The organism is Streptomyces sp. NPDC003720, assembly GCF_042875075.1.
Classification (GTDB): domain Bacteria; phylum Actinomycetota; class Actinomycetes; order Streptomycetales; family Streptomycetaceae; genus Streptomyces.
On the sequence record NZ_JBIANZ010000001.1, the window covers coordinates 220,561 to 328,118 of the forward strand.

Annotated in this window: 138 protein-coding genes and 1 pseudogene (2 of these 139 only partly in view); 102 read left to right on the plus strand and 37 right to left on the minus strand. The window is 71.0% G+C overall.

What is annotated here, in order from left to right; translation table 11 throughout:
- On the plus strand, positions 1-898 hold the 3' portion of the coding sequence (locus ACFYU0_RS01095) for an ABC transporter ATP-binding protein (RefSeq protein ID WP_389296883.1). Its footprint begins 905 nt before the window's first position; only the last 898 of its 1,803 coding nucleotides appear in the window; its start codon lies off the left edge, out of view; it ends in the stop codon at positions 896-898.
- Between the two features lie 72 nt (positions 899-970).
- The gene (gene mltG / locus ACFYU0_RS01100) at positions 971-1,864 is read left to right on the plus strand and encodes an endolytic transglycosylase MltG (RefSeq protein ID WP_389296886.1); all 894 of its coding nucleotides are present in this window, start codon (positions 971-973) and stop codon (positions 1,862-1,864) included.
- Positions 1,865-1,876: 12 nt separating this feature from the next.
- On the opposite strand, the gene ACFYU0_RS01105 is transcribed toward mltG, so the two are convergent.
- The gene (locus tag ACFYU0_RS01105) at positions 1,877-2,971 is read right to left on the minus strand and encodes an NAD(P)-binding domain-containing protein (protein WP_389296888.1); all 1,095 of its coding nucleotides are present in this window, start codon (positions 2,969-2,971) and stop codon (positions 1,877-1,879) included.
- A gap of 109 nt (positions 2,972-3,080) precedes the next feature.
- Here ACFYU0_RS01105 and ACFYU0_RS01110 point away from each other — a divergent pair, with 109 nt between their 5' ends.
- From ACFYU0_RS01110 to ACFYU0_RS01120, 3 genes are all read left to right on the plus strand, one after another.
- The gene (locus tag ACFYU0_RS01110; RefSeq protein WP_351660385.1) at positions 3,081-3,503 is read left to right on the plus strand and encodes a secondary thiamine-phosphate synthase enzyme YjbQ; all 423 of its coding nucleotides are present in this window, start codon (positions 3,081-3,083) and stop codon (positions 3,501-3,503) included.
- A 139-nt stretch (positions 3,504-3,642) separates the two neighbouring features.
- Positions 3,643-5,040 (plus strand): FAD-binding oxidoreductase, encoded by a 1,398-nt coding sequence (locus tag ACFYU0_RS01115; protein ID WP_389296891.1) that lies wholly within the window; start codon positions 3,643-3,645, stop codon positions 5,038-5,040.
- Between the two features lie 40 nt (positions 5,041-5,080).
- Positions 5,081-5,818, plus strand: a complete 738-nt coding sequence (locus ACFYU0_RS01120; protein WP_351660388.1) for a flavodoxin family protein — start codon at positions 5,081-5,083, stop codon at positions 5,816-5,818.
- Between the two features lie 173 nt (positions 5,819-5,991).
- Here ACFYU0_RS01120 and ACFYU0_RS01125 read toward each other — a convergent pair whose 3' ends face one another.
- Together ACFYU0_RS01125 and ACFYU0_RS01130 are read right to left on the minus strand one after the other, a co-directional pair.
- On the minus strand, positions 5,992-6,789 hold the full coding sequence (locus ACFYU0_RS01125; protein ID WP_351660390.1) for a LuxR C-terminal-related transcriptional regulator: 798 nt from the start codon (positions 6,787-6,789) through the stop codon (positions 5,992-5,994).
- 287 nt (positions 6,790-7,076) lie between these two features.
- Entirely contained in the window at positions 7,077-7,469 is a 393-nt protein-coding gene (locus ACFYU0_RS01130; protein WP_351660392.1) for a DUF5997 family protein, read from the minus strand.
- Positions 7,470-7,527: 58 nt separating this feature from the next.
- Here ACFYU0_RS01130 and ACFYU0_RS01135 point away from each other — a divergent pair, with 58 nt between their 5' ends.
- Positions 7,528-8,328 (plus strand): LysR family substrate-binding domain-containing protein, encoded by an 801-nt coding sequence (locus ACFYU0_RS01135; protein ID WP_389296894.1) that lies wholly within the window; start codon positions 7,528-7,530, stop codon positions 8,326-8,328.
- A 107-nt stretch (positions 8,329-8,435) separates the two neighbouring features.
- Here ACFYU0_RS01135 and ACFYU0_RS01140 read toward each other — a convergent pair whose 3' ends face one another.
- The 3 genes from ACFYU0_RS01140 to ACFYU0_RS01150 form a co-directional block, all read right to left on the minus strand.
- A complete protein-coding gene (locus ACFYU0_RS01140; protein WP_351660395.1) occupies positions 8,436-9,938 on the minus strand; it encodes an MFS transporter in 1,503 nt (500 codons plus the stop codon).
- A 76-nt stretch (positions 9,939-10,014) separates the two neighbouring features.
- Positions 10,015-10,710 (minus strand): HAD family hydrolase, encoded by a 696-nt coding sequence (locus ACFYU0_RS01145; RefSeq protein ID WP_389296897.1) that lies wholly within the window; start codon positions 10,708-10,710, stop codon positions 10,015-10,017.
- Between the two features lie 20 nt (positions 10,711-10,730).
- Complete coding sequence (locus tag ACFYU0_RS01150; RefSeq protein WP_351660399.1) at positions 10,731-11,207, minus strand: Lrp/AsnC family transcriptional regulator; 477 nt, start codon at positions 11,205-11,207, stop codon at positions 10,731-10,733.
- Between the two features lie 268 nt (positions 11,208-11,475).
- Here ACFYU0_RS01150 and ACFYU0_RS01155 point away from each other — a divergent pair, with 268 nt between their 5' ends.
- Together ACFYU0_RS01155 and ACFYU0_RS01160 are read left to right on the plus strand one after the other, a co-directional pair.
- Complete coding sequence (locus ACFYU0_RS01155) at positions 11,476-12,963, plus strand: FUSC family protein (protein WP_351660401.1); 1,488 nt, start codon at positions 11,476-11,478, stop codon at positions 12,961-12,963.
- A gap of 84 nt (positions 12,964-13,047) precedes the next feature.
- Entirely contained in the window at positions 13,048-14,076 is a 1,029-nt protein-coding gene (locus ACFYU0_RS01160; protein ID WP_389296900.1) for a lactonase family protein, read from the plus strand.
- 87 nt (positions 14,077-14,163) lie between these two features.
- On the opposite strand, the gene ACFYU0_RS01165 is transcribed toward ACFYU0_RS01160, so the two are convergent.
- From ACFYU0_RS01165 to ACFYU0_RS01180, 4 genes are all read right to left on the minus strand, one after another.
- Positions 14,164-15,087: a hypothetical protein gene (locus ACFYU0_RS01165; RefSeq protein WP_351660404.1), complete on the minus strand. Its 924-nt coding sequence runs from the start codon at positions 15,085-15,087 to the stop codon at positions 14,164-14,166.
- Between the two features lie 150 nt (positions 15,088-15,237).
- Positions 15,238-16,203, minus strand: coding sequence for an N-acetylglucosamine kinase (locus ACFYU0_RS01170; protein WP_389296902.1), 966 nt, complete (start codon positions 16,201-16,203; stop codon positions 15,238-15,240).
- The gene (locus ACFYU0_RS01175; protein ID WP_389296904.1) at positions 16,200-16,877 is read right to left on the minus strand and encodes a uracil-DNA glycosylase; all 678 of its coding nucleotides are present in this window, start codon (positions 16,875-16,877) and stop codon (positions 16,200-16,202) included. The genes ACFYU0_RS01170 and ACFYU0_RS01175 overlap by 4 nt, the downstream gene beginning before the upstream one ends.
- A 152-nt stretch (positions 16,878-17,029) precedes the next feature.
- Entirely contained in the window at positions 17,030-18,115 is a 1,086-nt protein-coding gene (locus tag ACFYU0_RS01180; protein ID WP_389296906.1) for a WD40/YVTN/BNR-like repeat-containing protein, read from the minus strand.
- Positions 18,116-18,388: 273 nt separating this feature from the next.
- Between ACFYU0_RS01180 and ACFYU0_RS01185 the strand changes: the two genes are divergently transcribed.
- Positions 18,389-18,976: a hypothetical protein gene (locus ACFYU0_RS01185; protein ID WP_351660410.1), complete on the plus strand. Its 588-nt coding sequence runs from the start codon at positions 18,389-18,391 to the stop codon at positions 18,974-18,976.
- 617 nt (positions 18,977-19,593) lie between these two features.
- Here the strand turns inward: ACFYU0_RS01185 and ACFYU0_RS01190 are convergent.
- Together ACFYU0_RS01190 and ACFYU0_RS01195 are read right to left on the minus strand one after the other, a co-directional pair.
- Positions 19,594-21,579, minus strand: coding sequence for a HEAT repeat domain-containing protein (locus tag ACFYU0_RS01190; RefSeq protein WP_389296909.1), 1,986 nt, complete (start codon positions 21,577-21,579; stop codon positions 19,594-19,596).
- Positions 21,580-21,725: 146 nt separating this feature from the next.
- The gene (locus ACFYU0_RS01195) at positions 21,726-23,393 is read right to left on the minus strand and encodes a DNA alkylation response protein (RefSeq protein WP_389296911.1); all 1,668 of its coding nucleotides are present in this window, start codon (positions 23,391-23,393) and stop codon (positions 21,726-21,728) included.
- A 70-nt stretch (positions 23,394-23,463) separates the two neighbouring features.
- Here ACFYU0_RS01195 and ACFYU0_RS01200 point away from each other — a divergent pair, with 70 nt between their 5' ends.
- On the plus strand, positions 23,464-24,222 hold the full coding sequence (locus ACFYU0_RS01200) for a PaaX family transcriptional regulator C-terminal domain-containing protein (RefSeq protein WP_351660415.1): 759 nt from the start codon (positions 23,464-23,466) through the stop codon (positions 24,220-24,222).
- Between the two features lie 66 nt (positions 24,223-24,288).
- Here ACFYU0_RS01200 and ACFYU0_RS01205 read toward each other — a convergent pair whose 3' ends face one another.
- From ACFYU0_RS01205 to ACFYU0_RS01225, 5 genes are all read right to left on the minus strand, one after another.
- Entirely contained in the window at positions 24,289-25,092 is an 804-nt protein-coding gene (locus ACFYU0_RS01205) for a pectate lyase (RefSeq protein ID WP_389296913.1), read from the minus strand.
- Between the two features lie 36 nt (positions 25,093-25,128).
- Positions 25,129-26,085, minus strand: a complete 957-nt coding sequence (locus tag ACFYU0_RS01210) for a polysaccharide lyase family 1 protein (protein WP_389296914.1) — start codon at positions 26,083-26,085, stop codon at positions 25,129-25,131.
- A gap of 267 nt (positions 26,086-26,352) precedes the next feature.
- Positions 26,353-27,816 (minus strand): nucleobase:cation symporter-2 family protein, encoded by a 1,464-nt coding sequence (locus tag ACFYU0_RS01215; protein WP_389296915.1) that lies wholly within the window; start codon positions 27,814-27,816, stop codon positions 26,353-26,355.
- A gap of 129 nt (positions 27,817-27,945) precedes the next feature.
- Entirely contained in the window at positions 27,946-29,286 is a 1,341-nt protein-coding gene (locus ACFYU0_RS01220) for an FAD-dependent oxidoreductase (RefSeq protein WP_389296916.1), read from the minus strand.
- 368 nt (positions 29,287-29,654) lie between these two features.
- Entirely contained in the window at positions 29,655-30,404 is a 750-nt protein-coding gene (locus ACFYU0_RS01225; protein ID WP_389296917.1) for a TetR/AcrR family transcriptional regulator, read from the minus strand.
- Between the two features lie 320 nt (positions 30,405-30,724).
- Between ACFYU0_RS01225 and ACFYU0_RS01230 the strand changes: the two genes are divergently transcribed.
- Both ACFYU0_RS01230 and ACFYU0_RS01235 read left to right on the plus strand, forming a co-directional pair.
- Complete coding sequence (locus ACFYU0_RS01230) at positions 30,725-31,324, plus strand: ArsR/SmtB family transcription factor (protein WP_389296919.1); 600 nt, start codon at positions 30,725-30,727, stop codon at positions 31,322-31,324.
- Positions 31,321-32,625 (plus strand): MFS transporter, encoded by a 1,305-nt coding sequence (locus tag ACFYU0_RS01235; protein ID WP_389296920.1) that lies wholly within the window; start codon positions 31,321-31,323, stop codon positions 32,623-32,625. Before ACFYU0_RS01230 ends, ACFYU0_RS01235 begins: the two co-directional genes overlap by 4 nt.
- Positions 32,626-32,737: 112 nt before the next feature.
- Here ACFYU0_RS01235 and ACFYU0_RS01240 read toward each other — a convergent pair whose 3' ends face one another.
- From ACFYU0_RS01240 to ACFYU0_RS01260, 5 genes are all read right to left on the minus strand, one after another.
- Positions 32,738-33,427: an HAD family hydrolase gene (locus ACFYU0_RS01240; protein WP_389296921.1), complete on the minus strand. Its 690-nt coding sequence runs from the start codon at positions 33,425-33,427 to the stop codon at positions 32,738-32,740.
- Positions 33,428-33,437: 10 nt separating this feature from the next.
- The gene (locus ACFYU0_RS01245) at positions 33,438-34,133 is read right to left on the minus strand and encodes a phosphatase PAP2 family protein (RefSeq protein ID WP_389296923.1); all 696 of its coding nucleotides are present in this window, start codon (positions 34,131-34,133) and stop codon (positions 33,438-33,440) included.
- A 115-nt stretch (positions 34,134-34,248) separates the two neighbouring features.
- Positions 34,249-35,184: a M56 family metallopeptidase gene (locus ACFYU0_RS01250; protein WP_389296925.1), complete on the minus strand. Its 936-nt coding sequence runs from the start codon at positions 35,182-35,184 to the stop codon at positions 34,249-34,251.
- A 261-nt stretch (positions 35,185-35,445) separates the two neighbouring features.
- Complete coding sequence (locus ACFYU0_RS01255) at positions 35,446-36,780, minus strand: integrase (protein WP_389296926.1); 1,335 nt, start codon at positions 36,778-36,780, stop codon at positions 35,446-35,448.
- A gap of 432 nt (positions 36,781-37,212) precedes the next feature.
- The gene (locus tag ACFYU0_RS01260; RefSeq protein ID WP_389296928.1) at positions 37,213-37,623 is read right to left on the minus strand and encodes a hypothetical protein; all 411 of its coding nucleotides are present in this window, start codon (positions 37,621-37,623) and stop codon (positions 37,213-37,215) included.
- 199 nt (positions 37,624-37,822) lie between these two features.
- On the opposite strand from ACFYU0_RS01260, the gene ACFYU0_RS01265 reads away from it, so the two are divergent.
- The 15 genes from ACFYU0_RS01265 (at position 37,823) to ACFYU0_RS01335 (ending at position 44,916) form a co-directional block, all read left to right on the plus strand.
- The gene (locus ACFYU0_RS01265) at positions 37,823-38,074 is read left to right on the plus strand and encodes a helix-turn-helix domain-containing protein (RefSeq protein ID WP_389296930.1); all 252 of its coding nucleotides are present in this window, start codon (positions 37,823-37,825) and stop codon (positions 38,072-38,074) included.
- A gap of 1 nt (position 38,075) precedes the next feature.
- A complete protein-coding gene (locus tag ACFYU0_RS01270) occupies positions 38,076-38,393 on the plus strand; it encodes a hypothetical protein (protein WP_389296932.1) in 318 nt (105 codons plus the stop codon).
- Between the two features lie 91 nt (positions 38,394-38,484).
- Positions 38,485-39,072 (plus strand): hypothetical protein, encoded by a 588-nt coding sequence (locus ACFYU0_RS01275; RefSeq protein ID WP_389296933.1) that lies wholly within the window; start codon positions 38,485-38,487, stop codon positions 39,070-39,072.
- A complete protein-coding gene (locus tag ACFYU0_RS01280) occupies positions 39,069-39,263 on the plus strand; it encodes a hypothetical protein (protein WP_389296935.1) in 195 nt (64 codons plus the stop codon). The genes ACFYU0_RS01275 and ACFYU0_RS01280 overlap by 4 nt, the downstream gene beginning before the upstream one ends.
- Complete coding sequence (locus tag ACFYU0_RS01285; protein ID WP_389296937.1) at positions 39,260-39,451, plus strand: hypothetical protein; 192 nt, start codon at positions 39,260-39,262, stop codon at positions 39,449-39,451. Before ACFYU0_RS01280 ends, ACFYU0_RS01285 begins: the two co-directional genes overlap by 4 nt.
- On the plus strand, positions 39,444-39,740 hold the full coding sequence (locus ACFYU0_RS01290; RefSeq protein ID WP_389296938.1) for a hypothetical protein: 297 nt from the start codon (positions 39,444-39,446) through the stop codon (positions 39,738-39,740). Before ACFYU0_RS01285 ends, ACFYU0_RS01290 begins: the two co-directional genes overlap by 8 nt.
- Entirely contained in the window at positions 39,740-40,081 is a 342-nt protein-coding gene (locus tag ACFYU0_RS01295; protein ID WP_389296939.1) for a hypothetical protein, read from the plus strand. The genes ACFYU0_RS01290 and ACFYU0_RS01295 overlap by 1 nt, the downstream gene beginning before the upstream one ends.
- A 106-nt stretch (positions 40,082-40,187) precedes the next feature.
- Positions 40,188-40,826 carry a hypothetical protein gene (locus ACFYU0_RS01300; RefSeq protein ID WP_389296941.1) on the plus strand — a complete coding sequence of 213 codons (639 nt, stop codon included), beginning with the start codon at positions 40,188-40,190 and terminating at the stop codon, positions 40,824-40,826.
- Positions 40,827-40,956: 130 nt separating this feature from the next.
- Positions 40,957-41,304: a hypothetical protein gene (locus ACFYU0_RS01305; RefSeq protein WP_389296943.1), complete on the plus strand. Its 348-nt coding sequence runs from the start codon at positions 40,957-40,959 to the stop codon at positions 41,302-41,304.
- A complete protein-coding gene (locus ACFYU0_RS01310; protein ID WP_389296945.1) occupies positions 41,301-42,155 on the plus strand; it encodes a PD-(D/E)XK nuclease-like domain-containing protein in 855 nt (284 codons plus the stop codon). The genes ACFYU0_RS01305 and ACFYU0_RS01310 overlap by 4 nt, the downstream gene beginning before the upstream one ends.
- Positions 42,152-42,922 carry a hypothetical protein gene (locus ACFYU0_RS01315; RefSeq protein WP_389296947.1) on the plus strand — a complete coding sequence of 257 codons (771 nt, stop codon included), beginning with the start codon at positions 42,152-42,154 and terminating at the stop codon, positions 42,920-42,922. The genes ACFYU0_RS01310 and ACFYU0_RS01315 overlap by 4 nt, the downstream gene beginning before the upstream one ends.
- A 63-nt stretch (positions 42,923-42,985) precedes the next feature.
- Positions 42,986-43,378 carry a hypothetical protein gene (locus ACFYU0_RS01320; RefSeq protein ID WP_389296949.1) on the plus strand — a complete coding sequence of 131 codons (393 nt, stop codon included), beginning with the start codon at positions 42,986-42,988 and terminating at the stop codon, positions 43,376-43,378.
- Between the two features lie 115 nt (positions 43,379-43,493).
- Positions 43,494-43,700 (plus strand): hypothetical protein, encoded by a 207-nt coding sequence (locus ACFYU0_RS01325; RefSeq protein WP_389296951.1) that lies wholly within the window; start codon positions 43,494-43,496, stop codon positions 43,698-43,700.
- Positions 43,697-44,569, plus strand: coding sequence for a hypothetical protein (locus ACFYU0_RS01330; RefSeq protein ID WP_389296953.1), 873 nt, complete (start codon positions 43,697-43,699; stop codon positions 44,567-44,569). Before ACFYU0_RS01325 ends, ACFYU0_RS01330 begins: the two co-directional genes overlap by 4 nt.
- Positions 44,566-44,916, plus strand: coding sequence for a hypothetical protein (locus tag ACFYU0_RS01335; RefSeq protein WP_389296955.1), 351 nt, complete (start codon positions 44,566-44,568; stop codon positions 44,914-44,916). The genes ACFYU0_RS01330 and ACFYU0_RS01335 overlap by 4 nt, the downstream gene beginning before the upstream one ends.
- 102 nt (positions 44,917-45,018) lie before the next feature.
- Here the strand turns inward: ACFYU0_RS01335 and ACFYU0_RS01340 are convergent, their stop codons facing one another.
- The gene (locus tag ACFYU0_RS01340) at positions 45,019-45,285 is read right to left on the minus strand and encodes a type II toxin-antitoxin system prevent-host-death family antitoxin (protein ID WP_389296957.1); all 267 of its coding nucleotides are present in this window, start codon (positions 45,283-45,285) and stop codon (positions 45,019-45,021) included.
- Positions 45,286-45,426: 141 nt separating this feature from the next.
- Here ACFYU0_RS01340 and ACFYU0_RS01345 point away from each other — a divergent pair, with 141 nt between their 5' ends.
- The 16 genes from ACFYU0_RS01345 (at position 45,427) to ACFYU0_RS01420 (ending at position 53,529) form a co-directional block, all read left to right on the plus strand.
- Positions 45,427-46,131, plus strand: a complete 705-nt coding sequence (locus tag ACFYU0_RS01345) for an HNH endonuclease (protein WP_389296959.1) — start codon at positions 45,427-45,429, stop codon at positions 46,129-46,131.
- The gene (locus ACFYU0_RS01350) at positions 46,131-47,015 is read left to right on the plus strand and encodes a hypothetical protein (RefSeq protein WP_389296961.1); all 885 of its coding nucleotides are present in this window, start codon (positions 46,131-46,133) and stop codon (positions 47,013-47,015) included. The genes ACFYU0_RS01345 and ACFYU0_RS01350 overlap by 1 nt, the downstream gene beginning before the upstream one ends.
- Positions 47,012-47,254, plus strand: a complete 243-nt coding sequence (locus ACFYU0_RS01355) for a hypothetical protein (RefSeq protein WP_389296963.1) — start codon at positions 47,012-47,014, stop codon at positions 47,252-47,254. The genes ACFYU0_RS01350 and ACFYU0_RS01355 overlap by 4 nt, the downstream gene beginning before the upstream one ends.
- Positions 47,254-48,564: a DnaB-like helicase N-terminal domain-containing protein gene (locus tag ACFYU0_RS01360; protein WP_389296965.1), complete on the plus strand. Its 1,311-nt coding sequence runs from the start codon at positions 47,254-47,256 to the stop codon at positions 48,562-48,564. Before ACFYU0_RS01355 ends, ACFYU0_RS01360 begins: the two co-directional genes overlap by 1 nt.
- Positions 48,561-49,310 (plus strand): hypothetical protein, encoded by a 750-nt coding sequence (locus tag ACFYU0_RS01365; RefSeq protein WP_389296967.1) that lies wholly within the window; start codon positions 48,561-48,563, stop codon positions 49,308-49,310. Before ACFYU0_RS01360 ends, ACFYU0_RS01365 begins: the two co-directional genes overlap by 4 nt.
- A gap of 102 nt (positions 49,311-49,412) precedes the next feature.
- Positions 49,413-49,610 carry a hypothetical protein gene (locus ACFYU0_RS01370; protein ID WP_389296969.1) on the plus strand — a complete coding sequence of 66 codons (198 nt, stop codon included), beginning with the start codon at positions 49,413-49,415 and terminating at the stop codon, positions 49,608-49,610.
- Positions 49,611-49,620: 10 nt separating this feature from the next.
- Entirely contained in the window at positions 49,621-49,905 is a 285-nt protein-coding gene (locus ACFYU0_RS01375) for a hypothetical protein (protein ID WP_389296971.1), read from the plus strand.
- Between the two features lie 73 nt (positions 49,906-49,978).
- Positions 49,979-50,857: a hypothetical protein gene (locus ACFYU0_RS01380; protein ID WP_389296973.1), complete on the plus strand. Its 879-nt coding sequence runs from the start codon at positions 49,979-49,981 to the stop codon at positions 50,855-50,857.
- 164 nt (positions 50,858-51,021) lie between these two features.
- Entirely contained in the window at positions 51,022-51,306 is a 285-nt protein-coding gene (locus ACFYU0_RS01385; RefSeq protein ID WP_389296974.1) for a hypothetical protein, read from the plus strand.
- A gap of 56 nt (positions 51,307-51,362) precedes the next feature.
- Complete coding sequence (locus ACFYU0_RS01390) at positions 51,363-51,569, plus strand: hypothetical protein (protein ID WP_389296976.1); 207 nt, start codon at positions 51,363-51,365, stop codon at positions 51,567-51,569.
- Positions 51,566-51,742, plus strand: coding sequence for a hypothetical protein (locus tag ACFYU0_RS01395; protein ID WP_389296978.1), 177 nt, complete (start codon positions 51,566-51,568; stop codon positions 51,740-51,742). The genes ACFYU0_RS01390 and ACFYU0_RS01395 overlap by 4 nt, the downstream gene beginning before the upstream one ends.
- A 2-nt stretch (positions 51,743-51,744) precedes the next feature.
- Entirely contained in the window at positions 51,745-52,005 is a 261-nt protein-coding gene (locus ACFYU0_RS01400) for a LuxR C-terminal-related transcriptional regulator (RefSeq protein ID WP_389296979.1), read from the plus strand.
- Positions 52,002-52,172: a hypothetical protein gene (locus tag ACFYU0_RS01405; RefSeq protein ID WP_389296981.1), complete on the plus strand. Its 171-nt coding sequence runs from the start codon at positions 52,002-52,004 to the stop codon at positions 52,170-52,172. The genes ACFYU0_RS01400 and ACFYU0_RS01405 overlap by 4 nt, the downstream gene beginning before the upstream one ends.
- Positions 52,169-52,495, plus strand: coding sequence for a hypothetical protein (locus ACFYU0_RS01410; RefSeq protein WP_389296982.1), 327 nt, complete (start codon positions 52,169-52,171; stop codon positions 52,493-52,495). The genes ACFYU0_RS01405 and ACFYU0_RS01410 overlap by 4 nt, the downstream gene beginning before the upstream one ends.
- Positions 52,496-52,519: 24 nt before the next feature.
- Positions 52,520-53,137 carry a hypothetical protein gene (locus ACFYU0_RS01415; protein WP_389296983.1) on the plus strand — a complete coding sequence of 206 codons (618 nt, stop codon included), beginning with the start codon at positions 52,520-52,522 and terminating at the stop codon, positions 53,135-53,137.
- 80 nt (positions 53,138-53,217) lie between these two features.
- Complete coding sequence (locus tag ACFYU0_RS01420; protein ID WP_389296984.1) at positions 53,218-53,529, plus strand: hypothetical protein; 312 nt, start codon at positions 53,218-53,220, stop codon at positions 53,527-53,529.
- A gap of 471 nt (positions 53,530-54,000) precedes the next feature.
- On the opposite strand, the gene ACFYU0_RS01425 is transcribed toward ACFYU0_RS01420, so the two are convergent.
- The 4 genes from ACFYU0_RS01425 to ACFYU0_RS01440 all read right to left on the minus strand — a co-directional run bounded on the left by ACFYU0_RS01425 (position 54,001) and on the right by ACFYU0_RS01440 (position 56,023).
- Positions 54,001-54,363, minus strand: a complete 363-nt coding sequence (locus tag ACFYU0_RS01425; RefSeq protein WP_389296986.1) for a hypothetical protein — start codon at positions 54,361-54,363, stop codon at positions 54,001-54,003.
- Positions 54,364-54,395: 32 nt separating this feature from the next.
- Positions 54,396-54,971 carry a GntR family transcriptional regulator gene (locus ACFYU0_RS01430; protein ID WP_389296987.1) on the minus strand — a complete coding sequence of 192 codons (576 nt, stop codon included), beginning with the start codon at positions 54,969-54,971 and terminating at the stop codon, positions 54,396-54,398.
- The gene (locus tag ACFYU0_RS01435) at positions 54,968-55,729 is read right to left on the minus strand and encodes a helix-turn-helix domain-containing protein (RefSeq protein ID WP_389296989.1); all 762 of its coding nucleotides are present in this window, start codon (positions 55,727-55,729) and stop codon (positions 54,968-54,970) included. The genes ACFYU0_RS01430 and ACFYU0_RS01435 overlap by 4 nt, the downstream gene beginning before the upstream one ends.
- Before the next feature lie 87 nt (positions 55,730-55,816).
- Positions 55,817-56,023 carry a hypothetical protein gene (locus ACFYU0_RS01440; protein WP_389296991.1) on the minus strand — a complete coding sequence of 69 codons (207 nt, stop codon included), beginning with the start codon at positions 56,021-56,023 and terminating at the stop codon, positions 55,817-55,819.
- 195 nt (positions 56,024-56,218) lie between these two features.
- Between ACFYU0_RS01440 and ACFYU0_RS01445 the strand changes: the two genes are divergently transcribed.
- The 45 genes from ACFYU0_RS01445 (at position 56,219) to ACFYU0_RS01665 (ending at position 90,606) form a co-directional block, all read left to right on the plus strand.
- Positions 56,219-56,698, plus strand: a complete 480-nt coding sequence (locus tag ACFYU0_RS01445; RefSeq protein ID WP_389296992.1) for a DUF6907 domain-containing protein — start codon at positions 56,219-56,221, stop codon at positions 56,696-56,698.
- Between the two features lie 23 nt (positions 56,699-56,721).
- Positions 56,722-56,925 carry a hypothetical protein gene (locus ACFYU0_RS01450; RefSeq protein WP_389297945.1) on the plus strand — a complete coding sequence of 68 codons (204 nt, stop codon included), beginning with the start codon at positions 56,722-56,724 and terminating at the stop codon, positions 56,923-56,925.
- A complete protein-coding gene (locus tag ACFYU0_RS01455) occupies positions 56,922-57,050 on the plus strand; it encodes a hypothetical protein (protein ID WP_389296993.1) in 129 nt (42 codons plus the stop codon). Before ACFYU0_RS01450 ends, ACFYU0_RS01455 begins: the two co-directional genes overlap by 4 nt.
- A gap of 100 nt (positions 57,051-57,150) precedes the next feature.
- On the plus strand, positions 57,151-57,390 hold the full coding sequence (locus tag ACFYU0_RS01460) for a hypothetical protein (RefSeq protein WP_389296994.1): 240 nt from the start codon (positions 57,151-57,153) through the stop codon (positions 57,388-57,390).
- The gene (locus ACFYU0_RS01465; RefSeq protein WP_389296995.1) at positions 57,390-57,554 is read left to right on the plus strand and encodes a hypothetical protein; all 165 of its coding nucleotides are present in this window, start codon (positions 57,390-57,392) and stop codon (positions 57,552-57,554) included. Before ACFYU0_RS01460 ends, ACFYU0_RS01465 begins: the two co-directional genes overlap by 1 nt.
- Before the next feature lie 94 nt (positions 57,555-57,648).
- Complete coding sequence (locus ACFYU0_RS01470) at positions 57,649-57,891, plus strand: hypothetical protein (RefSeq protein ID WP_389296997.1); 243 nt, start codon at positions 57,649-57,651, stop codon at positions 57,889-57,891.
- A complete protein-coding gene (locus ACFYU0_RS01475; RefSeq protein ID WP_389296998.1) occupies positions 57,888-59,066 on the plus strand; it encodes a hypothetical protein in 1,179 nt (392 codons plus the stop codon). Before ACFYU0_RS01470 ends, ACFYU0_RS01475 begins: the two co-directional genes overlap by 4 nt.
- A 68-nt stretch (positions 59,067-59,134) precedes the next feature.
- A complete protein-coding gene (locus ACFYU0_RS01480) occupies positions 59,135-61,267 on the plus strand; it encodes an FtsK/SpoIIIE domain-containing protein (RefSeq protein WP_389297000.1) in 2,133 nt (710 codons plus the stop codon).
- A 227-nt stretch (positions 61,268-61,494) separates the two neighbouring features.
- Positions 61,495-61,986 carry a hypothetical protein gene (locus tag ACFYU0_RS01485; protein WP_389297002.1) on the plus strand — a complete coding sequence of 164 codons (492 nt, stop codon included), beginning with the start codon at positions 61,495-61,497 and terminating at the stop codon, positions 61,984-61,986.
- Between the two features lie 8 nt (positions 61,987-61,994).
- Positions 61,995-62,240, plus strand: coding sequence for a hypothetical protein (locus ACFYU0_RS01490; RefSeq protein WP_389297003.1), 246 nt, complete (start codon positions 61,995-61,997; stop codon positions 62,238-62,240).
- 112 nt (positions 62,241-62,352) lie between these two features.
- On the plus strand, positions 62,353-62,577 hold the full coding sequence (locus ACFYU0_RS01495) for a hypothetical protein (protein WP_389297004.1): 225 nt from the start codon (positions 62,353-62,355) through the stop codon (positions 62,575-62,577).
- Positions 62,578-62,635: 58 nt separating this feature from the next.
- Entirely contained in the window at positions 62,636-63,892 is a 1,257-nt protein-coding gene (locus ACFYU0_RS01500; RefSeq protein WP_389297006.1) for a hypothetical protein, read from the plus strand.
- Between the two features lie 85 nt (positions 63,893-63,977).
- Positions 63,978-64,358 carry a hypothetical protein gene (locus tag ACFYU0_RS01505; RefSeq protein WP_389297008.1) on the plus strand — a complete coding sequence of 127 codons (381 nt, stop codon included), beginning with the start codon at positions 63,978-63,980 and terminating at the stop codon, positions 64,356-64,358.
- Between the two features lie 21 nt (positions 64,359-64,379).
- Positions 64,380-64,778: an HNH endonuclease gene (locus tag ACFYU0_RS01510; protein ID WP_389297010.1), complete on the plus strand. Its 399-nt coding sequence runs from the start codon at positions 64,380-64,382 to the stop codon at positions 64,776-64,778.
- A gap of 86 nt (positions 64,779-64,864) precedes the next feature.
- Positions 64,865-65,329, plus strand: a complete 465-nt coding sequence (locus ACFYU0_RS01515; protein ID WP_389297012.1) for a P27 family phage terminase small subunit — start codon at positions 64,865-64,867, stop codon at positions 65,327-65,329.
- A 217-nt stretch (positions 65,330-65,546) separates the two neighbouring features.
- Positions 65,547-66,089, plus strand: a complete 543-nt coding sequence (locus ACFYU0_RS01520) for an HNH endonuclease (protein ID WP_389297014.1) — start codon at positions 65,547-65,549, stop codon at positions 66,087-66,089.
- Entirely contained in the window at positions 66,040-67,755 is a 1,716-nt protein-coding gene (locus ACFYU0_RS01525; protein ID WP_389297015.1) for a terminase large subunit, read from the plus strand. Before ACFYU0_RS01520 ends, ACFYU0_RS01525 begins: the two co-directional genes overlap by 50 nt.
- Positions 67,756-67,759: 4 nt before the next feature.
- Positions 67,760-67,990, plus strand: coding sequence for a hypothetical protein (locus ACFYU0_RS01530; protein WP_389297017.1), 231 nt, complete (start codon positions 67,760-67,762; stop codon positions 67,988-67,990).
- Between the two features lies 1 nt (position 67,991).
- On the plus strand, positions 67,992-69,938 hold the full coding sequence (locus ACFYU0_RS01535) for a phage portal protein (RefSeq protein ID WP_389297019.1): 1,947 nt from the start codon (positions 67,992-67,994) through the stop codon (positions 69,936-69,938).
- 2 nt (positions 69,939-69,940) lie between these two features.
- Positions 69,941-70,780, plus strand: a complete 840-nt coding sequence (locus ACFYU0_RS01540; protein ID WP_389297021.1) for an HK97 family phage prohead protease — start codon at positions 69,941-69,943, stop codon at positions 70,778-70,780.
- A 7-nt stretch (positions 70,781-70,787) separates the two neighbouring features.
- Entirely contained in the window at positions 70,788-72,125 is a 1,338-nt protein-coding gene (locus ACFYU0_RS01545) for a phage major capsid protein (RefSeq protein WP_389297023.1), read from the plus strand.
- 116 nt (positions 72,126-72,241) lie between these two features.
- Positions 72,242-72,457, plus strand: a complete 216-nt coding sequence (locus ACFYU0_RS01550) for a hypothetical protein (RefSeq protein ID WP_389297025.1) — start codon at positions 72,242-72,244, stop codon at positions 72,455-72,457.
- Entirely contained in the window at positions 72,450-72,995 is a 546-nt protein-coding gene (locus ACFYU0_RS01555; RefSeq protein ID WP_389297027.1) for a mobile element protein, read from the plus strand. Before ACFYU0_RS01550 ends, ACFYU0_RS01555 begins: the two co-directional genes overlap by 8 nt.
- Entirely contained in the window at positions 72,992-73,333 is a 342-nt protein-coding gene (locus tag ACFYU0_RS01560; protein ID WP_389297028.1) for a hypothetical protein, read from the plus strand. Before ACFYU0_RS01555 ends, ACFYU0_RS01560 begins: the two co-directional genes overlap by 4 nt.
- 10 nt (positions 73,334-73,343) lie before the next feature.
- Positions 73,344-73,625, plus strand: a complete 282-nt coding sequence (locus tag ACFYU0_RS01565; RefSeq protein ID WP_389297029.1) for a hypothetical protein — start codon at positions 73,344-73,346, stop codon at positions 73,623-73,625.
- Positions 73,613-74,047 (plus strand): hypothetical protein, encoded by a 435-nt coding sequence (locus ACFYU0_RS01570; protein WP_389297031.1) that lies wholly within the window; start codon positions 73,613-73,615, stop codon positions 74,045-74,047. The genes ACFYU0_RS01565 and ACFYU0_RS01570 overlap by 13 nt, the downstream gene beginning before the upstream one ends.
- A 52-nt stretch (positions 74,048-74,099) precedes the next feature.
- Entirely contained in the window at positions 74,100-74,867 is a 768-nt protein-coding gene (locus ACFYU0_RS01575; RefSeq protein ID WP_389297033.1) for an Ig-like domain-containing protein, read from the plus strand.
- Positions 74,868-74,947: 80 nt separating this feature from the next.
- Positions 74,948-75,289, plus strand: coding sequence for a hypothetical protein (locus tag ACFYU0_RS01580; RefSeq protein WP_389297035.1), 342 nt, complete (start codon positions 74,948-74,950; stop codon positions 75,287-75,289).
- The gene (locus tag ACFYU0_RS01585; protein WP_389297037.1) at positions 75,286-75,630 is read left to right on the plus strand and encodes a hypothetical protein; all 345 of its coding nucleotides are present in this window, start codon (positions 75,286-75,288) and stop codon (positions 75,628-75,630) included. The genes ACFYU0_RS01580 and ACFYU0_RS01585 overlap by 4 nt, the downstream gene beginning before the upstream one ends.
- Positions 75,627-76,061 carry a hypothetical protein gene (locus ACFYU0_RS01590; RefSeq protein ID WP_389297038.1) on the plus strand — a complete coding sequence of 145 codons (435 nt, stop codon included), beginning with the start codon at positions 75,627-75,629 and terminating at the stop codon, positions 76,059-76,061. The genes ACFYU0_RS01585 and ACFYU0_RS01590 overlap by 4 nt, the downstream gene beginning before the upstream one ends.
- Positions 76,062-76,079: 18 nt before the next feature.
- Positions 76,080-81,497 carry a phage tail tape measure protein gene (locus ACFYU0_RS01595; RefSeq protein WP_389297040.1) on the plus strand — a complete coding sequence of 1,806 codons (5,418 nt, stop codon included), beginning with the start codon at positions 76,080-76,082 and terminating at the stop codon, positions 81,495-81,497.
- A gap of 3 nt (positions 81,498-81,500) precedes the next feature.
- The gene (locus ACFYU0_RS01600; RefSeq protein WP_389297042.1) at positions 81,501-83,747 is read left to right on the plus strand and encodes a hypothetical protein; all 2,247 of its coding nucleotides are present in this window, start codon (positions 81,501-81,503) and stop codon (positions 83,745-83,747) included.
- A gap of 87 nt (positions 83,748-83,834) precedes the next feature.
- Positions 83,835-84,860 carry a DUF5047 domain-containing protein gene (locus ACFYU0_RS01605; RefSeq protein ID WP_389297044.1) on the plus strand — a complete coding sequence of 342 codons (1,026 nt, stop codon included), beginning with the start codon at positions 83,835-83,837 and terminating at the stop codon, positions 84,858-84,860.
- Entirely contained in the window at positions 84,860-85,516 is a 657-nt protein-coding gene (locus tag ACFYU0_RS01610) for a hypothetical protein (RefSeq protein WP_389297045.1), read from the plus strand. Before ACFYU0_RS01605 ends, ACFYU0_RS01610 begins: the two co-directional genes overlap by 1 nt.
- 8 nt (positions 85,517-85,524) lie before the next feature.
- Positions 85,525-86,166 carry a hypothetical protein gene (locus ACFYU0_RS01615; protein WP_389297047.1) on the plus strand — a complete coding sequence of 214 codons (642 nt, stop codon included), beginning with the start codon at positions 85,525-85,527 and terminating at the stop codon, positions 86,164-86,166.
- A 59-nt stretch (positions 86,167-86,225) separates the two neighbouring features.
- Entirely contained in the window at positions 86,226-87,125 is a 900-nt protein-coding gene (locus ACFYU0_RS01620) for a hypothetical protein (protein ID WP_389297049.1), read from the plus strand.
- A gap of 2 nt (positions 87,126-87,127) precedes the next feature.
- Complete coding sequence (locus ACFYU0_RS01625; RefSeq protein WP_389297050.1) at positions 87,128-87,484, plus strand: hypothetical protein; 357 nt, start codon at positions 87,128-87,130, stop codon at positions 87,482-87,484.
- Positions 87,485-87,516: 32 nt separating this feature from the next.
- Positions 87,517-87,837, plus strand: a complete 321-nt coding sequence (locus ACFYU0_RS01630; RefSeq protein ID WP_389297052.1) for a hypothetical protein — start codon at positions 87,517-87,519, stop codon at positions 87,835-87,837.
- Positions 87,800-88,018 (plus strand): hypothetical protein, encoded by a 219-nt coding sequence (locus ACFYU0_RS01635; RefSeq protein WP_389297054.1) that lies wholly within the window; start codon positions 87,800-87,802, stop codon positions 88,016-88,018. The genes ACFYU0_RS01630 and ACFYU0_RS01635 overlap by 38 nt, the downstream gene beginning before the upstream one ends.
- Complete coding sequence (locus ACFYU0_RS01640; protein WP_389297056.1) at positions 88,015-88,347, plus strand: hypothetical protein; 333 nt, start codon at positions 88,015-88,017, stop codon at positions 88,345-88,347. The genes ACFYU0_RS01635 and ACFYU0_RS01640 overlap by 4 nt, the downstream gene beginning before the upstream one ends.
- Positions 88,348-88,349: 2 nt before the next feature.
- Positions 88,350-88,499 (plus strand): hypothetical protein, encoded by a 150-nt coding sequence (locus tag ACFYU0_RS01645; RefSeq protein WP_389297057.1) that lies wholly within the window; start codon positions 88,350-88,352, stop codon positions 88,497-88,499.
- A gap of 56 nt (positions 88,500-88,555) precedes the next feature.
- Positions 88,556-89,290 carry a hypothetical protein gene (locus ACFYU0_RS01650; protein WP_389297058.1) on the plus strand — a complete coding sequence of 245 codons (735 nt, stop codon included), beginning with the start codon at positions 88,556-88,558 and terminating at the stop codon, positions 89,288-89,290.
- A gap of 8 nt (positions 89,291-89,298) precedes the next feature.
- Complete coding sequence (locus ACFYU0_RS01655) at positions 89,299-89,469, plus strand: hypothetical protein (protein ID WP_389297060.1); 171 nt, start codon at positions 89,299-89,301, stop codon at positions 89,467-89,469.
- A 380-nt stretch (positions 89,470-89,849) separates the two neighbouring features.
- Positions 89,850-90,425, plus strand: a complete 576-nt coding sequence (locus ACFYU0_RS01660; protein ID WP_389297062.1) for a recombinase family protein — start codon at positions 89,850-89,852, stop codon at positions 90,423-90,425.
- A gap of 1 nt (position 90,426) precedes the next feature.
- Positions 90,427-90,606, plus strand: coding sequence for a hypothetical protein (locus ACFYU0_RS01665; protein ID WP_389297063.1), 180 nt, complete (start codon positions 90,427-90,429; stop codon positions 90,604-90,606).
- A 275-nt stretch (positions 90,607-90,881) separates the two neighbouring features.
- Here ACFYU0_RS01665 and ACFYU0_RS01670 read toward each other — a convergent pair whose 3' ends face one another.
- On the minus strand, positions 90,882-91,217 hold the full coding sequence (locus tag ACFYU0_RS01670) for a DUF6233 domain-containing protein (protein ID WP_389297065.1): 336 nt from the start codon (positions 91,215-91,217) through the stop codon (positions 90,882-90,884).
- A 46-nt stretch (positions 91,218-91,263) separates the two neighbouring features.
- On the opposite strand from ACFYU0_RS01670, the gene ACFYU0_RS01675 reads away from it, so the two are divergent.
- Complete coding sequence (locus ACFYU0_RS01675) at positions 91,264-91,482, plus strand: LexA family protein (protein WP_389297066.1); 219 nt, start codon at positions 91,264-91,266, stop codon at positions 91,480-91,482.
- 19 nt (positions 91,483-91,501) lie between these two features.
- Positions 91,502-91,702: a hypothetical protein gene (locus ACFYU0_RS01680; protein WP_389297068.1), complete on the plus strand. Its 201-nt coding sequence runs from the start codon at positions 91,502-91,504 to the stop codon at positions 91,700-91,702.
- 221 nt (positions 91,703-91,923) lie between these two features.
- On the opposite strand, the gene ACFYU0_RS01685 is transcribed toward ACFYU0_RS01680, so the two are convergent.
- Positions 91,924-92,118, minus strand: a complete 195-nt coding sequence (locus ACFYU0_RS01685) for a hypothetical protein (protein ID WP_389297069.1) — start codon at positions 92,116-92,118, stop codon at positions 91,924-91,926.
- A gap of 269 nt (positions 92,119-92,387) precedes the next feature.
- On the opposite strand from ACFYU0_RS01685, the gene ACFYU0_RS01690 reads away from it, so the two are divergent.
- Positions 92,388-92,597 carry a hypothetical protein gene (locus tag ACFYU0_RS01690; protein ID WP_389297071.1) on the plus strand — a complete coding sequence of 70 codons (210 nt, stop codon included), beginning with the start codon at positions 92,388-92,390 and terminating at the stop codon, positions 92,595-92,597.
- Between the two features lie 7 nt (positions 92,598-92,604).
- On the opposite strand, the gene ACFYU0_RS01695 is transcribed toward ACFYU0_RS01690, so the two are convergent.
- On the minus strand, positions 92,605-92,847 hold the full coding sequence (locus ACFYU0_RS01695; protein WP_389297073.1) for a GntR family transcriptional regulator: 243 nt from the start codon (positions 92,845-92,847) through the stop codon (positions 92,605-92,607).
- A gap of 137 nt (positions 92,848-92,984) precedes the next feature.
- On the opposite strand from ACFYU0_RS01695, the gene ACFYU0_RS01700 reads away from it, so the two are divergent.
- Positions 92,985-93,218 (plus strand): hypothetical protein, encoded by a 234-nt coding sequence (locus ACFYU0_RS01700; protein ID WP_389297074.1) that lies wholly within the window; start codon positions 92,985-92,987, stop codon positions 93,216-93,218.
- A 205-nt stretch (positions 93,219-93,423) separates the two neighbouring features.
- On the opposite strand, the gene ACFYU0_RS01705 is transcribed toward ACFYU0_RS01700, so the two are convergent.
- From ACFYU0_RS01705 to ACFYU0_RS01715, 3 genes and pseudogenes are all read right to left on the minus strand, one after another.
- Positions 93,424-93,828 carry a hypothetical protein gene (locus tag ACFYU0_RS01705; RefSeq protein ID WP_389297997.1) on the minus strand — a complete coding sequence of 135 codons (405 nt, stop codon included), beginning with the start codon at positions 93,826-93,828 and terminating at the stop codon, positions 93,424-93,426.
- A gap of 27 nt (positions 93,829-93,855) precedes the next feature.
- Positions 93,856-94,047, minus strand: a pseudogene (locus tag ACFYU0_RS01710) (winged helix-turn-helix domain-containing protein); the annotation flags it as partial.
- 529 nt (positions 94,048-94,576) lie between these two features.
- Positions 94,577-95,125, minus strand: a complete 549-nt coding sequence (locus ACFYU0_RS01715) for a DUF5134 domain-containing protein (protein WP_389297076.1) — start codon at positions 95,123-95,125, stop codon at positions 94,577-94,579.
- A gap of 165 nt (positions 95,126-95,290) precedes the next feature.
- Between ACFYU0_RS01715 and ACFYU0_RS01720 the strand changes: the two genes are divergently transcribed.
- The gene (locus ACFYU0_RS01720) at positions 95,291-96,955 is read left to right on the plus strand and encodes an FUSC family protein (RefSeq protein ID WP_389297077.1); all 1,665 of its coding nucleotides are present in this window, start codon (positions 95,291-95,293) and stop codon (positions 96,953-96,955) included.
- A 368-nt stretch (positions 96,956-97,323) separates the two neighbouring features.
- Complete coding sequence (locus ACFYU0_RS01725) at positions 97,324-97,836, plus strand: MarR family winged helix-turn-helix transcriptional regulator (RefSeq protein WP_389297078.1); 513 nt, start codon at positions 97,324-97,326, stop codon at positions 97,834-97,836.
- A gap of 522 nt (positions 97,837-98,358) precedes the next feature.
- On the opposite strand, the gene ACFYU0_RS01730 is transcribed toward ACFYU0_RS01725, so the two are convergent.
- Positions 98,359-98,751 (minus strand): VOC family protein, encoded by a 393-nt coding sequence (locus ACFYU0_RS01730; RefSeq protein WP_351660446.1) that lies wholly within the window; start codon positions 98,749-98,751, stop codon positions 98,359-98,361.
- Between the two features lie 70 nt (positions 98,752-98,821).
- On the opposite strand from ACFYU0_RS01730, the gene ACFYU0_RS01735 reads away from it, so the two are divergent.
- Entirely contained in the window at positions 98,822-99,361 is a 540-nt protein-coding gene (locus ACFYU0_RS01735; RefSeq protein WP_351660448.1) for a GNAT family N-acetyltransferase, read from the plus strand.
- A 27-nt stretch (positions 99,362-99,388) separates the two neighbouring features.
- Here ACFYU0_RS01735 and ACFYU0_RS01740 read toward each other — a convergent pair whose 3' ends face one another.
- Positions 99,389-100,072, minus strand: coding sequence for a glycerophosphodiester phosphodiesterase family protein (locus ACFYU0_RS01740; protein ID WP_351660451.1), 684 nt, complete (start codon positions 100,070-100,072; stop codon positions 99,389-99,391).
- Between the two features lie 412 nt (positions 100,073-100,484).
- Between ACFYU0_RS01740 and ACFYU0_RS01745 the strand changes: the two genes are divergently transcribed.
- The 4 genes from ACFYU0_RS01745 (at position 100,485) to ACFYU0_RS01760 (ending at position 104,436) form a co-directional block, all read left to right on the plus strand.
- Complete coding sequence (locus ACFYU0_RS01745) at positions 100,485-101,882, plus strand: DUF6421 family protein (protein WP_389297079.1); 1,398 nt, start codon at positions 100,485-100,487, stop codon at positions 101,880-101,882.
- Between the two features lie 38 nt (positions 101,883-101,920).
- Complete coding sequence (locus ACFYU0_RS01750) at positions 101,921-102,670, plus strand: SDR family oxidoreductase (RefSeq protein ID WP_351660457.1); 750 nt, start codon at positions 101,921-101,923, stop codon at positions 102,668-102,670.
- A complete protein-coding gene (locus tag ACFYU0_RS01755; protein WP_351660460.1) occupies positions 102,667-103,737 on the plus strand; it encodes a low specificity L-threonine aldolase in 1,071 nt (356 codons plus the stop codon). The genes ACFYU0_RS01750 and ACFYU0_RS01755 overlap by 4 nt, the downstream gene beginning before the upstream one ends.
- 78 nt (positions 103,738-103,815) lie before the next feature.
- A complete protein-coding gene (locus tag ACFYU0_RS01760; protein ID WP_351660463.1) occupies positions 103,816-104,436 on the plus strand; it encodes a transglutaminase domain-containing protein in 621 nt (206 codons plus the stop codon).
- Between the two features lie 27 nt (positions 104,437-104,463).
- Here ACFYU0_RS01760 and ACFYU0_RS01765 read toward each other — a convergent pair whose 3' ends face one another.
- Complete coding sequence (locus tag ACFYU0_RS01765) at positions 104,464-105,192, minus strand: lysophospholipid acyltransferase family protein (protein ID WP_389297081.1); 729 nt, start codon at positions 105,190-105,192, stop codon at positions 104,464-104,466.
- A gap of 148 nt (positions 105,193-105,340) precedes the next feature.
- On the minus strand, positions 105,341-105,757 hold the full coding sequence (locus ACFYU0_RS01770; RefSeq protein WP_389297082.1) for a DUF4395 domain-containing protein: 417 nt from the start codon (positions 105,755-105,757) through the stop codon (positions 105,341-105,343).
- 75 nt (positions 105,758-105,832) lie between these two features.
- Between ACFYU0_RS01770 and ACFYU0_RS01775 the strand changes: the two genes are divergently transcribed.
- The 3 genes from ACFYU0_RS01775 to ACFYU0_RS01785 all read left to right on the plus strand — a co-directional run.
- The gene (locus tag ACFYU0_RS01775; RefSeq protein WP_351661227.1) at positions 105,833-106,246 is read left to right on the plus strand and encodes a thioredoxin family protein; all 414 of its coding nucleotides are present in this window, start codon (positions 105,833-105,835) and stop codon (positions 106,244-106,246) included.
- A 206-nt stretch (positions 106,247-106,452) separates the two neighbouring features.
- A complete protein-coding gene (locus ACFYU0_RS01780) occupies positions 106,453-106,962 on the plus strand; it encodes a flavin reductase family protein (RefSeq protein WP_389297083.1) in 510 nt (169 codons plus the stop codon).
- 219 nt (positions 106,963-107,181) lie between these two features.
- Positions 107,182-107,558, plus strand: partial view of an electron transfer flavoprotein subunit beta/FixA family protein gene (locus ACFYU0_RS01785; protein ID WP_351660474.1) — the start only. Its footprint extends 409 nt past the window's final position; the window shows 377 of its 786 coding nt (coding positions 1-377); the start codon lies at positions 107,182-107,184; the stop codon falls past the right edge of the window.

The following is a 107,558-nucleotide window of genomic DNA, read 5'->3' on the forward strand; positions in this document are numbered from 1 at the left end:
GCTCCAGCAGGGTCTGTTCCGTCCCGCGGTGAGCCTGCTGGCGACCGGCGTGCAGGTGCAGACCTCCCTCGCGCTCTTCCAGCGCATCTTCGAGTACCTGGACCTGCCCGTCGACATCACCGAGCGGGAGCGGCCGGTCCGACTCGACGAGGTCAAGGGCGAAGTGCGCTTCGAGGACGTCGAGTTCCGCTACGACGGCAAGGGCGCCCCGGTCCTCGACGGCCTCGACATCACCGTGCCCGCCGGCGGCAGTCTCGCCGTCGTCGGTCCCACCGGCGCCGGCAAGTCCACCCTCGGCTGCCTCGTGCCCCGGCTCTACGACGTCACCGGCGGCCGCGTCACCATCGACGGAGTGGACGTGCGCGACCTCGACTTCGACACCCTCGCGCGTGCCGTCGGCGTCGTCTCGCAGGAGACCTACCTCTTCCACGCCTCGGTCGCCGACAACCTCCGCTTCGCCAAGCCGGACGCCACCGACGAGGAGCTGTACGCGGCCGCGCGGGCCGCCCAGATCCACGACCACATCTCCGCGCTGCCCGACGGCTACGAGACCGTCGTCGGCGAGCGCGGCCACCGCTTCTCCGGCGGTGAGAAGCAGCGTCTGGCGATAGCCCGCACCATCCTGCGCGATCCGCCGGTGCTCATCCTGGACGAGGCGACCAGCGCCCTGGACACCCGCACGGAAGCCGCCGTGCAGCAGGCCATCGACGCCCTGTCGGCCGACCGGACGACGCTCACCATCGCCCACCGCCTGTCCACCGTCCGCGGTGCCGACCAGATCGTCGTCCTGGACTCCGGCCGGGTCGCCGAACGGGGCACGCACGAGGAACTGCTGGAACTGGACGGACGGTACGCGGCCCTGGTGCGGCGGGACGCCCGGCTGACCCCGGCGGGCTGACGTACGGCGGGCCCTCGCCGACAAGCTGACGATATGTCGGGTTTACGACCATACGCGTACTACCGTGCCCGCATGCAGATGAACACTCCACCACGGAGCACGATGCGACTGACGCGCCGGGGCAAGCTCGCCCTCGTCGTGACCGGCGCCGTCCTGGCCGGCACCGCCGTGGCGGTGCCGCTGCTGAGCCTCGCGGGCGGCCGTACGGAGCAGGTCAGGCCCCGCACGCTGGTCATCCCGGAGGGCCGGCGCGCGAGCCAGGTGTACGAGGCCGTCGACAAGGCCCTCGAACTTCCCCCGGGCAGCACCCGCAAGTCACTGGGCAAGGCCGGCCTCAAGCTGCCCAAGGAGGCTGCGGGCAACCCGGAGGGTTACCTCTTCCCGGGCACCTATCCCCTCGCGAAGGGCGCCACCCCCGAGTCGCTGCTGCGGCTCATGGTCGGCACGGCCGAGAAGAAGTTCGACACGCCCCCGGTCGCCGCCGGGGCCCAGCGCAACACGCTGAACGTCTACCAGACGATCATCGTCGCCAGCATCGTCCAGGCCGAGTCGACCGCCAAGGCCGACATGGGGAAGGTGGCGCGGGTCATCCTCAACCGGCTCCAGCGGGGCATGCCGCTGCAGGTGGGCACCACGCTCAACTACGCGCTGAACCGCACCGGCGGAAACGCGGGCGACCACGCCGACTCGGACAGCCCCTACAACTCCTACCGGCGCGTCGGACTGCCGCCCACCCCGATCGGCAACCCCGGCCCGGAGGCCATGCGCGCCGTCACCAACCCGCCGTCCGGCGACTGGCTGTACTACGTCACGGTCAAGCCCGGCGACACCCGCTTCACCGCGGACTACGCCGAACACGTGCGCAACGTGACCGAGTTCAGCGCCCGCCACCAGAGCCCGGCGCCCTCGCCGCAGCCCAGCGGCAGCGGCTCCGGACAGCCCGCGGCACCCCAGCCGCCACGCTGAACCGGCGCAACGTCACGCGGCGAGCGGCCCGACCGGCTCCCCGGCCAGCAGGCGCACGATGTCCCGGACGGCCGCGCGCCCGGCCCGGTTCGCGCCCACCGTACTGGCCGACGGACCGTAGCCGACGAGGTGGACGCGCGGATCGGCGACCGCCCGGGTCCCGTCCACCCGGATCCCGCCGCCCGGCTCCCGCAGCCGCAGCGGTGCGAGGTGATCCAGTGCCGCGCGGAAACCGGTGGCCCAGAGGATGACGTCGGCCTCGACGCGCTGTCCGTCATTCCACTCCACCCCGTCCGGGGTGATCCGGTCGAACATCGGCCTGCGGTCCAGGACGCCGTCGGCGAGGCCCTGCCGGACGGCGTCGTTCAGCGGCAGCCCGGTGACGGAGACGACGCTCCTCGGCACCAGGCCCTGCCGTACCCGCTCATCCACCAGCGCCACGGCCGCCCGGCCCGCCTCCTGGTCGAACGGACCCTCTCGGAAGACCGGGGGCCTGCGGGTGACCCAGGTGGTGGCGGCCGCGTACGGGGCGAGTTCCAGCAGGTGCTGGGTGCCGGAGGCGCCGCCGCCCACCACCACGACCCGACGGCCGGCGAACTCCTCCGGCCCGGCGTACTGCGCCGTGTGCAACTGCCGTCCCCGAAAAGTCTCCTGGCCCGGGTAACGCGGCCAGAACGGCCGGTCCCAGGTACCGGTCGCGTTGATCAGCGTCCGCGTGGCCCAGCCGCCGTCCGAGGTCTCCACGGACAGCCGTCCGTCCCGGCCCTCCTCCCCCTGACGTACGGCCGTCACATCGACAGGACGGCGTACGCGCAGGTCGAAGGCCCGCTCGTAGTGGCCGAAATAGCCGCCGACGACCTCCGCCGACGGCCGCGCCGGATCGGCGTCCGTCAACTCCATGCCGGGCAGCGAGTGCATCCCGTGCACCTTGCCGTACGTCAGCGACGGCCAGCGGAACTGCCAGGCGCCGCCCGGCGCGGGGGAGTGGTCCAGGACCACGAAGTCGCGGTCCGGCTCCAGTCCGGCCCGCCGCAGGTGATAGGCGCTGGACAGACCCGCCTGTCCAGCGCCTATGACGACCACGTCGACCGCGCGCGTCTCGCTCACGCCCCTGCCAACAGCGGGGCGCTCGCGGATCTTCCCGCCCGCCCGGCACGCCGCCCGAGCCGGTGCCTCACAGCGTGTGAAACCCGGCACATGGGTCAGGATGGAGGGCATGTCAGATGCCTTCACCACCCGAATGCTGAACGTCACCACCGGTTCCCGGGAGCGGGTCGTCGATCTCACCGGCGAGTGCGAGGACTTCCTGCGGGATGCCGCGGCCGGCCGCGACGGCCTGCTCAACATCTTCGTCCCGCACGCCACGGCCGGCCTCGCGATCATCGAGACGGGCGCCGGCAGCGACGAGGACCTCCTCGCCGCCCTGCACTCCCTGCTGCCCGCCGACGACCGCTGGCAGCACCGGCACGGCAGCCCGGGCCACGGCCGCGACCACGTCCTCCCCGCCCTCGTCCCGCCGTACGCGACCCTTCCGGTCATCGGCGGGCGCCTGGAACTGGGGACCTGGCAGTCGGTCTGCCTCGTCGACACGAACAAGGACAACCGCGAACGCCAGGTCCGGCTGAGCTTCCTGGGCTGAGCGCCGCCCCGGTGCGCCCTGCGGCCCCGCGACGCCGACGTGCGGGGCGTCACTCGCGGGTGAAAACTGAAGACCGGGCGCGCGGGCGAGGTGGCGCGTCCGATCACCGGAACCACGCTCCACACAGAGGTCCTCAGCCATGGGCGCTATCGACGAAACGGCTGTCGGCGGTCTGCGCGAGGCACTGCGCGGGCCGGTGATCGCCCCGCGTGACCCCGGCTACGACGAGGCCCGCAGCATCTACAACGCCATGATCGACCGGCGGCCCGCGGCCTTCGCGCGGTGCGTGGACGTGGCGGACGTGCAGGCGGTGATCTCCTTCGCCCGGGACACCGGCGCCGAGCTGGCGGTGCGCGGCGGCGGCCACAGCGGGCCGGGCCTGTGCCTGGTCGACGACGGGCTCGTGCTCGACCTCTCGCCGATGCGCTGGGTCCGGGTTGACCCCGAGTCCAAGACGGTCCAGGCGGGCGGCGGCAGCCAGATCGGGGATCTCGACCACGCGACCCACGCCTTCGGGCTCGCCGTACCGGCGGGGATCATGTCGACCACCGGCGTCGGCGGCCTCACGCTCGGCGGCGGCCACGGTCATCTCACCCGCAGGTACGGGCTGACCATTGACAGCCTGGTGTCGGCCGACGTCGTCCTGGCCGACGGCAGTTGCGTCACCGCGTCGGCGGAGCGCCATCCGGACCTGTTCTGGGCGCTGCGGGGCGGAGGCGGCAACTTCGGCGTGGTCACCTCGTTCACCTTCCGGCTGCACCCGGCCGCCACGGTCGGGGTCGCGGTGACGGTCTGGCCCGTCGACCGCATCGAGGACGTGCTGCGCTGGTACCGGGAGTTCCTGCCCGCCGCACCCGAGGACCTCAGCGGTTTCTTCGCCGTGCTGGTCGTGCCGCCGGGCCCGCCGTTCCCCGAGCCGATCCACGGCGAGAAGGTGTGCGGCGTCATCTGGTGCTACACCGGCGGCCTCGCCGACGACCGTCTGGCCGAGGTGCTCTCGGGGGTGAACGAACCGGCTCCGCCGGCCTTCCACTTCACCACCCCCATGCCCTACCCGGCGCTGCAGACCATGTTCGACACGCTGATCCCCAAGGGACTGCAGTGGTACTGGCGCGGTGACTTCTTCGACGCCGTCCCCGACGGCGCCGTCGACGTGCACCGCAAGTACGCCGAGAACATCCCCACCGGCCTTTCGACCATGCACATGTACCCGGTGGACGGCGCGGCCCAGCGTGTCGGCCCCGACGACACGGCCTGGGCGTACCGGGACGCCGTCTGGTCCGTCGTGATCGGCGGCATAGACCCCGACCCCGCCAACGCCGGGCTGGTGCGGCAGTGGTGCGTCGACTACTGGACCGACCTGCACCCGCACTCCATGGGCGGCACCTACGTCAACTTCATCGGCGAACAGGAGAACCCGGACCGGATCCGGGCCACCTACCGGGGGCACTACGACCGCCTCGCCTCGGTCAAGCGCGCCTACGACCCGGACAACCTCTTCCACGCCAACCAGAACATCCCGCCGGCCGCGGAATGACTCCGGCCTGTCCCCGAACCAACGGCTCCGGGAGGACCTCGTGACCGCTTCGCCGCCCGCCACCGGCGCACCGCCGGCCCGGTACGACGACCTGCGCGCCCTGGTGGTCAACTGCACCCTCAAACGCTCGCCGGAGACGAGCAACACCCAGGGGCTGATCGACCGGAGCACCGGCCTGATGGACGCGCAGGGCGTGCGGGTAGACGTCGTGCGGGCCGTGGATCACGACATCGCCACCGGCGTCTGGCCCGACATGACCGAGCACGGCTGGGAGACCGACGCCTGGCCGGACCTCTACCAGCAGGTCCTGGCGGCCGACATCCTCGTACTGGCGGGCCCGATCTGGCTGGGCGACAACAGTTCCGTCATGAAGCAGGTGATCGAGCGTCTCTACTCCTGCTCGAGTCTGCTCAACGACGCCGGGCAGTACGCCTATTACGGCCGTGTCGGCGGCTGCCTGATCACCGGCAACGAGGACGGCGTCAAGCACTGCGCGATGAACGTCCTCTACAGCCTGCAGCACCTGGGCTACACCATCCCGCCGCAGGCGGACGCCGGATGGATCGGGGAGGCGGGCCCCGGACCCTCGTACCTGGACCCCGGATCGGGTGGTCCGGAGAACGACTTCACCAACCGCAACACCACCTTCATGACCTGGAACCTGCTGCACCTGGCGCGGGCGCTGAAGGACATCGGCGGCATTCCCGCCTACGGCAACCAGCGCACCGCCTGGGACGCCGGATGCCGCCACGACTTCGAGAACCCCGAGCACCGCTAGGTCGTGTCCGCGAAGTCGCGTCATTCGCCCGTAGGGCGGGCGTCGCGGCGTCCGGTGCGTGCTCTCGGGGTGCCGGCCGGATGCCCTCGTACTGGGTGTACTCGGGCTTTCGGCCGGTGCGGCGAGAGTGCGTGCCGGGCGTCGTGACGCAGGCGCGACTTTGCGGACACGGCCTAGCGGCCACCGGGCGCCGCGACCAGCCCGAGCCGCTGCGCGCGCAGGAGGGTGCCGATCCGGTCGCGGGTGCCCAGCTTGCGGTAGATGTTCTCGACGTGCTTGTGGACCGTGCGGGCCGAGATGCCGAGGCGCCGTCCGATGGCGTCGGCGGTCAGCGCCTCGGCGAGCAGCAGCAGTACGGCCGTCTCGCGCGGCGTCAGCGCGCAGTCGGCGGCCGGCTCGCCGGTCGCCCCGGCCGTTGCCAGGGACCGCCGCCACTCCTCCAGGAGCCGGCGCTGCCGCTCCACGGCCTCCATCAGCGGCTGTGCGCGCATCGCCATGGCGAGGTGGTCGTCGGTGAAGTCCGTCCCGGACCGGAAGACCAGGCAGCCGGTGATCGGCGCGGAACTGCCGGGCAGCGGCACGCCGAGCACATGGTCGACGTCCAGCGCCCTGCCGAGCAGCCTGGCCGTCGCACTGTCCCGCCAGCCCCGGCCGGCCACGCGGCGCGCGGTGACCGGCGACCGCTCGGGCCGCCGCGCGTAGTGGCGGGCGAAGGGGTAGCCGGTGCGCAGCAGGCCCAGGTCGGCCGCCGGGAGCCGGCCCAGTTCGCGGGCGGCGGCACCGGGGGCCGCGGCCACCGTGCCGCTGCGCTCACTCCAGTCGTCCAGCTTGTGGACGGCCGCCTCGCCGCCGCACAGTTCGGTCAGGGCGCCGCTCAGCGAGGGCCACAGCCGCCCGGGCTCCCGTTCGTGCAGCGCAGCCACGGCCACCGCCACCAGACGTTCGTAGGCCTTCTCCTGCCCCTGTGCCACGAGATCCGTCTCCGCGTGTGTCCCCTGCGCCGTCCCCCGGCCGGCGCCGCGTACGTACTTGTACGCATACCCGCGCCCTCCCCGGATGCCGCACACTTCAACCCGGCGCGTCCGGCCTGCTCGGGCGAACGCCGGGCGGGCCGCCGGCGCGGGGGAACGGCGGCCCGCGCCCCTCCAGCCGTGGTGCGCCCCTCAGAAGCCCACCCTTCGCACGGGCAGTGATCGATCGGGCGCGACGGCAGGGCAGCCGACGACAACGCCCCCGGGGGCCGGGGGCGTCATTCGGGTCAGGCGTGCGGCGCTTCCTGTTCCTTCTTGAGGCTCTTCAGGCGTGCGCCCTCCTTGCGGACCTCGGCCTGGGTGGCCCGCTCCTTCTCCAGCCACTCGGGCCGCTCCTGCTTGAGCGCCTCGATCTGCTCGGTGGTCAGCGCCTCGGTGACGCCGGCGCGCGCGAGGCCGGAGATGGACACGCCGAGCTTCGCGGCGACCACCGGACGCGGGTGCGGACCGTCCGCTCGCAGCGCGCGCAGCCACTCGGGCGGGTTGGCCTGCAGCTCGTTCAGCTCGGCGCGCGTGACCACACCCTCCTGGAAGTCGGCGGGGGTGGCGGGGAGGTACACACCCAGCTTCTTCGCCGCGGTCGCGGGCTTCATCGTCTGGGTGCTCTGCTGCGAACTCATGAGGTCAAGGGTATCGGCCGGGTGCGGGACGGCCGACCACGGCCGGTAGCCTGGCCTGGTGACAGGCTCGGATGAATCACCGTCGTTCCGGCTCGCGTACGTTCCCGGAGTGACGCCGGCCAAGTGGGTGCGGATCTGGCAGGAGCGCCGGCCCGGCGTCCCGCTCGACCTCCTGCAGGTCCCCGCCCCCGAGGCGCCCGGGCTGCTGCGCGCCGGAGAGGCGGACGCGGCCTTCGTACGGCTGCCGGTCGACCGTTCGTTCTTCAGCGCGATCCCCCTCTACACCGAGACCACGGTGGTCGTCGTGCCCAAGGACCACCTCATCACGGCGGCCGACGAGGTGACCCTGGCCGACCTCGCCGACGAGGTCGTGTTCCATCCCCTCGACGACGTCTTCGACTGGGCCGCCCCGCCGGGCGAGCCCGCCTTCGAGCGTCCCGCGACGACACCCGACGCCATCGAACTGGTCGCGGCCGGCGTCGGTCTGCTGATCGTCCCGCAGTCCCTGGCCCGGCTGTACCACCGCAGGGACCTCACTTACCGGCCCGTCACCGACGCGCCCCAGTCGAGCATCGCCCTGTCCTGGCCCGAGGAGGCGACCACCGACCTGGTGGAGGACTTCATCGGGATCGTCCGCGGCCGCACCGTCAACAGCTCGCGGGGCCGTACGACGGAGAAGGCCGAGGCGGAGCAGCGGCGCGGGCGGGCCCAGCAGGGCGGCGGCCGTGCGAAGCCGGCGGCCGGGAAGTCGACCGGTTCGAAGCCGGCGAGTCGTACCGCGCGGGGCCGCACCGGCGCCGGGGGCGGCGGGAAGGCGGGCAAACCGGCCAAACGGGGCAAGCCGCGCCGCAAGTCGTAGTCGGCCGTCCTTCCGTGTCCTCTGCGCCGGCGCCGGGGTGCAGCGGCGCGCGGGCTCAGAACTCGGAGCGCGCGGGCTGAGGGCCGGGAACGAGCGGCGCAGGCTGCTCAGGACCCCGGCCGCACCGGTGCCTCGGCACCGCCCTCCGCGGAGCCGCGCCGGACCCCCTCCGCGGCCCGTGCCGGTTCGGGGCGCGTCTGGCGCTCGCGCAGGTCCGCCACCGCCAGCGCCAGCGCGATCACGATGAGCCCGACCGCGGTGAGCAGCCCGAGCTGAATGGCCGTGACGGAGTACCCGGGGCCCGCCTGGTGCGCGAAGTACACCGCGCCCACCACGGCGATGCCGGCCGCCGAACCGACCCGTTGGCCCGTCTGGAGGACACCGCCGGCCGCGCCGGCCCGGTGCACGGGGACCCGGGTGAGGGTGAGGGTCGTGTTGGGGGAGACCGTCAGACCGGAGCCGATCCCGCCGATCAGCAGTGGCAGCGCGGTCGCCCAGCCGACGTTCCGCCCGGGCACCAGCTCCACCGCCGCGACCACGCCGAGCAGCCCCAGCGCCACCCCGCTCAGCCCGATGACGACCAGTCTGCGGCCGAAGCGCACCACCAGCCGGCCTCCCGCGGCCGCGCCGACCGCCGAGGCAGCAGCGAACGGCAGCACCGTCAGGCCCGCGGCCAGGGCGCTGTAGCCGACCGTGTTCTGGAGGAACAGGGTGTAGACGAAGAAGACGGTGGTGAAGCCGGCGAAGTAGGTGAGGCTGATCAGGGCGCCGAGCGTGAAGGACCGCAGCGAGAACAGGGCCAGGTCGACCAGCGGGGCCCGCCCGCGTCGCCCCTGGCGTCTCTCCCAGGCCCAGAACGCGGCCAGCAGCAGCGCCGCCACCGGCAGCAGCGCCCACTTCAGCCGCCCGGTCCACTGCTGCTCCTGCACCAGCGGCAGCATCAGCGCGAGCACGCCGGAGCCGAGGAGCAGCACTCCGAACAGGTCGAACGTCTCCCGCTTGTCGGCGGCGACCGGGAAGCGGGGGAGCAGCCTCAGCCCGGCGGCGAAGGCGGCCACCCCGATGGGCAGGTTGACGAAGAACACCCAGCGCCAGCCGTCGGCGGTGCCGACGGCGTCGATCAGTACGCCGCCCGCCAGCGGCCCCACCGCCGTCGAGACCCCGATGACGCTGCCGAGCAGACCGAAGGCCTTGGCCCGCTCGGAGCCCTGGAACATCTGCTGGATCAGCCCCGACGTCTGGGGCGCGACCATGCCCGCGGCGGTGCCCTGGATCAGCCGGAACACCACCAGCCAGGACGGTCCGGGAGCGAGCCCGCACGCCGCCGAGGCCAGCGTGAACAGGGCCAGCCCGAACAGGAAGGCCTGCCGTCGGCCGCGCATGTCGCCCAGCCGGCCCGCCGGGACGAGCGCGAGCCCGAAGGTCAGGGCGTATCCGGAGACCACCCAGGACTGGGCCGCCTCGGAGGCGCCCAGTCCGTGCTCCATCGAGGGCAGTGCCACGTTCACGATCGAGGTGTCGAGCAGCGAGATGAACCCCGCCGTCAGACAGACCGCGAGCGCCTTCCACCGCCGGTCGTCGGGGGTGGGCCCTGCCTGGACTGTGGTCATGCGATCACGCTAAGCAGCCGTTCGGCCGGGCGCACTCCGGGAGCGCCACCGCGCGGCTCGTGAGATCCCGTCCGGGTCAGCGGGAGCCGGCCGCGTCCATGAGCCACGCGTACGCCGACTGCGCCGTGAACTCGGCCTGGCCGCCCCGCACCAGCAGGTCCGCCGTGGCGAACTCGGGCGCGTCCGCCTGCGCCGCCACGTACGGGACGGCGATGCAGCGCATCCCGGCCGCGTGCGCGGCCGCCGCGCCCGGCGCGGCGTCCTCGACCACCACGCAGCCGGCCGGATCCACGCCGAGCCGGCGGGCAGCCTCGAGGAAGACGTCGGGGGCGGGTTTGCCGCGGGGCACCTCGTCGGCCGAGACGACGGTGCGCAGCTGGGCGTCGAGGCCGGTGCCGGCGAGGATCGCCTTGATCGCTTCCAGGGAGGAGCCGGAGGCCACCGCGATCGGAACGCCCTCGGCGGCCAGCAGCTCCACGAACTTCCGCATCTCCGGGTACGCGCGCGTGCCGGTGCGGGCCAGTTCCAGATAGCGCCGGTTCGTCGCCTCGAACAGCTCCTCCACCGAGGCGCTCAGGGCGTAGCGCTCCCGCCAGAGGGCGACGCTGTCCAGGGTGCTGACACCGACATAGCTCTCGTGCTCCGTCCAGGTGAAGTCCGGGACGCCGTGCTCGGCCAGGGTCAGCCGGCCCGCCTCGTAGTAGTTCGGCTCGCTGTCCACCAGCGTTCCGTCCAGGTCGAAGACGACCGCAAGGGTGCCGGGCTCGCTCATGCCGTCCAGCATGCCCGGCGTCAGGCGCGGTCCGCCCGTCCGACCGACTCCACCAGGGGGAGCAGCCGGTACGGCACACGCTCGCGCAGGGCCACCTCGGTGCGGGTGCGCACCACGCCCGGCAGGCTGATCAGCTTCTGGATCACGTCCTCCAGATGGGCGTTGTCCCGCCCCACCACCCGGGCCAGCAGGTCGCCGCCGCCCGTGATCGAGAACGCCTCGACGATCTCCGGCACGGCGGCGAGCGCGTCCCCCACGTCGTCCAGGTGGCCCTGGGTCACCTCGATGTGCACGAAGGCCAGCACCGGGTGGCCCAGCGCGGCGGGGGACAGCGAGGGGCCCGTACCGGTGATGACGCCGTCGCGCTCCATGCGGTCCAGACGGGCCTGGAGGGTGCCCCGGGCCACGCCGAGGATGCGGGCGTACTCGCGCACGCTGGTGCGCGGCTGCTCCAGCAGCAGCCGCAGGATGCGGGTGTCGAGTGCGTCCACGCTCATGATGCACGACTGTACCAATGGCTCACCGGTGAGGTGGCCGTCCAGGCCGCCCGACCTGGTCCGTTGGTGTTCCGGGGGCCTGCCCGCACCGGCGGATCGCTGGGCCATTGGATCAGTGATGAGGGCAACACTTGAGCCACTGACCTCGGTGATGGTCTCATGGAGACGTCGATGGCGCTGCGGACCCCCGCGGCGCCTTTTCTGTGCCGGTGTGCCGTCCGGCGTGCCAGGTGTTCCGGGCGTCCCGGGGCGCCGAAGGAGGGGATCAGTGCTGAAGAGGGTGTTCGTCGCCGCGGACCCGGGGCGGGCGCGGCTGCGCTTCGCCGCGCGGGCCGTGCTCGGCATCGGGCTCGCGGTCGTCGTGTGCGGGGCGGCTGGGCAGTCCCTGGCGGGCGCGGTCACCGGTGGCCTCGCCGCGCTGCTCGCCCTGTTCACCGTCGCCGACGCCACCGTGCGCGGACAGGCGGTCACCACCGCCCTGCTGCCCGCCGTCGGCCTGCCCGTGCTCGCCGCCGCGGCCGAGTTGCACGACTTCCCCGTGGCGCGGGACCTGGTGTTCCTCGCCGTGGTCGGCGCCGGCGTGTACGCCCGCCGCTGGGGCCCGCGCGGCCACAGCCTCGGCGTCTTTGCCTTCATGACCTTCTTCATGGCCCAGTTCCTGCACACCACGCCCGGACAGCTCCCCGCGCTGTACGCCGCCGTCCTGCTGTCCGTGCTCAGCGCGGCCGCCGTGCGCTTCGGCCTGTGGTGCTACGAGCGCCGGCTGCCCCCGGCCGCGGTGCCCGCGCCGCCCGCCGGCGCCGGCCTGGCCCGGGTGACCACACGACAGGCCGTGCAGGCGACCGCGGGCGCGGGCTTCGCCCTGGTCGCCGGGCAGCTCATGTCCGGACAGCGCTGGTACTGGGCGGTGGGCGCCACCTGGTGGGTCTTCGTGAACACCGCCTCGCGCGGCGAGACACTGGTCCGCGGCTTCCGGCGGGTCCTCGGCACCGTCATCGGCATCGGCCTGGGCTTCCTGGTCGCCGTGCCGGTGCACGGAGCGGCCGTGCCCACCGCCGTCCTGGTGGCGGTCGCCGTCTTCGGCATCTTCTACACGGCCGCCGTCTCCTACACCTGGATGATGCTCTGGGTGACCGTGCTCGCCGCCTCGCTGTACGGCCTTCTCGGCGTCCTCAGCCCCGGCCTGCTCGCCCTGCGGCTGGCCGAGACCGGTGTCGGCGCCCTCGGCGCCGCGCTCGCCGTCCTCTTCGTGCTGCCCGTGACCACGCACGCCACCACCGACGCCTGGATCCAGCGCGCCCTGCGCTGCGTGCACGCCTGCACCGCCGAGGCCGCCGCACGGCTCGCCGGATCGGCGGTCGACCCGGCGCCGCGCGTGGCCGAACTGGAACAGCTCCTCGGCCGGGTTCGGCTCTCGGTCGCCCCGCTCGTGCACCCGCTGAACCCGATGCTCGGCCGCAAGCGGCGCGCGCGGCGGGTGCTCGCCCTGCTCGACGACTGCGCCCGCGAGATCCGCGGACTGGTCGCGGTCGCCGCCGACCCCGAGGCCTCCCACGACGCCCGCCTGGCGGCCGCCTGCTGGCGGGTGGAGGCCGCGGTCGAGGCGCTCACCGACGGCGGCCTCGAGCAGGTCCACCGGCCCGCCGAGGCCCCGGCCGAGCCCGCCCTGGCCCACCTGCACGGCCTGGAGCGGGCGCTCGCCGAGCTGGCCGAGCCGCTACGGGCGCCCTCCGGCTCACGCCTCGTCGGCGCCTGAGAGGAAACGCCCCCTGTTGGTCTAGACCGACGGTGACCGACTGCTACCGTCGGCACCACTGGCGCGGACCGAGAGGGGACAGCGGTGGCAGCAGTCGGCAGGCGGCACAGGGCGTTCATCGGGTCGTTCACGGCGGCCGGCGGCCCCGGACTGGTCACCGCGGAGGTTCGCCCGGACACCGGAGCGCTCGCCCTCACCGGCCGCCTCGGCACCGTGCCCGACCCCTCCTACCTGGCGCTCTCCCCGGACGGCGACATGCTCTACGCGGTCAGCGAGACCGCCGAGGGAGCCGTCGCCGCGTACCGCGTCGGCGGGGACAAGCCGGAACCCGTCGGGCCGCCCGTTCCCGTCGGGGGCGGGCCCACCCACCTCACCCTGCACGCCGGCCACGTGCTGACCGCCGACTACGGCTCGGGCAGCGTCACCGCCGTACCGCTGCGCCCCGACGGCAGCCTCGCCGCGGCGCCCTCCGGGGTGCTGCGGCACACCGGCTCCGGCCCGCACGAGCGCCGCCAGCGCGGCCCGCACGCCCACCAGGTGCAGCCCGCCCCCGGCGGCCGGTGGATCGTGAGCGTCGACCTCGGCACGGACTCGGTACGGGTGTGCACCCTCGACGGGGGCGTGCCGGCGCTGCACCGCGAGATCGCGCTGCGCCCCGGCTCGGGCCCCCGCCACCTGGCCTTCCACCCGGACGGCGAGCACGCCTACGTGCTCAACGAGCTCACCCCGACGGTCACCGTGTGCCTCTGGGACGCGGACGGCGGCTCCCTGAAGCCGCTGGCCGAGGTCCCGGTGCTGCCGGGCGCCCCGGCGGGCGACGCCTACCCCTCGGGCATCGTGGTCTCGCCGGACGGCCGCTTCGTGTGGACCGCGACCCGCGGAGAGGACGTCCTGTCCGTGCTCGCCGTCCAGGGCGACGCCCTCAGGCTGGCGGGGACGGTGCCGTGCGGCGGGCACTGGCCCCGCGCGCTGGCCGAGCACGACGGCTTCCTCTACTGCGCCAACGAGCGCTCCGGAGACGTGACCTGGTTCGACGTCCGGGAGCGCACGAGACTTCCCCGCTACGACGGCTGTGTCGAGGTCGTCGCGGCCGCGTGCGTCGTCTTCGGCTGAACGGGCGCTCGCGCGGTCCCGCCGCATGCCGAAGGGCCCGCTCCGGTGACGGAGCGGGCCCTTGTGCCGTACGGGGGTGCCGTCGCGTCAGCGGACCGGCGTGCCCTGCTGCTGCGGCGAGGCGATGCCGAGCGCGGTCGTGTACTTGGCGAGGGCGAGCTTGCCGATCGCCGGGTAGGCGCCGAGCGCCTCCGCGGTGGCGCAGCCGGCCTCCTCGGCGGCCGCGGCCAGCAGCGCCGAGTCGATCTCGGGGCCGATCAGGTACGGCGCGAGGGCGAGCTGCTGGGAACCGGAGGAACGCAGCTCCGCGGCGACCGAGGTGATCGCGCCCTCCTGGTCGAGCGCCGCCGCCATGACCGGGACGGCCAGGCGCGCGGCGAGCAGCATGCCGGTGATGCCGGCCGCCTGCACGGCCTCCTCGCCGCCCACCGAGGCCAGAATGATGCCGTCGGCGGCCGTGGCCACGGTGAACAGCCGGGCGCGGTCGGCGCGGGCCAGGCCCGCCTCGGACAGCCGCACGTGCAGCGCCTCGGCGAGCAGCGGGTGCGGACCGAGGACGTCGGTCAGCTCGGCGGCGATCCGGCTGTCCATCACGGCCTGGCGGACCTGGCGCAGCAGCGCGCTGTCCGGACCGGCCAGCAGCGGGACGACGACGGCGACCGGGCCGTCGGGCTCCTTGACGTCGGCACCGGCGGCGCGGGCCTGCTCGAAGCGCGCGGTCCGCTCCTCGGCGGCGCCGGTCAGCACCGAGCGCAGGCTGGGGAACTCGGCGTCGTCCCCGTCCAGGTAACCGATGCGGGCGTCCAGGCCGGGCAGCTCGGAGCGGGCGATGCTCACGACCTCCTCGGCGAGGCCGCGCGAGGCGGCGCTGGGCACGCCGGGCACCGCGAGGACGAGCGCGGGCGCGCCCTCGGGAGCCACCAGCGGTTCCGGTCGGCGGTGCCTTCCGGGCTGGCGGGGTCGCGGCATTCGTACTGGCAGGCCGGACGCGGGCCCAGTGGGGGAGCTCATGGCGCCGCATGTTACTAACTCTTTGGGCTCCCCTGTTCGGGGAGGGTGCAGGTGAGCGGTATCCGTCCGCTTTTGTCTGATGAGTTACGCCCGTTTGGCATGTGTTTCGGGCACGTGCCGGGCAGACGGAACGAACAGCAGGCGATCCGCTTATGTGCGGACGATATGAAGCATGGCCGATTCACCCGGAAGGGTGAGCCGTTCGGCCGCCAGCTCGCCCGCGATCCGCACGCAGCCGTGCAGCGGGTCGCCCTCGGCCGGGACCAGCCGGGCCCGCGGCAGCCGGTCGGCGAACTCCTCGCGCACCGGTACGAGGAGCGGGTCGCCCATGTTGAAGAGGCCACCGGTGAGTGCCACTTCGGCCGCCCCGGAAGCCGGGCAGACGGCCGCCGCGGACTCGGCGACGGCGCGGGCCGCCGCGCGCAGGATGCCGGCGGCCACCGGGTCGTGCGGGGCGCAGGCCGCGACCCGCGGCGCGAACGAGGCGAGCAGCGCCGGGCGGTCGGAGCGTGGGTAGAGCAGCCCGGGCAGTCCGGGCAGCGGGCCGAACTGTTCCTCGGCGCCGGCCCGCAGCGCCGCGGAACCTCCGTCGCGGCCGTCGTGCGCGCGCAGCGCCGCCTCCAGACCGGCCCGCCCGATCCAGGCCCCGCCGCCACAGTCGCCCAGCAGATGTCCCCAGCCGTCAGCCCGGTGCCAGCGGCGCAGATCGGTGCCGATCGCGATCAGACCGGTGCCGGCGGCGACCACCGCACCCGGCCGAGGTCCCAGGGCGCCCACATAAGCCGTCACGGCGTCGGCGGCGAGCGCCACGGCCCGCACGCCCAGTTCGCGGACGAGCAGGCCCGGCAGCTCGGCGCGCAGGGCGTCGCCCAGGGTGGCGAACCCGGCGGCGCCGACGACGGCCGTGCTCAGCTCGTCGAGCCCGGCCCGTGCGGTCAGCTCCCGGGCCAGCGGCAGGAGTTGCGCCATGAGGTGCGCGGGATCGATGCCCCGGGCACCGGTACGCACCGGCTCCCGCGACTCCCCCCGGGCCGACGGCGGCCGCCCCGGCACCCCGACGGCGACCCGGAGGCCGGAACCCCCGGAGTCCACGGCCAGGAAACCGGCGGCGGTCACGGCAGACGCCAGTCCACCGGCTGTCCGCCCTGCTCGATCAACAGGTCGTTGGCACGGCTGAACGGACGCGACCCGAAGAACCCGCGGTCGGCCGACATGGGCGACGGGTGCGCCGACTCCACGGCCGGCAGCCGCCCCAGCAGCGGACGCAGGTTGCGGGCGTCCCGCCCCCACAGGATCGACACCAGCGGCTTGCCGCGCCCGGCCAGGGCCCGGATCGCCTGCTCGGTGACCTCCTCCCAGCCCTTGCCGCGATGGGCGGCCGGACTGCGCGGTGCGGTGGTGAGCGCCCTGTTGAGCAGCAGCACGCCCTGCTGCGTCCAGGGTGTGAGGTCACCGGTGGACGGCTGGGGCAGTCCCAGGTCGCTGTTCAGCTCGCGGAAGATGTTGACCAGGCTCGGCGGCAGCGGACGCACCTCGGGTGCGACCGAGAACGAGAGCCCGACCGCGTGTCCCGGGGTCGGATAGGGGTCCTGACCGACGATCAGGATCCGTACGTCGTCGAAAGGTTGCTGGAAGGCGCGCAGGACGTTGGGCCCGGCGGGGAGGTAGGTGCGTCCCGCGGCGATCTCCGCGCGCAGGAAGTCGCCCATCGCGGCGACGCGTCCGGCGACGGGTTCCAGGGCCTTCGCCCAGCCCGGTTCGACGATTTCATGCAGGGGTCGTGGTGCCACGGGCGTCACCCTACTGCCGGGCACCGGTCGGCGATCAAGCCGCGACCGGGTCCGGCGGGCCGGCGGCCGCCCCGCCGGCCGCCGCCCCCGCACTCCGCCCCCGCACTCCGCCCCCGCACTCCGCCCCCGCACTCCGCACGGGGCGGACCGTGTCAGCCGATCACGGCCGCCCGTACGCAGAGCACGTCCGGCAGATGGGAGGCCAGTTGCCGCCAGGAGTCGCCGTCGTCGGCCGAGGCGAACACCTCGCCGTTGCGGTTGCCGAAGTAGACCCCGGCCGGATCGGCGTCGTCCGTGCAGAGCGCGTCGCGCAGCACGGTGCCGTAGTGGTCCTCGGACGGCAGCCCCTTCGACAGCGGCTCCCAGCTCTCACCCGCGTCGGCCGTACGGAAGACCCGGCAGCGGCGCTCGGCCGGCACCCGGTCGGCGTCGGCGTTGATCGGGAAGACGTACGCCGTCCCGCCCCGGTGCGGATGGGCGGCCACCGCGAAGCCGAACGTCGACGGCAGCCCCGCACCGATGTCGGTCCACTTCCCGCCCGCGTCGTCGCTGCGGTACACACCCCAGTGGTTCTGCAGGTACAGCCGGTCCGGGTCGGCCGCGTCGCGCGCGACCTTGTGCACGCACTGGCCGAACTCCGGGTCGGGATCCGGCAGGAACACCGCGGACACACCGGAGTTGGACGGCGCCCAGCTCGAACCGCCGTCCTGGGTGCGGAACACCCCGGCGGTGGACACGGCCACGGTCACCGCCCGCGGGTCGCGCGCGTCGGTGAGCACCGTGTGCAGCCCCTCGCCGCCACCGCCCGGCACCCACCGGGAACGGGTCGGGTGCTCCCACAGCGGGCGCACCAGCTCGAAGCTCTCCCCGCGGTCCTCCGAGCGGTACAGCGCGGCCGGTTCGGTCCCCGCGTACACCACGCCCGGCTCGGCGGCGGCCGGGTGGAGCTGCCAGACCCGCTCCAGGGAGGCGCCGGTGTCCTTGGGGAACTTGACGGCGGGCCGGGCCGGTTCGGTCCAGGTGCGGCCCAGGTCGTCGGAGTGGAACACCGAGGGACCCCAGTGCGCGCTGTCGCCGCCCGCCAGCAGCCGGGGGCGGTCCCCCCGGGTGTCGATGGCGACCGAGTAGACCGCCTGCGCGTTGAAGTAGGGAGTCTCGTCGAACTCCCAGCCGCCACCTCGCCTCCGCCCGATGAACAGGCCCTTTCGGGTACCCACGGCGAGCAGGACCTCGGTCATGCCGGTCACCTCCGGGACATCGTCGTCCAGGTAGTCGTCAGATACCGGCCAGTCTGCACCCCACCACTGACAGTCACCCCTGGACACCGTGTCGTCGCAGGTCACAGCGGTGAGGTCGGCCCGTCGCGCGGACCGGCGCCGATGCGTTGCGTCATGCGCCTGCGCGGAGGGGGGCTCTCGTGCGACCGTCGGGGAGACGGTTCGTCGTGAGCAACGGGGCGGCCGCGCCCGTATGGGAGTGCGGTCCGGCCTGTCGGTGCGCTCGTGAGGAGGATGCCTTTGAAGGCGTTCCGTGGTCCCAAGGTGTGGCTGTGGCGCTGGCGGCGCAATCCGCTGCGACGCCGGGCCGACGTACTGGAGGCCTGGGTGGTGCTCGCCGCCTGGCTGCTGACCGTCCTGGCGGGGGTGTCGGCCGGACTCGCCGCCGCCCGATCGGTGGACGACGGCCTGGCCCGGGAACGCGCCGCCTGGCGACCGGCCGTGGCCCGCGTCGTCGCCAAGGCCCCCGGAAGGTCCGCCTCCGAGACCTCCGGCGCCGAGCGGGTCTGGGCGGAGGTGCGCTGGACCGCCGCCGACGGCTCGGCGCACACCGGCCAGGCGCGGGTCGCGCCGGGCAGCGCGGCCGGCAGCCCGGTCACCGTGTGGACCGACCCGCGGGGTCACCTCGTCAGCCGCCCGGCCACCGCCTCCGAGGCAGCCTTCCGCGCCGTCCTCATGGGCGGCCTGGTCGGGCTGAGCGCCGCCGCCGTCCCCTTCGTCGGAGGACTCGCCCTCCGCGGCCGGCTGGAACGCCGCCGCATGGACGACTGGGACGCGGAGTGGGCCCGACTGGGTCCGCAGTGGGGACGGAAGACGTGGTGACGCCCTCGACCGCACCAAAACACGGCCGGGAACGCCCGGGGGCCCCGCACCCCACGCCGACCCACTGACGGGCTCCCGGCGCCTCGCAGGACGTGCCGCCCGCGAGGCCCGGGTGTCCTGCGGGTTGAGCCGCCCACGGGGCCCGGGTGTCCTGCGGGTGGAGCCGCCCACGGGGCCCCGGGTGTCCCGCGGGTGGAGCCGGCCCACAGGGCCCGGGCGTAGCGCTCATCGCGGTCGGCTCACGGGCTCGCGGGCTTCCGGCGTCCCGCCGTCGCGGCCGACCGACAGCCCTTCGGCGTTCGCACGTAGGAAGCCAACTCGGGCGCGCCGCACGTCCCGGCGGCCGACGAGAACTTGGTGTCCGGCACGCTCCGTCGGCCGAGGAACCCCGGCGTTCGGCACCTTTCGTCGGCCCAGCACTCCCTGGGACCCCGCGCTGACCCTGCCTCAGAGCCCGGCAGGGCACGTCGGCCCGAAGCCCCCGATGCTCCGCACCCCACGTCGACCCACTGAAGGCTTCTCGAGCCCCGGACAACGCACCGGCCCAGGGCCCCGCCCTCCCGCATGGGCCGGAAGGGTTCACGAGGACTTGACCTGCCGCATGGGCCGCACGGGGTTCACAAGGACCTGGTCTGGCGGGCCAGTACCTCCTCGCAGAGGCCGCGCAGGGTCTCGTCCTCGGCGATCGCACGGCCGCCGTGGCCGCCGGTGCGTGCCGTGTGGCGTCGTGGGGCGGTCAGTTCCGCGCTCACCAGGTCCCGCAGCGGCATGCCCGCCGGGCCCATCGCGGCGAGGCACCGGGCGATCGGGCCGCGGGCGCCGGGACTCTCCGACCAGGCGGCCCGGAGCACCGGCAGCACGGGTTCGGGGTCCCGGCCCACGTGCCACAGCGCGCACGCGGCGTGGGTGCGCAGCCCGGCCTGCCCGGATGCCGCCGCACGGCGGAGCTCCGGCAGGGCCGGACGAGCCGCGGGGCCGAGCCTGGCCAACTGCCGTGCGGCCAGCCGGCGGACCCCTGGCTCGCCCTGTCTCAGCTCCCGTACCAGCACGGGGAGCACGGCCGGGGCGTCGCCGTCGGCCGACCACAGCGCGCCCGCCGCCGCGGCCGCGTGCCGTGTGTGCAGCAGTGCGCGCAGGACCGGTGCCGCCCGGCCGGCGGCGCCGAGGGCGTCCAGTGTCGCGACGGTCTGTCCGGCGATCTTGTCCCGGACCCCGAGGCCGTCCGGGGCCCCGTTCAGCAGCCGCAGCACCTCCGGCACCGCGTCCACGTCCCCGATGGCCCCGAGCGCCGTCAGCAGCGGTGCCGCCCGGGTGTCCGCGGCCGGTGAGTCCAGCGGAATCCACCCCAGTCGGTGCCGCAGGGCGGGAGCGAGGGGAGCGGCGGCCGGGCCCAGATGCGCGATCTCGTCCCCCAGGCCCCCGGGCACCACCGGACCGGCCAGCACCTGGGCCAGCACCGGCACGGCCCGCGGATCACCGCTGCGGGCGAGTGCCTTGAGCGCGCCGCCCACGGTGGGGGAGCCGCGCTCCCAGCGGTGGGTCCACAGATCGGGCCGGGAGGCCACCAGCGCGTGCAGGTCGTCCGCCGCGGGAGCGGCCAGGCCGAACAGCTCCGACAGGACGGAGACCGCCGCGTCCCGCAACCACTCCTCCTCCGAGCCCAGTTGACCGCCGACCAGGGCCACCGGCCGGGCGAAGTCGGCCCGCCAGCCGCGGAACAGCACCGCCGCCATCCATACGGCGTTGCCCCGGTCGACCGGGTCGGGACTGGTCAACTGCCCGCCCAGCAGGTCGATCCGGTCGCCGGTCCGATCGCCGAGCGCGGTGTGCAGCGTGCGCAGCAGCCGGGCGCCCTCCTCGTCCGAAGGGCGCAGCCGCCGTAATCGGCCCACCAGGGTGTCGTTGGCGGAGCGGTCCGGGACGCGGGCACGGCGGGCGGACCGCTCCCGCAGCAACCGGACGGCCGTCGGCACCAGGTCGCCGGGGAGCCTGCCCGGGGCGCCGAGCGCCAGCTGGCCGAGCGCCGCGAGACGCAGCCCGGGGTCGTGCGGCGGAGCGCTCTGCGCCACCAGCAGGTCCACCGCGTCGGCCCGCGCCGGGTACCGGCGCACGAACACACCGACGGCCTCGGTGAGGGCGAGCAGCACCCGGCCGTCCCGCTCGACGGGTATCCGCTGCCGCAACAGCTCCAGCACGCGCCCCGGGTCGTCGACGAACCGGACCATCGCGCCGGCCGCCGCCCGCCGTACCCCCGGGTCCGGATCCCCGAGCAGCGACACGAAGACCTCGCCGTCCGCCCGGACCGCCTCGCGCGCCCGTGCGTCCCCGCTCTCCGCCCCTATGCTGACCAGCAGTTCCACGATGCAGCCCCGCTCCGGCACCGCCTCGCGGGCGGCGAGCGAGAACAGGAAGGGAACGCAGGCGAGCGTCGAGTCGTACACGTTCCCCTCGTGGTGCACCGTGCCGTACATGCCGTCCAGCGCGGTCTGCCGCTCGGCGGCGTCCGTGGACGCCAGTCCGCGCAGCCACCCGGGCACCTCCCGTGCGCTCCCGTGCGCGTGCCGCAGCGAGGCCCAGTCGACCTCGTCGATCCCGGTGAACACGATCCCCTCCCCCAGACGAGTGGCACCTGATCGCGAGTCTGCACCACGGCACCGACAACGAAGCGCGAGCACGCGCTGACTGTGTGCGATCCGTCGGCTGTCACCGGCCACGGCGGGGAGCCCGTGACCCCGGGCCCGGGCGGGGCTCAGCCCACGTCGGGCAGGGCCCGCTCCAGGATCGCGTCCAGGCCGGTTCCGGCGGGCAGCGTGCCGAACGAGTGCCCCCAGTCGCCGCCCAGCCGGGTCGCGCAGAAGGCGTCCGCCACCGGGTGCGGGGCGTACCGGACCAGCAGGGACGCCTGCAGCGCGAGCGCCATCCGCTCGACCAGCCGGCGGGCGCCCACCTGCCCGGTCTCGGCCAACTGCGCCCGCAGTCCGGCCACCGCGGCGTCAAGCCGGGCGTCCGCCCCGTGCGCGAGGGCGAGTTCGCCGAACAGGGCCTCGGCGGTGTCCGGTTCCCGCCCCAGGGCGCGCAGCACGTCGAGCGCGTTGACGTTGCCCGAGCCCTCCCAGATGGACAGCAGCGGGGCCTCCCGGTAGTGGCGGGGCATCCCCGACTCCTCGACGTACCCGTTGCCGCCCAGGCACTCCAGGGCCTCCGCGGTGAACGCGGGACCCCGCTTGGTGACCCAGTACTTGCCGACGGCGGTGGCGATCCGCCGGAAGGCCCGCTCCCCGGCGTCCCCGCGCACGGCCCGGTCCGCGGCGCCGGCCAGCCGCAGGGTGAGCGTGGTCGCCGCCTCCGACTCCAGCGCGAGGTCGGCCAGGACGTTGCGCATCAGCGGCTGGTCGATCAGCCGGGCGCCGAACGCGCTGCGATGGCGCGCGTGATGGCCCGCCTCGACGAGTGTCTTGCGCATCAGGGTGGCCGAGGACATCACGCAGTCCAGCCGGGTGCAGTTGACCATCTCGATGATCGTCTTCACCCCCCGGCCCTCCGGCCCGACCAGCCAGGCCACCGTCCGGTCGAACTCCGGCTCGGAGGAGGCGTTGGACCGGTTGCCGAGCTTGTCCTTCAGGCGCTGGATGCGGAACGTGTTCCGGCTGCCGTCCGGCAGCACGCGCGGCACCAGGAAGCACGACAGACCGCCCGGCGCCTGCGCGAGCACCAGGAAGACGTCGCACATGGGCGCCGAGGTGAACCACTTGTGCCCGCGCAGCGTGTAGACGCCCGCCTCCGCGGTGGGCGTCGCCACGGTGGTGTTGGTGCGGACGTCGGAACCGCCCTGCTTCTCGGTCATGCCCATCCCGGCGAGCAGCCCGGGCTTCCCGGTGGGGACGCGCAGCTCGGGGTCGTACTCGCGGCTGGTCAGCAGCGGCTCGTAGACCTTGGCGAGGTCCGGCTGGGCGCGCAGCGCGGGCACGGCGGCGTACGTCATCGAGGTCGGGCAGCCGTGCCCGGCCTCCGTGTGCCCCCACACCAGGCCGCCCGCCGTGCGGGCCACGTGGGCGCCGGTGCGGTCGTCCGCCCAGGGAGCGCCGGCCAGGCCCTCGGCGACCGCCGTGCGCATCAGGTGGTGCCAGCTGGGGTGGAACTCGACCTCGTCGACCCGGTGGCCGTAGCGGTCGTGGGTGCGCAGCCGCGGCTCGTGCAGGTTGGCCAGCTCGCCCCACTCCTGTGCCTCCGCGCTTCCGGCCTGCCGCCCCAGCCGTCTCAGGCCGTCCTCGGCCCAGCCGGCGCCCTCCCGGCGCAGGCCCTCCAGGAGCGCCCGGTCCTCCGAGGCGTCGTACGGAGCGAGGGGCGGGGCCTGGTTGGTGACGTCGTGGGTGGCGTACTGCTGCTGAGGCTGCGGCTGCGCGGATGTCGAGACCATGAAGCCATGTTGCACTCTCGGTGCGGCTGTAGCAATGATGCAACAAGAAGTCTCCGTACAGTGTGTGCCCATGCGCATGAACGTGTCAGCCGAACCGGGCGGAGCCACGCTGCGGCCGCTGTCCGCGCGGTCGGTCGTGCTCAGCCTGCTTCTGGGGGCGCACCCGCCCGAGCTGCCGGTGAAAGACCTGGTCGGTCTGGTGGAGCCGTTCGGCGTGGGCGGCTCCACGCTGCGGGCGGCGCTCAGCCGCATGGTGGCGGCGGGCGACCTCCGGCGTACGGACGCCGTCTACCGGCTCAGCGACCGGCTGCTGGCCCGTCAGCGCCGTCAGGACGAGGCGCTGCGCCCTCGCACGCGCGCGTGGCACGGCGACTGGGAGATGCTGGTGATCACGGCGACGGGACGCGGTCCCGCGGAGCGGGCCGATCTGCGCACCCGTCTGACCGCCCTGCGACTGGCCGAACTCCGCGAGGGCGTGTGGCTGCGCCCGGCCAACCTGGACCGGCCGCTGCCCGACGGCCTCACGCGCGTGACGCTGTCGTACACCGCGAGCCCCGACGGTGACCCGCGGGATCTGGCCGCCCGGCTGTGGCCCCTGGAGGAGTGGGCCGCCACGGCGCGCGCCCTGCTCGCCCACGCGACCGCGGCCCGCCGGCCGGCCGACCGCCTCACCGCCTTCGCGGCCGCCGTGCGCCACCTGCTCGCCGACCCCGTCCTGCCGGCCGGCCTGCTGCCAGCCGACTGGCCGGGAGAGGCTTTGCGCGCCGCGTACGCGGACTACCAGCGGGAACTGTCCGCCCTGCTGGGATCGCGGGGGCGTGCGCGGTAGGCCCGCGCCCGTACGTGCGAAGCCGCCGCCCCGGCGGGACGGCGGCTCCTCACACCCTGCGGGCGCTCACTTGTAGGTGATGTCCGAGGACGAGTACCTGCAGTAGGTGCCGTCGGCGCCCGAGCCGTTCGTCGACGGCTCCTTGCCCGTGTTGTTGCCGATGTACTTCTGGCACGGGACGATCTTCTTGCCGCTGTCCCCGACGATCGTGATGTTCTTCAGGGTCGCGCTGTCGCCGTAGTTGGTGTTGATGCCGACGAGCTTGCTGCCCTTGTACGTCGCTTCGACGTAGTTCAGGTTGACCGTGCGCTTGTACTGCGTCTTGCAGTTCCCGCACGAGCGGGCGAAGGTGCCGAAGTTCCGCACGGCGAAGTTCGAGACGTTCAGCGTCCCGGCGCCGTTGAACTGGAACACCTTGTCGCTGGCCTCCTTGGCTCCGCCGCCGGTGACGCTGTAGACGTTGGAGGACGAGGAGCCGAGGAACGTGGCCGCGTCCTCGCCGACGTCCTCCCACCAGACGTTCTGCAGCGTGCAGCTGCCCAGGCAGTGGATGCCGTCCGCGGCCGGCGAGCCGATGACGACGTTCTTGACCACCGCGCCGGGCGCGAGTTCCAGGATGGGCCCCTGGTCCTCGTCCTGGCCGCCGGTGCCGAGGTCCCCGGAACCGTACAGGCGCTTCATCCCGTAGTCCTTGGTGCCGGATACCGAGATGGTGGACGTCACCGCCTGACTGCCGTTGGCCGAGGGCCAGGCCGCGGCGTCCGCCGTCGGCCCGCTAGTCATGATCATGCCAAGCGACAGGCCGAGAGCGGCGAGTCCGCCGAGCAGCGCGCGGCCCGATCCCGTGCGCGTGAGTGCCGTTGAGCTCATGTCCCGATTGCCTTCCTGCGAGTGGGGGGAGGGTGGTCAGATCCGTCCGGCGCCGGCGCCGGCCGTCACCGAGGCGGCGACCCCGGACGCGGGCTCGGCGGTGTAGCCGTACGGCGGGCTGGTGAAGGTGCCGGTCCGGGAGATCTCGGTCGCGGCTCCGCCGAGGTCGTTGCCGCGCAGGTTGGCGTAACCGTCCACGTCGCTGTCCCGGCTGGTGGTGACGGCGACGGCGGTGTCGCGGAAGACGTTGTTCTCGACCAGCATCTGGGCGCCCATCCGCGAGTGCACGGCGGTCTCGGCGCCGATGACGTAGTTGTCGTAGAAGTGCCCGGTGCCGAAACGCAGGCTGGGAATGCGGGAGTTGACGTTGTCGAACCAGTTGTGGTGGTACGTCACCCGCAGGTGTCCGGTGTCCTCGCTCGCGTTGCTGTCGCTGTGGCCCACGAGCGAGCCCTTGTAGTGGTCCTTGAAGGTGTTCCAGGAGACGGTCACGTAGTCGGAGCCGTGGGTGATGTCGACCAGGCCGTCGTAGTAGTCCTTGCCGTGATCGCGGTCCGAGGACAGGGTGTTGTGGTCGATCCACACCTTCGTCGAGGCCTGCACGGTGATCGCGTCGGTCTTGACGGCCTTGCTGAGGTTGAGGTTGCGGACGACGACGTTGGTGACCTTCTTCAGGCGCAGTCCGCCGCCGGTGAATCCGGAGGACGAACCGACGCCAAGGACCGTGGTGTTGGAACCGATGTCGATCTGACCGCTCAGCGAGATCAGCCCGTTCACCTTCACGACCTTGGCCGAACCGCCGGCGACGGCCGCCTTGAAGGCGTCGGGCGTGGAGACGGTCACCGCCGTGGCGCCGCCGCCGCCCGTGGTGCCGGCGCCGAAGCCGATGGGTGCGGTGTCGGCCGCGCCGGCCGCCTGGGGCAGTGCGAGCACGGCCGTGGCCGCGAGGGCGACGGCGGCCGTCGCCGCTCCGGTGAGGTGTCGCTTGCGCATGCGGGTGCGTCCCTTCGAGTGGGGGTCGGTTTGTGTACGTGAATGACGTACGCCATGTGGAACGCGCATGGGTGCTCTCGTGGCTGTCGGGCCGCAACTGCCGGGCCGGACGGTCACGTTGATGAACGGGAACGTATGGGGTAAGCGCTTTCTGGTCAACGCCTCCGGTGGTCGTTTTTCGGTCACCTGGACGTCTGCCGGGAGCCGTGCCGAGTTCGACGGGAAGTGACCCGGGCGGCGGTGTGGGCCGCCGCCCGGGTCACGGACTCACGCCGTGCCGAGGGCCGTGCGCCCGGCCCCCTCCTCGCCGCCTTCGGCCGGCGGCGAGCCGCCCTCGGTCCCCGCTCCGGCCCCGGCGCCCCGCCCGGCGTCGGCCCCGGCACCGGCGCCGGCCTCCGCTCCGGCCCCGGCCGCCGCCGAGCCGGAGCGGCCCGGCAGGTGGTTGAAGAGCAGGTTCAGGACGACCGCCGTCAGGCACCCCGCGCTGATGCCGCTGTTCATCACCGTCTGGAACCAGTCCGGGAACTTCGCGTAGACCGTCGGCACACCCACCGGCAGCATGCCGACCGCCACCGAGACGGCCACCACGGTCAGGTTGTCGTTGCCCCTGAAGTCGACGCGGGCCAGCGTGCGCAGACCGCTCGCCGCGACGCTGCCGAACATCACCAGGCCCGCCCCGCCGAGCACCGGCGCCGGAATCGCCGCGACCACCGCTCCCAGCTTGGGAAGCAGACCGAGCAGCACGAGCATGCCGCCGGCCGCCGCGACCACCCACCGGCTGCGCACCCGGGTCATCCCGACCAGCCCCACGTTCTGCGCGTACGCCGTGTACGGAAAGGTGTTGAAGACGCCGCCGAGCACGGTCGAGAGGCCGTCCGCGCGCAGCCCGTCGGCCAGGGAGCGCGGCTCCACCCGCCGCTCCGTCAGCTCACCCACCGCGATCAGGTCGCCGGTCGTCTCCGTCATCGTCACCATCGCCACCACCAGCATCGACACGATCGCCGACGCCCTGAACTCCGGTGCCCCGAAGTGGAACGGGGTGCTGATGCCCACCCAGTCCGAGTCGCCGACGCCGCCGAAGTCGGTGAACCCGAGGGGCACGGCCACCGCCAGGCCGACGACGATCCCGATGAGGACGGCGATGCGGCTCAGGAACGGGGGCGCGAAGCGCTGCACGCCCAGCACCACCGCGAGTACGAAGGCCGCCAGTGCCAGGTTCCGCGGCTCTCCGAAGTCCTTCGCGCCGGCGCCGCCCGCCGCCCAGTTGCCCGCGACCGGGAGCAGCGAGAGGCCGATGATCAGGATCACGGTGCCCGTGACCAGCGGCGGGAAGAAGCGCAGCAGCCGGCCGAAGACCGGCGCGAGCAGCATGATCGCCAGACCCGCGACGATCACCGAGCCGTAGACGGCGGGCAGTCCGCCGCCCGTCGTGCCGATGAGGACCATCGGCGACACGGCAGCGAACGTACAGCCCTGCATGATCGGCAGCCGCACACCGAACCGCCAGAAGCCGACGCACTGGATCAGTGTGGCGATGCCGCACACCAGGAGGTCGGCGGTGATCAGATAGGCCAGGTCGGCCGGCGACAGCTTCATCGCGCCGCCCACGATCAGGGGCACCGCTACGGCGCCCGCGTACATCGCGAGCACGTGCTGGAGGCCGAAGGCGGCGAGCTGCCGCGCCGGCGGCACCTCGTCGACGGGGTGTATCTCTGCTGCGGTCGTGGACATGGGGACTCCAGAGCGGCGGGTGGGGGAGTGGCATCCGGACAGCACGAGACCGTAAGGGCCTTGAACAGTTTGTTGATTTCTGCGGTGTTGCCGGTGTGTGTCATGCCCCCCGGGGCGCCGTCGACTCCGCTACCCGGTGCGGGCCGCCGTCAGCAGGGCGTCCCAGTCGGCCAGTTTCACCACGCCCCGCCCCAGTCGCGCGCCCAGCTCGGCCTCGGCGCGCTCGATGGCGAGCCAGCCGGTCCACGGCACCGGCTCGACCCCGGCCGCCCGCAGCACCGGCAGCGGATCGTCGGGCGTCCGGTCGCGCACGAGCGCTGGGGCGTCAGTGAGCAGGGAGGTCACCGTCTCCTTGGCGCAGGGCCGGTTGGTGCCGATGACCCCCGTCGGGCCGCGTTTGATCCATCCGGCGACGTACTCGCCCGCTGAGGTGGCGCCCTCGCGCAGCACGCGCCCCTGCCGGTTCGGCACGGTGCCGCTCGCCGCGTCGAACGGCAGCCCCTCCAGCGGCACTCCGCGGTAGCCGACCGACCGCAGCACCAGCTGGGCCGCCACCGTCTCGAAGCGGCCCGTGCCCGTCACGCCCCCGTGGCCGTCCGGCGAGGTCCGTTCGAAGCGCACGGCGCCCACCCGGCCGTCCCGCGCGAGCAGTTCCACCGGCCGCAGAAAGAACCGCAGGCGGATCCGGCGGTCGGCCCCGCCGGGCCGGCCCGCCGCCCAGCCGCGCAGCGCCTCCACGTTGCGCCGCTGTACGGCCGGCAGTGCCGCCGGGTCGGCGCAGCCGGGGTCCAGCGCCAGTTCGTCCGCGTCCACCGACACCTCGGTGCCGGGCAGGCCGCCCAGCTCGCGCAGCTCCTTGGTGGTGAAACGGGCCTGCGAGGGGCCGCGCCGGCCGACCATGTGCACCTCGGCGACCCCGCTCGCCGCCAGCGCGTCCAGCGCCGCCTGCGGCATGTCCGTCGGGCGCAGCTCGCCGGGGCCGCGCGCCAGCATCCGTGTGACGTCCACGGCCACGTTGCCCACCCCGATGACCACGGCCGACCGCACCCCGCGCACGAACCCGGCGTCGGCCGCGTCCGGATGGGCGCTGTACCAGGACACGAACTCGGTCGCCGACCAGCTCCCCGGCAGCTCCTCGCCGGGGATGCCCAGCCGGCGGTCCGCCGCGGCGCCCACGCAGTACACGACCGCGTCGTACAGCTCGCGCAGCCGCTCCACGGGCAGGCCGCCCGGGCCGCCCACCCGGACTCCGCCGAGGAACCGCACCCGGTCGTGCTCCAGGACCGCGCGCAGGCTGCCCTGCAGGGACTTGATCTTCTCGTGGTCCGGGGCGACGCCGTACCGCACCAGGCCGTAGGGGCACGGCAGCCGGTCCAGCACGTCCACCCGGACCTCGGGATCGAGCTGGACCAGGTTCTGGGCGGTGTAGCACCCGCTCGGCCCGGAACCGACGACGGCGACACGCAGCACGGCGATACTCCCTGCCCCGAAGGAGAAAAGTGTGCGGACGGCTCCAGCATGGCACCACCCGGTCCGGGGCGGCAGAGGCCGGGAGAGTGACCTGGGCACCGGCCCGCGTACGCACCGCCTCCGGGTGCCGCCGACACCGCTGCTACGGGGCGTGGCTCGACCGTCCTCCCAGGTGCCGTCCGCTCGGTCTGCTACGGGGGTGCGGCCTACTGGACGGGCTTCTCAGGTTGCGTCCGCTCGGTCTGCTACGGGGGTGCGGCCTACTGGACGGGCTTCTCAGGTTGCGTCCGCTCGGTCTGCTACGGGGGTGCGGCCTACTGGACCGGCTTCTCAGGTTGCCTCCGCTCGGTCTGCTACCGAGGTGCGGCCTACTGGACCGGCTTCTCCGGTGCCGTCCGCTCGGTCCGCCCCCGGCGCGTGCCCTGCTCGGCGGGTTTCCCGGGCACCGCCGGCCCGGGCCGCTCCCCGGTCGCGAAGAAGCGTGACAGGTCCTGGCACGGGGCCGCCGCCGCGGCGTCCGGACCGCTGCCCGGGGGCGTGCCCAGCTCCCAGCCGAGCCGGTACCGCCTGAACAGCTCGGCCCGCAGCGTCGGGACCGGCATCGGCACCCCGGGCACCAGCGCCGCGAACACCGCGCCCATGAGCGTGGCCCGCAGCATCGGGTAGTCGGCCGTCACATCCGCCGAGCCGTGCCGGGAGACCGTGTCGCTCAGCAGCTCGGACAGCCGCCGCTGCTCCGGGCACTGCACGAAGCCCTCGGCCTGGAGCAGGCCGGCCATGTGCTGGCGCATGAGCACCGGGTGGTCGTGGGCGAGGCCCAGTATCGCGTCGATGGCGCGGGCGAGGCGTTCGCCGCCGTCCTCCGTCCGCGGCTCCCGCTCCAGTGCCTCCTCCAGCGTGCGGTGCATCAGCCGGTGCACTGCCGACTGGACGAGCTGGCGCTTGCCCGGGAAGTAGTACGACACCAGCCCGCGCGCCGAGCCCGCCCGGTCCGCGATGTCGGCCAGCGTGGTGGCCTCGAACCCGTGCTCGTCGACCAGTTCGACCGCGGCCTGCAGAAGCCGCTCCCGGGAACGCCGCCGCAACTCTTCATTGACCGAGGCGCTGCGCGGGGACATCCTGTAACTCCTGCGTTGACTGGCTGCCAGCCAACTATACTCGGACGCAGGGGCTCCGCCGTGCGCGGAGTCCGTTCAGAGCTGCCGTCCGTCTGGGGCGACACGGGGGATCGTCTCAGGCGGACGGCGTTTGTCTGACAGGGCGGGGTCGCATCCTGCGCCTTGCCCCCTTTCGGAGTGAATCGCCGCCGCCGTCGAGGCCGGCCGCCGACCGGGCGACGCCCCCGGTGGACTTCCACAGGACCAGTCTCAGTCGACTCATCTCCGTTTCCATGTATGAGAGTTGACTCTCACACATCGTGAGAGAACACTCTCAGGTCATGGACCGAGACAATCGCCTGGGCGATCTCGAGATAACCGACCCGAAAGCCATGCGGGCGCTGGCGCACCCCGTACGGCTCGCCATCCTCGAACGCCTCCAACGGCACGGCCCGGCGACGGCCACGCAGCTGTCACCGCACGTCGGAGCGACTCCGTCGGTGACGAGTTGGCATCTGCGCCATCTGGCGGGCTTCGCACTCGTCCGCGACGCCGAGGCCGGCACGGACCGCCGGGAGCGACGGTGGGAAGCCGCTGCCCGGGGCTTCCGGTTCGAGATACCCGAGGACGCGGAAGGCGAGTCGGCCGCGCGTGTGCTGTCCCGGGAGATGTTCGTCCGCTCCGCCGACCTGCCGCTCAGGTGGATCGCCGAGACCGAACCCGGACTGGATCCGAAGTGGCGCAGGCTCGCCGGGCTGGCCAACACCCGCGTGATGGTGTCCGCCGAAGAACTGGCGGCCATCGAGGACGCGATCGAGAGCGTCCTCGCCCCCTACGTGATGCGCGACCCGGAGGAGCGGCCGGGCGACGCCCGCGGTGTCCGGTTCCTGCGCTACCACCTTCCGGAAGGCGCCGACGAGCAGACCGGCGAAAACGCATGAGCCTCCCGCCGCCGTCGCTGTGGCGGGACCGGCGGTTCGTCCGCTTCTGGGCGGGACAGTCGGTGTCCCAGTTCGGTGACCGCATCTCCGAACTGGCGTTACCCCTGATCGCCGTGGGGGCTCTCCACGCCTCGGCCAACGAGGTCGCGTGGCTGACCGCGCTCGCCTGGGCGCCGAACCTCCTCGCCATCGTGCTGGGCGCCTGGGTCGATCGCAGAGCGCGCAAGCGCCGCCTGATGGTCCTCGCCGACCTGGCTCGCGCCTGCCTGCTGCTCACCCTGCCGACCGCATACCTGGCCGGCGGTGTGACGCTCGTCCAGCTCTACGCGGTCGCGCTGCTGACCGGAGCCGCAGGGGTGCTGTTCAACACGGCCTACCCACCCTTCTTCGCGCACCTCGTGCCGCGCTCGTCCTACGTCGACGCCAACAGCAAGCTCAGCGCCAGCCGGTCCGCCTCCTACGTCGCGGGCCCCGCCCTCGGCGGGGCGCTCGTCCAGGCCGTCACCGCGCCCGTCGCCGTGATCGCGGACGCCCTGACCTACCTGGTCTCGGCCGCCCTCGTGGGACCGATCAAGGTGGACGAACCCGGGGCCGCCGGCGGTGAGCAGGCGAACTCCTCCCTGCTGCGCCGTGCCGGGGAAGGACTGGCGTTCATCGTCCGTCACCCCGTACTGCGAGCGAGTCTCGGCTGCGCGACGACCGTCAACTTCTTCACCTTCCTGACGGGCACCGGTCTGACCGTGCTGTTCGCCGACCGCGTGCTCGGTCTGTCCGCAGGGGTCATCGGCCTGGCTTTCGGGATCGGATCAACCGGGGCTCTCCTGGGCGCGGTGATCGCCCCGGCGGTCGCGCGCCGGATCGGCCTGGGGCGAAGCGTCGCGGTCGGCGCGGTGCTGTTCCCGGCCCCCCTCGCCGTGGCCGCCGCAGCCGGCGGTCCCCCGTGGGCCCGGGCGGGGACGCTGGGTCTCGCGGAATTCCTCGCCGGGATCGGCGTCATGCTGTTCGACGTCAATCTCAACTCCCTGCAGACCGCGGTCATACCGGACGGCATGCGCAGTCGCGTGGCCGGCGCCTTCAGCACGGTCAACTACGGCATCCGCCCCGTCGGCGCCCTCGTCGGAGGCGTGCTGGCCACCGCCGTCGGGCTCAGGACGACCCTGGTCACGGCCGCCGTGGGAGGAGCGCTGTCGCTGCTGTGGCTGCTCCCCTCACCGATACCGCGCATTCGCTCCCTGGCCCGCCTCGGACCCCACCTCGCCGGCGACAGCGCCGGGACGGACGGTCGGCCGGCGCCGGGATGACCGCGGGCGGACGCCGTCGGCGGCGGTCCGCAGCGCGGCGGCCCGGCCGGTGCCGCGGCCACGCTTCCCCGCGCTTCAGCAGCCGCCCGCGTCACCGGCACGCCCGGGCCGGTCAGCCGACCAGGTCCAGGACCGGCAGCAGCGCGTCCGGCCGCTGGGCCACCGGAAGGTGGTCCACGAAGTGCACGCGGCAGCCCAGCGCGGCCGCACCACCGTCCGCCGTCCTGTTGTCCCCGACCATCAGCACCTGGCGCGGGTCGGCGCCCAGTTCCTCGCAGGCGGCCGAGAAGAGCCGCGGGTCCGGCTTCTGCACGCCGTGCTCGTACGACAGCACATAGGCGTCCACGTACGCGTCGAGGCCGTGCTCGCGGAAGACCGGGCGCAGGTCCCAGCCGATGTTGCTGACCACGCCCACAGCGACACCGCGCTCGCGCAGCGTGCGCAGCACGTCGGCGGCGTCCTGGTAGGGCGACCAGGCGGCGGGCGTCATGTGCCGGTCGTACAGGGCGTCGTGGAGCTCGGGGCTGGGCAGCGGGACGCGCCGGGACAGGCCGGTGAAGGCGGCCCGGTGCTGTTCGGCGCTCTGGTCCCGGACGGCCCACAGCCCGGCCAGTTCCTCCGGCACCCCGACCGGTTCCGCCCCGCCCGGCAGCGCCCCCGCCGCCTCCAACGCGGCGGCGGCCCTGCTCAGTTCGGGGCCCGGGAGCGCGAGTCCGGCCTCCCTCAGCACGGCACTCAGCCAGGACTCGGTGGACTCGACACGGAACAGGGTCCCGGAGAAATCGAAGAGCACGGCAGCCATGCGCCGGACTCTATCGGGGCGTTGGGCAGGAGCGCCCGTCCCTCGGCCACTCGTACACCGCCACGGCCACCGCGACCACCAGCGCCCCCAGCAGCCAGCCGCCCAGCACGTCCGACGCCCAGTGGACACCCAGCCACACCCGCGTCAGGCCCACACCGGCCACCGAGACGACCGCCAGGGCGACGGCCGTACGCCACAGGGTCCGGCCCGCGCCGTGGCGGTGCAGCAGCCACAGCAGGAGGCCGCAGACGACGGTGGCCGTCATGGCGTGACCGGACGGGAAGGCCGCGTAGTGCGCGCTGTCGACGGGGTCCGGCCAGACGGGCCGGGGGCGTCCGACGGCCGTCTTCAGCCCCTGCTGCAGGACCGTGGCCAGCGCCAAGGCGACCCCCAGCCACAGCGCCGTCCACCAGGCGGCGCGGCGCCACACGAGCCACACCGCGGCGGCGGCGCACACCAGGCGCATGGTCAGCGGATCCCACACCCAGTCCGTCAGGACGCGGAAGGCGTGCGTGACATCGTGATCGCCCACCGCCCAGCGGTGGGTGGTCAGCGAGATGTCGCCGTCCAGGGCGAGCAGCGGCCGCCAGCGCAGTACGACGACGGCCAGCAGCAGCCCGCAGCAGACGGCGAGAACGGCGGCCGCGCGGGCCGCGGTGCGGTGGGGCGGTGTGCGGGGCGGGGACTCGTTCGGCTGGCGGCGCATGCTGCGATCTTCGTCGACGAGGTGGCCCGATGGCCACCGTCCCGGGCGCCCGGCGCGCATCGGGGGATCGGGACGTGGGGAATCGGAGCGTGTGCCGGGGCGCCGTGGGCCGGCGCTAGCCCAGTGCCCGCAGGCCCGGTACGAAGGCCACTAGGACCGGGACCACCGGTACCAGGGCCGCGGCCGCGGTCAGGCGCAGCCGGTGCAGGGCCGGGAGGCGGTCCGGGGGAGTGAGCAGCCGGTGCACGCGCTGCGGCACGAACGCCTCCGGGGTCGGGCAGGGCCCGAACACGCCCCGGTCCTCGTTGAGTCCGACCAGGGCGAGCGCGGTCGTCAGCCGGCCGAAGCGCCGGGACGCCATGTCGTCGGCCGCCAGCTCGACCAGCCGGTGCATCTCGTCGCGGAATGCGGCGAACACCGGTACCTGCGGGAATCCGTCCGCCAGCGCCGTCGAGCAGTGCAGCAGCCAGTCGTGCCGGGCCTGGGCGTGCCCCTGCTCATGAGCGAGCAGGGCGTCCAGTTGACGCCCCTTCAGCCGGGCGAGGGCGGCCGTGGTGACGACGAGCCGGGGCGCCGCACCGGGCAGCCACCAGGCGTCGGGCCGCTCGCCCTCGAGCACCACGAGCCGGCCGCCGGCCTGCTCCTCGCCGGGCAACAGCGGGGCCCGCAGCAGCAGTTCGGCCCGGCGTACCCGCCGCCGCGAGCGGGCCCCGACGATCTGGCGTGCGAGCATCGCCACGCTCCACAGTCCGCCGCAGGCCAGCGTCACCGCGAGCGGCGCCGCCCAGGGGCCGGCCGTGCCGAGGGCGTAGGCGTCCACCACCGCGCGCGGAGCCGTACCGAAGACATGGCCGCGTACCGAGTGCCAGGCCGCGGCGGCGCTCAGCGTCATCGACAGCGCGCAGCACAGCAGCACGGCCGCCACCACGCACTGCCACGCCCACAGGGCGACCACCGGTTCCCGGTCCGGCCAGCCCGCCCGGGCGAGCAGCCGCGGGGCGACGACGGCGGTCAGGGCGCCGAGCAGCAGCAGGGCAGCGGGGACCATCATGGGCAGCACCCTATGAGCGCACCGCCGCCCGCGGGTACGGTCCACGGGCCCGAAGTGACGCAGACAACGCTCCGCCGTCCGTGCCGACGGGCGCCTCGGGCCACCATGCCGGCCCCGCCGACCGGCGGCTCACATCGCCAGCGGCATGGCGACCATGCCGATCGCATCGCCGGCAGCGTGGCGATCATGCCGATCACATAGCCAGCAGCATGGCGACCATGCTCTTCCGGATGCTCCGAGAATCCCTGTGAGCTGCGGATATCAGGTCCGCGGTGACTCACTTGGGAGACTAATGGGAAACGGTGGCGCCCACCAGACCCCCATGCCCCAGAACGTCTCCCACCGCTCCTGCAGAGTGTCCGCGATGCGCTTCTCCATGACTGGCGTGAGATTCGAGTACAGGCCCTCGACGCCGGCCACCTCGTGCCCCATGCGCGTCTCCATCGCGATGCGGGAGTGCCCGTCCTCCTCCAGCCACTCGCGGTGCCCGTGGCGCAGCAGATAAATCCGCTTGCCGACCATCTCCGGCACTGGCTGGATCTCCCGGCGGACGCGATCGCTGCGCGCCGATCTCTGCGGCGCCCCGCCTCTGATGTGGGGCCAGTAGTTCTTCCCCCACTGCGTGCCCATCTGGCCGCCGCCCAGGGCCGGGAACACCCACGGCGAATCGTGCGAGGCCAGGAGGGCGGCATGCATCTCATGCAGGAACGGAGGAACGACCAGCGTCCTGTGCGAGTCGTACTTCGGGCCGACCTGCGCCCGCTTTCCGGCCTCGTACTGACTCTGGTACTGCACCCGGAGAGCAGGCATCAGATCGGGTCCGTACCGGTCGAGCATCGTCTCGCGGCGCTCGGGGTCCGGATCGCTGGCCGGCCACGTCGGCGAGGCGAACTCCCGTCGCAGGCCCCACATCTCCCCGGGCGGGCGCATGCCGGTGAACGCGATGGTCCAGATGTACGTCCAGCCGGTGAAGCCCCACACGTGGTAGGCGTTGGTGGCCAGCTTGTGCAGCACCACCATCTGCATCGGCCGTTTGGCCTCGCGCTTCTTCTTCCGGTACCGGCCGCGCCTGCGCTGGGCGATGACCGGCGACTCGCTGCGCAGCTTGTACTTGACGACGGCATCCGTCATCAGCATCCCGAAGAGGCTGGTCAGTTGCTCCACGTAGTAGTGGGAGATCTCCTCGCGGGCCGCAGCCGACTCGAGGGACTTCTTCCACGCCTCGTACTCCCACGTCGTGATGTCACCGACGGCATGATCCCCCCAGTAGGGGACGATGCGGGAGCGCAGCCGGGACCGGTACCGGCTGACCGATGTCGCCCGGAGATCCTGCGCGTCGAGCCACAGCCAGCAGTAGTCCTTCATCAGCGTCTTCGAGTCGACGCGACGGATGTGCTTGCCGTGCCGGACGTCGTACTCGCGGTCGAGGCCGTAGTTGTACGCCTCGTCCTCGTCTTCGAAGGGGACGCCAGGCTGCGGGCCGGAGGCCGACTCATACTTCTTCCGCTTGGTGGGCCTGCCGTCGGCGTCGGCGATGTAGTCGCCGTTCCACCACTTGACGCGGATCGACCCGCCGCGCACCTCCACGTAAGGCATGGCTCTCCCTTGGGTGGTGTGGGCCGCGGAGCCCGGCAGGTACCCCTACCGCCAAGCCTCCCGCGCCCGGCTGCTCAGGTGCCGAGCCAGCAGCCCCGGCATCCTTCGCAATCTCCTCCTGCGCGCCTCACGACCTCGCGCATCGAGCCGCGTGCCTGCTCGCTGCCGACGATGTCGGGAGGCGCAACACAGATCATTCTCCCATCGGCCGGTCCGGCCCATCCTGCGAACTCCGGGCCCAAGTCGACTATGGACAGACTGCTCTGCATAGTGGTCCCCCTTAATGGGTGCTGCGGGGAACCCCCAAGGTGTTGCAAAAGATGCTGCCACGTTCAGGACCGGTTGGGACCGGCTGGGACCAAAGTGGTTCAAGGAAAAACAGCAACAACACTAAGACGGCAAATGGTTGTACGACAATTGGCTGAGTTTAATTCAGAGAACGCCGCGGGCGTGCAGCTCTGCAAGGACGCGGCGGTTCAACTCGAGGATCTCGTCGCCTGTCAGTGAGCCCTTGGTGGCGATGGCCGCGGTCGTCACGGCGTCGCCGACGAGTCGCTCCAGTTCGGACTTGGGCACCTCGGCGACCTTGACGCTGTCGGTGACGGGCTCGTTGACAACAGGGTCACCGCCGGCCAGGACTAGCTGGCAGCTGCCCGGAGCCCACTGGAGCGCGGCCTCGATGCCGCCGTAGGTGCGGTCCCAGACTTTCTGGCCTGCTTCGACCCGCTTCCACGTGTCCTTGGAAATGCCGCCGATCTTGGCGGCGGGCTCGATGCCGAGCCGTAGCTCGGTGCGTCGCTTCTGAACGAGCGCCGCGAGGCGCTCCAGGTCGGGGCTGGTCATGCCGTCATCTTTGCAGGACCCGCTAGGACCCGCTAGGACCAGGCCAAAGCAGTCCGGAACGTGCTGGCTCGAAACCGCAGAGTGACCGGATCTCTGCTGGTACACGCGTTCGAACCAGGCTACCGGTCGGTAGAAACTTCCGCTAACTTCTGCCAGCATCTGCTAGACATGGGCCGCGAACTTCCGCTAGCTTCAGTGCATGGAAGCAACCCCAACCACCGAAAAGGTGAACGGGGCGGAAATCCGCAAGCTCCGCATACAGGCAGGGCTGAGCACCACCGAGCTGGCCAAAGCAGCACGCCTCAGCGCGCGCTACCTCAACCACCTCGAAAACGGCTACCGCACCCGCATGAGACCGCACTCCTACAGCCGTCTCCGCCAAGCGCTCGGCCTGCCGGCCGACTCCGAACAACTCCTCGCACCCCCAGAGGACCCACCCGAGAAGAGGTGACATGCCCACCCGAAAGGTTCCCCCCACCAAGCAGCCGCTCAAGCTCGAGGGCTTCCACACCGTCGGCGAAGCCGCGGTCCGGATGAACTTCAAGACCCAGGCCGAGCACGACGCCGGCAGCACCAAGGGCGAGCGCTGGCTCCGCGACGGCTGCAACCGTCCCGAAGACGGCAGCGAGGGACAGCCGTTCCCCCACCACCGCATGAACGGCTGCCTGATGTTCAGCGACACCGACCTCGCCGAGATCGCCGCCATGCACCGCAACGCACGCACCCAGGGCGCCCGCCGCCGGATGCGTCGCCTCCAGCCTGCCGCCTGACGGCAAACAAAGAGGCCGCCCCAAACGCCAGCCCGGGACGACCTCGCGATCCCCCATCCAGAACGCACTGAACGAAAGGGACCGCGTTCCCATGATTCCACACACCGATCGTCTGACACCCGAGCGCGAAGCCGAGATCCGCGAGCACCTCGCCAGCACGGACAACCACACGCTCAGCAACCTCGCCGCCCGCGACCTCCTCGCCGAGCTGGCCGCGGTCCGCGCCGAACGGGACGACGTGGAGGCCGAGCGGGAGAAGCTGGTCCGCTGGCACCTCGAGGATGGTAAGTCGTTGGCCAAGGCACTGGCCCACGTCGCCGAGCTGAAGGAGAACCTGCGGGCGGTCAACGCCGGGTGGGACGCCGCCCGCACCGAACGCGACCGCTACCGACTCGCCTGGCAGTCGGCCCGCCAGCGGGCGCAGGCCTACGGCGAGGGCATCCTCCGCGTCGTCAAGGACCGCGAGGCGTGGCAGGGCTGGTGCAAGACCGCTGAAGCGCGTGTTGCCGAGCTGGAGGAGCAGGCGAAGACCGCGCGGACCGAGACGATCGCCGACGTCGGTGACTTCTTGGACGAGCACGACCAGAAGGACGCGGCGTATCTCGTCTACACCGTGGACATCCCGGCAGCCCGCGACATGAAGACCGTCGCCGTCTCTGAGGCGGGTGAGTCCCGATGACCCGCCCGATCGCCGCCCTGGACGTGCCGCTGCCGGTGGTCGAGGCCGAGGCCCGCCTCCAGCAGCTGCTCGCCGCGCCGCCCGCCGGCCACACCCCGAGCCTCCAGCCCGCCGACTGGTACGAGCAGGTCTTCGACGCCATGGCCTGCGCCCACCCCGAAGCCTGCCAGTGCTCGGAGCCGGTCCGGTGACCGCGTCGCTGGATCTGCCGCCGACGCCGACCACCGCGGACCCGGTGATCCTCCCCGGCCTGCTGTCCGGGCTCGGCATCACCCGCCGGCAGGTCCCCGCCTGGATCACCGACCCGAACTTGATCGCCGACATCCTCGCCGGCCACGCCGACATCCCCGCCGACTTCGGAGGCGACCCCAATGCCTGACCTCGCTGTCGTCATAGGCCGCCGCAACACGCCGCTGACCGACTGCTACTGGATCCAGTCCGCACCCTGCGGCTGCATCGCCTCCCTCACCACCACGACCAAGCCCCGTGGCAGAGGCGTGAACGTGCTGGAGACCGCCGAGCAGGCCCACAGGCACATGGTTCCGCTGAAGCGGGAGCGCGACGACGAGAACCGCCGCGGCTTCACCTGGCAGCTCGTCACCAAGGTCCGCTACCACGCGGAGATCGGCACCCGCTGGACGTGCCAGCAGCACCGGAAGGACGTGTGATGAGCACGGGACGACACCGGTGGACGCGGGCCGGCCTGAAGGAAGAGATAGACCGCCTGGAGACCGCCCTCCGCGCCGAGCAGGTGAAGAACGCCCGCGCCGACCGCCAGCACCGGACGGACAGCCGGGAGATCACCCGCCTTCAGGACGCACTACAGGCCTGGCAAGCCCGCTGGTCCAACGCCTTCCCGGTGAGCGTGCCCGCACCCCGCGACCTCCGCCCCGCCGACGACAGGCCCACCGTGCCCGTCGATGTCAGCCAGGTCCGCGCCATCCACCGGGTCATCCCGATCACCGAACGGCCCGACGCCACCAACCCGGCGAACATCCCCGCCGCCTGAACTCCCGGTCGCCCGGCCGGACAGGTACGGGCGACCGGTGAACGACGAAACCCCGAGCGCTGCTATCGCCCGGGGATCCACCACCAGCATCCCACGGAGGACACCCGTGATCACCATCGCCGACCACACCCTCAGCCGCCTCGTCGCCCAGGCCAAGCCCCACATGGGCACCAAGTACGACGTCGAAACCCTGCAGTCCATCAGCTTCGACCACGACGGCACCTACCTGTACGCCATGGCCACCAACCGCTACACCATGGGCGTCTCTCGCACACAGCTCCTGAAGGCCGACGCCGAGCCGTGGGCCGCCGTCGTCCACCGCACTCAGGTCGCCGAGCTGGCAGCCGCCATCCGTCTGCTGGACTCCAAGCCGATCAACCTGGAGCACACGGACACCCAGCTGATCCTTTCGGGAGAATCCGGCAGCCGTATCGCCATCAACCTGCTGCAGCCCAAGCAGGGCCCGCTCAACTGGCGCAAGTACATCCTGCCCCAGCTCGACATGGCGGCAGCGACAGCCCAGATGGCGATGACGCCGAAGTTCTTCGGCGCCTGGAAGGACCTGCCGGGCCCGGTGCAGATGTGGTCCGTCGGCGAGGCCAAGCCGACCCTCATCGTTGCTGCCGACTTCATCGGCATGCAGATGCCGGTTCGCCCGCGCGAGAGCGACGACCTGACCCTGCGCCGCGAGCTGGACGCGTGGAAGGCCACCAAGCGCGACGACGAGCAGCCGGCCGCCGCCTGACCGACAGCCACATAGCCGGCGGCGCGTCGAGTCTCCCCGCTCCGCGCCGCCACCCCAGGGCCAGCTCCCCGGAGCACCCCCCCCGCCCGGGGAGCTGGCCCTCCCTCAGCACACCCACTTGGAGCCTCAGATGGACATCACCAGCCTCACCGTCCCCGTCGAGACAGCCCGCCACGTCCTCTGGCGGTACGACCGCATCGGCGGCGCCCAGCCCGGCACCTTCACCCAGCACCTCATGGCCGCCATCGAGAGCGCCGACATGCGCAACCGGGCCATCCTCCGCGAGGACTACCCCGAGCTGTCCGAGGCGCTCCGCATGGCGCGGTACGACGAGGACGGCCTCGACAAGCTGCGGGCCATCGCCCGCGGTGCCACCGCCATCCGCTGCACCCGCTGCAAGCAGGACGACGGTCCGTTCACCGACGCCGGCCTGTGCGAGGCGTGCGCCCGCCCGATGCCCCTGGACGGCGTCGCATGAGCGGGGCGGCAGAGGCGCCGAAGGTGGTGGACGGGCTGCCGGCCGACGACTACCACGCGGACCGCACGTCGATCTCCTCCACCGGGCTGCGCGCCCTGCTGCCGCCCGGCTGCCCCGCCCAGTTCCACTACGACCGCGAGCACCCGCAGGCGCCGAAGCGGGAGTTCGACCTCGGCACCGCCGTGCACACCGAACTCCTCGGCATCGGCGACGAGCTGACCGTCATCGACTTCGACACCTACCAGACGAAGGCCGCGCAGACGGCCCGCGACGAGGCCCGCGCCAAGGGCCAGGTGCCTCTCCTGCCGAAGGAGTGGGCTCAGGTCCAGGCGATGGCCGCCGCGGTCCGCCAGCACCCGCAGGCAGGCCCGCTGTTCGCCGGGCCGGGCATCGCCGAACGGTCGATCTACTGGACCGACCCGGCCACCGGTGTTCGCTGCCGGATCCGCCCCGACTGGCTGAAGGAACTCCCCGGCCTCGCCCTCGCCGCCGACCTGAAGACGACGAAGGACGCCAGCCCGCAGGCCGTGCAGAGGGCGATGCGCGACTACTCGTACCACCAGCAGGACGCCCTGTACGTCGACGGCATATGGGCCGCACTGCAGCCCGAAGACGTCCGTTTCGTCTTCGCCTTCGTCTCCAAGACCCCACCCCACCTGATCACCGTGCGGGAGCTCCCGCAGCAGGACCGCGACATCGGCCGCGCCCGCAACGAGCGCGCCCTGCGCATCTACGCCGACTGCACCGCCAGCGGCGAATGGCCCGACTGGACCGGGCCCACCACCGAAATCCCCCAGCTCGGACTGCCCAGCTGGGACGTCATCCGCCAGACCGAGGAGTACATCAAGTGACCTCCAACGAGATCGCCCCGCGCGACGAGCAGCAGACCGTCGCCACCACCCAGCAGGCGGCCGGCCCGGCTCCGACCGCAGGCGCCACCGCCCTGATGCAGTGGGCGCAGGAGGCCGACCTGGCCTACCAGATGGCGCAGAAGCTGGCCGCGACCTCCTTCGTCCCGCAGTCCCTGCGCGGCAAGCCCGGCGACATCACCGCAGCGATCCTCGCCGGCGCCGAACTCGGGCTGAAGCCCATGGCCACGCTCAAGTCCATCGACGTCATCCAGGGCACCCCCGCCCTGCGCGCGCATGCCATGCGAGCCGTCGTGCAGAAGCAGGGCCACGACATCGAGCTCGTCGAATCCGACGCCACGCACTGCGTGATGCGGGGGCGCCGCAAGGGATCCGACAACTGGCAGACCGTCGAGTGGACCATCCAGCGCGCCGCGCAGATGAAGCTCACCGACAAGGCGGAGTGGAAGAAGCAGCCGCAGAACATGCTCGTCGCCCGCGCCACCGGCGAGCTGTGCCGCCTCATCGCATCCGACGCCCTCCACGGCATGGCCTACGTGTCCGAGGAGCTGGAAGGCACCACGCACGCCGAGGTGCTGCCGCAGAAAGCGCCGCTGTCCGTCGCCGCCCTCACCGCTTCCGCGCCCACCTCGCAGCCCGAGCCCGGGCCGGCCGCCGACACCAGCTACAGCGTCGAGGTCGGCGGCGGCACCTGGGACCAGAACGCCATCGACGACTCCATCGACTGGCAGCCCGAGAACGAGCAGTAGCCCGCACACACGGAAGCCGCCCGCGGGCAGTGCGGGCGGCTCCTCACCCGACAAGGACATCACATGCAGCTGACTCCCGCCCAAGCCAAGGCCCGCGCCGACCAGATCCTCGCCACCCTCAAGTCGACCGTCAGCGACTGGACGACCGCCGTCCTCGACCAGGCCGTCCTCCACCTCGCCAACTCCGGCGCCCCGTTCGGCATGAACGACATACGCCTCCTCGTCCCCGACGACGAGTGCCGCAAGGCCGGCGTCTACTTCGCCGCCCTCACCGGCCACGACGCCCTCCACCCCAGCGAGCCGCAGCTGCTGCGCAAGGTCGGCGAGGAGCCGTCGATCAACCCGAAGGCCCACGGCAAGAAGGTCAACACCTACCTGCTGACCCGGGCCGGACGGCAGTACATCCAGGACCGTCAGGCCGCCCGCATCGAGCAGCAGAAGCGGCAGGCAGCCTGATGGCCCGCCTGATCGAGCTCCCGACCTGGTTCCTGGCCGTCCTCGTCCTCGCCGCCGGAGCAATCGGGGGCGGGGCCAGCCTCGCCATCGACCACCTGCTCAGCCGGGGGCAGCGATGAACCTCCAGCCCGTCGCCGCCTGGCTGTACAGCATGGTCGCCCTCTTCGGTCCCGGCCTGCTCCTCGTCTTCGGGCCGCTGCTGCTGTGGGCCCTCGTCCTCTGGCTCGGCCGCCTGCCCCGCCGGCTGCGCGCCCGCCGCCTCGACCGCCAACTGTGCCCCGTCATCCGCGCCCGCTACATCCAGAAGGGAGACCAGCCGTGACCACCGCCGCCAAGCCCCTGCCGCCCCACCACAACACCCTCACCTGCTACATCAACTACGACTGCCGGCTTCCCGAGTGCGTCGAGCGGTACAACGCCAACGAACGCGACCGCCGGAAGAAGAAGCGGCAGGGAACCTACGAGCGGTACACCGACGCCAGCGTCGTTCGCACCCACGTTCAGCAGCTTCTCGCCGCCGGAGCTAGCCCTCGCGGCATCGCCGACCGGGCTGGCGTGGCCGACAGAACCGTCCGCGACCTACTGCCGACCCGCGCCGATGGCAGCCGCGCCCCGCTCAAGTACCGCGTCCTCACCACCAACGCCGAGAAGCTCCTCGCTCTCACCCCCGAGGACGTCATTCCCCAGTTCCTGCCGGGCACCGGAACCATCCGCCGCCTCCAGGCCAATGTCGCCGACGGCTGGCCCATGATCCACCTCGCCCAGCAAGTCGGCGTCTACCCGACCTACATCAGCAGCCTCATCATGCGAGCCAACACCCTCGAGAACCTCCAAGTCCGCGGCACGACCGCCCTCGCTGTAGCCCGCGCCTACGACGAACTGCGCGGCAAGCAGCCCCGCCAGCACGGCGCGTCCAACAGGGGAGTCCGGTACGCCCGCCAGATCGGCAAGGACCGGCGCTGGCCACCCACCAGCTACTGGGACGAGCGCCCCGGCTCCATCGACGACCCCGACTTCGAGCCCATGTACGGGGTCACCCGCCGGGAGATCGTCGCCCAGGACGCGGGCGAGCTGATGCGGATCTCCGGCCTCGACAAGCTCGCCGCCGCTGAACGCCTCGGCGTCAGCAAGAGCTACATCGAACACGCCTTCCGGGACCACCCCCAGTACGCCGTGGCGGTGGCGGCGTGAGCAACCAGATCCCCTGCGACGCGGACCTGATGTTCATCGAGGCGGCCGCGACCGGCACCGTGCACATCGCCGTCCAGTACCGCGCGTATCACCTCAACGACGAACCCGTCATCGAGACCGTCTCCGGCGGGGCCGCCCTCATCGCGATGGCCATGTCGCCGACCGTGACGCGCTGTGGCAAGCGCACCTTCCCGCAGTTCGAGCGCGACCACATCAAGACGACGCGCTTCCGCGACGAGCAGCTGTGCCGGGCCTGCTACCGCACCCTCACACCGGCCGACCAGGAACGCGCCTTCGAGCACGAGACACCGGACGGCGAGGACGACGAACCCGAGGCCGCCGCGTGACCGCGGGCCGCCGGCCGCGCGACCGGACCTGACCAGCAGCACACCAGCCGCACACGACAAAGGCCCCGCGATGGCGGGGCCTGGAGGAGAGGAGGGGAGATGTCAGTCCTCGGACGCCGGCTTCTTACGGCGCACCACGACCTTGCGCTTCGGGGTGTCCGCGACGCCGTCCGCTTCGAGGACGCGCTCCTCGCCGAGAGCTGCCAGAGCGCGCTCGTAGAAGTCCATGCCGACGATGACGGCGACGCGCTTGCCGCGGCTGGTCATGACGGTCGTCTCGTCGTAGTAGCGGGCGCGTTCGATCGCATCGGCGAGCGAGTTGCGCACGTCGGCGATCTTCTCCTGGTGCTCCTTCTTGGGCGCGGTCATGTCGGCAGTGTACCTCACGACCATGATGTACATGAGCGCGTTGAGCGCTATGATGTACATGACGCGGTGAACCCGCGGACCAAATCGGCCCACGCAATTCGTCATGCGCAATCGAAATCGCACTACCAAATCGAGGGACAAATGGCCGTCTCCAAACGACTCCGGTACGAAATCCTCCGCCGGGACAACCACACCTGCCGGTACTGCGGAGCGAGCGCCCCTGACGTCCCGCTGCGAATCGACCACGTCACCCCGGTCGCGCTTGGCGGCACCGACCACCCCAGCAATCTGGTGACCTCCTGCGAGCCCTGCAACAACGGCAAGAGCTCCACAATCCAGGGCTACGTGGCTGCGGCCAGCATCGAGTCGGTTCCTCCCTCGTCCGAGGTGCTGGCTGACGAGGCAGAGCGGCTCTGGCTCGAGGCCTACACCGGTGTCTACGGCGGCACCGAACTGACCCTCCAACAGCTGGAGGAAGTACGGACCGGCGCGAGGGACATGTACCAGGTCGGCATGACCGCCGACCACATCCGGAAGGCCGCCACCGTGGCCGGCTTCAAGGGCGACACGTTCGTCTGCCTGGGCGAAGTGAGCGACCCGAATTGGCTGGCGATCACGGGAGAAGCGTTCCGAGTCTGGCGCTCTCTGTGGCACCGCAGCACCGGGTACAGAGAGTGGCCTGAGATGCAGGAAGTCCTGCTCTTCGAGTGCAGCGTGGAAGGCTCGATCAACGCCGGGCTGGAGCGGGTGGCGATACTGCGGGCTGCCACGCTGGCTGGCCACGCGCAGAGCGTCTACATCGAGGACTTCCTGGACGCGACCGTCCGAGAGGCGCGTGGTCTCTGATGGCACGCATCCGGACGATCAAGCCCGAGTTCTTCACCTCGCTCACGATCGCCGACCTGACGCCGGAGCAGCGTCTCACCTTCATCGGCCTGTGGACGCACGTCGACGACGCCGGCCGATGCGTCGACGACCCGCGACTCATCAAGGCTGCCCTCTGGCCGCTCGACGACCGCACCGCAGCCGACATCGAGATCGATCTGAAGGCACTCACTGAGTCCTCACTGATTACTCGGTACAGCCTCAATCGCAAGCGATACCTGGCCGTCACGAACTGGACTGAGCACCAAAGGATCAACCGTCCGACCGAGAGCAAGCTTCCCGCCCCTGAAGAGGGCGATCCGACGCCTCCTGACCCTGTGACCAGGGATAACGGGGACTCACTGAGCCCTCACACACATTTCAGTGAGGGCTCACCACAGGAAAGGAAGGGAAAGGAAGGGAACAGGGAAGGGAAGGGAAACCCCCTACCCCCTGCGGGTGATCAGTTCGGCAGCCCCGCCGTCGCGCAGACGGGCGGGGAGACCGCCAGCCAGATGACCGAGTCCTTCCTCGCGCGCTTCAAGGTCGGCAACACCTACAACAAGCGGCAGGTCTACCGAACGGTCGCCGACGCCCTCGCCAACGGCGCCGATCCCAACGAGCTTCGGTGCGCCCTCGAGCGTCTCGGCGAGCTGTCGAAGCCGATCAGCAACGGCACGCTCCAGTTCGCCTTCTCGGAGATCCGCAGCCAGGGCGGCAACGTGCACCAGCTGCGCCCTGGCACTGCCTCGCAGTCCACAGCCGATCAGCGCGTCGCGCAGGGCCAGGCCCTTGCCGCCAAGTTCCGTGCCGAAGAAGAGCGCGCCGCTCTCAAGGCCGGCCACGCCAACCAGGAGCCCGCATGACCCTCTCCGAAACCGCCGACCTGCTGTCCATCGCAGCCGCCATCGACAAGCGAACCCTCGGCGAATCCGACGTCCGCGCCTGGCAGATGGTCCTCAACGACATCCCCTTCGACGCCGCCCGCGACGCCCTCCGCGACCACTACCGCGAAACGACCAAGCCCGTGATGCCCGCCGACATCGTCCGCCGGGCCAAGCCCAAGACCAGCTACGAGTACTACGCCGAGAAGGGGATCTTCTAGTGGTCGACGACCTCGAGCAGGACCCGTTCACGCGGACACCCCCGCGCGACGTCGAGGCGGAACGCTCCGCCCTCGGCTCCTGCCTCCTGTCGCCCGTCGCCTGCGCCGAAGTGCTGGCAGCCTCCGCCGCCGAGGCCTACTACGTCCCGGCCCACCAGACGATCTACCGGGCCATCGCCGACCTGTTCATGGCCAACCAGCCCATCGACCAGATCACCCTCGGCAAGTACCTCGCCGACCGGGGCGAGCTCGCAAAGATCGGCGGCCAGTCCTACCTGATCGATCTCGTCCGAGCCGTACCCACCCCAGGCACCGGCGAGTGGTACGCCGACATCGTTCAGGACCGCGGCCTGCGCCGCGACCTGATCGAACTCGGCACGCGCCTCGTCCAGATGGGTTACAGCCCGGACGGCGAGACCAGCGAACTCATCGAGCGGGCCGTCGCCATGTCCCGCGAACTCCGGGACCGCACCAGCGATGACGACGACATGCCGACCGAGGACATCCTCGACTTCGTCCAGCACGAGGACACCTTCGACTGGATCGTGCCCGGCCTGCTGGAGCGCATGGACCGCCTGATCCTCACCGCTGGAGAAGGCGGCGGCAAGTCGGTGCTGCTGCGGCAGATCGCTGTCACCCTCGCCGCCGGCATCCACCCGTTCGAGACGTGGAAGACCATCGATCCGATCAAGGTGCTGGTCCTCGACTGCGAGAACGGGGAGTCCGCCTCCCGCCGCAAGTACCGCCCCCTCCTCGCTGCCGCTGACAGCCTCGAGCAGCCGATCCGACGCGGCCAGTTCCACATCCGCTGCCGCCCCGAAGGTCTCGACCTCACCCGCCCGCAAGACAGGTCGTGGGTGATGCGACGTGTCGAGGACTTCAAGCCCGACCTGCTGATCATCGGGCCGATCTACCGGCTCCACGCCGGTGACCCGAACAGCGAGGAACTGGCGCGGAAGGTGTCCGTGGTCCTCGACGAGGCCCGCGCCACCGCAGGCTGCGCCGTCTTCATGGAGGCCCACAGCCCCCACCACAACGGCTTCGGCCAGCACCGCACCCTCCGCCCTGTCGGCTCGTCGCTGTGGATGCGCTGGCCCGAGTTCGGATTCGGCCTCCGCCCCGTCGAGGACGAGAAGTCAGCCGAAGACGGCGATGGCGCCCGCGGCCGGCGCTTCCTCCCCTGGCGTGGCATGCGCGACGAACGCAGCTGGCCCCGCTTCATCCGCCAGGGCGAGAAGTGGCCCTGGATCTCCTACAAGCCCATCGACGCCGACATGTACGGCAACTCCGAGACGGGAGCGATCTGGTGACCGACTCAAACGACTGGCTGAGCTGGGTGGACCAGCTGATGCAGGACTGCGCCGACCGCGAGGCGACCGCGAACCTGCGGGCCGCACGCGCCGCCGGCTCCGAGGGCGACAAGCAGACCAGCATCGAAGCCCTGCCGACCGTCTACCGCGACACCCAGTTCCGCTCCCTCCTCGAAGCCTGCTGGGCCGCCACCCTCGACTCCCTGCACATCGTCTGGGAGTACGAGCCCGAGACCTTCACCCTGCCCTCCGGCGTGAAGTACCTGCCCGACTTCCACCTCACTGAGATAGGCGTGTGGCTGGAGGTCAAAGGCCCCGGGATCCCGCGGGTCGAGAAGGCCTACGAGCTCGGCGAGATGCTCGCCTGCGAGTGCGCGGACCTGGCCTGCACCTGCCAGTGGCCTGGCGGCGAGATGGTCATCGTCGGCCACCCGCCGACGCCGATCAACCCGTGGACCGACGAGGCCTACAGCCACTGGCCGAACAGGGCGAAGTCGAAGCTCGCCCGACGCCACGGCGGCTTCATCCGCTGGACCTCGACCCGGCGCCACAACTCGTGGATGACCCGCTGCTCCGGCTGCGGGCGCACGTCCTGGGTCGAAGGCCAGCGGCTGATCCGCTGCCCAGCCTGCGGAGCCCGCAGCGAATCCACGCTCTACCGCGACTTCGAGAACCACTTCGAGTTCGTGCGGCTGCCCTGGCTGTCCGGACGCGCCACGCAACCCGACGACGAAGCCGCCGCCTGACCCCGCCGGCCTGGCCGTGTGGCACCGCCCCGTCCGGGCCCACCCCGCAACCGTGCACCGACTGCCAGCCCAACCACCCCGCCGCCTGACAGGAGCCCCCCGATGCCGAAGACCCATCAGATCACTTGCGCGCACGACGACTGCGAGGCGTGGTCCCACACGGCCGCCTTCCAGCCCGCCGACTACGACCGGCTCGCCGCCGACCACCGTGCCCAGCTCGCCGCCGACGGCTGGACGGACGTCGAAGGCCGCGACTACTGCCCCACCCACCCGCCCGCCGCCCGGTCCGCCGCCGTCTGAGGAGCCAACCATGACACAGCACGACGACGCCACCATCGCCCGCATGTACGACGCCATCGAGTTCGCCCGATGGCAAGACCTCGCCGACGCCCTCAACCGGCTCACTGAATGGGGCGCGGACCCGCTGCTCGGGCTCGCCGACAAGCTCGGCACGAACAAGGTCACCACCCTCGACCCGGCCGAAGGCCACCACGCCTACCGGCTGCGCTACCGGCCGCCGTTCGGTGAGGAGCGGGAAGCGGACGGCGGGCCGGGCTGGATTGTCGAGCGCCGACCGGACGCCACCACCCCGTGACCACGAACGCCACGGCCGGCCCTGAGGAAAGCAGGGCCGGCCGGGCACCGAGAACCTACCTCTGGAGCAGCCCGTGAACCACACCGACCCGACCGCCGACACCCACGTCGCTGAAGCCCGCCGCGCCGTGCATGAGTCCCTGATCCTGCTGCCCGCTTGGGAAGCCGACCGGGTGCGCGCTCTGATCGCCGATCTGGAGACCGCGGTGGAGGGCCGGGCAGCGATGCGAGCCGCCGCGTCTGTGGTGATGTCCCCGCCGACGAGCCGAGCCGACCTGCGGGACCGCATCGCCGACGCCATCTGGGCGCGGTACCCGGACGCCGAGCCGTCCCGTACCGGGCTCGTCATGGCGAACCCGCACGCCCTCGCCGACGCGGTGCTGGCCGTACTCCCCGAGCCGACCGGGCAGGCCGCCGAGGTAGAGCGCTGGCAGCGGAAGTACGACGCCGAGCATGCCCGACACATGGCCGTCGTGGGCGCGCTCGTCACCGATCGGGCCGCCCTGCTGCTGGGGGCCGCCGACGAGCTGGAGGCGCCCTACGAGCCGGAGAGCGGCTACGACCGGGGACGCGCATGGTGCGTCGCCGAGCTGCGCCGTCTGGCCGCAGAGGCGCAGCAGCAGGCCCGGTGCTCGCATGGCTGCGACGTCACCCGCTGCCCCTGCCTCGCCTGCGAAGCCGACGACACCGAGGCGGGCCCAGACCGCTGCTCCGGCTGCCGGTACGTGCCGTGCGGGAACTGCGCCGCCCCTGAGGCGCCGCAGCTCCCGCCGATGGACCCGGTGCACATCCTCGGCATCGACGCCGACGCGCCCACCCCCGCCGAGCAGCAGCCCGCGGCAGCCGACGACGACGGGGAGACGCGCGGCGGTTGCGGCCACGGCCCGGAGCGGCACGGGCCCGAGGCCGGATGCGTCGAATGCCGCTGCCCGTCCACGACCGGACACGCCTGACCCGCTGCGCCCCGGCTGTCACCGTGCGGGCGGCCGGGGCCCGAGACGGGGCCAGAACGCCCCCAGGAACGCCGCACAGCCGGCTGTGCGACTCCAGCGCCGCCAGACCCGCCCACAGAGCCTCACAGAGGCGTACAGCGCCTCACGACCCGAAGGAGCAGTAAGTGCCCCGCTACCGCAAGCGCCCCGTCGAGATCGACGCCATCCACTGGACCGGTCACAACCTCGGCGCTGTCCTGCAGTTCATCGACGAGACCAAGGCAGACACCGACGTCGTCGAGTTCAACAGCGCATCAAACCCCGCCGAAAGCTGGATCAACATCCACACCCTCGAAGGCGTCATGCGCGCCGACGCAGGCGACTGGATCATCCGCGGTGTCAAACGCGAGCTGTACCCGTGCAAGCCCGACGTGTTCGAGCAGACCTACGAGCCCGCGTCCACCGCCTGACCCCCAGCCCGCCGGCCGCCCCCACCCGGGGCGGCCCCCACCCACAAAGGCCACACATGAGCGAGCACCCCGACCAGATCCGCTACGCCCGCCGCTTCACCATCCCCCAACCCGACGGCGACATCCACGGCGTGCAATTCCCCTCCGGCCTTTGCCTCTACGACCAGCCCGGCATCGGCCTCGAAGCCGCCACCAGCATCAACCACGTCCACACCACCAGCCCCGACCCGGTCGTGCACTGGGCCGACGAGGAGCAGCCATGACCCGCCCGCCGATCCGCTGGCAGCCCGACGACGGCAGCGCCGCCATCCTCGCCGCCTACGGCCGCCGCGGCCAACGCCCCGGCGCTGTCATCCGCCGCGCCCTGCTCCTCCTCGCCCGCGCCGACGGGGTGTTGAACGCCCGCGGCCGAGTCGTACCCCAGCAGCGGAGGTAGCCGTGAGATCACCCGGCTACTACGGCAAGCCCCTCAGCCCCGGCCAGCTTGCCGCCCTCCGCCTGGCCGCGTCCGGCTACACCAGCCAGCAGATCGCCGCCCGCCTCAACAGCACCGAGCAAGGCATCCACCTGCGACTGAAGGAAGCACAGGTCCGCCTCGGCGCCCGCTCCCGCACCCACGCCGTCGTCATCGCACTACGACGGGCCCTCATCCGCTTCGACGACCTCGACCTCCCCGACCAGCGAAAGGCAGCAGCATGACCGCCGCCCGGAAGATCGCCATCCCGGTCACGCTGCCCAGCGAGATCGCCATCGAGTGGGGGCTCGCCGACCCGGCCGCCCCGCCCGAGCCGACCCCGATCGACCGCGCCCTCGACATCCTCCGCCCCCACCTCGCCTGGGACCACCGCTACCGGGAGGGATCGTGACCGAGCCCGCCATCACCATCCGTAAGCGCCTTGGCCAGTGGATCTGGCGCTGCAACAACGACAACTGCGGCTGGGTCGGCATCGGCCTCTTCAGCCAGCAGGCCGCCCTCCGCGAAGCCTGCCGCCACCTCGTCGACGACTTTGACCAGCACCACGGCATGGTCGAAGTCCGGCCCGTCTACAGCGAGACCGCAGACCGGTACACGGCCACTTGCCACTGCGGCTACGAGGCCGAAGAGAAGACCGAGTCCGGCGCCGAGACATCCATCGAGATGCACGCCCACTGGCTGCGCGAAGAACTCCCCACCAGCACTGCCGCCTGAACCGCCCGCACGAAAGGCACCGCCGTGACCGCCTGCACCGTCTGCCTCCGCGACCTGTACGACAACGAGCTCGGCCACCAGGCCTGCCGCCCCTGCACCGACCGCGTCGACGGCAACCTCCGCGCCCTCGCCGGCCCGGACGGGTTGTACGCCCGCCTCGCCGACAACCTGCACCCCGGCAGCAGCGCAGGCGGACCCGCCGTCTCCGGCAGCCGCACAGCCCCGCTCCCGGTCCGCCTGGACCCGCTGTCGCTCGCGGCCCGCGGGGGAGTCGTCACCATCCTGCAGACCTGGCTGATCGACTGGCACGAGACGCTCGGCTACCGGCACCCCCGCTGGGAAGGCAACCTGCAGCAGCAGTGCGACCAAGCCGTCGGCCGACTCCGCGTCCTGCTCCCGTGGGCCGCCGAAGAGCACCCGGCCTTCGCCGAGTTCGCCGCCGAGATAGGGCAGCTGCGGCGGCAGTGCGAGACGGCGACCGGCGGCGAGCGCGGGGCCCGCAAGTTCGGCGTTGTCTGCCAGTGCGGCGCCGTCCTGAAGATCACCCTGGAAAGCCCCGGCAAGCACTGCGACGCATGCGGCGCCCAATACGGGCTCCAGGAACTCCGCCGGCTGCCGCTCGCGGAAAGGCGGGCGGCGTAGGTTCACGCGATCGGGCGCACGGCGGCAGACACGCGGCTGCTGCGCCCGGCCTACCGCGATCGGGGCGATATCCCTGCGGCATGACAAGCGAACCCGTAGTCGTCGACTTCGACGACCCCATCGATGCGAGAGTCCGCTTCCCTGGCCTCAGCGGCGAGATCCAAGGCGAACTCGTTGCCGTGGAGATCCGACCCGGCGAGGAGTTTTGGATCCGGGTACGCGTCCAGATGTGGAAGCGCTGGCGCACGCAGCTCAAGGTCGGAGCCCCGTCTATCGAAGGCATCGGACCCGAGGCCATTGAGATCTGGGCGCCTGCCCAAGCAGTTGACGTCGACTCCGACGTTCAGCCAGAAGTGGCGCGGATGGTTCGCGAGGCTGAGGCGAGAACATGACAACGAATCCGGCGTGCCCCCGCTGCCGCGGCCCGCTCCAGATCTTTGCCCGCGACCCTGGCGCCCGCTCCCGAACCACCAACGACCGCAGCATCCCCATCTGCGCCCCATGCGGCGAGGACGAAGCCTTCCGTGACTCCCGGGGACTCGCCCCAATCCCAGCCGAATGCTGGCCCGTCGGCCGCACCGCATGACGAAGGGCCCCACCGCATCCCTCGCGGTGGGGCCCTTTACGCATGTCGTCAGACGGCAGGCTGTCCGCTCCCTGGGCACGTCTCCTGCCCTGTCCCGCCTCGCTGATGGATCGTCGTCGGCTGACCTGTCTGCGATCCGACACCCGCTCCGCAGACGGGGCAGGCGCCGGCTAACCGGCCCGGATCGAAACGCTCACCATGCATGATCAGTTCTCCCTGGTCGACGGGATGAATCCGATACGTGACGCACAGTCAGGCTAGACCCGGCGGCAGCAGGTCAGAAGAGGCGCAGAAAAGCACGCTCGCCGTTGTGGAAGAACACCGTCACACCAGTGCTCTGCTTACCCTCGCGGGACGACCACACCTCGAGCGACCTAGTGTCCGGCGACTCCGCCGCACCGATCACACCAGCCAGCCACGCATCCGCCGGCCCGCTGGCAGGCGCCGTCTTGAACGAGGCAGGCGTTCCATGTACGGCCGCGGTAGGCGTGTCATGCTTCGCCCCCTCAGCCAGCTGGCCAATCACCTGCCAGCGCTGCTCACGACCAGCCACCGTCACCGTCAACGCGAACGGGTGCGGGCCGCCCTCGATCGCGTCGACCATCCCCACATCCGGGGTGTTCTTCAACACGTCGATCAAGAAATCTCGATACTCCAATGGGCGCATTTCGATCAATCCTTTCGTGGGCACGGGTCGATCCAGGAGCGTTGTGAGGGGAGGGGGCGGCGTCGGTTCGGCCGCTCTAGTGCCACCCCGTCGTAGACGAAGATGCCGACACCGCGGAGGTACTTGAGGCGGCCTTCGGCTTGCAGAGCCCGGAGAGCGAGGTTCGCTGTCGTCGGGCTGATTGAGGTCGCTGTGGCGAGCTCGTCGCAACTGGGGATCTTCATTCCGGGCCGCCAGCGGCCCGCGTCGATCTCCTGGCAGATTCTCTCTGCGAGCGCGACCGCCTTCCCGCGACGGATCGTGATCGGCTGCCACTCCGTAGCAACGAACGGCGCTACAGGGTGGTTGTGGGTTCCATTGAAGCGAGGACCCTCCTCCTGGATCGCTCTCTTCTCGGCGGCCAAGGCCTCTTGCCAGCTAGGAAGCCAATCGACAGTCCTGCGGGCGACTTGCCCCCACCAGGACATGAACATCGCGTGCCGCTTCCAGCGCTGGTGAGGGTCAGTGGTGATGCCTACGTACAGCAATCGGCCCTCGGCGTCGAATAGGCGGTAGAGGGCCGCACGCCCCGAGCCGGTCACGCAGGCCTCCGGCTGTACCTGCCGATCGTCTTCTGGTTGGTGGACGCGTCCTCGAGGCGCAGTTCCCACGGCCCGGTGTTGACGTCCATGTCCTTGCCGAAGCCGACCCACTTGCCGGCCATGCGGGTGCCGGTCGGCTCGATGAGCATTTGGATGGCGCCGTGGTAGCGGGCCCCGCGGTAGTAGCCGTCGTTGGCGGTCTGCTCGACCCAGGTGCCGGTGATGACGCTGCCGTCCACCGTGAGGTCCATCGTCAGCGGCGAGTCCGGGTTCGACGATGCTTCGGGCAGCGAGCGCACCGTCAGTCGGTTGCCGTGCTGGAGCACGACGACGTAGTGCATGCCGATGAAGCTGGAGTCCCGGCCGCTGGAGAAGTACTCGTAGCGCGACAGCCAGACGCCGGAGTAGTTGGCGCGCGGCGAGGTGGCGGGGGTGGCGCCGGGAACCGGCGCTGCCACGCCAGTTGTGGATGGGTGGACGTCGTGGCCACCTGCGCCGTCCTCGGCGACCCGGGCCATGGCCGGGGAGGCGAAGCCGAGGGTGTCTATCGGCATGCCGGTGACGGCCTCAAGGGCGCGGGCATAGCGGGGGCTGGGGGCGGCGATGGCGCCGGACTCCCAGCGCTGAACGAGCCGCTTGCTGGGTTCGATCGGGGATCCGGCGCGCTCGCCCGCCTCTCGAAGCGCGGTGGCGAAGTCGTCCTGACTGAGCATCATGGAGATGCGAACCGCCCGGAGCGTGGAGTTAGGGGTGGTCATGCACTCACGGTAGCGGGATGTCGCCGGAATGTCGCCTGGGATGTCGTCGCGGCGAGTGACGCCGGGATGTCACCTTGTCGGCATGGCCTACCGATTACGTGAGGCGGCGTCAGGCTGTGCCGCCGGCCGTTCCGGCAGCTCGTCCGTCTCGCCGACAAGCCAGCGCAGGAAGGCGTTGATGTGCGCGTTCAGGGTGGAGTCCACTTGGGCGACGGCATCCTTCGCCTGCTCGTACAGCTCCACGCTGTCGGGGCGGAAGGTTCTGGCTGGCTTCAGGTGGACTCCGGCTGGCATGAAGGAATCGTCCCACAGTGGATTGCCACGGTCTAGAGAAGGCGCTACGTTAGTGGAGTGCCACTCGGACCGCTCCACCGGTTCGAATGGGACACCTGTGCTGCTCCACCAGCACTCACAACACAAGACGGGCCGGACACCGAGACTCCACTCTCAGGCCGGCCCTACCACGAGGAATCTCTGAAGGGTCCCCTCATGGATGCAGGCAAGTCTACCCAGGCAGCCCTGGGTGCAGTAACGCCGTTCCCGGCGATCGCCGCAGGCCACCACCTGGCCCCGGTCGCGCTCGGCGCCCCCGGCCCGAAGCAGCAGATCGTGTTCGTGCCGTGCCCGGACTGGTGCGCGACGAACCACGTCTCCGACTACGTGCACTTCCTCGACGACGTCGACCACACCGGCGAGGAGCACGCGGCGCACATCCCGTCGTTCTTCAACGGCGACAAGCCCGTCTACACGCTGACCTCCGCGGTCGGTGCCGACCCGATGTCGTCCGACCCGCAGATGCGGGCCGCGCACGTCATCGTCGGCGACGAGGGCTCCGTCGACGCCTACCTGACGCCGGACATGGCGGACGAGGTGGCGGCCGGCCTGGAGCAGCTGGCGGCGAAGATCCGCGAGCACGCCCGCACCGCCCGCCTGCACAACGAGGCCCAGGCCGAGGCGGTGGCCGCATGAGCCCCGCCGACGCCGCGGCGCACGTGGCCGCGCAGGGCCCGGTCCGCACCGCCCGCCCGGCCCAGCCGCAGCGCACCGTGCTGGAGCGGTTCTCGGCTGGTGCCCCGCGTGGGCAGTGGCCGGCCGAGTCCTTCGCCGCCGCCCGGCGCCGCGATGGCATCCCGGCCCGGGTCGTCATGGACCTGGCCACCGACTCCTTCCTCGTGATCGTCGAGGCGCAGTCGTGAGCCCGGCCGAGCAGGGCGCCCAGGCCCGCGCGCTGGCCGAGCAGACCCGCCAGCACATGAAGGCAGCCGAAGAGGCCGCAGCCGCTGCCGAGGCCGCACGCCTCGCCGCCGCCCAGCAGCGCTAACCCCTGATCCGCCGCGGCTGGCGGTTCCATCCATCCCCCGCCATGCCGTCAGCCGCGGCCTCCCCTTCCTGACCCACCTGACCAGTGAGGACTACCAGTCATGTCTCCGTTCATCTCCAGCGCCGACCTCGCCGCCACCGACCTGGGCCGCCACGTCCGCTCCACCACCACCGTCGGTGACGCCCTGGACGACACGGTCGCCGGCCTGTTCGCCGACTACGCCACCGCCCTGCGCACCGGCCGCACCGACGTCGCCCAGCTGATCCGCGACCACGCCGAGGCCATCGACCCCGCCCTCGTCGACGAGCTCGCCGGCTTCGACTACCCGGCCGCCGCCTGATGGCCGCCGTGAACGACCCCTACGAGATCGAGCGCTTCCGCGTCCCCGGCCTGCCCCCGAAGTTCCGCGTCGCGGCCGACCGCGGCCGGTGGGGCTTCGAGTACGGCACCCGGGCCGAAGCCGAGAAGCGGCGCGAGGAGCTGAAGGCGCAGGCCGGCCGCTGACCGGCTGCCCGCGGCGCCAGGCCCGACCTGGCGCCAAGGAGAACTGGCGCAGCACCACCCCCCAATCGACTGACTCCCCGAAAGGGACCCCGCCATGAGGGCAACCGCGCAGACCGCGTTGTTCCTGCTGACCGTGATCGAACTGCTGCTCGGCCTACTGGCCGGCTCGATGGCCCTGGCCAGCCTCGTCACCGAGGTCGTCGCCCGTGCCTCGTCCGCGAGCAGCGAGGCGTTCGCCCGCCGCGCCCGGCTCAGCCCGGTCACGCCCCGACTCCGTAACGACGTCGCCGCCCTGCTGTTCGGTGCGGCCGCGGCCCCTGCTGGAGGTGCCAAGTGAGCTACCTGGCCGAACTGCGCACCGAGCGGCGCGAGGACCGCCGCCTTGAGATCGACGCCCAGCTGAAGCTGAAGCAGCTTGACGCCGAGGAGGCCCGCAAGGACGCGGCCGAGCAGCGGCGGCTGAAGCAGCTCGACCGGCGAGCCCGCGAGCAGGAGAAGGAGCGCAAGAAGGACGCGCGCCGCGCCAGGCGGTTGAAGATCGGGCGCTGGCTGAACGCCAACCCGGTGACCGTGTTCGTCGGCTACGTGATGGTGTCCTCCATCGTCCCGGCCGTCATCTCCCAGGTCGCCGCCCTCAGCCACGCCGGAGTGTTCATCCTGCTGGCCGTGCTCCTCGCCTCCATGCTGGAAGGCGGGGCGTGGGCGCTGACCTTCATGGGCAAGCAGGCCGAGGACGCCGGCCGCCCGGCCGGGAAGTACCGGGCCGGGACGTGGGGGACCGCGTTCGCCGCGGCGGCAGTCCAGTACTGGCACTGGTCCGAGGCGCTCCCCGCCCAGCCGTGGGTGGCCGCCGTGTTCGCCGGCTCGTCCCTGTTCGCGATCTGGCTGTGGGACATGAAGACCCACGGCTCCCACGGCAAGACCCGCGAGCAGCGCCGAGAGGAGAAGGCCCGCCGCAGGCACGTGAAGCGGCGGCGCAAGCTGCACGGTGACATCGTCGGCCAGGCGGAGTGGCTGCAGACGGCGCTGCCGTTCGGCGAGCTGGACGACGACGCGGCTTTCGCTGCCGCCTGGCGGATCAAGAAGGGTGCCGAGCCGGCGCTCGACGCCGACACCTACGCGTCCCTCACGAACGCTCAGATCCAGCTCGGCGCCGCGTTCGAACTCGGTGAGCACGTTCGCCCGGAGCTCGTGCGCACCGGCATGCTCGCCGCCGCCTACAACCCGCTGAAGCAGCGTCTCAACGGTGGCCCTCAGGTGCTCGGAGAGACGACCCAGACGGACCCCCGAACGGCCCAGAGGGACACGAAAACATCGCAGGTGGCGAACCAAGTCCCCCCCGCCGTTTTGCGGCCCGTAGACGGCGCCACATCCAAGGTCGCCAAGGTGCCTCGGCGTAAGCCCACACCGCCTCGCCGCCGCCCCGGCGACACCCCCCGCTTCCACACCGCCGCCCGCGCCGCCGCCGCCGAAACCGCGCGCCGCACCACCGTCACCGCCCGCGCCGACTAGCCACCCCCACCGCGGCACCGGGACCACCCCTGTCCCGGTGCCGCCCCCGACAAGGAGCAGCACCCGCCATGACCGAGCAGTCCATCGAACCGGACACGCTGGCACCCGTCAGCTACCTCCCCGGCGCCGACAGCCCGACAGCCGACACCGACGTCGTCGAGTCCGCGCGCCGCATCCTCGAAGGCGCCACCCTCGACAAGATCGACACCACTGGCGACGACGAGCCGCTGCTGCCCGCCTGGACGAAGTCCGCCGAAGGATGGGCCGCCCGGTCCGGGGTCGCCTACCGGGCCAGCCGCCGAGCCACCCGCCGCTGGGCACGCCGGCAGCGCACCAGCCGCGGCCACGCCGCACAGTTCCGCCGCGGCAGCCGCCGTGTCCACGACTGGGCCATCGGCTTCGAAGGCGTCCACGTCGACGCCCTCGCCCACGCCGCCCACATCGCCACCAAGGAAGCCCGAGCCGCCGCCCGAGCCGCCCGCTTCACCCCCGCCGTTCTGCCCAACAAGAAGAAGGCCGCGCTCAAGGCCGCCGAGAAGACCGGAGAGGCCGCCCGCAAGGCAGTCGACGAGCACAAGAAGGCCCGCGAACACCGGCGCCGCATCCGCAGCATGCGGCTCGGCGCCGTCTACGGCCCGCCGCTCGCCGCCATCACCGGCGGCTACGCCTGGGCCGGATGGTTCGGCCTCACCAGCGGAGCGCTCGCCACCTTCGCCGCCGGAGCATTCGCCGGCCGCCACCCCGTCAACGAAGAGACCGACTGGTCCATTGACTGGCGATCCCTCGGCGACGGCGACGCCATGACCGCCCCCATGCTCGACGAGGTGTTCCGCGCCGCCAAGGTCATGGGCGGCGAGGAGAACCTCCGCGTCATCAAGATGCCGATGCTCGACACCAACGGGGCCTGGACCGCCGTCATCGACCTGCCGCCCGGCATCCCGTCGAAGAAGGCCATGGCCGCCCACGCGGCCCTCGCCTCCGGGTTCGGCGTCGAGGAAGCCCAGCTCACCATGACCAAGGCCGGGCGGTCCGGCCGGCTCGAGCTGTACGTCACCCGCGACCTGCCGTTCACTCAGCCCGCCGGCACCGGCCCGCTGCTGCACCTCGACAAGCCGGCCAACTTCTGGGGGCGCATCAGCATCGGCCCCGACGTGCGCGGCCTGTCCCTGTCCATCAGCGTCGTCGAGCGGTCCGGCCTCGTCGGCGGTGAACCCGGCGCCGGCAAGTCCGCTTCCGGCAACACCATCCTGCTGGCCGCAGCCCTCGACCCGCGGGTCATCCTGTGGCTCGCCGACGGCAAGGGCGGCGGCGACCTGGAGCCGTTCGAGCCGCTGTGCGAGCACTTCGAAGGCGACGCCGACCCCGAGGCGTTCTACGAGATGCTCAAGGCTGCCCTCGCCGACATGAAGGACCGCTATGCCCTGCTGAAGAAGCTCGGCAAGCGCAAGGTCACCGAGGAACTCGCCGACGAGCACCCGCTGCTGCGGCAGAAGCTGCTGTGGGTGGACGAGCTGATGTTCTACACCACCGACGACGACTACGGAAAGAAGATCACCAAGGCGCTGCGAAACCTCGTCTCCCGCGGCCGGGCCGCCGGCATCGTCACCTTCTGCGCCACCCAGAAGCCGGGCTCCGACGTCGTCGACACCAGCCTGCGCGACCTGCTGTCCATCCGGTGGGCGCTGCGCTGCACCACCCCCGAAGCCTCCGACACCATCCTCGGCAAGGGCGCCGCGGCCGCCGGCTACAGCGCGAAGACCATCGAGCCCGAGATGCGCGGGGCCGGCCTGCTGTGGGCCGAAGGCTCCAACCCGACCCTCGTCCGCGCCGACTACTACACCGACGACCAGGTCACCCTGCTGCTGAAGCGGGCCTGGGCCTGGCGCGACGAAGCCGGGACCCTGCCGCGGACCATCACCGACCAGTTGCGGGAGACCGGCGAAGAGGACGCCGTGATCCTCGCCGAACTCCTCGATGCCTTCCGTGAGGCCGGCGATGACACCGACTGGCTGCCAGGCTCCGCCCTCACCGCCCGGCTCGCCGCAGCAGGGATTGAGGTCACCGCCGAGAGGCTCGGCGCTCTCGTCACCCGCACCGAGGCGGACAAGCGCAAGCGCGAATGGGAGGGCAGCCGGGTCGCCGGCTACCCCTTGGCTGCGGTTCAGCGCGCCGTCGAATCCCGCTACAACCTGGCCGCCTGACCCGGCCGCAACCCGGACGGTTGCCCAGTATGTGGTGATATGACCCATGCTGGACGGCCGTCCGACCCGGACATCGGCCCGCCGGCCCGGGCCCGGTCAGGCCGAGTCGACGCACCCCGCGTCCAGGAGCCGCCAGGCCCTGACCAGCAACAACGCGCTCCCGTCCGGGGTGCGTCCGAGTCGCCGTCCACCGCAAACCGCCCCATACCGACCCCGGAGGAGGAGCTGTGCGCACCATCACCCAGGCGCCCACGACGGCCGTCGAACTCGACCTGGAAGCGCGGCTCGCCGAGGTGGGCGCCATCATGGACGGCCGCCTCGCCCTCGCTGGCCTCGCCGTCGATGTGAACTCAGCGCACATCGAGGTCGACCAGGTCGAGGTCACTGTTCCCGTCCTGCCGCAGACCGCGGTCCCCGCGCCGTACCGCACCCCGCTGGCCGCGCTCCTGCACCGGGCCGGGGTGCGGCTCGAGACCGACGGCTGGAGCCGCGAAGCGCTCGTCGAGGAAGACGGCCGCCGGTGCCCGATCGGAGCCATCCGTCGGGAAGCCGACAGCCGCTGGCAAGCCGACGACGCCTGCGTCCTCCTCCTCGAAGCCATCCAACGCCACTGGCAGGCCGACACCATCCCCAGCTGGAACGCGCGACAGACCAGCGTCGCGCCCGTCCTGCTCGCCTTCAACCGCGCCGCCGAACTCGCCCACACCCGCAACCAGTAGGAGCCCTCATGCCCGAACCCGTCTGGTGGCCGCGGATCGTGGCCGCCGCCGAACGCCGCCGCCACGTCACCGGCCTACTCCTCGCCCACGCCACACCCACCCTCCACGACGGCGTCCTGCGGCTCGCATTCGACCGGGCCGACCTCGCCGCCGCCTGGGAGGACAGCGGGGCGCAAGCCGCACTCGAAGGAGCGCTCGCGGCCGAACGAGTCGACGTGGAGGTCGAGATAGCCCCGCAGGCGCTTGCTAGTTGATCGCTCAATCTGTAATCTCCGGAATTGATGGTGGAACACCCATCACAAGAGCACTCCAGAGCCCCCGCCGTGAACGCACCGGCGGGGGCTCTCGCGTACCGGGGAGGTGGCCGTGCCGACCTTCCCCAACCCCGAGCTGTACGACCTGTACCAGCGCGACCTGGGTGACATCTGGGAAGCCGCCCGCGTGGCCGGCGTGAAGCCCGGCACGATCCGCGTCTGGGAGAGCAGGGGCAAGATCGAACGGGTCGACCTTCCAGGCGACCAGCCGCTCTACCACCTGCCCACCATCGAGGCCGCATCCCAGGTGAAGCCCGGCCGGCCCAAGGCCGCCTGATCGTCCCGCCGCCTGCCACCGGTTCCCGGGCGGCGGGACTCAACCGCTGGAGGTGACCATGTTCCCTCCCGGCACCCCGGTCGTCACCCTGACTGGCACGCTGCCGTCCGCGGTCGCCGGCACCGGCTACGGTGGCCAGGTCGTCCTCACCCCCAGCGCGATCCTCGCCGACGCGGAACGGCACGCCGTCTATCCGGGCGGCGGCCGAGTGGACATCGTTGACGGGACGTTCACCGCGCAGATCATCCCGAACAACGCGGCGGGCATCGTGCCGACCGGGTGGAAGTGGTACGTCGACGTCCAGCCGTCGAAGGGCAAGCGAGCCGCGTTCTGGGCCGACATCCATGGCGAGGACGGCGCCACGGTCCACCTTGACGAGCTGGTCCCCGCCCAGGCACCCGGCGGTGGCAGCACCGGCGGCGGAGGAGGCGGCACCGGGGCGCCCGGCAAGAGCGCCTACGAGATCGCCGTCGAGCAGGGTTACACCGGCAGCGTCACCCAGTGGCTCGCCTCCCTCGTCGGCCCGCGCGGCGCCACCGGACCCACGGGAGCGACCGGGCCCGCCGGAGCTACCGGGGCTATCGGCCCTGCCGGAGCGACGGGAGCCCAGGGACCGAAGGGTGACACCGGAGCCCAAGGGCCGGCCGGGCCCACAGGCGCAACCGGCGCCCAGGGGCCCAAGGGAGACCCCGGCATCCAAGGCCCCGCAGGGCCCGCCGGAGCCGACGGAGCACAAGGCCCCAAGGGCGACACCGGCCTGCAAGGGCCGAAGGGCGACCAAGGCGCCCCAGGGCCTCAAGGCCCCAAGGGTGATCAGGGTGATCCCGGGCCGGCAGGCGGCGGTGCATCGATCCGCACAGCCAAGGTGCGGATCACGAACGACAACCTCAGCGGCCTGGCTGCTGCGGCCTCATGGGCGGTCATCCAGACGTCCGCCGGTACGCCGCTCCAGTGCTCGATCACCGCCAACCCGGGCGACCGCATCCGGGTGTACGGCCGCTTCATGCGGAAAGGCAGCCACTACCTGGACTGGGTCCTCCTCGACTCAGCCGGGGCCATCGCCGTCTACGCGACCACCGAGACCAGCAGCCCGCCCGGCGAAGGCGACCCCGCTCTCTACCCCAGCCTGTCGTTCGGCTACGACCCGGGCCCGCCCATGTTCACCGTCGGGGCCGGGCACATCGACGGCACCGGCAAGGCGACCGTAGCCCTCGCGCACCAAGGCGCCGCCGCAGGCAACGCCAACATCGTCTACGCGCACAGCACCTATCCATGGCGGCTGCGCCTGGAGAACATCGGCCCCGAGCCGTCCTAGCTGTGCAACGAAACCGTCACCTCGCTGACTGCCGTCCGTACCTCTGGGCACCATGCCTAGACCGCGACGACAGGAGGGGGCCGGCATGTTCGGCAAGGGCAAGAGCGATGAGGAGAAGGCCGCAGCCAAGCGGCAGAGGCAGATCACGGCAGCAGCCGCATCGGCCGGACTCACCGTGATGGGCGGGCAGTTCCGTGCACCCAACCAGGACCCGGTACCCGTCGAAGGGGCCCGGGTCACCATAGAGCGGGGGGAGGATGCAGGGCGGCGGGTCACTGCCACCCGGGTCCTGCTCACCGGCCTGTTCGCGCTGGCGTTGAAGAAGGACATGAACCAGCTGTTCATCACCATCGAGAACGACGGCAAGGTCATGCTCTGTCCCGTGCCCGCGAAGAAGGAAGGCGCAGCGCGCATTCTCGCGACCATGGTCAACGGCGAAGTGACCGGCGTCGACAAGACGGAGTAGCCGGCTCGGTGGGAGGTGGCCATGCCCGTCGCCCCTCCCACCCGCTGCGGTGCCGCAGGCTGCCACGCCTTCGTCACCAACAGAGGCCGATGCGACGAGCACCAGCCTCAGCCATGGGCCAACAGGGCACGCAAGCAGGACCGTTATGGCATCAGCTCAGGCACATGGCGAAGCCTCAAGAGGCAGGTCGCCCTCCGAGACAACAACTGCTGCTACGTCTGCGGGCGCGAGGCCCAGCCCGACGAGGTGTTCGACCTCGACCACAAGACGCCGATCTCCGAGGACGGCTCGGCCAAGGACATGGACAACCTCGGGCTGATCTGCCCTGACGATCATCTGATCAAGTCGAGGGCTGAGGCTGCTCGGGCCAACCGAGAGCGGGCCCTACGCCGGGGGATCGGGCTCGACCCCAGGGGGTAGGGGGGTCAGAATCGCTGACGTGATCGCCTGGGGGCCCGCCGCGGTCAATGAGGGTTATCTCCAGGGTGGTTTTGGATCTTTGTGGGGTGATCACTGTGGGTAGTCGCGGCCCTATCAAGATCCCCAAGTACCTTCAGGCGGTCCCCGACGCCGAGGTCGCTGGCACAGTTGCGGAGAAGGTCGCCCCGTCAGCTCCGCCGAAGCCGCCGGGCTTCCCGGACGATGAGGAGTTGGCCGAGCTGTGGGACACGATCGTGCCGGAGCTGGATCGGGCCGGCCTGTTGACGCGCGCGGATGGGCCCACGGTCGAATTGGCCTTGCGGCACTTCCTTGCAGCCCGCAAAGCGGGTGACGCGCTGTCGGCCGGCGAGGTAGTCATCGGCGACCCGGCGCATGGCGGGCAGAAGAAGAACCCGGCTGGAGCCGAGATGCGGGCTCAGTCGCAGCTCTTCCTCGAGTTTGCCAAGCAGTTGGGCATGTCGTTCGCCTCCCGAGCCCGCATCCCCTCGACGAACGATCCGTCCAAAACTGGCAGCAATCCATTCGCCTAGTTCATAGACTTTGTACATGAAGTGCGGAGCAGACGGATGCGGACGAATAGCTGTCGCTAAGGGATTCTGTGGAGCTCATGGGCGGCGCCTTCGGACTGCGGGAGACGTGCAAGCCGATGTGCCTATTCGGCCGTACAACCCGACGGCCGTTTGCTCCGTGGACGGATGCGGACGGAAGAAGCGGGCGAAGGGCTTGTGCGGTGCCCACTACCGGCGGGTGAAGGACGGGCTTGGCCTTCAGCCTGAGAAGCCGGTTCGTGTCTGGGTGCAGGTGAAGGGCGTGTGCCGCGTCGAGGGTTGCGACCGAAAGCACAACTCTGGCGGGTACTGCGCTACGCACGATGCCCGGGTTCGGAAGCACGGGGACCCGCTGGCGGATGTACCGATCAAGGAGAAGCTGGGCTTCTGGCGATCGAACGGATACCTCTATGTGCTTGTCGGCAAAGGCCACCCGGTGCGCGCCAAGGGCGAGAGAGTGGCTCAACATCGGTTGGTGATGGAGGAGTACCTCGGCCGCCGGCTGAGGGATGAGGAGACCGTTCACCACAAGAACGGCATCAGAGACGACAACCGAATCGAGAACCTGGAACTCTGGGCCTCGAATCACCCCCCGGGCCAGCGAGTAGTCGATCAGGTGGCGTGGGCGCGGGAACTCCTGCGCCTGTACGGCGGGGAGGAGGCCGCCCTGCTGGATATGGAGGGGGGCTCGCATGAGGCTCCCCAGCCAGAAGACTCTGGACCGCCTGAAGCTGTCGCCTGAGGTTGCCTGGTACCTGCTGTCCCGCGGCTATGAGCTGCCGAACTGCCCGCCGAAGTTCAAGACACCCGAGCCGCGTGATGCGCCGGGTGCCTACTTCGATCCGGCGAAGGTCGACCTGGTGGTCGACGTGTTTTCCCGGTTGCGGCATACGCAGGGAAAATGGGCGGGACGCCCGTTGACTTTGCGGTCCTGGCAGATCGCCTACCTGATCGCACCGACCTACGGATGGGTCCGGAAAGACGAGGACGGGATTCCGCGAAGGATCATCCGAACGCAGCTCCTCGACATTCCCCGGAAGAACGCTAAAACGACCGTCGGTGGTGGGCAGGCCATCTACCTCACCACGGCGGACGGTGAGCCTGGCGCCCAGGTGTACGCCCTGGCCTCTCGTAAGGATCAGGCACGCTTCTGCTTCGATCCCGTCCGGCAGCTCGCAGCCCAGGCGCCCGATCTGCGTGAGCACGTGAAGGCGCTCCGGGACCGCATCACGCACCCCAGGTCAGGGTCGTACTTCGCGGTGATGTCCTCGGCTGGCGACGCCATTCACGGCGCCTCACCGCACGGCGCTTTCGTGGACGAGGTCCACGTTCACCGCTCGCGCGATCTGATCGATGCCGTCCAGACAGGGACGGGCGCGCGGTCGCAGCCGCTGGTCATGTTCGCCACGACGGCGGACAGCGGAACACCGGGCACCATCTACGCCGAGCTTCGCGAGCGCCTCGAGCAGCTAGCCCGCGGAGTGCTGGTGGACGAGTCGTTCTACGGCGTCGTCTTCGGGGCCGACAAGGAAGACGACCCCTTCGACCCCAAGACCTGGTTGAAAGCGAACCCGGGCCTGGCGGCTGGGGACAGCCCGACGATGGAGTTCATGAAGGCCGAGGCGGTGACGGCCAAGCAGTCCCCGGCAAACCTCGCCCGCTTCCTGCGCCTGCATCTGGGCCTGAGGACGAAGCAGGAGACGAAGTACCTGCAGCTCGAGGACTGGGACCGCAACGCGTCCATGGTTGCTGAACGGCGGCTGGCGGGCCGCGAGACCTATGGCGGCCTGGACCTGTCGGCAACGCAGGACCTCACGTCGCTGTGCTGGCTGTTCCCGGACGACGAGCGGGGCGGCTTCGACGCGCTGTGGCGGATCTGGACGCCCGAGGCGCGGCTGGAAGACCTGGACAAGCGCACGGCAGGCGCCGCCTCGGTATGGGTGCGGCAGGGCCTACTGCGCACCACACCGGGCAATGTCGTCGACTACGACTTCATCCGCGCTCAGATTCAGCGTGATCTGGATGCGTTCGATGTCCGCTCGCTGGGCTTCGACCCGTGGAACGCGTCGCAGTTGACGAATGACCTGATGGAGGACGGCGCTCCGATGGTCAAGGTGCGGCAGGGTTTCGCGACGATGTCCCCGCCGACGAAGGAGCTGCAGCGGCTGCTGCTGGCTGGCACGGCGCAGAAGCCGCTGCTGCGGCACGGCGGGAACGCGTGTGTGCGCTGGCAGGTCGACAACTTCGCTGTGGCGATGGACCCGGCCGGGAACGTGAAGCCGGCGAAGGACAAGGCTGGAGACAAGATCGACGCCGTGGCGTCGCTGATCACTGCCCTGTCTGAAGCCATGACGCGCGAGCAGCCGGTGAAGAGTGCCTACGAGGACGGCGGCCTGGAGGTCGTGTGAGGGGGTGGCCGTCGTGTGGGGCTGGTTTCCGTGGCGCCGTACCGCTGTGCGTAAGCGCGTGGTGGTGAACCTCGCGGACAAGGCCTTCGCGGGCGTGTTGTGGGCGAAGCGGGGGCCGCTGCTGGTGCTGCGGGACGTGACGCTGATGCAGCACGGCGCCGCGGACACGCCGATGGACGGCGAGGTCATCGTCGAGCGGTCTCGGGTTGAGTTCATTCAGGCGGCGGGAGGCTGACGTGGCGTTCGTCGTCTCTCAGGGGCAGTTGTCGTCGGTGTCGATCGCGCCGACGGTGGCCATGCCGTCTTACGTGCATCTCGCGGACGGGGTGTACCGGGAGTTCGCTCACCTGTATCGGGTGCAGCCACAGATCCGCACGGTCGTCTCGTTCCTGGCCCGGAACATAGCCCAGTTGGGGCTGCATGCGTTCCGGCGGGTGTCGGACACGGACCGGGAGCGGTTGGTGGATCATCCGCTGCCTCAGATCCTGGCGGCTCCGGGCGCCCGGCTGACCCGGTACCGGCTGATTGAGCGGCTGGTCAGCGACATCGCCATCTACGACACGGCGTTCTGGGTGAAGGTCCGTCAGGACGGCGCCGGGGTGATCGGTGTGATTCCGATCCCGCCGGCCCGGATGACGGTGGAGGGCGACAACTGGCTTCAGCCGGAGACGTTCAAGGTGCACGGCTCCAAGGGCGATCTGGTGCTGACGCCGGACCAGGTGGTGCATTTCCACGGCTATGACCCGCTGGATCTGCGCAAGGGGTCGTCGCCGATCGACTCGCTGCGGTCGCTGCTGGCGGAGGAGTTCGAGGCGAACCGGGCCCGGGAGCAGATGTGGCGTAACGGCGGCCGGCTCTCCGGGGTGCTGAAGCGGCCGGCGGATGCTCCGGCTTGGGCGCCGGAGGCACGGGCTCGCTTCCGTGAGGGCTGGCGGTCGTACACGCAGGGCGGCGGGACGCCGATCCTCGAGGACGGCATGGAGTATGAGCAGCTGGCGATCGATCCGGCGAAGGCCCAGTACATCGAGGCCCGGAAGCTGACCCGCGAGGAGGTCGCGGCGGCGTATCACATTCCGCTGCCGATGGTCGGCATCCTCGATCACGCCACCTTCTCCAACATCCGCGAGCAGCACCAGCAGCTCTACCAGGACACCCTCGGCCCGTGGCTGACGATGGTCCAGGAGGAGATAGGGCTTCAGCTGATCCCAGATCTGCCGGACTCGGACGGCGTGTACGTCGAGTTCAACCTGCAGGAGAAGCTCCGCGGCAGCTTCGAGGAGCAGGCCCAGCAGCTGCAGACGGCGGTCGGCGCACCGTGGCTGCTGCGCAACGAGGCACGAGCGCGGATGAATCTGCCCGCCCTCGACGGCGGCGACGAGCTGATCACCCCGCTGAACGTGCTGGTGGGCGGCCAGGCGTCGCCGACGGACTCGGCGCCCGCACAGGCGGCGCTCCCAAAAGCGCGGGGCCGCCTGATGCTGGTGAAGGCGGCCGGAGCCGACAGGCCCGAGCTCGGGGACTTCGAGCAGGAGCGTGACGCGTTCGCCGACGCTCTGTCGAAGTGGACGCAGCGGCAGGCTGACCGTCTGCTCGCGCAGGCCGGGGCCAAGGCGGACGGGCCACCGGACTTGCTGGACTGGTGGGACGGCGGCTCCGAGGACCGGCTGGCCGAGCTGCAGTCATTGCTGGCCGAGCACGGCTTCCGGATCGCCCAGCTCGGCGCGTGGGGTGTGCTGGACGACTTCAACCCGGAGGCATCGGGTTGGGACCCGCAAGTGATGCTGCCGTGGCTGCTGGCCGCTGCGGAGACGCACGCCGGCCAGCATGAGCAGGCCGGCCGCGACGCCGTGCAGGCCGTGCAGGAGGGCCCGCCGGAGGGCTGGCACGACTCGCTGCGCAACGCGGCCGAGGTGTGGGTGACGACCTCAGTGATGCGGGCCGCCACCGCGTCCACGGAGGCCCGCGGTTTCGGTTCTCACGATGCCGCCGACGCGTCGGGGCTGACGAAGAAGATTTGGCGGACCGGGGGCAAGAACCCGCGGCCGTCTCACAGGGCGCAGGACGGCGAGAAGGTCTCGCTGGACGACGTTTTCTCGAACGGCCTGCGATGGCCGGGTGACGGCATGGGTGAGGCCAAGGAGACCGCCCGCTGTAACTGCCGCTTGGAATACGCACAGGAGTGACCATGCGAATCAAGAGCTGCCCCGTGCGCATCAAGGCGGCGGGTGAGCACGAGGGCACCGACGAGGGAACGTTCGAGGCGATCGTCGCCGCGTACAACCTCGACAGTGTCGGAGACAAGATCACACCAGGGGCGTTCGCGGACACGCTCGCCCAGTGGAAGGCCGCCGGGGATCCGATCCCGGTGCTCTGGTCGCACATGTCGCAGGACCCCGACTACCACATCGGTGAAGTCCTGGAGGCCGAGGAGCGCCCGGAGGGCCTGTGGGTGAAGGCCCGGATCGACACCGAGCCGGGCACGAAGGCCGCCCAGGTGTACAAGCTGCTGAAGGGCCGGCGCGTCACCCAGTTCTCCTTCGCCTACGACGTCGAGGAGGGCGCGTGGGTCGATCAGAAGGACGGCGAGGGCTTCTACGAGCTGCGCAAGCTCAAGCTCTACGAGGTCGGCCCTACGCTGATCGGCGCGAATCAGGCGACCGAGCTGCTGGACGTGAAGTCCGCCGACGGCGCCACCATGCGCATCGCGGTCGAAGGCGCTTCCGCCGCGCAGACCGAGGAGCTTCGCCAGGCCCTGTCGGGGGTCGTGGCCGCGAAGGCCGGCAGGACCCTGTCGGCGAAGAACGAGGAGCGCGTGAAGGACATCGCGCGCCTCGCCAAGGAGCTGCTGGACTCCGTGATTTCCAGCGCCGATGACGAAGAGAAGGCCACGCCTGTCCCGCCCGAGACGCCCTCGCCGCAGCAGCCTGCGGCCAAGGAAGCTCCGGCCGGCCCGAGCCCCGCCTCGCTCCGTCTGCTCGCTGACCTCGACGCCCTTGGGGCGGAGGTCTCCACGCTCACGGAATGAGGACACAGTGAACAAGATCGAGGAGCTGAAGGAACAGCTCAAGCACCACCTGCTGCAGGCCCAGTCCATCGCGGCGAAGGCCGAGGAGCGCGGTGAGGACTTCACCGACGACGAGCGCGCCCAGGTCACTGAGCACATGGCCAAGGCCAAGGAGGCCAAGGACGGCCTGGAGAAGGCGAAGGCTTCCGCGACGATGCGGCAGGCCCTCGCCGACCTCGGCGAGGGTGTGGAGCTGAACGAGAAGGCGGCGGGGGAGCGGCGCACACCGTCCGGGCTGATCGTCCCGGCGGCCGGCGGCGGCCTGGGTGAGTCGTTCGTGAAGTCGGACGCCTACCAGGGGCTGATGGCCAGCGCCCCGTCCGGCGGTTTCGGTGCGAAGGCCCGCGTGCAGTCGATGCCCGCTTCGTACAAGAGCCTGGTGACGGGCGCCTCGGACACGTCCGCCGGTGGCTTCGTCACCAACGACATGCGCGGCCTGCAGGTGGGGCTGGACCTGTTCCAGCGTCCGCTGCGGCTGCGGGACGTCGTAGCGAACGGCACGACCGGCTCGGACACCATCGAGTACGTCCGGGTGACGTCGACGAGCAACAACGCAGCCCCCGTCGCGGAGGCCACCAGCTCGGCGGCGCCGACCGCCCCGGGCACCGCTGGCGCGCTCGTCAACGCAGCCGGCGGCGGCTACAAGCCCGAGTCGGGCCTGGCGGTCGCCAAGGTGACCACGCCGGTGCGGACAATCGCGCACTGGATCCCGATCACCAAGCGGGCCCTGTCGGACGCGGCGCAGATCCGCACCCTCATCGACTCCTTCCTCCGCTACGGCCTGGAGGAGGAGCTCGAGGACCAGATGATCTCCGGTGACGGCACCGGGGAGAACTTCGAGGGCCTCGCCAACGTCTCCGGCGTGCAGACGCAGGCCTGGGACGCCACCGGCACCGGCGAGGACATGCAGCGGCTGCGTACCCTGCGCAAGGCCAAGACCAAGGTGTTCACCGTCGGCCGGTCCAACCCGAACGCCTACCTCCTCAACCCGGCCGACGTCGAGTCCATCGACCTGTCGGTCAACGGCAACGCCGACTTCTACTTCGGCGGCCCGGGCGCGGCCGGCACCGCGACGGCGCTGTGGGGTCTGCCGGTCATCCAGACCGAGGCCGTCCCCGCGGGCACCGGCTACGTCGGCGACTTCCGCAAGGCGATGCTGTGGGACCGGGAGCAGGCGTCCATCACGGTCACCGACTCCCACGCCGACTTCTTCGTCCGCAACCTCGTCGCGATCCTCGCCGAGATGCGCGCGGCGTTCGGCGTCATCCAGCCGTCGGCGTTCGTCAAGGTCGACCTGACGGCGTGAGCCTGATCAACTCGCAGAGTCTTCGAGGGCGGTGCCCGGTGTGCGGCCAGGCTCACGCCGCCTGCGGGCCGCCCTCGGAGTCTGTGCCATTCGACGCACGAATGGAGGTGGCCGCTGTGGGCGGTCCGCTGAAGGTGTACGAGGTCGACCTGCCCGGCGGCAGGAAGGCCACGATGCAGCTCAACGAGGAGGACGCCAAGCGGTACGGCGTCGGGGGCGGCGACTCGGGCGGCGAGCAGGCCACCCAGGAGCCGTCCGGCGAGGAGACGGCGGCCAAGTCCCGCACCACGCGGAACAAGGCCCGTACCGCCTCCGACAAGGGCGATGGCTGACCTTCTGGCCGACCCGGAAGAACTCGCCGCCTCCCTCGGGGTGCAGCCGACGGATCCGAAGCTGGTGTGGGCGCTGACCGCGGCGTCCCGCCGGTTCCGCGGTGCGGTGCGGCACCCGGTGTCGTTGGTGGGCGGGGACACCGTCACCCTGGACGGCAACGGGCGCGAGTCGCTGCTGCTGCCGGCGGCGCCGGTCCTCGCCGTCACGTCCGTCCAGCTGGACGGCACCGCACTGACTGCGGGCGCCGACTTCGACTGGTCGGCGGACGGCTTCCTCCGGCGCCTGGGCGGTGTCTGGCCAGATCGGCTGCGCTGCGTCCGGGTCGCTTACGACCACGGCTGGGCGGTCATCCCGGAGGACATCCAGGAGGTCGTCATCGACCAGGCCCGCGCCATGTACCGGATCGATCCGGGCGTGCAGACCAAGACGGTCGGCGGCCAGAGCGTCACGTTCGGCGTGCAGGCGGCGATCGGTGTCACCGCGCAGTGGACGGCCGCGGTCGAGCGCTACCGGCTGAACCGGGGTGACCGGCCGTGATGTTCAACCAGAGCGCGGTGCGAGTGCGGGCCGGGGTGAAGACCGACCGGGGCGGCAACACCGTCCCGGACTGGTCCAACCCCAACCGGCTGACCGTGACCGGGCTGAACATCCAGCCGAACTCCCAATCGGAGACGGCGGACGAGCAGCGCGACGCCACCATCACCGGCTACCGAGTGCAGTCCACCGAAGGCACCAGCCCGGACATCAAGGCCACCGACCGCATCGAGTGGAACGGCCAGACCTTCGAGGTCGACGGCGAGGTCGCCACCTGGCCGGACCTGTTCGCCGACACAACGCACCACATCGAGTTCGCCATGGTGCGCGCCACCGGATAGGAGGCCGCTCGTGCTGCAGAGTTTCCGCCTCGACGCGGCGGGCGTCCGGGAGATCCTCAAGGGCCAAGAGGTCCGCGAGCTCGTCGACGGGCTCGCCTCGGAGGTCGCCGCGAACGTGCGTGCTCTCGTCCCCGGGGGCACTGCGATCGAGGTGCGCGGCTACACCACCGACCGTGGCGCCGCCACGGTGGTCGTCGCGGACGCGCAGGCCATGGCCTGGCAGGCCCAGCACGGCATCCTGACCCGAGCGGCCGGCTTCGCCGGCCTCGAGGTGAAGGCATGGCAGCGGTGAAGCCGCTGGTCGTCTTCGGCGACGTGCAGGCCGCGGGCGCCGAAGTTCTGCGGACGGCCCTGACTGGACGGTCGGAGGCGTACACGCACGGCGTGACCGTCGGCACGAGAGTGCCCACGATCCGCTCACCGGAGGACGACCGGCTGCCGTTCGTCCTAGTCCGCAAGGACGCGGACTTCCCGCACCCGTCGATGGCGAACGCCCGCTGCACCCTGCGCTGCACGGTGTGGCACCAGGACGCCGACCAGGCCCACGATCTGGCGATGCTCTGCCAGGGCCTGTGGCTGGTGCACTCCGGCCCCGTCATCCGGGGTTTCCGCCCTGGCACCGGGCCCATCCCCACGACAGACGACGACTCCGGTGTCGACCTGTCGACCTTTACGGCGATCGCCAACGTGAAACCGCAGCCCCTCACGGCGTGACCTGCTCTGCCGAACCGCGACAACCACCCTGTACTGAGATGAGGAGGACGCCGTGGCCGGCGACCCGCTGAAGGCAAATCTGTGGACGGACGCGGACGTCTACATCTCCACCAACCTCTCCGCAGCCCTGCCCGCGAACGCGCACGCCCCGTTCGGATCGGACTGGGACCTCGTCGGCCTGCTCGACGGCGACGAGGGCTTCCCCGAAAGCCGTGACGAGGACACCGACGACAAGTTCGCCTGGGGCGGCATCCTGGTCCGCACCAGCCGCCAGCACTTCAAGCTCACCAAGAGCTTCACGGCGCTGGAGGACAACGAGACCACCTACGGCCTGCTGTGGCCGGGCTCGACCCCCACGCAGATCGTCGTGCCCCGCCCGGCCCGCGTGCGGATCGCCTTCGAGACGCGAGAGGGCGACAAGGTCCGCCGTCTGATCTCCGCCCAGTACGCGGAAGTCAGCCTGGACGGCGACCACGGCGAGAACGAGTCCGACCTCGAGAGCATGACGTTCGCCGCGACCATCTTCCCCACCAGTGGCGGTGTCCTGTTCAACCGGCAGACCACGCCGCTGCTGACGACGCTGGACGTCTCCCCGGGCACCCTCACCCAGGCCGTCGGGGACATCGACTCCCTGATCGCCACCGCCACCTACGACGACAGCTCGACGGCCGACGTGACCGCCTCCTGCACCTGGACGTCCTCGGACACCAGCAAGGCCACGGTCGCCTCCGGTTTCGTCACCGGCGTCGGAGCCGGCTCGGCCACCGTCACCGCCTCCTACCTCGGGAAGAACGACACCTGCGCCGTCACGGTGTCCTGACAGACCACCGGGGCGCGGACCCTTCGTCGCGGTTCGGCCGCGCCCCGGTGTCCCACCTCGAACCGCGAAAGGACCGCGACATGCGCCTGACCTTCACCGAGGCCGACGTCACCGCCAAGGCGGTACAGCTCGGCCTCATCCAGGACGGCGAGGAACTTCCCCGTGAGCTGCGCGGCAAGGTCGTGGCGGCCCTCCTCCAGGAGGAAGCCGCACCGGCCGCCGCGCAGCCACAGCTCGCCCGAGAGGTCGTCATCCAGCCCAACGGCGTGATCCTCGTCGACGGCGAGCCGTTCCCCTGGCTCGTCGCCCAGGAGCCCGTCGACGTCCACCTCAACCCGGACGGCTACAGCACGGTCCGCATGACCCTGCTCGCCAGCGCCGTACAGATCATCAAGCCCGAACCGCGAGAGGAACCGCGATGACCAGCCGAACCGCGACCAGCAAGCCGGCCGACGACCAGCCGTTCGACTTCAACCTGGACACCGTCAAGGCCGAAGCCGACCTCACCCCGTGGCGGGTGCACTGGGACGGCCGCCGCTGGGAGTTCCAGCACGCCGAAGCCCTCGACATCTGGGGCCTCGCGGAAGGCGCCGAAGGCGGCGACGCGGGCGCCACGATGGCCATCTTCAAGCTCGCGCTGGGCGACGAGCAGTGGGCCGACTTCCGGAAGATCCGCATGCCCCAGTACAAGATGAAGGCCCTCTTCGACGCCTACAAGAAGTACTGCGGCCTGGGGGAATCGGAGGCCTCGCCCAGCTCGTGAGAGAGCACGGCGAGGCAGTCGAAGCCGACCTGCGCCAGCACTACGGCGTCCGCCTGCGCGACCTGCACCTGCGCGACGCCCACGGGCACAGGCGGATGACGTGGCGGGAGCTGCGCTGCTACATCCGGCAGCTCCCTTCCGATGCCCGCACCCGGATCGCCACGGGCGACGAGGACAGCATCTGGGGTCTGCAGGAGCACCTCACCGCAGTGGTCATCGACGAACTGCGGGCCGCGAACTGGCAGCGCGCCAACGAGGGCGCCGAGAAGTCCAAGCTCTCCCCGCGCCCGAAGCCGTTCCCGCGGCCCGGGGTGGGCGGCGGCAAGAAGACCGCCGACAAGAACGGCCCCGAACGCCAGGCGGCCCGCCAGCGGGCTCTGCGCCGGGCGGCCGAACGCAAGCAGGCCATCGCGGCAGGACTCATCAGATAGACCGACTGGGGGTGAACGATGCCCTCCGTCGGCTACGCAACAATCCAGATCATCCCGTCGATCCGTGGTGTCGCCGACGAGCTGCGCCGCCAGCTCACCGGACCGGCCGGAGATGCGGGCGGCCAGGCCGGTCAGGCTGCCGGTGACTCCCTGCTCGACAAGCTGAAGGTGGGCGCCGCCGCTGCCGGTGTGGCGGCCGGCGCCATCCTGGTCAAGGGTCTCGGCGACGCCATCGACCAGGCGAACGTCACCTCCAAGCTGCAGGCCCAGCTGGGCACCTCCAACAAGGTGGCCGCCCAGCAGGGCAAGCTCGCCGGCAAGCTCTACAGCACGGGCGTAACCGACTCCTTCGAGTCCGCCGCGGACGCCATCAAGTCCGTCATGCAGTCCGGGCTCGCCCCGCCCGGGGCGACCACGAAGCAGCTGGAGAAGCTCGCCACCAAGGCCTCCGACGTCGCCACCGTCTTCGACCAGGATCTCGGTGGCGTCACCAACGCTGTCTCCCAGATGCTGCGCACCGGTCTGGCGAAGAACGCCGACCAGGCATTCGACCTGATCACCAAGGGATTCCAGGGCGGCACCGACAAGGCCGGGGACTTCCTCGACACGATCAACGAGTACGGCACCCAGTTCAGGAAGGCCGGCCTGGACGGCGCCGCGGGGATCGGCCTGCTCAACCAGGCGATCCAGGGCGGCGCCCGGGACGCCGACCTCGCCGCGGACGCCATCAAGGAGTTCAGCATCCGCGCCATCGACGGCTCGGATTCGACAGCGACCGGCTTCAAAGCCCTGGGCCTGAACGCCGATCAGATGGCCGCCCGCTTCGCCAAGGGCGGTTCTACGGCGAACGGCGTCCTCGACCTGACCCTGGACAAGCTCCGCGGCATCAAGGACCCCGTCAAGCAGGCCCAGGCCGCGACAGCTCTGTTCGGCACCCAGGCCGAAGACCTGGGCAAGGCCCTCTTCGCCATGGACCCGTCCAAGGCCGCGAAGGGACTCGGCCAGGTCGGCGGGGCCGCGGAGAAGGTCGGCAAGAACATCCGGTCCGGGCCGCAGTACGAGCTCCAGGTGTTCACCCGCACCCTGCAGCAGGGCTTGGTGAACTTCCTGGGCGGCGAGGTGCTGCCCCTGCTCGCCGAGTGGGGCGGCACCTTCAACAGGGACGTCCTGCCGCCGCTGAAGACGGTTGGCAGCGCGCTGGCGTCGCTGTTCCTGCCCGCGCTGTCGCTGGTGGGCTCCGTCCTGTCCGGAATGATCGACTGGTTCAAGCAGTGGGGCGTCTGGCTGGTTCCGCTGGCGATCGCCATCGGCGGCGTGACGCTGGCGCTGAACGCTCAGGCCATCGCCACCGGCATCGTCACGGCCGTGTTCTCGGTGTACCGGGCTGCGATCCTCATCGGCACCGCCGTCACGAACGGCTTCGCCGCGGCTCAGGCCGTCCTGAACGCGGTTATGTCGCTGAACCCATTCGTCCTCGTCGCGATCGCTCTGGTCGCGCTGGGCGCCGCGCTGGTCATCGCCTGGAAGAAGTCCGAGACGTTCCGTGCGATCGTGATGGCCGCCTGGGAGGGCATCAAGACCGCCGCCCTGTACGTCTGGAACTCGGTCCTCAAGCCCGCTTTCGAGGGCATCAAGGCCGCGCTGTCTGCGCTGGGGACGGCGTTCGCGTGGCTGTGGAACGTCGTGATCAAGCCCGTGTTCGGGTTCATCAGCACGGCTGCGCGGGTCCTGCTGACCATCTTCACGATCGTCGTCTTCGGTCCCATCTACCTCGCGGTCAAGGCGCTCGGTGCCGTTTTCTCCTGGCTGTGGACGAACGCGATCAGCCCGGTGATTGGGTGGATCGTCGCGGGCTTCAAGCTGTGGTGGGGCAGCATCAAGGTCGTCTTCGGCTACTTCTCCGCGGGCATACGGATGCTCGCCACCTGGGCGATGTGGCTGTGGCACAACGCCATCTCCCCGGCCGTCCGGGGCATCGTGGCCGCCGCCAAGTTCATGTGGACCGGGGTAAAGATCATCTTCGGTTACTTCACGGGCGGCATCAAGACGCTCGCGTCGTGGGCGAAGTGGCTGTGGACGAACGGCGTGAAGCCCGCGTTCAACGGCATCAAGTCGGTGATCTCGACCGTGTACTCGGTCGGGATCAAGCCCGTCTTCGACAAGCTGAGGGCTGCTCTCGGGCAGGTTGGCAAGGCTTTCTCCACAGCGAAGGACGCCATCAAGACGGCCTGGGACAAGGTCAAGGGCATCGCCAAGGCGCCCGTCGTCTTCGTCGTGAACACGGTGTACGGCAAGCTCCGCGGCGTCTGGAACACCGTGGCGGGAGCCTTCGGGGCGCCCAAGCTGCCCGAGTACAAGTTCGCCAGCGGTGGCGTCCTGCCCGGCTACACGCCCGGCCGGGACGTCCACCTGGCCGCCCTGTCCGGCGGCGAGGCCATCATGCGGCCGGAATGGACCCGCGCGGTCGGCTCCGGCTACGTCAACTCAATGAACGCTGCTGCACGCACCGGTGGAGTCACCGGCGTGCAGCGTGCCCTCGGGCTGCCCGCATTCGCGGACGGCGGCATCTTCGGCTGGGTGAAGAGCGCCGCGTCCAAGGGCTACGACCTTGGCAAGTCGGGTGTGTCCTGGCTGAAGGACGGCGTCAAGGCGTCCGCCCTGTCCGGCCTGAACAGCGTCGTGAAGCCGCTCATCAACAAGATCTCCGGCTCGGCGTCGCTGTACCGGGACATGATCACCCGCGTGCCGAAGAAAATGATCAGCACGATCGTCGACTTCTCCGACAAGGCCGACAAGAAGCTCGAGGACGCCGGCATCGGCGGCAAGGGCTACAAGTCCGCCCTGTCCTGGGCGCGCACCCAGAACGGCAAGCCGTACCAGTGGGGCGGCAATGGCGACCCCAGCTGGGACTGCTGCATCATAGGACCTGTGAGGATTTATGGCCCCAATGGGGCGACCCCGATTCAGGACGTCCGGGCAGGCGATCAGGTCTACTCCTACGTCGATGGCAAGCTCACGACCCAGACCGTGACGGCTGCCTGGAAGTCCAAGACCCAGCAGGTCTATAAGGTCCGCACGCGCAACCGATCGGTCACCGCTTCTGCCAACCACCCGTTCATGCGCCTGGTCATGGTCGAGCCCTCCCGGCATGTGAAGGGCGGCAAGCGAGGCGAGCAGATCCCTGCTCGCTACGACGTCGAGTGGGTACGCCTGGATGAGCTCAAGCGAGGCGACCTCTTGGTGCAGCCCCGCGAGATGGACGTCCAGCACGTCACTGCGCCCGAGTTGCCCGACGGAACCCCCGTGTCGGAAGACATTGCATGGTTGCTGGGACTCTTCGTCGGCGACGGGTACGTCACCAACAACACCGTCCGGATCTGCGTATACGACGACAACAGCGTTCGGGCGCAGCAGATCTTCCGCAGCCTCGGCATCAATAGCTTCACCTCACCCAAGCACGGCGTCGTCGCCTCGAGCGTTGCCTTCGTGCAGACCTTGAGGGACATGGGCCTCGACGTTCCTGGCCTGAGCAAGCGGGTGCCCAAAGCCGCTTGGACGTGGAATCGTGAACTGAGGCAGGCATTCCTCGACGGCTACTGTGCTGCCGACGGACATCGACCCACGGACCAGGCAAGGCACGGTGAACGCACCTACGCCTCGGCGTCCCGCGAGCTGGTCGAGGACGTCCGCGCCCTTCACCTGATGCTGGGCCAGCACCCGTCCAACATCTCAACCAACAACCGGACCAAGCCCATCGTCATCAAGGGCGTGCCCGTCAAAGACGCCAAGCCCCTCCACACATTCTCCGTGTGGCGAGGCAGGCGCGATGGGGAGGTCGCCCTTCGCAGGCTGAGCGCCGGTATCGCGGCATGGCTGGACGCTGGTGACTTCACCGTCGCCAAGGTGCTGGAGGTGACTGACGAGGGCGTCCAGGACACCTACGACCTGGAGGTGGCAGAAGCCCACAACTTCGTCGCGGACGGCATCGTCGTCCACAACTCGGGCTTCATGAGCGCCATTGAGTCCGTGATCCGAGGCCAGAAGCCTCACCGCCGCTGGGCCACGGGAGCCTTCTCCGGCTCGTCGGCCCCGTCGGGCTGGGTCCGCGGCGCACGCTCCCCGTTCATGATCGGCATTACGAATGCCGGCGTGGGCCACACGGCGGGAACCCTGAACGGCGTCAACGTCGAGTCTCGGGGCGGCGACGGTGTCATCGTCGGCTCTCGGGCGCGCGGCTATAACGCCTCGCTGTTCACCGACCGGTACGGCTTTAAGGGATACGCCAACGGCGGCAGCCCGCGCCCGGGTGAGATCGCCTGGGTGGGGGAGAACGGGCCTGAGCTGATCCGGTTCTCCGGCGGCGAGGTTGTCTACTCGCACGCCGACTCCATGCGGATGGCGGCGGGCCTCGGCGGGCTGCGCGGCTTCGCCAAGGGCACACGGCTGTCCGGCACCTACCGGACGGCGGCCCAAGGGAAGGCGTACAAGCAGGTCCCCGGTGACCTGAGCGGCTTCACGAAGGCCCTGCACGGTTCCGCTGCCGACATCTCCAAGGCGGCGAAGGAGCTGGCGAAGGATCTGAAGGCGGCCGGCGGCGCCGGTAGGACGCTGTCGAAGTCCACGCTGAAGACGTCCGCGAAGCTCGAGTCGCTGGCGAAGCGGCGGGACGCGGTGGCATCCAAGCTGGCCACCGCACGGCAGGCTGCCACCGATCAGAAACAGGCCGCGTCGGACTTCCTCAGCGTCTCCAACCTGGGTGACGCGACGTCGGTCAACAACCTGATCACCAGCATGCGGCAGCGGCAGACGACCGCGAAGACCTTCCAGTCGTCCATCAAGACACTGTCGAAGAAGGGCCTGTCTCAGACCCTGATCCGGCAGCTGGTGGCGATGGGCCCGGACAGTCAGCTCGCCGGCATGGTTGCCACGGCCGGCAGCTCGCAGATCCACCAGCTGAACGCGCTCGCCAAGTCGGGCGTCAAGCTCAGCTCGACCTACGGCAACACCATGGCCGACGCCATGTACGACTCGGGCAAGAACGCGAGCAAGGGCTTCCTGACCGGCCTCGTCTCGCAGGAGAAGGAACTGCAGGCGGCGATGGACAAGCTCGCCTCCAGTCTGGTCAAGAGCATCAAGAAGAAGCTGAAGATCAAGAGCCCGTCCCGGGTGACGCACGCGCTCGGCGCCTACACCGGGCAAGGCTTCGCCATCGGCCTGGACTCCACCGCCTCCCAGGTGGCCGCCGCCGCGACGCGGGTTTCCCGGGCCGCGGTGCCGGCCGTCCCGGGTGCCGGGCGCGCGGGTGCTCTCGGTGCTGGCCAGTTCACGGTCGAGGTCCACACGAAGGATGAGGCGCTGTCGGAGTTCGTCGAGGTCCGCATCCGCGACAACAACGGGCGGATCCTGACCGGTCTTAACGCGCGTCCGAGGGGGTGACCTGTGGCGATTCCTGGCAACTTCCTGTCGGCGACGACGGAGTCCATCGACCCGAACACGTCGGGCTGGGCGGCGAAGCTGAACTGCACGCTCAGCCTGGGGTCGGGCGGCCGGAATGGTGACGGTGTCGTCTCCATGAAGGCCACGGCGACGGGGGAGATGCAGGCTCGCACCTACTCGTCCTATTCGGTGACGATGGGCCAGACGTACTTCGCTTTCGCCGATGCCTCAAGCACAACGATCCCCGAGCGGATCGGCATCCGCTGGCTGTCGCTGAAGGGTACGGAGATCAGCGTCACCTGGTCGCTGACGACGGCTGCCGCGTCGTCGTCGTGGCACCGGATCTCGGTGGGCGGGGTCGCACCGATCGGGGCGATCCGCGCTCAGGTGGTGGTGTCCGCCACGGCGACGGCCGCCAACCAGGTGCTGTTCTTCGAGAACATCTACTTCGGCTATCCGCTGCGGTACGCGGGGAACCTCCTCAGCTTCGACGCCGAGCAGCAGGAGATCTCCGGTACATCGTGGGCAGCGGAGTCGAACTGCACGCTGTCCCGGACGGCGCCGGCTGTGCCGTGGCCAGTCGACTGGTACTACAGCGGCGGCGAGATGCTCACCCTCACCGTCACCGCGAACGGGAACGCGTCCGCGCTGTGCGTGGAGCGGCCCGCAGTGACCCCGGGCGTCGAGTACCTCGCTTACGCCTACCTGTCGCCGCCGACGTCATCGTCGTCGTGCTGGGTGGAGATGCGGTTCTACAACGCGTCAGGGGCGCAGATCGCGGCAACGCGGTCGACGTTGGCACCGCCTGGGACCGGCTACTACCGGCAGTACGCAAGCGCCGTCGCCCCTGCCGGGGCGGCCACGGCTTCTCTCGCGGTGGGCGTCGCCTCGGCTACGGCCGGGCAGGTGATGCGCTCCGAGGCTGCTGTTGTGAAGGTGCGCACGTCGAGCCCGACGGGCGCCCTGGCGAACAGGAACGCGGTGACGTATGCCGACAGCAGCTTCGAGCAGGGCGTCGGATCGTGGACGGTGCCGTCGGGTGTGGCGACGATCGCCCGGTCAACACCGTGGGGCGCCCAAGGGTTCACCGAGAACTACAGCCTGACGGTCTCCAGTGGCACAGCGTCGGCCAGCACGATCCGCTCCGGCATGTATCCGGTGACCGGCGGCGTGAACTGGCGGGTCTACGTGGCCGCGAAGCGGGTGGCGGGCGGCTGGTCTCTCTCGTCCTCGGTCCGCTGGTTCGACGCGTCGAGCGCTCTGATCACCACGACGTCGAGCACGTCGGCGGCAATTCCATCCGATGGTGCTTGGTGGGTGCTGCAGCAGGACTTCGCCGCTCCCGCGAACGCGGCGTTCGCGCAGATCGACTACACGCTGACGGCGTCGGCGGCGAGCAGCACGCTGCAGCTGGACACGGTGCTGCTGTACCAGGTGCTGCCCCAGCAGACGATCACGGTCAGCAATGCCACGGCGTCGACGCAGCTGGTCATCCGGGAGATCACGACGTCCCGGCTGATGACCGTCTACCGGGTCCTGGCCGACGGCTCCCGCACAGCGGTGCGGGGCCCGTCCGGACTGCTGTACCAGGTCGCGCCAACGGACGACACGCTCATCGTCACCGACTACGAGGCACCCCTGGGCGTGCAGTTCTCCTACCGCATCGAGTTCTACTCGGCGACCACCGGCAACCTCCTGGAGTTCCGCACCACCGGCACCTACATCCTCGACCCGGGCGACCCGAACTACATCTGGCTGAAGGACCCCGCCCGGCCGCTGGTCAACATGAAGGTGCTTGTCAAGAGCCCCCCCGAGTGGCAGCAGCCCATTGACCAGCAGGTCTACCGCATCCGTGGCCGGCAGAACGCCGTCGTCCTGTCCGGTGTCCGCTCGGGCCGCGAGGGATCGCTGGTCGTGTGGACGCAGACCGACCAGGAACGCGAGGCGCTGCGGTTCCTCCTGGAAACCGGCAACGTTTTGTTCTGGCAGTCGGCGCCCGGGATGGGCGAGTCGGACGTGTACGTGTCCGTCGCCGAGACCGCATTTCCGCGCATCTCCGAAGAAGCCCCCGATCCGTGGCGGGAGTGGACGCTGCCACTCACCGAAGTGGACAGGCCGACCGGCGGCATGGCCGGCTCGCCCACGTGGACCGTCCGGGACGTCGGCATCGAGAACGCCAGCGTCCTCGGCCTGATGGACCGCTACCCGACCGTCCTGGACCTGGCACTCAGCCAGCGCACCGGAGGCTGACAGGGAGGAGGGCGCATGTACCCCGCACCGTCCTCCCGTTTCCTGCCGGCGCTGCGTCAAAGCCACGTCCCGTTCACGAAAGTGCAGATGCTCCGCACTGACGGCGTCGTCATCGACATGCTGCACACGGAGGGCAGCGTCACCGTCGACCGAGGCAACGCGGTACGCCGCACCTGCTCAGTGACGGTCCCGGACGTAAGCCTGCTGCCGATGACACCCACGGACCAGCTCGCCCTGTACGGGGCGAGGCTACGGATCCGCCGCGGCGTCATCTACGGCGACGGCTCGGTGGAGTCGGTCCCGCTCGGTCTGTTCCGCATCGACGGCATCAGCGGCGACCCAGCGTTCGGGCCGGTCACCATCAACGGCTCCGGGCTCGAGGCGGTCATCGCCGACGACAAGTTCACCACCCCGTACACCACCCGCGGCGGCGCGAACGCCATCACCGCGATCACCGGCCTCATCCAAGACAGCATCCCGGGCGCCACCGTCGTCAATCAGGCGTCCGACGCCACCATCGGCACCATGACCTGGGACGCTCAGTCGGACCGGTGGGCGGCCGTACAGGAGTGCGCCACCGCGATCGGCGCCGAGGTGTACGCCGACGCCGACGGCCAGTTCATCGTCGCCGAACTCCCCGACATGCTGACCGCCCCAGTCGCCTGGGACATCGACGCAGGAGCAGCCGGTGTCCTCATCTCCGCCAACCGCTCCTTCAGCCGGGACGGCATGTACAACGTGGTCGTCGCCAGCGGCGAGAACGCCGAGGACAACGCCGCCCCCGTGACCGCCACCGCGTCCGACACCGACCCCACCTCGCCGACCTACGTCAGCGGCCCGTTCGGCAGGGTGCCCAAGTTCTACAGCTCGGCCACCCTCACCAGCGCGTCGCTGGCGCTGAACGCCGCACAGAAGCTGCTGCGGGACTCGATCAAGCCCAACGCCACTGTCTCGCTGACCAGCCTGCCCAACCCGTGCCTCGAACCGGGCGACGTCCTCCGCGTCACCTACGAGGACGGCCAGCGCGAGCTGCAGCAGGTGCAGTCCTTCACGATCAGCCTCGGCCTCGACTCCATCACCATCGAGACCATCGGCGGAAAGCAGGACACCTGATGGTCGACGGGTTCTCTCTCGCTCAAGGCATCGCCGCCGCCTCACGGCAGGCGGGCCGCGATGACCCCGAAGTCCGGCGCGCGGACGTCCAGTCCGGCATCGTCACCGCGGTCGGCGTCGCCGCAGGGACTGTCGACGTGGGCAATGTCCGTGCTCGCCGACTGGAGTCGTACCAGGCACCGGCCGTTGGCGACCAGATCCTCCTCGTGCAGTCCGGCACCGGGAACTGGTGGGCAGCCGGCCGGATCAGCGGCGGCAACGACACCCCCTGGACGACAGCCACCCTTGCGACCGGCTACGCCCACGACGGTAACTCGAACGGGACCGTGCAGTACCGGGTCGTCGTCATCAACGGCACCCGCATGATGCAGTGGCGCGGCGGTATCGGCATCACCTATAGCGGCACGACCACCCCGAACGGGGGCCTCATCCTCGCCGCTGCCCTAGGCGCTTCGCTGAGGCCAGCGTCGCGCCGGACCGCCCCAGCTGCCTGCTCGGCCGCATCGAGCTCGTCACTCGCACTGAAGGCCGACTTCCAGACCGATGGCACGGTGCAGATCGTCGGCACCACCACAGCCAGCACTGACACCTACACGACGCCGATCATCCGGCCCCCCTGGGTGTCTCTGAACAGCATCCAGTACTCACTCGACTAGGAGGCCGCGTGCCGCTCGCAGATAAGTACGGCCAGGGGTTCACCGGCCTCGACTATGGCGACGTCCCTGACCTCAAGGTGCTTTCCGAGAACCTCCTCGCCATGGCCGGCCAGGGCGTGATGCGGTTCTCGTCCGCCTCGACCCGCAACGCCAACATCAGCGCGCCGGTCGAGGGGATGGCGACCTGGCTGGCCGCTGAGGCCCGGCTGGAGATCTACCACAGCGGCTCCTGGCTGGCCTGGCCGCCGGTGCCGGTGCAGACGTTCCAGGTCTCCGACGCCCCGTACAACCAGACGCAGACCACCGTCGACTACACGTCGGCGGCTTGGCCGCGGCCCCAGTTCATCGCCCCGCCGTCCGGGCGCGCCTACGTCACGATCAGCGCCGTGCTGCAGAACAACAACACCAGCGGCTCGACCTGCTGGGCCGCATGGCGGGCCAGCGGATCGCTGGGGTTCACGTTCCAAGACCTCAACAAGACTGGCCTCACGTCGATGAGCCTGCGCGTTGGCGCCTCGCGGCGGCTGATGCTGACCGGCATGACGGCAGGCGAGACGATCACGATCGTCCCGCAGTGGAACATCAGCTCCGGCTCCGCGACGACCGCGTCTACGTTCGGCGGCAGCCTGCTCGTCGAGCCCGCACCCTGACCCACCCTGCCCCTCAGCGCCCCACTCGGGCGCCTTTTTATGCCCAGAAAGGGGCCCGTATGAAGACGGGACCGCAGCGCTATCCGGGCGCCAGCACGGCGTACTGGTACCAGACCAGGTACGGCGGCTCCTCCATGGAGTCCAACGTCCTCGTTTGGCACACCACCGAGGGGACGTCCCTGCCCAGCTACTCCGGCGGGGCCGAGGCGCCGAACTTCACGGCGAAGCCGGACTTCAACGCCAAGCGGCTGGTCTGGTTCCAGCACTTCGATTTCGACACCTCCGCCCGCGCTCTCGTGAACGCGGCCGGTGGCGTCGAGACGAACACGCTGAACGTCTGCCAGGTGGAGATCGTCGGCACCTGCGACCCGTCCACGCACGCCAAGTGGGCGAACGCCGGCTACGTCCACCTGTACACGCCCGAGCTGCCCGACTGGGCGATCCGCGACCTGGCGGCGTTCGCGAAGTGGGCCCACGACAACCACGGCGTCCCCCTCACCAGCGCGGTCACCTTCAAGGCCTACCCCGCCTCCTACGGCAGCGGCAACGGCGTCCGCATGTCCGCCTCGAAGTGGAACTCCTTCACCGGGCACTGCGGCCACCAGCACGTCCCCGAGAACCTGCACGGCGACCCGGGCCTGCTCCCGATGGGAGCCATCCTCACCCGCGCCAAGGGTGGCGCCACCACACCCTCGACGCCCTCGACGCCGTCCACGAACAGCACGACGGAGACCGCCATGAAGCTCAGCGACCAGGTCAGCCTCGGCGACTGGGTGAAGAAGCAGTGGCCCGACGACAAGGGCCTCGCCGACAAGAAGATCAGCGTGAACACGGCGGTCGGCTCTGGCTACGCGCACGCCCGCCGCAGCGCCGAGAACACCGACGCCATCCTCAAGCAGCTCGAAGCGCTGCGCACCGAGGTCGCCCAGTTGCGCGCGGCCGTCACGAAGGGAGCCTGAACATGAAGCTGTTTGGTAGAGAGCCGGTCGTCGTTCTGAACGCGCTGTCGGCGATCCTCGGTCTCATCGTCAGCCTGGGCTTCACCGGGCTGACCGCGGACCAGGCCGGCGCGATCGTCGCCGCCGTGTCCGCGATCCTCGGCGCGATCGCCGCCGCCATGACCCGGCCCGTCGCCCCGCAGGCCTTCACCGCGGTCGTCGCAGCCGGTGCTGTTCTCGTCGCCGCGTTCGGCTACGACGTCTCCCAGGCCACCATCGGCGCCATCAACACCGTCGTCCTGGCCGGCCTCACCCTGCTGACCCGGGCGCAGGTCACCCCGTCCAATCCCACCGCACCGACGGGACCGACCAGCGTCTGAGCCGTGCAATTGCGTACATCTAGGAGGGCGCGGTGAGCGAGGTATTCGGTGCCACAGCGAGCGATGCCGGACTTGGCGCGCTCCTCACTCTCGTCGTCCTGTTCATCCTCACCGGGCGCCTCATACCGAGACGCACCCACGAGGACGCTCTCAGCGACAGAGACAACTGGCGGTCGGCGTTCATGGAGTCCGAGGCCGCCCGCAAGGTTGAGCACGAGCAGGTAGAGGAACTGCTGGAGCTGGCCAAGCTGGGCGGCCACATCCTCACCGCACTGCCTCAGCCGGGGAAACCGGATGAGGGGGAGGTGGCAGCCGATGCTCGGATGGATCCGACGCCTCGTACACGGCTCTGAGCAGAGCGAGCAGTCCGACTCCGAGGCCGCACTGGAGCGGACGGTCGCCGACCGGCAAGAGGCCGAGGACCGCTGGTCGGCCGTGCGCGCGGCGGTCGCCCCGATCCGGCAAGCCCGCATCGAGAACCACTGGTCGGAGAAGGTGGAAGCGGCATTCGCCGCCCGAAGGGAAGCGCAGTGAGTAAGGATCTGGGGGTCGACGCCTGGATGAACGCCATCATGTCGGCGCTGGGAGCGCTCGCCTGCGCGGCGTTCGCCATCACCTATCACCTGCGGGCCTTCTGGTGGAGGTCCGAGGTCGGCCGCAATCAGATGTGGTTCGCGGTGGTCATCGCGCTGCTCTGCCTGTACACGGTGGGCGCGACGTTCTGGCAGGACGAGGCGTGTGTGCTCATCGTCCTCCGCAGTATCCGCACCGCCGTGCTGCTGGCGGTCGCCGGCCTCATGGTGCAGCGCACCCGGCTGCTGCTCCGCGCCCAGCGCAACCACCGCGACCGGACTGGAGTGTGAGCGTGGACCTGACCCCTGCCGAGCCGCGCCGGGACGAGTACGCCGCGGACGCGGCCACCCTCGAGCAGATGGGCGTTCTGCCGGAGCAGCCGGTCGCCGACCCGGAGCCGCCTCCGCCGCCGGTGTACGAAGCCGGAGACATCCCGGCCTGACCCTCCCCTTCAGCCCCCGCCGATATGGCGGGGGCTTCGTCGTTCCCGGAGCCTGTATGCGCGTCGCACGTCTCGTCCTGCCCGCCCTCGCCGCCGCCCTCCTGCTGCTCGTGGCGCCCGGTCGGGCTGCCGCGGCCGGCCCGGTCTACTCCGGGACCGGCTGGAAGATCGCCACCAAGGACGGCATCCACTCGCTTAGCCCGAAGTCCTACGTCTTCACGTTCGCCAGCACGTCCTCGCGCACGAAGCTCACCCCGTATGCGCAAGCGGTCGCCGCCCAGCTGACCGCCGTGACCGGCACCAAGTTCGTGGTGTCGACGACCGTCGAGACGCCGCCCGCGGTCGGCTCCTGCCCTGCCGAGCATCATCTGATCCTCGGCGTGAAGTACCGGCCCGTCGGCACCAAGGGGATGTCGCGCGCCTACAACTGCTTCACGGACCGGGCCGGCAGCGTGGACTACCGGGCGGCGTGGGGCGGCTGGGCGTGGATCGACTCCGAGTACTGGTACGCCAACTGGTTCAGCACGAACGCCACCGTCAACAGCGCGCGGATCAAGAACGCCGTCACGCACGAAGTTGGGCACCTCGTCGGACTCGACCACCCGAACAAGGACCTCGACAAGGACGGCGTCGTCGAGGACTACGAGTGCGCGCGCACCACCGGCGGCTACCTGCCCGTCATGTGCGCGCCCGGCCTCGGCGGCTACACCACCAGCACCAGCGGTGGAAAGTTCACCAGCCGCGACACCCCCGGCCTCAAGCAGCTCGTCGCCAACTACGGACTCGGCTAGGAGACGCCATGCCCGAACCCATACCCGTACAGCCACGGCCGCAGCCCGGCGCCGCCGACGTCCAGAGCCTCGTGGCGCTCGGCGTCGAGGAGCCACCGCCGATCCCGTCCACGCAGCCGTTCCTCGAACCGGTGTACCCGGACCTGCCCGGCGGCTACGTCGGCGACGACCCCGCGTGAGAGACGCCCCCGCTACCTCTGCCAACCGGCAGTGGTGCGGGGGCGCTTCGTCGTGTCAGTGGCCGTGGCAGAAGCAGAACGAGCTCTGGCAGAAGTAGCAGCTTGGGCGCCCATCACAGCGGGTGCAGCGTGTCGACGTCCGCGAGCAGTACACAGGCTGGGTGTGATGCGTGACCGCCTCTTCGTTCGCCTCGTCGTAGTCCTGCTTGCACGTTCGGCATGTCGTCATGGCGGGAGTGTGGCACGGGTGCACGCCCTGTCCACAAACGAGTGTCTGTCGACGTGTGCGCGCTCAACTCCGTTGATGCAAGGCTGAAGTGACGAAAACTCGTGTCATGAACTATGTAGCGCAAAGGGTTAACAAGCGCTACGCTCGGCTCATGAGAATCGGATACGGCCGCGTCTCCACGCGCGACCAGAACCCAGACGCGCAGGAGGACGCGCTCAAGGCCGCCGAGTGCGACCAGGTCTTCGTCGACAAGGCGTCCGGGAAGCTCGCCTCCCGGCCCGAACTCGACAAGGCGCTCATCGCCGCACGCGAGGGCGACGAGTTCGTCATCACCAAGCTCGACCGGCTCGGCCGGTCCCTGAAGAACCTCATCGAGCTGTCCGAGCAACTGAACGAGCGCGGCATCAACCTGATCGTGCTCAATCAGAAGATCGACACCAGCACGCCGCAGGGCCGGATGTTCTTCCACATCCTGGGCGCCGTCGCCGAGTTCGAGCGGGAGCTCACCGCGGAGCGGACCCGGGACGGCCTCGCCGCCGCCCGCGCACGCGGTCGAGTCGGCGGCAGAAAGCAGGCTCTCAAGCCGCGTCAGGTCAAGCTCGCCCAGGAGATGTACGACGAGCTCGGCGACGACGGCAAGCGCAAGCACACCGTGCAGGACATCGCCGACGAACTCGGCGTCGCCCGCACCACCATCTACCGGTACTTGGACAGGAAGGAGAAGTGACATGGCGAAGGTGCTGAAAGTCGGAGTGGAGATGGGCGGCCTGAAGGACGAGGCAGAGATTGAGCTCCCTGCGGACTGGGACTCCTGGACTGCGGCGGAGCAGCAGTCCTGGGCCGATGGCGCCTTGGAGACCCACGTCCAGAACAACGTGGATAGCTGGCACTACGTCGACGAGGCCTGACAGCAGCACGACGCCCCGCCCAGGGTAAGTGGGCGGGGCGTCGCTGCTTCAGCATATGGCAGGCCTGCACGGCAACGCCCCCGCAGCCGTCTGGCTGCGGGGGCGTTCTGCTGTCTGGAAGGGCTCAGCCCCATGCGGTGTCGCTCATGACCCCTCCCTCGCCTGTGGGTGCGGCCTGCCTGCGGGGTACTCCCCACGCCCCGAAGGGCCGCTGCGAACGAGCAGGCCGCCCGGACACGGTACGCCGATGGTGGCTGCGGATGGAAGGCTGCGGCTCATCCCTCCAGGTATCCGAGCGCGGAGTCTGGCCGGCAGTGCGGGCAGGCGGGGACGCCGTCGGCGAGCGCCCGGAGTGCTGCGGGCTGGTCGATGCCGCGGCTGCGTTTGCCCGCGTTCCAGCAGCCGCCCTCGTGGACGTACACGGCGTGATCCCGGTTGAGGCCGAGCTCCAGCATCCACTCGGGCGGTTCCGGCCGGTTCTCCTCGCCGTGCTGCCGCTCGCGTTCCTGCCGCTCGAGGTCGGCGATCTGCTGCCGGACCCGGGCCAGGGTGGACGCCAGGAATGTCTCCAGGGTGCGGAGGCGGGGCAGGTCGGGCGGCAGGTCGGTCACGGTCTCAGCTTGCACCCAAATTCGAACAAGCGCTCTAATCGAGGGTATGCACCGCGTCGACTACCTCACCGACCGCCAGGAGCGCATCCTCCGCGTCATCCGCCAGCACATCGCCGACACCGGCGAGGCCCCCACCTACGCCCAGATCGGCCAGGCGGTCGGCCTGCGCAGCCGCGCCTCCGTCCATTACCAGCTGGGCGAGCTCGCCGCGAAGGGCGCCATCGCCCGGGAGCGGTACCAGCGGCGCGGGATCCGGCTCGCATGACGACTCCCATGAGGCGCGCATGACCAGCCCCGGCCGCTACCACCTGATCCTCACCACCGGCGGCCGGCCGGTGCTGCACGGCTGGTGGGGGAGCGAAGCCACCGGCCGGCGGAAGCTGGTCGGCTGGGTCGGCGAGTACGGCACCATGCCCGACGCCCGAATCACCCTCACCGACGAGGACACCGGCGAGACGTTGACGCAGTGGCCCGAGGAGTCGTGAAGCTCTGCCATCCTGGCCCGCATGGATCACGAGGAAGAGCGGGACGAGGCCGGCTGGCCCGACGTCTACGGCGAGGCGCCGCCCGTCGACGAGCACGAGCTGACCACGCGCCCCGGCGTTGTCAGTGGCGAGTCGTAGGCTGATCGCAACATCCGACCGAATTCAAGTCGGGTTTGCTGCACCCCGTTCGAGCGTGGAACCCCGAACGGGGTGCGCTGCTGTCAGTCCTCCGGGTGCCGCACGGCCTTCTTGAGTGCCATCTCCAGCTCGTACCGGTCGACTCCGGCCTGCTCGGCGTGCGCGGTCACTGCCTCCTGCACGGCCGCAGCGGTGTCGGCGGTGAGGCGCCCGGCCTGGATCTCCTCCCAGGCGGCGCGTTCGAGAGCGAGAAGATCGTCAGGGAGTTCGATTGCCACGGCCGGATTCTACGCCGCGGCCGCCATCTCGCCGCGTACCGCCTCGAGCCACTCGTCCCGCAGCTGCTCGTACCGTTCCCGGGTCGGCCCCCACAGCCAGCCGCCCGTCTCCTGCATCAAGGCGCGAATGTCCGCCTGCACGGCATCAGCCGGCCGCGGCAAGCCCGAAGGCGGGGGAGTGGTGGACACGACTAGATCGTAGGCCGCCGGTCTGACAGCGGCCTAGGAGTTCAAGCGGTCTGTCATGCTGAGCGAGAAGGGAGGCCGACATGAGTGAGAGCGTCTACCGGGCTCGCTACTGGCGCTACGGCGCTGAGCAGGAGGAAGAGTGCGACACGCTGGATGAAGCGCTGGCCTTCCTCTGTGCTGGCTGGGAAAACGGGGACCTGTCCGAGATCGCAATCGTCGGACCCGACGGTGAAGCGATCCTTGCCGGGGCCGACCTGTTCAACCGTATGGTCGCGCTGCTCGGAGTCTGACAGCGGCCTAGGAGTTCGGGCGGTCCGCGACGAACGTGCCGAGCCCGACCTCCGCGCGCACCAGGCCCTCGGCCTTCAGGAAGGCCAGCACCTTCTGCGCGGTGGAAGCGGCCACGCCGAACTCCGTCGACAGCTCCACCACGGAGGGCACCTTCGTGCCGGCCGGGTAGGTGCCGTCCTCGATGCGGCCGACGATGACCGCGGCGATCTGCCGCCACACGGGCCGAGTCCGGTCAAGATCAACGCTCACCCTTTGACCGTAGAAAACCGCAGTACACCGCGCGACCGCAGTACAGTGCGGTAGACCGCAGTAGACCTGCGGCACGAGACGCCCCCGAGGCCGCGGCCAGGCAGCCCCGAGGGCAGCCGACGATCGGAGCGTCGACCATGGACGAGCGTAGACCCGGCAGCATCCCGGTAACCCCACCCAGACCAGTCTCCGGCGCCAAGCTCAGCCCGCTGCAGCGCGCGGGAGCCGCCTATCGGGATCACATGGCCGGCTGCCGCGACTGCCGCACCACGGACGGCGGCCGGTGCGAGGAAGCGCTGCGGCTGTGGCGGATCCATGGGGAACTGTGCGACGCCGCCTACGCCGAGCTCGCCGCTGAGCGCCGCTACTGACCGGCGAGACAGCCTGTCAGTGAGGCAATGAACGGGCGTTAACGCTTGCCGGGCAGGTAAGCCCTGGCCAGGGCGCATGCGGACGGTCACAATTTCACACGGGGTGCGCGGATTCTGTGCAGATAAATGCAGGAAGCACCTTCCGCTGAGACCTGTTTACCGCTTGACTATGGTTCAGGCGCACAGCGGGTTATGCCCCTGGCACCTACGGTTGCTGCGGCATGAGCCGAATCAGCCACCTGTCCATCGGCAGGATGAGATCAGCGGTCTCCAGGGAGCGACCATCTTGGTCAAGTCGAGTGCGCACGACACGGAACGCAGGGGTGTCCACCAGCAGCCCCAGTGCGTGCGCGTGCTCAGCCTGCAGCTCCATGCAGCCCACCTCGGCAATACACGAGGCGTGCGGCCGGCGCTGCCCCCGCCACCACGAGACGACCAGCATGGCCGACCGGCCGCCAGGGTCGAGGCACTCCACGGTCTCGTGCCGCAACATCACACCTGGATTGACGCCAAGACGCTCCGCCAGTTCCACCGTGGCGGGACGCGGGCGGGTGTCGGTGGTCTCGCTGGCGAAGGGCCAGGGCGCATCCGGATCGGTGAGAGTGCGCATAGCTGGAGGATGCGCCACATAGACTGCCTTACGCTCCTCGCCCTCCAGGACGCCGGTTCGGCGGAGCAGGACGTAGGCGAGGCGAACCGTTTGAGGGTGCACGCCGAGTTCGGAAGCTAGCTCGGCGCGAGAGGGCAGGGGTTCGCCAGGCTGCCATTCCCCGGCAGCGATGCGGCGGCGGAGGTCAGCGGCAATGCGCCGGTGACGCGCTTCTGGCAACCCGACCCCTAGCGATCTTGACGAGAGGTCAGACGCTACGGAGCGGCAAGAGGCCTGGATATATCCAGACGTCCCACGGTGGGCGGCTCGGCCGCATTGACAGTTGAAGAAAGGATTCGGCTCCGCGGGGTTCAGGTCCCCGCAGGTGCCGAGAGATCCGCTTAGGTCGCGTACCCCCAGTAGTCGGCCGGCGGCGGATCAGTCGGGGACTCGGCAGCGTGCGCCGGGGGCCCACCCGAATGAGTGAACTCGTGGCCGTGCTGCGGTATGCGGGGCACTCGTTCTCTACGAGGCCGGGCCCGGAGTCGCTCTCACTACCCCCAAGGTGTGCAAGACGGCTCCGGGTCCGGTCTCTCTATTTACGCAGCCGACGGGGCTCATGGCTCACCGCATGGGGAAAATGGGAGACGAATGGGAGACGATCTTCGCAAGCACCTGCGAGGATCGGCTAACTCCTACGTACATTCGCTAGGTGGTTTCCCGGCGTCGCAGGTAGATGAGCTGTAGTCGCAGGCGACAGGCTTGCCGATCACATAGCCAGCAGCATGGCGACCATGCCGATCCCCATCGACAGCCGGCACGCCCGCGCCAGTTCCGGACGGTCGCCCCAGCGCACCCCTGTCCGGGCGCCCGCCGGGACGGCTGAGGGCACCAGACGGGCGCCCGCCAGCAGCACGTATCCGGTGAAGTAGAGCAGGAGCGCGCCCGTCACCAGCGGCACTCCGGCGCCGGTGTGCCCGTTGTGCGAAGCGGGGGAGACCGCCATGGCGAGGGACATGTAGACCATCGCCGCCGTCCCCACCAGATGGTGCAGGTGGTGCGCGCCGGTGCGGGCGGCCCACAGGGCCCGCAGCGCGGCCGCCGCGAACACGGCCGCGTACAGCGGCCAGGCCCACCCCGGCGTGCTGAACACCGTCGCGGGCACGGCCATGGCGGCCATGCCGAACCCCATCAGCGCCTCGCCGCCCGCGGCCCGGCGCTGCTCCTCGACACCGCTGCGCATCCGCAGCAGGCAGTAGGCGCCGGTGGCCGCGCACAGCGCGACCAGCAGCCAGGCCGGCGAACCCGAGCCGTGCACGCGCACCCCCCCCGATCGACGGTCGGTCGAGGGATGCGATGCCCACGGCATGCGGCGCGCACGCAAGCGCAAGGGTGTACGCGGGGAGCGTTCGCCGGAGCACAGCAGGTGAGCGGGCGGAAGCCCAGACGCTTTACTGGTAAAACACATGCTAACTTTGTAGGCATGAGCAGTGCGACCCGACTCCGTCTTCCCCTCGCCGGCGTGCTCCGCCTCGGGCGGCCCTCCGACATCTGGTTCAAGCCCGCGCTCAGCGTGGTCGTCGCCACCGCTCCGCCCAACCTGGTCCTGCTGGCCCTCGGCCGCCTCGACCTGGCGGCGTACTCGATGGCCGGCTCGCTCTGCGCGCTCTACGGCCACAACCGGCCCTATGCCGCCCGGGCCCGCGTCCTCGCCTGGGTGGTGCTCGGCATGGTCGGCGGCCTCGCCCTCGCGCTGGTCGCGGCCTCGCTCACCACCAGCGCGGTCGTGCTGGTCGCCGTAGGCGCCCTCATGGCGGCCGTGCAGAAGGCGGTGTGCGACGTGAGCCGCATCGGCCCGCCCGGACATGTGATCCTCACCTTCATCACCTCCGCCTCCCTCTTCATGCCGCAGAGCCTCGGCCAGGTGCCGGGACACGTGGGGCTCGCCCTGCTCGCGGGCGCCTGGGCCTGGTTGGTCGGGATGGCGCCCGGGCTGCTGCGCCCGCACGGCCCGGAGCGCCGGGCCACCGCCCAGGCCCTGACCGCGGCCGCCGCGTACGCAGGGACCGGCGGCACCGCCGAGGGCCACGCCGGGGCCCGTGCCGCCACCGCCGCGGCCGTGCACGCCGCCTGGCAGACCCTTCTCGCCGGCGGCGCCCGGACCGACCGCACCCGCCGTGCGCTCGAACAGCTCCTCGTCCGCGCCGAGGTCGCGCTCGCCGCCCCCGCCGACGCCGACCCCGCGCGACTGCGTGCCTGGGCCCGCGAGCTGCGGGGCACCGGCCGGATCCCGCGGGTGGAGTCCCCGCGTGAGTCCGCCGATGAACTGCTCGGTGTGGACGCCGAACTCGCCGCCCCCCGCCGCCCGCTGCGGGAACGGCTCGCCCCGCTCGCCCCCATCGCCGCGCGCACCGCGATCGGCTGCGCCCTCGCCGGTTACGCCTCCCTGGCGCTCGGCGTCGGCCGCCCCTACTGGGCGCTGGTCACCGCGGCCTCGCTCTACCAGGCCAACGTGACCCTCACCTGGAACCGGAGCATCCAGCGCGTCGTCGGCAACCTCCTCGGCGTCCTCGTCTTCGCCGCGGTGGCGCCCCTCGCTCACCTCCACCCGGCGGCCCTGGTGCTGTGCTGCGCCGCCTTCAACTTCGGCGCCGAGGCGCTGATCAGCCGCAACTACTGGCTCGGCTCCGTCTGCGTCACGCCGATGGCGCTGCTCATCACCGAGTTCGCCCGTGCCCAGAACCCCGGACAGCTCATCGGCGAGCGTGTCCTCGACACCCTCGTCGGCGCGCTGGTCGGCTTCGTGGCGGCCGTCGCGGTCACCAACCGGCGCGCGGGCGACCGACTGAACAACGCGCTGACCGCCGCCGAGCGCGCCCGAGAGAACGCCGCACGGCTGCTGGCCGAGCCGCACCCGGCGCCCCGCGCCCTGGAGAGCGCCCGGCGCGCCCTGGCCGCCGCGCTGGTCGACCTGCGCGCCACGGCCGACGCGGCCTCCGGCGAGTGGTGGCAGCGCGCCCTGCCCGAGGAGCGGGTCGTACTGGTCGAGCAGTCGGGACACCGTACGCTCGCCGCGACGGTACGACGCCAGGGGCTCGCCCCGCTGGCGCAGGACACGGGCACCACGACGGAGGACGCACGGCCATGACCCCGACGAACGGACGACCGCCGGCCGGGCACGCCGGCGCCGGCGCACCGACGGAGCCCGGGGCCCCCACCGCGGGCGGCGCCGGTACGGCCGTGCCGGGTTCGGCGGACGCGACCCTTGCCGGGGGCGCCGATGGGGGAGGCGTGACCGGTCCGCTGCCGGCGGCCGGAACCACGCAGACGCGGGCCCGATCGGCCGGGGGTGACGGCGGGTCGGGCGGTGCGCCCGACGCCGTGCGGGGAGCGGCCGAGGAGCGCTCGACGGCGCCGGCCGGCCGGGCGGAAGGCTCACCGGGGACCGGGGGAGAGGCCGGGCAGGGGGCGGGCTACGGGCCTGCGGCTGACGCCGGGTGGGGGCGGCGGGACGCCGTGAGCGGTGAGGGCGACACTGTCGCCTCCGTGGTCCGGCAGTGGCGTGCCGTGCATCCCGAGCTGAACACCGGGCCCATGGAGGTCATCGGCCGGATCAACAGGTGTTCCGCCCTGCTCCAGCAGGCCGAGGACGCCCCGCTGCGCCGGGCGGGACTGAGCCGTGCCGAGTTCGACCTGCTCGGCGCGCTGCGCCGTACCGGGCACGAGCTGACCCCGAGCGAGCTGGCCCGGGAGACCTTCTCCTCGGGGGCCGCCGTGACCAAACGGCTCAAGCAGCTCACCGAGCGCGGCCTGATCGAGCGGCGTGGCGACACCCGCGACCGCCGGGTCGCCCACCTCCGTCTGACCGACGCGGGCCGCGACCTCGTGGACGGCATCCTCCCCGAGCAGCTCGCCTACGAGACGGCCGTGCTGTCCGTCCTCGCCCCCGAGGGCCAGGACCACCTGGCCGCGCTCCTGGGCGACCTGCTCAGCCGCCTGGAGGGCCGAACGGGCCCCGTGCACACCTGACCCGCCGAGCCGCGGCCCGTCGCCCCGCCGTCCCGGCGCGCACCGAACGCCGCGCACCCTCAGCACCGGAGATCGGGGGACCGCCGCTCGGCCTCCCGCCGTCCCGGCGGGCCCCGAACGCCGCGCCCCTCAACACAGGCGGCCATGGACGGCGGGACGGGACCGCCGCTTGGCCTCTTGCCGTCCCGGCGCGCACCGAACGCCGCGTCAGGGCGTACTGGCGGTAGGAGACCAAGGGACCTGCCGTTCGTCTCCTAGCCGTCTCCGGCGCGCACCGAACGCCGTCCGGCTGTACCGGCGGTCAGACCGCGCGCCCTGCCGCTCGGCCCTTGCCGTCCCGGCGGCCACCGAACGCCGCGCCCCGCGGCACCGGCGGCCTGAACCGCGGGGTCCGCCCCCGCCCGCCGCGCGGGGCCCGCGGGACGGAGTCCCGCCGCACGCAGTCGGGCTCCGCCGGTGCGACGCGAGCATCACCACCACGTCGCAACCGACCTCCACCTCCGAGCGGGCCGTCGCGCGGCCCTAGATCCCGGGCCGGTAGCGCAGTGGATGGTCGGCCGGGATCTCCACCAGCACGATCGGGGTGCCGTCCGGGTCGGCGATCCACATCTCGATCAGGCCCCACGGCTCCTTCACCGGGGGCCGCACGATCTCGACGTCCTTGGCCAGCAGTTCCTCGTGGGCCGCCGCCACGTCCGCCACCTGCAGCCACAGCCGCACATCCGGTGGCGCCGGGGTCTCGGAGCGGCCGGAGACCTCCAGGAATCCGCCGCCGAGGAAGTACACGGTCCCGCGCTCGGGGCCGGTGCCGAACTCGCGGTAGACGGCAAGGCCCAGCCGCTCCCCGTAGAAGGCGCGGGAGCGTTCGGGGTCGGTGGGGCGCAGAAGTGTCCGGCTGCTGAGTACATGCACCATGCATCCGGAGCTTAGTGGCAGGGTTACCCTCGTCCCTGCTTCAGCAGCGCCCGAGATCGGAGAACGCCCCATGGAAACCGCCGCCACCGCACTGACGTTCCGTGACGCCGGTGACGCCGACGTCGACGCACTCGTCGTGCTGATCGAGTCGGCGTACCGGGGCGACGCCAGCCGGGCCGGGTGGACCACCGAGGCGGACATCCTCCAGGGCCAGCGGACCGACCCCGAGGGCGTGCTGGAGGTCATCAAGGCGCCCGACAGCCGGCTGCTGACCGTCGAGCAGGGCGGCCGGATCGTCGCCTGCTGCCAGCTCGAGCACCGCGGCGACGCCGCCTACTTCGGCATGTTCGCGGTCAGCCCCACCCTCCAGGGCGCGGGCCTCGGCAAGGCCGTCATCGCGGAGGCGGAGCGCCAGGCGCGGGACACCTGGGGGGTCACTGAGATGCACATGACGGTGATCTCGGTCCGCGAGGACCTGATCGCCTGGTACGAGCGCCGCGGCTACCGCCGTACGGGAGAGACGACCCCGTTCCCGTACGGCGACGAACGCTTCGGCATCCCGCAGCGCGACGACCTCCGGTTCGAGCTGCTGGTCAAGCCGCTCGTATGACGATCACAGGGGAGACGGCGCGCCGGCTCACGCGGTGAAGCGGCCGGTGCGCTTGATCTCCGGGTAGTCGGTGGTCGCCCCGTCCAGCCCGAGCGCCCGGACGAGCCGCAGATGGTCCTGCGTGTTGACCACCCAGCCGATGATGCTCAGCTCGGCCGCCCGCGCCTGCTCGACGACCTCCAGGCTCAGCCGCCTGATGTTGAGGCAGACGGTCGCGGCCCCGGCCGCCCGGGCGCGGTCCACGACGTCGGTGCCGTAGCGGCTGGCGATGAGCGCGGTGCGCACGCCCGGCACCAGCCGGGCGATCTCGGCGATCGCCTCGTCGTGGAACGAGGACACCTCCACCCGCGAGACCAGGTCCCGCCGGTGCATGACCTCCGCCAGCGCCCGGGCCGCCGCCACGTCCTTGATCTCCGCCTGCAGCGGCGTCCGCACCGCGTCCAGGACCTCCTCGAAGACCGGCACGCGCTCCCCGCGCCCCGCGTCCAGGGCGCGCAGCTCCGCGAGGGTCATCTCGGCGATGGGACCCGTGCCGTCGGTCGTGCGGTCCACTTCCGCGTCGTGCATGACGACCAGGGCGCCGTCCTTGCTCAGGTGAAGATCGAGTTCGATCAGGTCGAGGCCGGCCTGTTGCGCGGCGACGAAGGAACGAAGGGTGTTCTCGGGCTCCACACCCATGACCCCGCGGTGACCGATGGTAAGGAAGTTCAAGGTTCAACTCGCTTCCGTCGACGGCGGCTCGGCACCCGTGGACCCGCTGAGGGCGTCACTGTCCACGCGGCAGAGTCGCAGCCTAACGGCCGGGTCCCGCGATGGACCCGCACCTGCGCGGGGGATCGGAGCGCGGGGTGTGCGGCGACTGGCTCGTATCCGCCCCTGTTGTCACCCGGGCGTGGGCGCGTCCCACCGGAGTTGACCGGCCGGAACCAAGGGGTGCCCGGCCCGCCACCGCCCGTACGCCACTTCTGGGATCAGTCAAAGTGACCGCCGTCACGGTTTCGGGCAGGAAAAACATCGGTGACCATGGGGTTGCGCAGAATAATTTCCCGAGCTGCCTCTTGCTGGGAGAAACCGGGTATGCGTACGGTGTGCGTACGCGAGGTTCTCCCGTGGAGGATGGGACATGACGGAAATTCTTGTGCAGGCGGCTACGGAGGAGAAGGTTCCTTCGCTGACCAGGGTGGTGGAGCACCCGGCCTGGCCCGTGCTCAAGGATGCCGTGGAGCAGATCCGGCTATGGCAGTCCAAGGACGGGTCGATCGACTTCGAGGCCGAGGGCGCCCCGGAGCGCGCCGACGCCGAGGCCGCCGTGCGCCGTGTCGTCGAGTCGGTCGAGCGGCTCTCCCCGCTGCTCCCGCACGACGCGGCCTACCACGAGGCTCTCGTCACGGACCTGCGCCGCTGGGCTGACGCGGGCTTCCAGGTCCCGGACTTCCTGGACTCCCTGCTGGCCTTCCAGCCCGCGGCGAGCCGGGCGGACGGCCTGCAGCACCTGGTCGTCTTCCCGATGTACACCCAGAACGGCAACCCCGACCGCAATCTCGAGGCGGTCGTGCTGCGCATGGTCTGGCCGGACTGGCTGGCCGAGCTGGAGCGCACCCGGTACGACAACCCGCTCTTCTGCGGCATCAAGTTCGAGGACTTCACGGCCGGCTACGACACCAACTCCGCCGTCCTCTTCCCGGAGACCATCGCCGTGCGCGAGGCGCCGGAACGATTCTCCTGGGGTGGCATCTTCTGTGACCGCGAGGCCGCCCGCTTCCGCCGGGTGACCGACGCCTCCGTGGACATCCTCGGCCTGAAGCTGCCCGAGGACATCGCCGCCATGGTCCACGACCAGAAGCGCTGCGAGGAGGCCTTCGTGCTCTGGGACATGGTCCACGACCGCACCCACAGCCACGGCGACCTCCCGTTCGACCCGTTCATGATCAAGCAGCGCCAGCCGTTCTGGATGTACGGCCTGGAGGAGCTGCGCTGCGACCTCACCGCCTTCAAGGAGGCCGTGAAGCTCGAGGCGGACGGCGTCCCGCAGGCCCGTGACGTGCAGTACGCGGTGCTCTTCGACCGGATGTTCCGCTTCCCGGTCACCGGCGACCGCAACCGCAACTACGACGGCCTCGGCGGCCAGCTGCTCTTCGCCTACCTGCACAAGCACGACGTCGTCCGCTGGACCGACAACAAGCTCTCCATCGACTGGGAGCGCGCGCCGCAGGTCACCAACCAGCTCTGCGCCGACATCGAGAAGCTGTACAAGGACGGCATCGACCGCCCCAAGCTGGTGCACTGGTTCGCCGGCTACGAGCTGGTCGCCACCTACCTGGCCCCGCACCCCGGCTCCAAGTGGGCCAAGGGCCCGGACGCCCTGGACCTGACCCAGCCGCCGCGCAAGCTCGTCGACGACGTGCTTCCGGACGAGTTTCCGCTGAGCATGTTCTATGAGGCCCTGTCCAAGAAGCTGAAGAACGTGATCGCCTCCACCAAGGGCATCACCGCGGACGGCGCCGAGCGGGCCGCCGCGTGAGCGACCGCCTGAAGGACACTGCTCAAGAGGGGAAGAACATGGTGGGGAACGGGTCTCTCAGTGGTGCGGTGATCGCGGTGGCCGGTGCGGGCGGACCCGCCGGGCACGCCGCGCTGGTCCGGCTCGCCGAGGCGGGCGCGATCGTCGTCGGCGCCGACAACAACCCCGAGCGCCTCGCGGAGGCCGTGGACGCGGCCCGCTACGCGGGCGGCGGCGCCACGGTCACGGGTGAGACGGTCGACCTGCTCGACCTGGACTCCACCCGCGCCTGGGCCGACCGCACCGAGAAGGAGTTCGGCCGCATCGACGGCCTGGTCCACCTCGTCGGCGGCTGGCGCGGCAGCGCCACCTTCGCCGAGACCGACCTCGCCGACTGGGAGCTGCTGGAGAAGCTGCTCGTCCGCACCGTCCAGAACACCTCCCTGGCCTTCTACGACGTCCTGCAGCGCAGCGACCGCGGCCGCTACCTGCTGATCAGCGCCGCCGGCGCGTCGAAGCCGACCGCCGGGAACGCGGCGTACTCCGCCGCCAAGGCCGCGGCGGAGGCCTGGACGCTCGCCATGGCGGACGGCTTCCGCAAGGCGGGGGGCGAGGCGGGTCCGCGCTCGGCGGCTGCCATCCTGGTGGTGAAGGCGCTGGTGCACGACGCGATGCGCGCCGAACGCCCCAACGCGAAGTTCGCGGGCTTCACGGACGTCAAGGAGCTGGCCGAGGCCATCGAGGGCGTCTGGAGCAAGACCGCCGCCGAAGTGAACGGAAACCGTCTGTGGCTGACCGAGAAGCCGTGAACCCTCCCAGGACCGACGCGCGTCGTCATCACGACCCCGAGGTCCGCGGTTTCGCCAGTGACAACTACGCCGGAGTCCACCCGGAGGTGCTGGCCGCCATCGCCCTGGCCAACGGCGGCCACCAGGTGGCGTACGGCGAGGACGACTACACCGAGAACCTGCAGCGGATCGTCCGCGGGCACTTCGGCCCCACGGCCGAGGCCTTCCCGGTCTTCAACGGCACCGGCGCGAACGTCGTCGCGCTCCAGGCGGTCACCGACCGCTGGGGCGCGGTGATCTGCGCCGAGAGCGCGCACATCAACGTCGACGAGGGCGGCGCCCCCGAGCGCATGGGCGGTCTCAAGCTGCTCAGCGTGCCCACGCCCGACGGCAAGCTGACGCCCGAGCTGATCGACCGGCAGGCCTTCGGCTGGGACGACGAGCACCGCGCCATGCCGCAGGTCGTGTCGATCACCCAGAGCACCGAGCTGGGCACGCTCTACACGCCCGGCGAGATCCGCGCGATCTGCGAGCACGCCCACGCGCACGGCATGAAGGTGCACCTGGACGGCTCCCGGATAGCGAACGCCGCCGCGTCCCTCGACGTGCCCATGCGGACCTTCACCAACGCCGTCGGGGTGGACATCCTCTCGCTCGGCGGCACGAAGAACGGCGCCCTGTTCGGCGAGGCGGTCGTGGTCATCAACCAGGACGCGGTCTCGCACATGAAGCACATCCGGAAGATGAGCATGCAGCTCGCCTCCAAGATGCGCTTCGTGTCGGTCCAGCTCGAGGCGCTGCTCGCCAAGGACCTGTGGCTGCGCAACGCCCGCCACGCCAACGAGATGGCCCAGCGGCTCGCCGAGGGCGTCCGGGCGGTCCACGGCGTGGAGATCCTCTACCCGGTGCAGGCCAACGGCGTCTTCGCCCGGCTGCCGCACGAGGTGAGCGTGCGCCTGCAGAAGCGGTTCCGCTTCTACTTCTGGGACGAGGCGGCCGGCGACGTGCGCTGGATGTGCTCCTTCGACACCAAGGAGGAGGACGTCGACCTCTTCGTGGCCGCGCTCAAGGAGGAGATGGCCCGCTAGTCCCCAGCTATGCATAAGTATGCGGTCACCTGAAAAGTCATTGACTGTCGGGTGATCGCATACCTATGCTCTGCGGGCATGGAGCTGATCCAGGACACCGCCGACCTCTCCGCCTATCTGGCCGCTGACGAGGTCATCGACCATCATCACCCGGTGGTGCGGGCGACGGCCGCCCGTCTCGCCGAGAATGTCGCGGACTCGTATGCCTATGCACAGTCCGCGTACGAGTTCGTGCGCGACACCGTGCCGCACTCCGCCGACGCGGACGACCCGCGCGTGACCTGGCGGGCCTCCGACGTGCTGGCGCTGCGCACCGGCATCTGCCACGCCAAGGCGCACGCCCTGGCGGCCCTGCTGCGCGCCGAGGACATCCCGACGGCGCTCTGCTACCAGCGGCTGACGCACGACGACGGCGGCCATGTCCTGCACGGTCTGGTGGCGGTGCGCTTCCACGGCGCCTGGCACCGGCAGGACCCGCGCGGCAACAAGCCCGGGGTGGACGCCCGGTTCTCCCTCGAGGGTGAGCGGCTCGCCTGGGTCCCGGACCCCGCGTCCGGCGAGATGGACCACCCCGTCCTCTACGCGGCACCGCATCCGGCGGTCCTCGGCGCCCTCAAGGCCGCCCCGGACCGGCCGCACCTGTGGCGGACGCTGCCCGAGAGCCTCCAGGGCGGCCCGTCCCGTCGTGAACTTGGCTGACGGCGGCGGACGTTCGTCCGCGGCGGGTCAGTGCGCCTCGGCCGCCCGCAGCTGCTCCGCCGTCGGCGCCGAACCGCCCAGGTGGGCGGGCATCCACCAGGAGTCCTCCGAGCCCTTGGGGCGGGCGGGATAGGCGCGCTGGGCGGCCTCCAGCAGCTCCTGGACGCGCTCGCGCAGACGGCGGGTGATGGCGCCCGCGTACTGGTCGCGCGGGGCCTCGACCGGCTCGCCGACCCGGATGGTGATCGGGGTGTGGCTGCGCCGGAAGTTGCGCGGCTGCCCCTTGGTCCACAGCCGCTGAGTGCCCCACACCGCCATCGGGACGAGCGGCACGCCCGCCTCCTGTGCCAGGCGGGCGGCGCCCGACTTGAAGCTCTTCAGCGTGAACGACTGCGAGATCGTGGCCTCCGGGAACACCCCGATGACCTCTCCCGAGCGCAGCGAGTCCAGGGCGTGCTCGAACGCCGCCTCACCCTGCCGCCGGTCCACCGGGATGTGCTTCATGCCGCGCATCAGCGGGCCGGACACCTTGTGGCGGAAGACGGACTCCTTCGCCATGAACCGCACCAGGCGCTTCTGCGGCAGGGCGGCCAGGCCGTTGAAGATGAAGTCCAGGTAGCTGATGTGATTGCTCACCAGCACCGCACCGCCCGTGCGCGGGATGTTCTCGGAACCTTGGCAGTCGATCTTCAGGTCCCAGGCCTTGAACAGCGTCTTGGCGAAACCGATGACGGGACGATAGACCAGCTCTGCCATGGGCGGGGTGGGCCCTTTCTGCTCTGCTCGGGAAAGGGGGGCTCCCGGCGGGAAAGTTACGCAGCCGTAGGTTTACGGCGTCTCGCAGATCGTGCCCGAAGAACGGACGGGTAGCCAGTCCTGGTGCCCGGACACGGCGAGATCCTCGTCACTCCGGCCGTACCGTCACCCTCTTCAGGAGCAGGTACATCTCGCACCCCAGGCAGTGGCCGAACGCGGCGTTGAGGAAGGCGGCCGCGAGCGCCGCTCCGGTCGCCCCGAGCCCCAGCCAGGCCGGCCCCACCGTGAGACCCACCAGCCCGAGGCCGGCGAAGAGCAGACCCACGGCCTGTGCGAAGCGCGGCGGTTCGGGCGCCTCGAACTCCGTCGGCGGCCCGAGCCGCGGCCGCACCAGCCTCCGGAACAGCACGCCGTACGGCGACCGCCCGACCCCGCCGGCCGCGCCGAGCGCGAACACCGCGGTCTGCCAGGCCAGTACCCAGGGATTCCGTGTGATCAGCGCCGCGGCCAGCACCACGGTCGTGACGGCCGCACCGAAGCGCGGACCTCTCGCGTCGATGCCCATGAACAAAGCATTCCGCAACGACGGCTCTTGAGGGCCGCGGGAATCTTTGCGGTCTCGTGAACGCTTGTGCCGATGATGACCGGACTGATGGTGTGCGTGGCGGTGCTCGCCGTGGCGAGCGCGTACGGAGTGCTGCACGGGCGGCGGAGCGGGAGGGTACGGGTGCGCGGGCGGGACGAGGGCAGACGGCTCGGTGCCGAGGAGCTGGGCGGCGAACTGGGCGCGCGCGCCACGCTGGTGCAGTTCTCCAGCGCCTTCTGCGCCCCCTGCCGGGCCACCCGGCGCGTCCTCGGCGAGGTCGCGGAGATGGTGCCGGGCGTCACCCACATCGAGATCGACGCCGAGGCCCGGCTGGACCTGGTACGCGCGCTGGACATCCTCAAGACGCCCACCGTCCTGGTCCTCGACGCCGAGGGGCGGGTGGTGCGGCGCGCCGCCGGACAGCCCCGCAGGGCCGACGTGATCGCGGCGCTCGGGGAGGCGGTGTGAGGCCCGCGGGCGCCGGGTGAGCCCGCTCCCGGATCCGGTCCGAACTTGACTGTGCGTGCCATCTGTCGTCAGCCTGACCGTGTGCCGACAGAACTCCTTCTCTTCGCGCGGGTCCACGTCGACCTGGCCCGCACCGCGAGCGCGCGCTGTCCGGGCCGTTGACCGCCCCCGGCCCCGCTCGACCCCCCTCGCAGAAGGACAACCACGTGACGGCCACTGACGAACTCGGCGCCTACCAGCTCGCCTCTCCCGATCTGCTGCGCTCCACCTTCCGCCGGCACGCCGCGGGCGTGGCGGTGATCACCGCGCGTGGCGCCGCGGGACCGGTCGGCTTCACCGCCACCTCCCTCACCTCCGTCTCGGCCGAGCCGCCGCTCGTCTCCTTCGGCATCGGCACCGGCGGCTCGAGCTGGCCCGCCGTGGCGACGTCCGAGTACGTGGGCGTCCACATACTCGGTGAGCACCAGAGCGACCTGGCGGCCACCTTCGCCCGCAGCGGGGCCGACCGGTTCGGGGCGCCCACGGTCTGGCGCGAGGGTCCGGAAGGCGTGCCCGTGCTCGACGACGTGCTCGCCTGGCTGGTCTGCCGCGTGGTCGGCCGCGTCCCGGCCGGCGATCACCGCATCGTGCTCGCCGAGGTGGTCCTCGGCGACTCGGCGGGCGCCGGCCGCCCCCTCCTCTACCACCAGGGCCGCTTCAGCGGACTGCGGGACTGATCACGCCGCCGCCACCCTGCGCCGACGTCCGATCCCGGTTACGCTGCGTTGCGAAGGTCACAGTTCAAAGCGCTTGCTTAGCGGGCATGAACTGGGTGTACTGACGAGTAATATTTCGGTCGGAGCGCGCGGACGCCCCGACCGGGATCGGCCGCTTGAGGCGCCTATGCTGCCTCCAAGAGGCAGCCCGGAAATAGACGATGCAGTAGGAGAGCCGGCGTGAGCTTGAGGATCGTTGTCACTGTGAAGTACGTGCCCGACGCCACTGGCGACCGGCACTTCGCCGATGACCTGACCGTCGACCGCGACGACGTGGACGGTCTGCTCTCCGAACTGGACGAGTACGCGGTCGAGCAGGCGCTGCAGATCGCGGAGGACGCCGACGACGCCGAGGTCACCGTGCTGACCATCGGTCCCGAGGACGCCAAGGACGCGCTCCGCAAGGCCCTGTCGATGGGCGCCGACAAGGCGATCCACGTCGAGGACGACGACCTGCACGGCACCGACGCCATCGGCACCTCCCTGGTGCTGGCCAAGGCCATCGAGAAGGCCGGCTACGACCTGGTGATCTCCGGCATGGCCTCCACCGACGGCAC

Excerpts from the sequence above, each read along its gene's own strand:
- ACFYU0_RS01150 (WP_351660399.1), bottom strand. The coding sequence starts at position 11,207 with ATGAGCGTGGACGCACTCGACACCCGCATCCTGCGGCTGCTGCTGGAG.
- ACFYU0_RS01140 (WP_351660395.1), bottom strand. The coding sequence starts at position 9,938 with ATGACCACAGTCCAGGCAGGGCCCACCCCCGACGACCGGCGGTGGAAG.
- ACFYU0_RS01660 (WP_389297062.1), top strand. The coding sequence starts at position 89,850 with ATGAGAATCGGATACGGCCGCGTCTCCACGCGCGACCAGAACCCAGAC.
- ACFYU0_RS01395 (WP_389296978.1), top strand. The coding sequence starts at position 51,566 with ATGACCCGCCCGCCGATCCGCTGGCAGCCCGACGACGGCAGCGCCGCC.
- ACFYU0_RS01570 (WP_389297031.1), top strand. The coding sequence starts at position 73,613 with ATGGCAGCGGTGAAGCCGCTGGTCGTCTTCGGCGACGTGCAGGCCGCG.
- ACFYU0_RS01445 (WP_389296992.1), top strand. The coding sequence starts at position 56,219 with ATGGATGCAGGCAAGTCTACCCAGGCAGCCCTGGGTGCAGTAACGCCG.
- ACFYU0_RS01110 (WP_351660385.1), top strand. The coding sequence starts at position 3,081 with ATGTCAGATGCCTTCACCACCCGAATGCTGAACGTCACCACCGGTTCC.
- ACFYU0_RS01205 (WP_389296913.1), bottom strand. The coding sequence starts at position 25,092 with ATGAGCTCAACGGCACTCACGCGCACGGGATCGGGCCGCGCGCTGCTC.
- ACFYU0_RS01265 (WP_389296930.1), top strand. The coding sequence starts at position 37,823 with ATGGAAGCAACCCCAACCACCGAAAAGGTGAACGGGGCGGAAATCCGC.
- ACFYU0_RS01505 (WP_389297008.1), top strand. The coding sequence starts at position 63,978 with ATGTTCGGCAAGGGCAAGAGCGATGAGGAGAAGGCCGCAGCCAAGCGG.
- ACFYU0_RS01610 (WP_389297045.1), top strand. The coding sequence starts at position 84,860 with ATGGTCGACGGGTTCTCTCTCGCTCAAGGCATCGCCGCCGCCTCACGG.
- ACFYU0_RS01195 (WP_389296911.1), bottom strand. The coding sequence starts at position 23,393 with ATGGTCTCGACATCCGCGCAGCCGCAGCCTCAGCAGCAGTACGCCACC.
- ACFYU0_RS01460 (WP_389296994.1), top strand. The coding sequence starts at position 57,151 with ATGTCTCCGTTCATCTCCAGCGCCGACCTCGCCGCCACCGACCTGGGC.
- ACFYU0_RS01440 (WP_389296991.1), bottom strand. The coding sequence starts at position 56,023 with ATGCCAGCCGGAGTCCACCTGAAGCCAGCCAGAACCTTCCGCCCCGAC.
- ACFYU0_RS01255 (WP_389296926.1), bottom strand. The coding sequence starts at position 36,780 with ATGCCTTACGTGGAGGTGCGCGGCGGGTCGATCCGCGTCAAGTGGTGG.
- ACFYU0_RS01130 (WP_351660392.1), bottom strand. The coding sequence starts at position 7,469 with ATGAGTTCGCAGCAGAGCACCCAGACGATGAAGCCCGCGACCGCGGCG.
- ACFYU0_RS01230 (WP_389296919.1), top strand. The coding sequence starts at position 30,725 with ATGGACCGAGACAATCGCCTGGGCGATCTCGAGATAACCGACCCGAAA.
- ACFYU0_RS01275 (WP_389296933.1), top strand. The coding sequence starts at position 38,485 with ATGATTCCACACACCGATCGTCTGACACCCGAGCGCGAAGCCGAGATC.
- ACFYU0_RS01215 (WP_389296915.1), bottom strand. The coding sequence starts at position 27,816 with ATGTCCACGACCGCAGCAGAGATACACCCCGTCGACGAGGTGCCGCCG.
- ACFYU0_RS01320 (WP_389296949.1), top strand. The coding sequence starts at position 42,986 with ATGCAGCTGACTCCCGCCCAAGCCAAGGCCCGCGCCGACCAGATCCTC.
- ACFYU0_RS01585 (WP_389297037.1), top strand. The coding sequence starts at position 75,286 with ATGACCAGCCGAACCGCGACCAGCAAGCCGGCCGACGACCAGCCGTTC.
- ACFYU0_RS01650 (WP_389297058.1), top strand. The coding sequence starts at position 88,556 with ATGCGCGTCGCACGTCTCGTCCTGCCCGCCCTCGCCGCCGCCCTCCTG.
- ACFYU0_RS01735 (WP_351660448.1), top strand. The coding sequence starts at position 98,822 with ATGGAAACCGCCGCCACCGCACTGACGTTCCGTGACGCCGGTGACGCC.
- ACFYU0_RS01345 (WP_389296959.1), top strand. The coding sequence starts at position 45,427 with ATGGCCGTCTCCAAACGACTCCGGTACGAAATCCTCCGCCGGGACAAC.
- ACFYU0_RS01635 (WP_389297054.1), top strand. The coding sequence starts at position 87,800 with ATGCTCGGATGGATCCGACGCCTCGTACACGGCTCTGAGCAGAGCGAG.
- ACFYU0_RS01655 (WP_389297060.1), top strand. The coding sequence starts at position 89,299 with ATGCCCGAACCCATACCCGTACAGCCACGGCCGCAGCCCGGCGCCGCC.
- ACFYU0_RS01390 (WP_389296976.1), top strand. The coding sequence starts at position 51,363 with ATGAGCGAGCACCCCGACCAGATCCGCTACGCCCGCCGCTTCACCATC.
- ACFYU0_RS01210 (WP_389296914.1), bottom strand. The coding sequence starts at position 26,085 with ATGCGCAAGCGACACCTCACCGGAGCGGCGACGGCCGCCGTCGCCCTC.
- ACFYU0_RS01185 (WP_351660410.1), top strand. The coding sequence starts at position 18,389 with ATGCCTTTGAAGGCGTTCCGTGGTCCCAAGGTGTGGCTGTGGCGCTGG.
- ACFYU0_RS01340 (WP_389296957.1), bottom strand. The coding sequence starts at position 45,285 with ATGACCGCGCCCAAGAAGGAGCACCAGGAGAAGATCGCCGACGTGCGC.
- ACFYU0_RS01540 (WP_389297021.1), top strand. The coding sequence starts at position 69,941 with ATGCGAATCAAGAGCTGCCCCGTGCGCATCAAGGCGGCGGGTGAGCAC.
- ACFYU0_RS01555 (WP_389297027.1), top strand. The coding sequence starts at position 72,450 with ATGGCTGACCTTCTGGCCGACCCGGAAGAACTCGCCGCCTCCCTCGGG.
- ACFYU0_RS01115 (WP_389296891.1), top strand. The coding sequence starts at position 3,643 with ATGGGCGCTATCGACGAAACGGCTGTCGGCGGTCTGCGCGAGGCACTG.
- ACFYU0_RS01350 (WP_389296961.1), top strand. The coding sequence starts at position 46,131 with ATGGCACGCATCCGGACGATCAAGCCCGAGTTCTTCACCTCGCTCACG.
- ACFYU0_RS01625 (WP_389297050.1), top strand. The coding sequence starts at position 87,128 with ATGAAGCTGTTTGGTAGAGAGCCGGTCGTCGTTCTGAACGCGCTGTCG.
- ACFYU0_RS01310 (WP_389296945.1), top strand. The coding sequence starts at position 41,301 with ATGAGCGGGGCGGCAGAGGCGCCGAAGGTGGTGGACGGGCTGCCGGCC.
- ACFYU0_RS01305 (WP_389296943.1), top strand. The coding sequence starts at position 40,957 with ATGGACATCACCAGCCTCACCGTCCCCGTCGAGACAGCCCGCCACGTC.
- ACFYU0_RS01580 (WP_389297035.1), top strand. The coding sequence starts at position 74,948 with ATGCGCCTGACCTTCACCGAGGCCGACGTCACCGCCAAGGCGGTACAG.
- ACFYU0_RS01675 (WP_389297066.1), top strand. The coding sequence starts at position 91,264 with ATGCACCGCGTCGACTACCTCACCGACCGCCAGGAGCGCATCCTCCGC.
- ACFYU0_RS01260 (WP_389296928.1), bottom strand. The coding sequence starts at position 37,623 with ATGACCAGCCCCGACCTGGAGCGCCTCGCGGCGCTCGTTCAGAAGCGA.
- ACFYU0_RS01240 (WP_389296921.1), bottom strand. The coding sequence starts at position 33,427 with ATGGCTGCCGTGCTCTTCGATTTCTCCGGGACCCTGTTCCGTGTCGAG.
- ACFYU0_RS01465 (WP_389296995.1), top strand. The coding sequence starts at position 57,390 with ATGGCCGCCGTGAACGACCCCTACGAGATCGAGCGCTTCCGCGTCCCC.
- ACFYU0_RS01470 (WP_389296997.1), top strand. The coding sequence starts at position 57,649 with ATGAGGGCAACCGCGCAGACCGCGTTGTTCCTGCTGACCGTGATCGAA.
- ACFYU0_RS01750 (WP_351660457.1), top strand. The coding sequence starts at position 101,921 with ATGGTGGGGAACGGGTCTCTCAGTGGTGCGGTGATCGCGGTGGCCGGT.
- ACFYU0_RS01525 (WP_389297015.1), top strand. The coding sequence starts at position 66,040 with ATGAGGCTCCCCAGCCAGAAGACTCTGGACCGCCTGAAGCTGTCGCCT.
- ACFYU0_RS01250 (WP_389296925.1), bottom strand. The coding sequence starts at position 35,184 with ATGATGGTCCCCGCTGCCCTGCTGCTGCTCGGCGCCCTGACCGCCGTC.
- ACFYU0_RS01760 (WP_351660463.1), top strand. The coding sequence starts at position 103,816 with ATGGAGCTGATCCAGGACACCGCCGACCTCTCCGCCTATCTGGCCGCT.
- ACFYU0_RS01510 (WP_389297010.1), top strand. The coding sequence starts at position 64,380 with ATGCCCGTCGCCCCTCCCACCCGCTGCGGTGCCGCAGGCTGCCACGCC.
- ACFYU0_RS01480 (WP_389297000.1), top strand. The coding sequence starts at position 59,135 with ATGACCGAGCAGTCCATCGAACCGGACACGCTGGCACCCGTCAGCTAC.
- ACFYU0_RS01745 (WP_389297079.1), top strand. The coding sequence starts at position 100,485 with ATGACGGAAATTCTTGTGCAGGCGGCTACGGAGGAGAAGGTTCCTTCG.
- ACFYU0_RS01145 (WP_389296897.1), bottom strand. The coding sequence starts at position 10,710 with ATGAGCGAGCCCGGCACCCTTGCGGTCGTCTTCGACCTGGACGGAACG.
- ACFYU0_RS01235 (WP_389296920.1), top strand. The coding sequence starts at position 31,321 with ATGAGCCTCCCGCCGCCGTCGCTGTGGCGGGACCGGCGGTTCGTCCGC.
- ACFYU0_RS01680 (WP_389297068.1), top strand. The coding sequence starts at position 91,502 with ATGACCAGCCCCGGCCGCTACCACCTGATCCTCACCACCGGCGGCCGG.
- ACFYU0_RS01500 (WP_389297006.1), top strand. The coding sequence starts at position 62,636 with ATGTTCCCTCCCGGCACCCCGGTCGTCACCCTGACTGGCACGCTGCCG.
- ACFYU0_RS01420 (WP_389296984.1), top strand. The coding sequence starts at position 53,218 with ATGACAAGCGAACCCGTAGTCGTCGACTTCGACGACCCCATCGATGCG.
- ACFYU0_RS01225 (WP_389296917.1), bottom strand. The coding sequence starts at position 30,404 with ATGTCCCCGCGCAGCGCCTCGGTCAATGAAGAGTTGCGGCGGCGTTCC.
- ACFYU0_RS01180 (WP_389296906.1), bottom strand. The coding sequence starts at position 18,115 with ATGACCGAGGTCCTGCTCGCCGTGGGTACCCGAAAGGGCCTGTTCATC.
- ACFYU0_RS01605 (WP_389297044.1), top strand. The coding sequence starts at position 83,835 with ATGCTCCGCACTGACGGCGTCGTCATCGACATGCTGCACACGGAGGGC.
- ACFYU0_RS01280 (WP_389296935.1), top strand. The coding sequence starts at position 39,069 with ATGACCCGCCCGATCGCCGCCCTGGACGTGCCGCTGCCGGTGGTCGAG.
- ACFYU0_RS01245 (WP_389296923.1), bottom strand. The coding sequence starts at position 34,133 with ATGCGCCGCCAGCCGAACGAGTCCCCGCCCCGCACACCGCCCCACCGC.
- ACFYU0_RS01270 (WP_389296932.1), top strand. The coding sequence starts at position 38,076 with ATGCCCACCCGAAAGGTTCCCCCCACCAAGCAGCCGCTCAAGCTCGAG.
- ACFYU0_RS01765 (WP_389297081.1), bottom strand. The coding sequence starts at position 105,192 with ATGGCAGAGCTGGTCTATCGTCCCGTCATCGGTTTCGCCAAGACGCTG.
- ACFYU0_RS01200 (WP_351660415.1), top strand. The coding sequence starts at position 23,464 with ATGCGCATGAACGTGTCAGCCGAACCGGGCGGAGCCACGCTGCGGCCG.
- ACFYU0_RS01620 (WP_389297049.1), top strand. The coding sequence starts at position 86,226 with ATGAAGACGGGACCGCAGCGCTATCCGGGCGCCAGCACGGCGTACTGG.
- ACFYU0_RS01705 (WP_389297997.1), bottom strand. The coding sequence starts at position 93,828 with ATGCGCACTCTCACCGATCCGGATGCGCCCTGGCCCTTCGCCAGCGAG.
- ACFYU0_RS01325 (WP_389296951.1), top strand. The coding sequence starts at position 43,494 with ATGAACCTCCAGCCCGTCGCCGCCTGGCTGTACAGCATGGTCGCCCTC.
- ACFYU0_RS01720 (WP_389297077.1), top strand. The coding sequence starts at position 95,291 with ATGAGCAGTGCGACCCGACTCCGTCTTCCCCTCGCCGGCGTGCTCCGC.
- ACFYU0_RS01295 (WP_389296939.1), top strand. The coding sequence starts at position 39,740 with ATGAGCACGGGACGACACCGGTGGACGCGGGCCGGCCTGAAGGAAGAG.
- ACFYU0_RS01370 (WP_389296969.1), top strand. The coding sequence starts at position 49,413 with ATGCCGAAGACCCATCAGATCACTTGCGCGCACGACGACTGCGAGGCG.
- ACFYU0_RS01165 (WP_351660404.1), bottom strand. The coding sequence starts at position 15,087 with ATGAGCTCCCCCACTGGGCCCGCGTCCGGCCTGCCAGTACGAATGCCG.
- ACFYU0_RS01375 (WP_389296971.1), top strand. The coding sequence starts at position 49,621 with ATGACACAGCACGACGACGCCACCATCGCCCGCATGTACGACGCCATC.
- ACFYU0_RS01690 (WP_389297071.1), top strand. The coding sequence starts at position 92,388 with ATGAGTGAGAGCGTCTACCGGGCTCGCTACTGGCGCTACGGCGCTGAG.
- ACFYU0_RS01290 (WP_389296938.1), top strand. The coding sequence starts at position 39,444 with ATGCCTGACCTCGCTGTCGTCATAGGCCGCCGCAACACGCCGCTGACC.
- ACFYU0_RS01405 (WP_389296981.1), top strand. The coding sequence starts at position 52,002 with ATGACCGCCGCCCGGAAGATCGCCATCCCGGTCACGCTGCCCAGCGAG.
- ACFYU0_RS01665 (WP_389297063.1), top strand. The coding sequence starts at position 90,427 with ATGGCGAAGGTGCTGAAAGTCGGAGTGGAGATGGGCGGCCTGAAGGAC.
- ACFYU0_RS01770 (WP_389297082.1), bottom strand. The coding sequence starts at position 105,757 with ATGGGCATCGACGCGAGAGGTCCGCGCTTCGGTGCGGCCGTCACGACC.
- ACFYU0_RS01730 (WP_351660446.1), bottom strand. The coding sequence starts at position 98,751 with ATGGTGCATGTACTCAGCAGCCGGACACTTCTGCGCCCCACCGACCCC.
- ACFYU0_RS01490 (WP_389297003.1), top strand. The coding sequence starts at position 61,995 with ATGCCCGAACCCGTCTGGTGGCCGCGGATCGTGGCCGCCGCCGAACGC.
- ACFYU0_RS01435 (WP_389296989.1), bottom strand. The coding sequence starts at position 55,729 with ATGACCACCCCTAACTCCACGCTCCGGGCGGTTCGCATCTCCATGATG.
- ACFYU0_RS01700 (WP_389297074.1), top strand. The coding sequence starts at position 92,985 with ATGGACGAGCGTAGACCCGGCAGCATCCCGGTAACCCCACCCAGACCA.
- ACFYU0_RS01775 (WP_351661227.1), top strand. The coding sequence starts at position 105,833 with ATGACCGGACTGATGGTGTGCGTGGCGGTGCTCGCCGTGGCGAGCGCG.
- mltG (WP_389296886.1), top strand. The coding sequence starts at position 971 with ATGCAGATGAACACTCCACCACGGAGCACGATGCGACTGACGCGCCGG.
- ACFYU0_RS01595 (WP_389297040.1), top strand. The coding sequence starts at position 76,080 with ATGCCCTCCGTCGGCTACGCAACAATCCAGATCATCCCGTCGATCCGT.
- ACFYU0_RS01355 (WP_389296963.1), top strand. The coding sequence starts at position 47,012 with ATGACCCTCTCCGAAACCGCCGACCTGCTGTCCATCGCAGCCGCCATC.